General features: G+C 38.7%; 93 protein-coding genes, 1 tRNA gene and 1 pseudogene (1 of these 95 cut by a window edge). 47 read left to right on the forward strand and 48 right to left on the reverse strand.

Annotated elements, in window-relative coordinates; genetic code table 11:
• The 4 genes in view from DMZ48_RS16360 to DMZ48_RS16375 are tightly spaced (at most 44 nt apart) and all read right to left on the reverse strand, a layout consistent with a single transcriptional unit that may run on beyond the window.
• On the reverse strand, positions 1-1,592 hold the 5' portion of the coding sequence (locus tag DMZ48_RS16360) for a TonB-dependent receptor (RefSeq protein WP_143956250.1). Its footprint begins 1,021 nt before the window's first position; the window shows 1,592 of its 2,613 coding nt (coding positions 1-1,592); it begins with the start codon at positions 1,590-1,592; the stop codon falls past the left edge of the window.
• Between the two features lie 36 nt (positions 1,593-1,628).
• A complete protein-coding gene (locus DMZ48_RS16365; RefSeq protein WP_162558748.1) occupies positions 1,629-2,486 on the reverse strand; it encodes a FecR family protein in 858 nt (285 codons plus the stop codon).
• On the reverse strand, positions 2,486-2,707 hold the full coding sequence (locus tag DMZ48_RS16370) for a hypothetical protein (RefSeq protein ID WP_143956252.1): 222 nt from the start codon (positions 2,705-2,707) through the stop codon (positions 2,486-2,488). The genes DMZ48_RS16365 and DMZ48_RS16370 overlap by 1 nt, the downstream gene beginning before the upstream one ends.
• Positions 2,708-2,751: 44 nt before the next feature.
• Positions 2,752-3,276 (reverse strand): RNA polymerase sigma factor, encoded by a 525-nt coding sequence (locus tag DMZ48_RS16375; RefSeq protein WP_143956253.1) that lies wholly within the window; start codon positions 3,274-3,276, stop codon positions 2,752-2,754.
• Between the two features lie 517 nt (positions 3,277-3,793).
• On the opposite strand from DMZ48_RS16375, the gene DMZ48_RS16380 reads away from it, so the two are divergent.
• Positions 3,794-4,231 (forward strand): DsrE family protein, encoded by a 438-nt coding sequence (locus tag DMZ48_RS16380; RefSeq protein WP_143956254.1) that lies wholly within the window; start codon positions 3,794-3,796, stop codon positions 4,229-4,231.
• Between the two features lie 73 nt (positions 4,232-4,304).
• Here the strand turns inward: DMZ48_RS16380 and DMZ48_RS18930 are convergent, their stop codons facing one another.
• The 6 genes from DMZ48_RS18930 to DMZ48_RS16410 all read right to left on the reverse strand — a co-directional run bounded on the left by DMZ48_RS18930 (position 4,305) and on the right by DMZ48_RS16410 (position 12,398).
• A complete protein-coding gene (locus DMZ48_RS18930; protein WP_143956255.1) occupies positions 4,305-4,418 on the reverse strand; it encodes a LytTR family transcriptional regulator DNA-binding domain-containing protein in 114 nt (37 codons plus the stop codon).
• A 246-nt stretch (positions 4,419-4,664) separates the two neighbouring features.
• Entirely contained in the window at positions 4,665-5,327 is a 663-nt protein-coding gene (locus DMZ48_RS16390) for an SDR family NAD(P)-dependent oxidoreductase (RefSeq protein WP_143956256.1), read from the reverse strand.
• Between the two features lie 106 nt (positions 5,328-5,433).
• Positions 5,434-6,321 carry a helix-turn-helix domain-containing protein gene (locus DMZ48_RS16395; RefSeq protein ID WP_143956257.1) on the reverse strand — a complete coding sequence of 296 codons (888 nt, stop codon included), beginning with the start codon at positions 6,319-6,321 and terminating at the stop codon, positions 5,434-5,436.
• 72 nt (positions 6,322-6,393) lie between these two features.
• Positions 6,394-7,866, reverse strand: a complete 1,473-nt coding sequence (locus tag DMZ48_RS16400) for an efflux transporter outer membrane subunit (RefSeq protein ID WP_143956258.1) — start codon at positions 7,864-7,866, stop codon at positions 6,394-6,396.
• A gap of 16 nt (positions 7,867-7,882) precedes the next feature.
• Positions 7,883-11,056 (reverse strand): efflux RND transporter permease subunit, encoded by a 3,174-nt coding sequence (locus DMZ48_RS16405; protein ID WP_143956259.1) that lies wholly within the window; start codon positions 11,054-11,056, stop codon positions 7,883-7,885.
• A 124-nt stretch (positions 11,057-11,180) separates the two neighbouring features.
• Positions 11,181-12,398: an efflux RND transporter periplasmic adaptor subunit gene (locus DMZ48_RS16410; protein ID WP_143956260.1), complete on the reverse strand. Its 1,218-nt coding sequence runs from the start codon at positions 12,396-12,398 to the stop codon at positions 11,181-11,183.
• 489 nt (positions 12,399-12,887) lie between these two features.
• Here DMZ48_RS16410 and DMZ48_RS16415 point away from each other — a divergent pair, with 489 nt between their 5' ends.
• The 11 genes from DMZ48_RS16415 to DMZ48_RS16465 all read left to right on the forward strand — a co-directional run bounded on the left by DMZ48_RS16415 (position 12,888) and on the right by DMZ48_RS16465 (position 23,746).
• On the forward strand, positions 12,888-13,772 hold the full coding sequence (locus tag DMZ48_RS16415) for a ChaN family lipoprotein (protein ID WP_143956261.1): 885 nt from the start codon (positions 12,888-12,890) through the stop codon (positions 13,770-13,772).
• 20 nt (positions 13,773-13,792) lie between these two features.
• Positions 13,793-14,143, forward strand: coding sequence for a hypothetical protein (locus DMZ48_RS16420; protein ID WP_143956262.1), 351 nt, complete (start codon positions 13,793-13,795; stop codon positions 14,141-14,143).
• A gap of 332 nt (positions 14,144-14,475) precedes the next feature.
• Positions 14,476-14,937, forward strand: coding sequence for a type II secretion system protein GspG (locus DMZ48_RS16425; protein ID WP_143956263.1), 462 nt, complete (start codon positions 14,476-14,478; stop codon positions 14,935-14,937).
• 48 nt (positions 14,938-14,985) lie between these two features.
• A complete protein-coding gene (locus DMZ48_RS16430) occupies positions 14,986-15,747 on the forward strand; it encodes a hypothetical protein (protein ID WP_143956264.1) in 762 nt (253 codons plus the stop codon).
• The gene (locus DMZ48_RS16435; protein WP_143956265.1) at positions 15,744-16,463 is read left to right on the forward strand and encodes a YqjF family protein; all 720 of its coding nucleotides are present in this window, start codon (positions 15,744-15,746) and stop codon (positions 16,461-16,463) included. Before DMZ48_RS16430 ends, DMZ48_RS16435 begins: the two co-directional genes overlap by 4 nt.
• Before the next feature lie 604 nt (positions 16,464-17,067).
• The gene (locus tag DMZ48_RS16440) at positions 17,068-17,655 is read left to right on the forward strand and encodes a hypothetical protein (protein ID WP_143956266.1); all 588 of its coding nucleotides are present in this window, start codon (positions 17,068-17,070) and stop codon (positions 17,653-17,655) included.
• Between the two features lie 56 nt (positions 17,656-17,711).
• A complete protein-coding gene (locus tag DMZ48_RS16445; protein ID WP_143956267.1) occupies positions 17,712-18,545 on the forward strand; it encodes an alpha/beta hydrolase in 834 nt (277 codons plus the stop codon).
• A gap of 97 nt (positions 18,546-18,642) precedes the next feature.
• Complete coding sequence (locus tag DMZ48_RS16450; protein WP_143956268.1) at positions 18,643-19,398, forward strand: helix-turn-helix domain-containing protein; 756 nt, start codon at positions 18,643-18,645, stop codon at positions 19,396-19,398.
• A gap of 25 nt (positions 19,399-19,423) precedes the next feature.
• On the forward strand, positions 19,424-20,599 hold the full coding sequence (locus DMZ48_RS16455; RefSeq protein ID WP_143956269.1) for an FAD-dependent oxidoreductase: 1,176 nt from the start codon (positions 19,424-19,426) through the stop codon (positions 20,597-20,599).
• A gap of 112 nt (positions 20,600-20,711) precedes the next feature.
• Complete coding sequence (locus DMZ48_RS16460; RefSeq protein ID WP_143956270.1) at positions 20,712-22,853, forward strand: penicillin acylase family protein; 2,142 nt, start codon at positions 20,712-20,714, stop codon at positions 22,851-22,853.
• A gap of 164 nt (positions 22,854-23,017) precedes the next feature.
• Positions 23,018-23,746, forward strand: coding sequence for a DUF6090 family protein (locus DMZ48_RS16465; RefSeq protein WP_143956271.1), 729 nt, complete (start codon positions 23,018-23,020; stop codon positions 23,744-23,746).
• Positions 23,747-23,763: 17 nt separating this feature from the next.
• Here the strand turns inward: DMZ48_RS16465 and DMZ48_RS16470 are convergent, their stop codons facing one another.
• The 3 genes from DMZ48_RS16470 to DMZ48_RS16480 are packed head-to-tail and all read right to left on the reverse strand — an operon-like array spanning position 23,764 to position 26,202.
• The gene (locus tag DMZ48_RS16470) at positions 23,764-24,753 is read right to left on the reverse strand and encodes a DUF6695 family protein (RefSeq protein WP_143956272.1); all 990 of its coding nucleotides are present in this window, start codon (positions 24,751-24,753) and stop codon (positions 23,764-23,766) included.
• Positions 24,737-25,339: a sterol desaturase family protein gene (locus tag DMZ48_RS16475; protein ID WP_162558750.1), complete on the reverse strand. Its 603-nt coding sequence runs from the start codon at positions 25,337-25,339 to the stop codon at positions 24,737-24,739. The genes DMZ48_RS16470 and DMZ48_RS16475 overlap by 17 nt, the downstream gene beginning before the upstream one ends.
• Positions 25,336-26,202: a cupin-like domain-containing protein gene (locus DMZ48_RS16480; protein WP_143956274.1), complete on the reverse strand. Its 867-nt coding sequence runs from the start codon at positions 26,200-26,202 to the stop codon at positions 25,336-25,338. Before DMZ48_RS16480 ends, DMZ48_RS16475 begins: the two co-directional genes overlap by 4 nt.
• A gap of 399 nt (positions 26,203-26,601) precedes the next feature.
• Between DMZ48_RS16480 and DMZ48_RS16485 the strand changes: the two genes are divergently transcribed.
• The 5 genes from DMZ48_RS16485 to DMZ48_RS16505 all read left to right on the forward strand — a co-directional run bounded on the left by DMZ48_RS16485 (position 26,602) and on the right by DMZ48_RS16505 (position 33,282).
• The gene (locus DMZ48_RS16485; RefSeq protein ID WP_143956275.1) at positions 26,602-27,195 is read left to right on the forward strand and encodes a dihydrofolate reductase family protein; all 594 of its coding nucleotides are present in this window, start codon (positions 26,602-26,604) and stop codon (positions 27,193-27,195) included.
• Between the two features lie 210 nt (positions 27,196-27,405).
• Positions 27,406-28,848, forward strand: coding sequence for an amidohydrolase family protein (locus DMZ48_RS16490; protein ID WP_143956276.1), 1,443 nt, complete (start codon positions 27,406-27,408; stop codon positions 28,846-28,848).
• 175 nt (positions 28,849-29,023) lie between these two features.
• Positions 29,024-30,034 carry a tetratricopeptide repeat protein gene (locus tag DMZ48_RS16495; protein WP_143956277.1) on the forward strand — a complete coding sequence of 337 codons (1,011 nt, stop codon included), beginning with the start codon at positions 29,024-29,026 and terminating at the stop codon, positions 30,032-30,034.
• Positions 30,035-30,149: 115 nt separating this feature from the next.
• Positions 30,150-30,929 carry a metallophosphoesterase family protein gene (locus DMZ48_RS16500; protein ID WP_143956278.1) on the forward strand — a complete coding sequence of 260 codons (780 nt, stop codon included), beginning with the start codon at positions 30,150-30,152 and terminating at the stop codon, positions 30,927-30,929.
• 106 nt (positions 30,930-31,035) lie between these two features.
• A complete protein-coding gene (locus DMZ48_RS16505; protein WP_242009240.1) occupies positions 31,036-33,282 on the forward strand; it encodes an alpha-L-fucosidase in 2,247 nt (748 codons plus the stop codon).
• A 57-nt stretch (positions 33,283-33,339) separates the two neighbouring features.
• On the opposite strand, the gene DMZ48_RS16510 is transcribed toward DMZ48_RS16505, so the two are convergent.
• The gene (locus DMZ48_RS16510; RefSeq protein WP_143956279.1) at positions 33,340-34,494 is read right to left on the reverse strand and encodes a TlpA family protein disulfide reductase; all 1,155 of its coding nucleotides are present in this window, start codon (positions 34,492-34,494) and stop codon (positions 33,340-33,342) included.
• Between the two features lie 213 nt (positions 34,495-34,707).
• Between DMZ48_RS16510 and DMZ48_RS16515 the strand changes: the two genes are divergently transcribed.
• The 5 genes from DMZ48_RS16515 to DMZ48_RS16535 all read left to right on the forward strand — a co-directional run bounded on the left by DMZ48_RS16515 (position 34,708) and on the right by DMZ48_RS16535 (position 39,122).
• Positions 34,708-35,085 (forward strand): BlaI/MecI/CopY family transcriptional regulator, encoded by a 378-nt coding sequence (locus DMZ48_RS16515; protein ID WP_143956280.1) that lies wholly within the window; start codon positions 34,708-34,710, stop codon positions 35,083-35,085.
• Positions 35,078-36,514, forward strand: coding sequence for an N-acetylmuramoyl-L-alanine amidase (locus DMZ48_RS16520; RefSeq protein WP_143956281.1), 1,437 nt, complete (start codon positions 35,078-35,080; stop codon positions 36,512-36,514). The genes DMZ48_RS16515 and DMZ48_RS16520 overlap by 8 nt, the downstream gene beginning before the upstream one ends.
• A gap of 26 nt (positions 36,515-36,540) precedes the next feature.
• Complete coding sequence (locus tag DMZ48_RS16525; RefSeq protein WP_143956282.1) at positions 36,541-36,864, forward strand: hypothetical protein; 324 nt, start codon at positions 36,541-36,543, stop codon at positions 36,862-36,864.
• Between the two features lie 71 nt (positions 36,865-36,935).
• On the forward strand, positions 36,936-38,375 hold the full coding sequence (locus DMZ48_RS16530) for a S41 family peptidase (protein ID WP_143956283.1): 1,440 nt from the start codon (positions 36,936-36,938) through the stop codon (positions 38,373-38,375).
• Positions 38,376-38,630: 255 nt separating this feature from the next.
• Positions 38,631-39,122 carry a hypothetical protein gene (locus DMZ48_RS16535; protein WP_143956284.1) on the forward strand — a complete coding sequence of 164 codons (492 nt, stop codon included), beginning with the start codon at positions 38,631-38,633 and terminating at the stop codon, positions 39,120-39,122.
• 245 nt (positions 39,123-39,367) lie between these two features.
• On the opposite strand, the gene DMZ48_RS16540 is transcribed toward DMZ48_RS16535, so the two are convergent.
• Positions 39,368-40,429 (reverse strand): metallophosphoesterase family protein, encoded by a 1,062-nt coding sequence (locus DMZ48_RS16540; RefSeq protein ID WP_143956285.1) that lies wholly within the window; start codon positions 40,427-40,429, stop codon positions 39,368-39,370.
• Between the two features lie 543 nt (positions 40,430-40,972).
• Positions 40,973-42,241, reverse strand: coding sequence for a MutS-related protein (locus tag DMZ48_RS16545; protein ID WP_143956286.1), 1,269 nt, complete (start codon positions 42,239-42,241; stop codon positions 40,973-40,975).
• Between the two features lie 112 nt (positions 42,242-42,353).
• Here DMZ48_RS16545 and DMZ48_RS16550 point away from each other — a divergent pair, with 112 nt between their 5' ends.
• A complete protein-coding gene (locus tag DMZ48_RS16550) occupies positions 42,354-42,890 on the forward strand; it encodes a hypothetical protein (RefSeq protein ID WP_143956287.1) in 537 nt (178 codons plus the stop codon).
• Between the two features lie 476 nt (positions 42,891-43,366).
• Complete coding sequence (locus DMZ48_RS16555) at positions 43,367-44,605, forward strand: alpha/beta hydrolase (RefSeq protein WP_143956288.1); 1,239 nt, start codon at positions 43,367-43,369, stop codon at positions 44,603-44,605.
• Between the two features lie 117 nt (positions 44,606-44,722).
• Here DMZ48_RS16555 and DMZ48_RS16560 read toward each other — a convergent pair whose 3' ends face one another.
• The 8 genes from DMZ48_RS16560 to DMZ48_RS16595 form a co-directional block, all read right to left on the reverse strand.
• On the reverse strand, positions 44,723-45,256 hold the full coding sequence (locus tag DMZ48_RS16560) for a DUF4348 domain-containing protein (protein WP_143956289.1): 534 nt from the start codon (positions 45,254-45,256) through the stop codon (positions 44,723-44,725).
• Positions 45,257-45,296: 40 nt separating this feature from the next.
• A complete protein-coding gene (locus DMZ48_RS16565; protein ID WP_143956290.1) occupies positions 45,297-45,734 on the reverse strand; it encodes a hypothetical protein in 438 nt (145 codons plus the stop codon).
• Positions 45,727-46,167 (reverse strand): hypothetical protein, encoded by a 441-nt coding sequence (locus tag DMZ48_RS16570; protein WP_143956291.1) that lies wholly within the window; start codon positions 46,165-46,167, stop codon positions 45,727-45,729. The genes DMZ48_RS16565 and DMZ48_RS16570 overlap by 8 nt, the downstream gene beginning before the upstream one ends.
• Before the next feature lie 1,492 nt (positions 46,168-47,659).
• A complete protein-coding gene (locus DMZ48_RS16575; protein WP_143956292.1) occupies positions 47,660-48,226 on the reverse strand; it encodes a hypothetical protein in 567 nt (188 codons plus the stop codon).
• 69 nt (positions 48,227-48,295) lie between these two features.
• Entirely contained in the window at positions 48,296-48,880 is a 585-nt protein-coding gene (locus DMZ48_RS16580; protein WP_143956293.1) for a hypothetical protein, read from the reverse strand.
• Between the two features lie 255 nt (positions 48,881-49,135).
• Positions 49,136-50,035 carry a toxin-antitoxin system YwqK family antitoxin gene (locus tag DMZ48_RS16585; protein ID WP_143956294.1) on the reverse strand — a complete coding sequence of 300 codons (900 nt, stop codon included), beginning with the start codon at positions 50,033-50,035 and terminating at the stop codon, positions 49,136-49,138.
• Positions 50,035-50,226 (reverse strand): hypothetical protein, encoded by a 192-nt coding sequence (locus tag DMZ48_RS16590; protein WP_143956295.1) that lies wholly within the window; start codon positions 50,224-50,226, stop codon positions 50,035-50,037. The genes DMZ48_RS16585 and DMZ48_RS16590 overlap by 1 nt, the downstream gene beginning before the upstream one ends.
• A 125-nt stretch (positions 50,227-50,351) precedes the next feature.
• On the reverse strand, positions 50,352-50,651 hold the full coding sequence (locus tag DMZ48_RS16595; RefSeq protein WP_143956296.1) for a hypothetical protein: 300 nt from the start codon (positions 50,649-50,651) through the stop codon (positions 50,352-50,354).
• Between the two features lie 188 nt (positions 50,652-50,839).
• Between DMZ48_RS16595 and DMZ48_RS16600 the strand changes: the two genes are divergently transcribed.
• Both DMZ48_RS16600 and DMZ48_RS18935 read left to right on the forward strand, forming a co-directional pair.
• The gene (locus tag DMZ48_RS16600; protein WP_143956297.1) at positions 50,840-51,442 is read left to right on the forward strand and encodes a hypothetical protein; all 603 of its coding nucleotides are present in this window, start codon (positions 50,840-50,842) and stop codon (positions 51,440-51,442) included.
• A gap of 1,209 nt (positions 51,443-52,651) precedes the next feature.
• Positions 52,652-53,074, forward strand: a complete 423-nt coding sequence (locus tag DMZ48_RS18935) for a CPBP family intramembrane glutamic endopeptidase (protein WP_422395443.1) — start codon at positions 52,652-52,654, stop codon at positions 53,072-53,074.
• Here the strand turns inward: DMZ48_RS18935 and DMZ48_RS16610 are convergent.
• The 5 genes and pseudogenes from DMZ48_RS16610 to DMZ48_RS16630 form a co-directional block, all read right to left on the reverse strand.
• Positions 53,067-53,849, reverse strand: coding sequence for a hypothetical protein (locus DMZ48_RS16610; protein WP_143956299.1), 783 nt, complete (start codon positions 53,847-53,849; stop codon positions 53,067-53,069). The genes DMZ48_RS18935 and DMZ48_RS16610 overlap by 8 nt on opposite strands.
• Before the next feature lie 369 nt (positions 53,850-54,218).
• Positions 54,219-54,749, reverse strand: a complete 531-nt coding sequence (locus DMZ48_RS16615; RefSeq protein WP_143956300.1) for an STM3941 family protein — start codon at positions 54,747-54,749, stop codon at positions 54,219-54,221.
• Between the two features lie 13 nt (positions 54,750-54,762).
• Positions 54,763-55,200: a hypothetical protein gene (locus DMZ48_RS16620; protein ID WP_143956301.1), complete on the reverse strand. Its 438-nt coding sequence runs from the start codon at positions 55,198-55,200 to the stop codon at positions 54,763-54,765.
• Between the two features lie 9 nt (positions 55,201-55,209).
• Positions 55,210-55,380, reverse strand: a pseudogene (locus tag DMZ48_RS18940) (RHS repeat domain-containing protein); the annotation flags it as partial.
• Between the two features lie 78 nt (positions 55,381-55,458).
• Positions 55,459-55,737 (reverse strand): hypothetical protein, encoded by a 279-nt coding sequence (locus DMZ48_RS16630; protein WP_143956303.1) that lies wholly within the window; start codon positions 55,735-55,737, stop codon positions 55,459-55,461.
• 1 nt (position 55,738) lies between these two features.
• Between DMZ48_RS16630 and DMZ48_RS18870 the strand changes: the two genes are divergently transcribed.
• Positions 55,739-55,795 (forward strand): hypothetical protein, encoded by a 57-nt coding sequence (locus DMZ48_RS18870; RefSeq protein ID WP_338420316.1) that lies wholly within the window; start codon positions 55,739-55,741, stop codon positions 55,793-55,795.
• 169 nt (positions 55,796-55,964) lie between these two features.
• Here DMZ48_RS18870 and DMZ48_RS16640 read toward each other — a convergent pair whose 3' ends face one another.
• Complete coding sequence (locus DMZ48_RS16640; protein ID WP_143956304.1) at positions 55,965-56,273, reverse strand: hypothetical protein; 309 nt, start codon at positions 56,271-56,273, stop codon at positions 55,965-55,967.
• A gap of 282 nt (positions 56,274-56,555) precedes the next feature.
• Between DMZ48_RS16640 and DMZ48_RS16645 the strand changes: the two genes are divergently transcribed.
• Entirely contained in the window at positions 56,556-57,743 is a 1,188-nt protein-coding gene (locus DMZ48_RS16645) for a hypothetical protein (protein ID WP_242009241.1), read from the forward strand.
• 40 nt (positions 57,744-57,783) lie between these two features.
• Here DMZ48_RS16645 and DMZ48_RS16650 read toward each other — a convergent pair whose 3' ends face one another.
• On the reverse strand, positions 57,784-58,200 hold the full coding sequence (locus DMZ48_RS16650; protein ID WP_143956305.1) for a PIN-like domain-containing protein: 417 nt from the start codon (positions 58,198-58,200) through the stop codon (positions 57,784-57,786).
• Positions 58,197-58,868: a DUF433 domain-containing protein gene (locus tag DMZ48_RS16655; protein ID WP_143956306.1), complete on the reverse strand. Its 672-nt coding sequence runs from the start codon at positions 58,866-58,868 to the stop codon at positions 58,197-58,199. The genes DMZ48_RS16650 and DMZ48_RS16655 overlap by 4 nt, the downstream gene beginning before the upstream one ends.
• A gap of 112 nt (positions 58,869-58,980) precedes the next feature.
• On the opposite strand from DMZ48_RS16655, the gene DMZ48_RS16660 reads away from it, so the two are divergent.
• From DMZ48_RS16660 to DMZ48_RS16700, 9 genes are all read left to right on the forward strand, one after another.
• Positions 58,981-59,592: a GIY-YIG nuclease family protein gene (locus DMZ48_RS16660; protein ID WP_143956307.1), complete on the forward strand. Its 612-nt coding sequence runs from the start codon at positions 58,981-58,983 to the stop codon at positions 59,590-59,592.
• Positions 59,593-59,665: 73 nt separating this feature from the next.
• On the forward strand, positions 59,666-60,235 hold the full coding sequence (locus DMZ48_RS16665) for a restriction endonuclease subunit S (protein ID WP_143956308.1): 570 nt from the start codon (positions 59,666-59,668) through the stop codon (positions 60,233-60,235).
• A gap of 11 nt (positions 60,236-60,246) precedes the next feature.
• The gene (locus DMZ48_RS16670) at positions 60,247-60,906 is read left to right on the forward strand and encodes an HNH endonuclease signature motif containing protein (RefSeq protein ID WP_143956309.1); all 660 of its coding nucleotides are present in this window, start codon (positions 60,247-60,249) and stop codon (positions 60,904-60,906) included.
• A gap of 4 nt (positions 60,907-60,910) precedes the next feature.
• The gene (locus tag DMZ48_RS16675; RefSeq protein ID WP_143956310.1) at positions 60,911-61,345 is read left to right on the forward strand and encodes a hypothetical protein; all 435 of its coding nucleotides are present in this window, start codon (positions 60,911-60,913) and stop codon (positions 61,343-61,345) included.
• Between the two features lie 6 nt (positions 61,346-61,351).
• Entirely contained in the window at positions 61,352-62,884 is a 1,533-nt protein-coding gene (locus tag DMZ48_RS16680; protein ID WP_143956311.1) for a type I restriction-modification system subunit M, read from the forward strand.
• Positions 62,881-64,140 (forward strand): restriction endonuclease subunit S, encoded by a 1,260-nt coding sequence (locus DMZ48_RS16685; protein WP_143956312.1) that lies wholly within the window; start codon positions 62,881-62,883, stop codon positions 64,138-64,140. Before DMZ48_RS16680 ends, DMZ48_RS16685 begins: the two co-directional genes overlap by 4 nt.
• An 11-nt stretch (positions 64,141-64,151) precedes the next feature.
• Positions 64,152-67,277 (forward strand): type I restriction endonuclease subunit R, encoded by a 3,126-nt coding sequence (locus DMZ48_RS16690; protein ID WP_143956313.1) that lies wholly within the window; start codon positions 64,152-64,154, stop codon positions 67,275-67,277.
• Positions 67,277-67,978, forward strand: coding sequence for a M48 family metallopeptidase (locus DMZ48_RS16695; protein ID WP_143956314.1), 702 nt, complete (start codon positions 67,277-67,279; stop codon positions 67,976-67,978). Before DMZ48_RS16690 ends, DMZ48_RS16695 begins: the two co-directional genes overlap by 1 nt.
• An 86-nt stretch (positions 67,979-68,064) precedes the next feature.
• Positions 68,065-68,613, forward strand: a complete 549-nt coding sequence (locus DMZ48_RS16700; RefSeq protein WP_143956315.1) for a hypothetical protein — start codon at positions 68,065-68,067, stop codon at positions 68,611-68,613.
• Between the two features lie 201 nt (positions 68,614-68,814).
• Here the strand turns inward: DMZ48_RS16700 and DMZ48_RS16705 are convergent, their stop codons facing one another.
• Genes DMZ48_RS16705 through DMZ48_RS16715 form a run of 3 tightly spaced genes read right to left on the reverse strand, consistent with a single transcriptional unit; the run spans position 68,815 to position 70,224 of the window.
• A complete protein-coding gene (locus DMZ48_RS16705; RefSeq protein ID WP_143956316.1) occupies positions 68,815-69,639 on the reverse strand; it encodes a reverse transcriptase family protein in 825 nt (274 codons plus the stop codon).
• On the reverse strand, positions 69,636-69,926 hold the full coding sequence (locus tag DMZ48_RS16710) for a helix-turn-helix domain-containing protein (RefSeq protein ID WP_143956317.1): 291 nt from the start codon (positions 69,924-69,926) through the stop codon (positions 69,636-69,638). Before DMZ48_RS16710 ends, DMZ48_RS16705 begins: the two co-directional genes overlap by 4 nt.
• 37 nt (positions 69,927-69,963) lie before the next feature.
• Positions 69,964-70,224: a hypothetical protein gene (locus DMZ48_RS16715; RefSeq protein WP_143956318.1), complete on the reverse strand. Its 261-nt coding sequence runs from the start codon at positions 70,222-70,224 to the stop codon at positions 69,964-69,966.
• 437 nt (positions 70,225-70,661) lie between these two features.
• Between DMZ48_RS16715 and DMZ48_RS16720 the strand changes: the two genes are divergently transcribed.
• Entirely contained in the window at positions 70,662-71,729 is a 1,068-nt protein-coding gene (locus DMZ48_RS16720; RefSeq protein WP_143956319.1) for a hypothetical protein, read from the forward strand.
• Between the two features lie 349 nt (positions 71,730-72,078).
• Here the strand turns inward: DMZ48_RS16720 and DMZ48_RS16725 are convergent, their stop codons facing one another.
• The 5 genes from DMZ48_RS16725 to DMZ48_RS16745 form a co-directional block, all read right to left on the reverse strand.
• The gene (locus DMZ48_RS16725; RefSeq protein ID WP_143956320.1) at positions 72,079-72,849 is read right to left on the reverse strand and encodes a hypothetical protein; all 771 of its coding nucleotides are present in this window, start codon (positions 72,847-72,849) and stop codon (positions 72,079-72,081) included.
• Positions 72,850-72,853: 4 nt separating this feature from the next.
• Positions 72,854-73,276 carry a tyrosine-type recombinase/integrase gene (locus tag DMZ48_RS16730; RefSeq protein WP_162558751.1) on the reverse strand — a complete coding sequence of 141 codons (423 nt, stop codon included), beginning with the start codon at positions 73,274-73,276 and terminating at the stop codon, positions 72,854-72,856.
• A gap of 63 nt (positions 73,277-73,339) precedes the next feature.
• Positions 73,340-74,056, reverse strand: coding sequence for a phage integrase SAM-like domain-containing protein (locus tag DMZ48_RS16735; protein ID WP_143956322.1), 717 nt, complete (start codon positions 74,054-74,056; stop codon positions 73,340-73,342).
• A gap of 167 nt (positions 74,057-74,223) precedes the next feature.
• Positions 74,224-74,300, reverse strand: a tRNA-Arg gene (locus tag DMZ48_RS16740).
• Positions 74,301-74,634: 334 nt separating this feature from the next.
• Entirely contained in the window at positions 74,635-76,107 is a 1,473-nt protein-coding gene (locus tag DMZ48_RS16745) for a carboxypeptidase-like regulatory domain-containing protein (RefSeq protein WP_143956323.1), read from the reverse strand.
• A gap of 200 nt (positions 76,108-76,307) precedes the next feature.
• On the opposite strand from DMZ48_RS16745, the gene DMZ48_RS16750 reads away from it, so the two are divergent.
• The 5 genes from DMZ48_RS16750 (at position 76,308) to DMZ48_RS16770 (ending at position 79,853) form a co-directional block, all read left to right on the forward strand.
• Positions 76,308-76,868 carry a YeeE/YedE family protein gene (locus tag DMZ48_RS16750; RefSeq protein ID WP_143956324.1) on the forward strand — a complete coding sequence of 187 codons (561 nt, stop codon included), beginning with the start codon at positions 76,308-76,310 and terminating at the stop codon, positions 76,866-76,868.
• A 2-nt stretch (positions 76,869-76,870) separates the two neighbouring features.
• Complete coding sequence (locus DMZ48_RS16755; RefSeq protein ID WP_143956325.1) at positions 76,871-77,284, forward strand: DUF6691 family protein; 414 nt, start codon at positions 76,871-76,873, stop codon at positions 77,282-77,284.
• A 1-nt stretch (position 77,285) separates the two neighbouring features.
• Positions 77,286-78,089 carry a sulfite exporter TauE/SafE family protein gene (locus tag DMZ48_RS16760; protein WP_143956326.1) on the forward strand — a complete coding sequence of 268 codons (804 nt, stop codon included), beginning with the start codon at positions 77,286-77,288 and terminating at the stop codon, positions 78,087-78,089.
• A gap of 140 nt (positions 78,090-78,229) precedes the next feature.
• Positions 78,230-79,639 (forward strand): MBL fold metallo-hydrolase, encoded by a 1,410-nt coding sequence (locus DMZ48_RS16765; protein WP_143956327.1) that lies wholly within the window; start codon positions 78,230-78,232, stop codon positions 79,637-79,639.
• Positions 79,640-79,643: 4 nt separating this feature from the next.
• Positions 79,644-79,853 (forward strand): YgaP family membrane protein, encoded by a 210-nt coding sequence (locus tag DMZ48_RS16770; protein ID WP_143956328.1) that lies wholly within the window; start codon positions 79,644-79,646, stop codon positions 79,851-79,853.
• A gap of 108 nt (positions 79,854-79,961) precedes the next feature.
• Here DMZ48_RS16770 and DMZ48_RS16775 read toward each other — a convergent pair whose 3' ends face one another.
• From DMZ48_RS16775 to DMZ48_RS16795, 5 genes are all read right to left on the reverse strand, one after another.
• Positions 79,962-80,237, reverse strand: coding sequence for an ATP-dependent Clp protease adaptor ClpS (locus DMZ48_RS16775; protein ID WP_143956329.1), 276 nt, complete (start codon positions 80,235-80,237; stop codon positions 79,962-79,964).
• Positions 80,238-80,252: 15 nt separating this feature from the next.
• The gene (gene prmA / locus DMZ48_RS16780; protein WP_143956330.1) at positions 80,253-81,086 is read right to left on the reverse strand and encodes a 50S ribosomal protein L11 methyltransferase; all 834 of its coding nucleotides are present in this window, start codon (positions 81,084-81,086) and stop codon (positions 80,253-80,255) included.
• Positions 81,087-81,103: 17 nt separating this feature from the next.
• Complete coding sequence (tpiA, locus tag DMZ48_RS16785) at positions 81,104-81,853, reverse strand: triose-phosphate isomerase (RefSeq protein ID WP_143956331.1); 750 nt, start codon at positions 81,851-81,853, stop codon at positions 81,104-81,106.
• Between the two features lie 203 nt (positions 81,854-82,056).
• A complete protein-coding gene (locus DMZ48_RS16790; RefSeq protein WP_143956332.1) occupies positions 82,057-83,154 on the reverse strand; it encodes a BT_3928 family protein in 1,098 nt (365 codons plus the stop codon).
• Between the two features lie 20 nt (positions 83,155-83,174).
• On the reverse strand, positions 83,175-83,717 hold the full coding sequence (locus DMZ48_RS16795; RefSeq protein WP_143956333.1) for a DUF1599 domain-containing protein: 543 nt from the start codon (positions 83,715-83,717) through the stop codon (positions 83,175-83,177).
• A 113-nt stretch (positions 83,718-83,830) separates the two neighbouring features.
• Here DMZ48_RS16795 and folP point away from each other — a divergent pair, with 113 nt between their 5' ends.
• On the forward strand, positions 83,831-84,664 hold the full coding sequence (gene folP, locus DMZ48_RS16800; RefSeq protein WP_143956334.1) for a dihydropteroate synthase: 834 nt from the start codon (positions 83,831-83,833) through the stop codon (positions 84,662-84,664).
• 55 nt (positions 84,665-84,719) lie between these two features.
• Positions 84,720-85,505, forward strand: a complete 786-nt coding sequence (gene cdaA / locus DMZ48_RS16805; RefSeq protein ID WP_143956335.1) for a diadenylate cyclase CdaA — start codon at positions 84,720-84,722, stop codon at positions 85,503-85,505.
• Positions 85,506-85,507: 2 nt separating this feature from the next.
• On the opposite strand, the gene DMZ48_RS16810 is transcribed toward cdaA, so the two are convergent.
• Positions 85,508-87,280 carry an ABC transporter ATP-binding protein gene (locus tag DMZ48_RS16810; protein WP_143956336.1) on the reverse strand — a complete coding sequence of 591 codons (1,773 nt, stop codon included), beginning with the start codon at positions 87,278-87,280 and terminating at the stop codon, positions 85,508-85,510.
• Positions 87,273-88,025: a tRNA pseudouridine(38-40) synthase TruA gene (gene truA, locus DMZ48_RS16815; RefSeq protein WP_143956337.1), complete on the reverse strand. Its 753-nt coding sequence runs from the start codon at positions 88,023-88,025 to the stop codon at positions 87,273-87,275. The genes DMZ48_RS16810 and truA overlap by 8 nt, the downstream gene beginning before the upstream one ends.
• A gap of 195 nt (positions 88,026-88,220) precedes the next feature.
• Here truA and DMZ48_RS16820 point away from each other — a divergent pair, with 195 nt between their 5' ends.
• A complete protein-coding gene (locus DMZ48_RS16820) occupies positions 88,221-88,715 on the forward strand; it encodes a metallophosphoesterase family protein (protein ID WP_143956338.1) in 495 nt (164 codons plus the stop codon).
• A 90-nt stretch (positions 88,716-88,805) separates the two neighbouring features.
• Here DMZ48_RS16820 and DMZ48_RS16825 read toward each other — a convergent pair whose 3' ends face one another.
• A complete protein-coding gene (locus DMZ48_RS16825; protein WP_143956339.1) occupies positions 88,806-89,120 on the reverse strand; it encodes a DUF3467 domain-containing protein in 315 nt (104 codons plus the stop codon).
• A gap of 144 nt (positions 89,121-89,264) precedes the next feature.
• Between DMZ48_RS16825 and DMZ48_RS18715 the strand changes: the two genes are divergently transcribed.
• Positions 89,265-89,490, forward strand: a 226-nt coding sequence (locus tag DMZ48_RS18715; protein ID WP_206751709.1) for a hypothetical protein, incomplete at its 3' end; no start/stop codon positions are given.

The following is an 89,490-nucleotide window of genomic DNA, read 5'->3' on the forward strand; positions in this document are numbered from 1 at the left end:
CTGTATCGGAGTCCGTAGTTAAGATGTAACTTTTCCGAGATCTGATGCTGCAGATCCAGATACATCGCCGATTCTAAAGCATATTTCTTATCGAGTTGCATAAAGTTAACCGAAGATTCTTCATTGGTCGGTACGAGTGTGCCCGGATTGAAATCATAGTATATCGATTCGATTCCATAATTCAACCGGAATCTTTCAGAAATACCATGTTGCCAGTCATATTTAAGACCATAACTTTTGATTGCACTATCCCAGCCAAAATTCTGGGAGTTCAATGTGAGTCCGAATTGATAATCACTATAGAAAACGGTAAGATCGGTATTAAGTTCAGTACCGAAACGATGTTTCCAATTCAGTTTTCCCATGGTATTTCCATAAGTACTTAGAAAATTATCGCTAAGATCAAAGATGTCATTACCTTTATATCCGGAAAAATGAAGGCTGTTATTTTCGTTGATCTGATAGTTCAGTTTGGCATTGATATCATAGAAATAAGCCGAATTATCATTATCGGTCAATTTTAAAAAGAGATGGGCATAAGAAGTTCTACCTGCGACCATAAACGATCCTTTATCTCTTTGAAAAGGCCCGTCGAGCTGAAGTCGGCTGGATATAAGTCCGATACCTCCATTAACACCAAATTCTCTAAGACTCCCATTCTGCTGTTGAACATCTAAAACGGAAGAGACTCTGCCGCCATATCTGGAAGGAATTCCCCCCTTATACAAGTCAAGTGAATTTACAGCATCGGCATTGAATACAGAGAAGAAACCAAAGAGGTGGGAATCGTTATAGACCGGAACATTATCAAGAAGCACGAGGTTTTGATCGGCAGCCCCTCCTCTTACGTTAAATCCCGATGAGCCTTCCCCGGCATTGGTAACTCCCGGAAGAGTCAATAATGATTTTAAGGGATCCGGTTCTCCCATGGCCACAGGGATCTGCTTGATCTCTTCCATGGAAAGTCGGTTTACACTCATCTGAGCCTTTTGAATATTCGTCGCCTTATTGTTTTGCGTTACAATCACCTCTTCCAACACTTCACCTCCTTCACTCAATTTGACATCGAGCTGCGTATCTTTATTCAGAACGATCTTCTTCTCTACCGTATCAAAACCTATATAACTGATCGTAACAGTATACGTACCCTGTTGTAACTTTAAAGAAAACCTGCCCTCTATATCGGAGGTTGCTCCTTGTTGCAATTCCGGAATATAAATCGTTGCTCCCGGCAGCGGCAACCCTTCGGTATCCCGTATGATTCCGGAAAATCGAAAACTTTGTTGTTCCTCAGATGCCACAGGAATATTCTTTACCAATATATTATTACCCACCAGAGAAAACCGATAAGGCAATTCTTTATTGAGCAGACCGACCAACTCAGAAGTCCCTATATTCTGAAAACTCAAGGCTTTATTCAGGTGTTTATTTACGTCTATATTATCATTGAAAGCCATTTTATACTCCGACTGGCTTTCGATCTGTCGGAAAAGTACATTAAGGCTTTGATCTTCTTTAAGCTGTATGGTTACATGCTGCGCATGAGCTTTGAGACCAAGAGCCATAAAACATGAAATAATGAAATACTTCATTCAGTTGAAATTTAGGTTATGTTCTTAGATAGATGATTAGTTGGTCTGATGCATCGATGTGAATCGAATGGTCCCCGAGGTGCTGTCAAGAGAATAGTCAAGATTATAGAGCGCTCCCAATGTTTTACAGATGGTATTCGGATCTTCCTTTCTTCCGATACGAAGGGTCACGGTCTTTTTCAAATATTCAGGGGAGATTATCACTTTAAATCCATATTCTCTTAGTAGATGATCAAAGACACTGGATAGTTGCTGATCATCAAAATCGACGTATCGTTCAAAAGACTGTACCGAAACTCCTGTACCGGCATATACGATCTCTTCTCCGGGAGCCAATAACCAATTTTTTGGCTCATTCCTGAGTTTCATTCTAATACTACCTTCATACAATTGAATATTCACCTGACCTGTTGTAGATTCCCGAATATTAAATGCTGTACCCAGAACCGTAGTTACAGTTTCATCACAAACCACAGAAAATGGATGTTCCCTGTCTTTAGCGACTTCAAAATATGCTTCCCCATACAGCTGGAGGTTCCGGTTATTCCTGAAATTTTCGGCGAATTCAATTCTGGATCCCGGTTGTAATATTATTCTGCTACTATCGGACAGCACTACTGATTTCGAAGTGATGCCCGGATTGGTGATCACCATAAGTTTTTTGGTATTCTCCTGAACCGGGTCTGTTTCCTGCTGCAGCAGCATTCCTGTAGCACTGCCTGTTAACAGTAGGATCGCGGCAGCATATCTCCACAACTTTCGGAAGGTCCTTTTCCTTTCAGTAAAGGCAGTACCACAAAACTTCTCCCAGGACTCACATTTGCGTGATTCCGGGTTCTGTGGCGCTTCTTCCTGCCAGGATTTTTTAAATTTATCTTCGAATTTCTGATCCATCAGGAAAATGCATATAGCGGTGAACATTCGAATCCTTCCGAACGCATGGTACTGATAAGCATCTCTGAGATCGGGCGGTTACTGGTAGCTACAAGTAGACTGTCTTGTGGTCGAAGATCGAAATCGAGCTCACAATCGGCTAGTTTAAACAAGAGGATTTTTAACAGATAGAGAATATCGGTCTGAGATTTCACATTGGTGGTATAAATTTCCACATTCATAGCGATCATTATTTTTTAGATAACAATCGGGATGGAAAAAGTTCCTAAGCTTTTTTCAATTTTTTTTTGAGAAATGTATTGGCCAGATAAATATGGTTAGCGATCGTCTTATGCGAAAGGTTGGTCATCGTTGCGATTTCATCGTAACTATAACTCTCCAGCTTGTGAAGTCGAAAAATAAGCTGTCGTTGTGGTGGAAGTTGATCGATAAGCTGCAGTAACCATTCCTGATCTGACTCCTCTTCCGTATCAGCAGTCTCTTCAAAGGAATCAGACAGATGCAGGGGCTGCAGGGGAATTACCTTATTCTCCCGGTTCAAATGATTAAGAATAATATTCCGACAAATGACAAAAAGCTGCTTATCCAAAAGTACATCTTCCTTAAGCTGATGCCTGTTCTTATGAACCTGTAAAAATGTTTCCTGTATAAAATCTTCGGGAGTCAGAAATTTGAAATCAAATCGCTTCGCCATATGGATGAGCTTATCATAATAGGAAAAGTACAGCGTTTTAAAAGCAGACTTATCTGCTTTTTTTAACTTCCTGATCAATATTGAATTGTCGCTCATGCAGTTAGGGAAAACCTTTACAAAAAATCCCCAAAGCAACTACAAAGTAAGGACATTCGCAAAATTTTAGAATTTAATTAAGATAATTGATGGGCAACGCTATTTATAGAGGTTCAGTATTTAGTGATACCAGGGCTATCAGTGACACTGGTAACACTAGTATTTTTCATAGCAACGTATATTCATTTTCAATTCTCATTCAACGTAAGTTACTTTGTGAAGCAGTGAAGCAGTGAAGCAGTAGGCTGTAGGCTGTAGGCAACTGTTAACTGTTTTCCGTTTTCTGTAACCTGTAACGCTGTAACGGTGTCACCTTGTAAAACAGGAATGCAATAACACAGGAATGCAGTAGGCTGTGGGCTGTAGGCAACGGTTAACTGTTTTCTGTCTTCTGACTTCGGTTTTCAATTCTCAATTCTCAATTCTCAATTCTTAATTCCTGGAAATGCATGCCTATCCGATAAACCAATTATTTTCAGTAACTTAATTCAGTAGAACCAACTCAACCATTACCATCATGAAAAATACTATTCAGGGATTCATTATTGTGACTTTACTTTTTTTTACTGCAGCCGGTTCAATGGCGCAGGCACTGGATGCGGAAACCGTAACTGATCTTCAAAAGACTCCAAAATTTGCCTTCGGGGTCAGCGATGAATTTCATTTTAAATCTGTTCTTGGAATGTATGACAGGTTCGTGGAAAGCGGCATCGAAATCGCTGCCTTTGAGATCATTGTTAAAGGGCCTTTGGTGTCCGATCTCGTAAAGGGTTCAGAACTGGAAACTTTCTTTGAAAAATATCGCTCGAAAGTGCGTGTCAGTGTTTGCAGCTTTGCTATGGAAAAACGGAAGGTGACCAAAGAACAGTTATTTCCCGGACTGGATGTGGTGGCAACCGCTTCTATACGTATGCTGCAACTGCAAGCCCTGGGATATAATACATTGACTTATTGAACATTTTATATTCCTATATAATCCTGTAATTTATTTTTAAAAGAATTCCCGATCGGGATGTAATGAACAATGGTTAAAATACGGTTGCCTCGATCACTTCGATGTGCTTCCGGGCAATTATGAAAGACTTATGCACCTGTATAAAATTCTGAGAAAGTAATAACTCCAAAAAGCAGGAGAATTTCACCTGTTATATCGATTCATAAACAGTGATTCCCACGGGAATGAGAATACTGAAGAGAATAAGTGTTTTGAGAATAAACCAGTTGTTTCTCCTGAAAATGCGATCATTTCTCAAAAATAAGGCATCTTCCGCTATCCAAAAAAATGTGATGAACAGACTGGTTGGAAATATGAAACAATGCTTTCTAATGCTGAAAAGCAAATGGGATTCTGTGAATGAAACCCGATTTACTTACATATTTGTAAAGTGCTATTGCTGTTTTGAGATCAGGTCGACAAAATCCTCTTTAACCCCTTCACAGATATTCACCGAATTATAGGTGCAGTTCTTCATATTCACCGGATCAAAACTATAAATCCTGATCTTTGAGGGTTTGTATTCCCTGCATTGTAAATGCGTAAACATATTCAAGGCTGCCTTCGCGGTAGAATACGCTGTAAGACTGTAACCGGAATAGCAGAACGTATCGTCTTTCATCTTACTGATATCCCCTAAAGAACTGGTGATATTAATGATACGCGGGTCTTCGCTCAATTTAAGTAACGGATTAAAAAGCTGAATCATCCGAATGACAGCAAAGAAGTTTACTTCATAGACCTCCCTGACCTCCTTTAAATTCAACTGGTCGATCTTATGGCCAAACCCGTTGACGATCTCTGCGTTATTGACCAGCAGATCCAACTTGCCATAGGATTCATAAATGTTTTTTTTGAGTGTTACCAGGCTTTCCTCAGATGTGAAATCCACTTCGGTAAGCTTGTAGTAATCATGGCTTAATGCAGAAAGCTTATCATAGCTCTCTTTAGTTGCAGCCAGTACTACTTCATAATGGTTATCTGCCAGGATTCTTGCAAAATCTTTGCCTATTCCATTACCGGCTTCGGTAACAACGGCAACACTTTTCTCATTCATTACAATCCATTTTTAAACATTTTACAAATTTAGTGTACAGTGCTTCATAGTTAAAAAAATTAGTTTCATATTTATTGGGTTGGTTTCAATACGGATCACTGACCCTTTACGTTCTTCTGTATTGGTTAGGTGTTGTTCCACTCATATTTTTAAAGAACCTGGTAAAATGCGTAGGTTCCTGAAAATTGAGTCGATAGGCTATTTCAGCGATATCCAATCCGGAATATTTCAATAAACTCTTGCTTTCCATCAATAGTCTTTCCTGAATAATATCCTTTGCACTTTTGCCCGTTAACTTTTTAATCGTGGTCGTCAGATAATTCGGAGTGATGTTCAATTCCTGGGCATAATCACTGACATTCTTCGTATCCACATACATCTTATCTACCAAGGCTTCAAATCTGTTCGCTATGATTTGAGATCTGCTCAAATGATTTTCTGTCGTCTTATGTCTTTCATAGATAGCCTTACAGAAATACAACAACGAACTCAACATTCCTTCCAGCATTTTTTCCTGATAGGGATGCGGACTCTTAAATACCGAAAGCATTCTTTCGATATCAAAGTTAAGCGATTCATGTTCTTCGCGAGTCAGCATCATCACGCTCTTTTCCGTCATTTTCAGAAAAGGAAAATCCTTATTGATATCGGGAAAGGAATTGATCAGAAACTCTTTTCTGAACATCACATACAATCCGGCCATTCGCTCATCTCTTACCCAGGAGAATACCTGTCCGGGTACTACGAACCACAGCGGATATTCCTTAAGTTCCAGATCATCGGTATCAAGATTCAATCGACTGTCGCCGGTGTAGTTCAACAACCCAATCTGGTAAAAACTCTGCCTGTAGGGTGGCATACATCTTCTCGCGGTGACCCCCATATCTTCAACGGCAAAAACATCAAAGTTGGGTATATGGCTTCTATGAGAAAACCCTGTTGCCTCATGCAGATCGTTCGTATTTTCAAAAACCGGTATCTCAGCTTTGCTCATATATATTTTAGTGGGTCGGTGGTATAGCCAAATTTTAGTCTGCCTACACCAACCCACCTTACACAATTTGTTTTAATTGTTAGTATTGGCCTTTGCCAAATGCATCGATTCAAATTTAGTATTCAATTCCTCTTCCGAAATTATATCCCATCCACCACCAAGGGCTTTATAGATCGCGATCAGCGAGGTCGCCGAAGAGATCTCACTCAAAGCAAGTGCATTTTCAGCTTGTAACAAGGCTTTATCAGCATTGAGATAATCGATAAAACTGTCCAGTCCGGAATTATAGCGTTGTCTTGCGAAGTCAGCTGCCTGCGCACTGGCTTCTGAGGAAATTTGCAGGATCTCACGCCGTTGCAATTCCTTGGTATAATTATTTAAAGACGTCTTAATTTCTTCTAATCCCTGTAACACCACTTTTTCATATTGATTGAGTGCTGCCAGCGTTTGGGCATCATTGTTTTTGATCTGTTGTTTCACACGACCTAGATTGAAGGCTGCCCAGCTGATACTTGGAAATATACTCCAGGTAAAAGATTCTTTATTTCCGAAATTGGCAAAATCAACAGCTGAGAAACCTATTGTACCTCCGAATTCAATCTTCGGATAGAGTTCGGCCACCGAAATATTATATGCGGCGATCCTTATCTGCAGTGCAGCTTCAGCCCTTCTTACATCCGGTCTGCGTCTTAACATCTCCTCAATGCTTCCTACAGCAACCGACGGGGGCAAACTGGGAAGGGGTTGTTTACTGATGATGGCCGCATCCAGATCACCGGGTACCTCACCTATCAATACGCTCAGGCTATTTTTGATCGCTTCGATCCTTGCTTCCAGTGGAGGAATGCTTGCCCGGGTACTCTCGAGTTGTGCCAGGGCTCTCGATACATCCAGACTGTTACTGGTACCTGCTTCTGACAATTTAACGGTCAGTTCATACGTTTCTTTCTGACTCTGTAAATTTCGTTTGGAGATATCCAGCAAGTATTGTGTACCCCGAAGCTCCATGTAATTATTGGCTACTTCGGCAAAAATACTGACATACATACCATGCATATCTGCCAGCGCCAGATTGCTGTTTGCCCAGGCTCCTTTTATCCGGTTACTAACCCTTCCAAAAAGGTCTACTTCCCAGAACGCATCAAAACTTGCATTATAGGTACTGTAGGTAGGATTGCTTCCCGGAACGAACACATTTTCTCCCAGGCGGGTTCTGGTATAGTCACCATTGGCAGTCACTGTTGGTAATCTGTCCAGTCTGGTTTCTTTCAGAAAAGCACGGGATGCCTTATAGTTCGCCACTGCTGAATTGATATCCAGATTATGCTTTCTCGCTCTTTCTATCAACGTATCGAGAATGGGATCCTGAAATTCTGACCACCATGTTTTGGCGATCGCTGCTTCCGTAAAGGCCTTATCTTTGATCTCACGTTGAAGAAAGTCTTCTCCCGCATTCACCCCACTTTGTACTTCATAGTCCCTTTTCGTAATCCCACAGGATACTAAGGTGAACGCGATTACTATATATATTATTGATCTTTTCATTGCATCTTGATTATTTCTAATTAGGCTGTGGTGATAACACTGCGGGCTGATGAGCCTTCGCTCTTTTGGCCGACCATTTTCTTCCCAGGTAATAAAATACCGGAGTCAGGAAAATTCCGAAGATGGTTACCCCCAACATTCCACTAAATACTGCTATCCCCAGTGAAACCCGTAATTCTGATCCGGCTCCGGTTGCCAGTGCAAGAGGCACTACCCCCAGGATGAATGCCATCGCAGTCATCAGGATGGGTCGCAACCTCAGACGGGAAGCTTCGATCACCGCAGTTTTCAAATCTTCTCCCTGATCCTCCAGCTGCTTGGCAAATTCCACGATCAGAATAGCATTCTTACTCGCAAGACCCACCAGTACCACGAGTCCGATCTGTACCATGATATTATTATCCAGTCCGGCGAGGTCAACCCCAACCATCGCAGAAAGCAATACCATAGGAACGATGAAAATTACAGCTAATGGAAGCACCAGACTTTCGAACTGAGCTGCCAGTAACAGAAATACGAATACCACTGCGAGCAAAAATGCGACACCTGCCGTATTTCCGGCCGCTCGTTCCTGATAAGCGATCTCCGTCCATTCGAAGGAGATGCCCTGTGGAAGTATTTCCGCAGTGAGTTCCTCCATTCTGTCCAAACCTTCTCCAGAACTATATCCTGGAGCAAAATCTCCATTAAGGGAAGCCGAAGGATAAAGATTGAACCTTGGAATCCTTGAAGGTCCGGCGATATCCTTTTGTTGTGAAACCGTCCCTAAAGGAACCATCTCCCCTTTCTTGTTACGCACTTTGATCCTGGAAATATCATCCGGAGTTAAGCGGTTGGGTGCATCGGCCTGTGCAGTAACCTGAAAGGTTCTTCCTAAATAATTGAATTCGTTTACAAAGGCTGATCCCATATAGATCTCCAGCGACTGAAATAACTCCCCGACATCGATTCCCAGTTTCTCTGCTTTAACCCGGTCTACATCGAGAAAAAGCTGCGGGGTCTGATTATTGAAGAAACTGAATACGTTATTAAGCTTAGGGTCCTGATTAGCTGCCATGGCGAGTTCATTGGTCGCCTTCAACAGTGCATCAGTACCGAGGTTAGCACGGTCCTGAACCATCATTCTAAATCCTCCTGCATTACCGATCCCTCTCACCGATGGTGGTGGAATAACCAAAACGATGGCATCATCGATCTGAGCGAATTTAGCCCGTATCGTTCCTAAGAGTTCCTCATAACCAATTCCTTTTTCATTCCGGAGTTCAAAATCTTCCAGCGTTAAGAATACGGCTGCCGCATTGGAGGCATTTGTAAAAGATGCTGCATCAAAACCGGTGAAGGAAACTGCATTCTCGACCCCATCGATATCGAGCCCAAGATCGAGTACTTCCCGAATGACCTTATCGGTTCTGGTCAGGGATGATCCGGGAGGCAATTGTACAATCGTTATAAAATACTGCTGGTCCATAGCCGGAATAAACCCTTGCGGCACCCTGTTGAACTCAAACCCTGTGATTGCTATCAGTCCAAAATAGACCACCATCACCATCATCCCGGTTCTCACCAGTTTTTGAACGGCCTTCCCATAGCGATCAGAAAGTGCCTCCATAAATCCGTTGAACTTATCTCCGATGAACTTTAAAGGTCTAAGATATATCGGTGTGTTTTTAGCAGTGGTTTTTTCTTCGTGACGCATCAATAGTGCTGCCATGGCCGGACTCAGGGTCAGGGAAACGAATACGGAAATAGCCGTAGCCACCGCGATGGTCATTCCGAACTGTTTGTAGAATTGCCCTGAAATTCCATCCAGAAAAGCGGTTGGAATAAAAACAGCGATCAATACCAGTCCGATTGCAACAAGCGCTCCTCCTACTTCATCCATGGTTTTAAAGGCTGCCTCTTTAGGTGAAAATCCTTTTGCGAGATAGCGCTCCATATTTTCCACAACCACGATAGCATCATCCACCACAATACCGATGGCAAGCACCAATCCGAAAAGTGTCAGGTTATTCAGGGAAAATCCGATGGCCTGCATCACGGCAAAGGTTCCGATCAAAGAAACCGGAATAGCCAGTATCGGGATAATGGCCGCTCTCCAGGATTGCAGGAATAGCAGAATCACCAGTACTACCAGTATGACAGCTTCAAAAATGGTATGATAAACCTCATCCACAGATTTCTGGATGAACTCCGTTGGGTTATAGGCGATCTTATATTCCAGGTCTTTTGGAAAGTTCTTCGAAAGTTCTTTCATCTTCTCCTGGATCTGTTCAGCGGTTTCCAGGGCGTTACCACCGGGTTGCTGAAATATCGGCATCGCGATTGCCGGATCCTTTCCCAGATAACCCTTGGTCGCATAATTCTGTGCTCCCAATTCTACCCGTCCAACATCTTTCAGTCGGACGATCCTTCCATCCTCGCCGGATTTGATAATGACATTCTCAAACTGCTCTGTAGAAACCAGTTTTCCCTGTGTTTGTATATTGACCTCGAAAGCCGACTGATTCCCTGAGGGCAAGGTGTTCAGGGTTCCACTGGCGATCTGCACATTTTGTGCTCTCAATGCAGCTACTACTTCCCCTGCGGTTATATCAAGTGTGGCGATCTTATCGGGATTTAACCAAATGCGCATGGCATATTCGGCTGCACCAAAGATCTGTATATCACCCACTCCTTTTATACGGGCCAATTCATCCTTAAGCTGGAGCACTGCATAATTCCCCATATAGATCTGGTCATAGGTCTTATTCGGTGAATACATATTTACCACCATCAACATATCCGGTGATATTTTCTTCGTGGTTATTCCCAGTCTTTTTACCGACTCCGGCAATCGTGGTTCGGCAATGGCCACCCGATTCTGTACCTGTACCTGTGCTTTATCAAGGTCGGTACCCAGCTTAAAAGCTACCTGAAGTACAACACGACCGTCGGCAGAGGATTGGGAAGTCATGTAAATCATATCTTCCACCCCGTTTATCTCCTTTTCCAGGGGCGCAGCCACACTTTCAGAAAGCGTTTGAGCATTGGCGCCCGGGTAAACCGCTACCACTTCAATGGTAGGAGGAGCAACATCGGGAAATTGAGAAATCGGCAGGGAAACATAAGCCAGACCCCCAACGATCAATATAAGTACACTGAGTACTGCGGCAAAGATGGGCCTCTTTATAAATATATGGCTAAACTTCATTCTTTTGTTTCTTTTTTGAAAATAGGACTCCCATTGTCTCCCAGTTAACGACCGTAAGACCGATAACTGAAAGCCTTAAGAGTATTCTTTTGATTCTAAAAGTTAATTTAGGTACCCACAGGCATCAATGAGCCTGGGTTACCGCATTCGTCAGGATATTGGATTCCTCCTGAATCGCTACGGTCGACGGACTCACCTCCATTCCCGGTCTGATCTTTTGAATATTGTTGACGATCACCTTATCTTCTGACGAGATTCCTCCTCTGATAATTCTAAGACCGTTCGAATGCAACGGTCCGAGTGTAACAGTCTTGCTTACGACCTTGTTTTCATCGGTCAAGACATACACAAACCTTAGCGACTGATTCGTTCCGATAATTTCATCCGGAATCATCAATGCTTTGTGCTCAGCACTTCCGAGAAGTCTCGCCTTTCCGAACATTCCCGGTTCCAGCAGATGGTCTTTGTTTTCAAGGATCGCCCTGCTTTCAATGGTTCCTGAATTGTTATCGATCTCATTATCCACAAAATCCATTTTGGCTTCGTGTACAAAATCATCCTCATCGATCAGCTTGATGAAAACCGGCATGCCTTCGGCACGGGCTTCATCCCGTTCTCCATTTCTGGCAAGTCTGACGTATTTCAAGTAATCAGATTCACTTCCTGTGAAATAAAAATGAATCGGACTCGTAGCAACGATGGTGGTCAACAAGGTTGAATTCGCACTCCCCCCATCAACGATATTCCCTTCGTTTACCTTATCACGACTTACCAATCCGGAAATAGGAGCTTTCACTTCTGTAAATTCCAGATTGAGTCTGGCGTTATCCACTTTGGCCTGAGCCAATTGCTTACTTGCTTCAGCATGTACCAGTGCCTGCTCTCTGCGGTCGTACTCTTCTATAGAGAGTGCTCCGGTCTCTCTGAGAGATTCCACTCTTTCGAAATTATCCTGAGCAGTCTTAAGCGTGGCCAGTGCCTGAGCATAGTTGGCTTCAGCTTCCGCCAATGCGATCTTAAAAGGTCTTTGGTCTATGACAAAAAGAACCTGCCCCTTCGTTACTTGTTCACCATCTGAAAAGTTCACTTTTTCCAGAAATCCACTTACCCGGGCACGTACTTCGACTCTGCTACTCGCTTCGAATCGACCGGTATATTCATCCCACTCGGTAATTTTCTCAAAAACCGGAGTCGCCACTTCTACCGGTAACGCAGCCATTGCTGGTTGTGATTTTTCATCCTCGTTTTCAACAGTTGTAAAAGCGAGAAAAATGATGGCTATCAGTAAACCTATAAACCCTAGGGACAGGTATCTGTTCGTGTTAAAATTTAGTTTCATCATGATCTTCTATTTAATGTTGACTTTAGACGACAAAATTATATCCATCATGGCCGTTACGGGTAACCATAATAGTTTCATAAATGACCAAAATCTTAACTACCGCTAAAAAAGACCAAAATCTTTGATCATCGCTACAAACTTCTTAACCGATCAAATGTCATAGCAATCTGGTCGCTTATCACAAAAATTTATGGGCCGGCCCTGTGGTTCTACACTCGTTCTATCAAAAAACGAATATTCATAACTTTTGTAAAAGGAAATTAAATATCCTCACTAACTTCAATCCTGTTACACCGAATTGGCTTTAAAACATGATTTGATGTCCCTCATTAATTAGTCTATTTATTTTATCATTATTATGCTGCCTAGTGTCTATTCTACTTCTAAAAAATTCAATACATACTGCTTCCCAATTTCAAGATTATACAACTTAAAAGGAAATTGCCTATTTTGGACATGGCTAACCATTTTATGAAACCATTCCAACTGATGAGAAACTTTTTATTTACCTGTACGCTTATTCTTTGCTTTATTACCGATTCCTCAGCACAGCAACCACCGGCTTACCAATTATTGAACAATAAAGGTGAAGTTGCCGACTATGAGGTTATGATCAAAGATCTGGCTGCAGGAGATATGGTCTTTTTCGGTGAATATCATACCAATCCGATCTCACACTGGATGCAATTGGAAATGTGTAAAAGTTTCTATGCGATCAAAGGAAAAGAACTGTACCTGGGAGCGGAAATGTTTGAAAACGGAAACCAATTGGTGATCGATGAATACCTTCAGGGGTATTATGAAGAAGATAAAATGATACCGGAGATCACACAGCTTTGGAACAACTATAAGACCGATTATAAACCCCTGCTGGACTTTGCAAAGGAAAATGAGCTCAGATTCATAGCGACGAACATCCCGAGAAGGTATGCTTCCATGATCTATAAGGGAGGCATCGGGATTCTTGACCAGCTGAGTGATGAAGCCAAAGCGATGATCAGTCCGGACCTGAAGAAATATTTTGATCCTACGGTAAAGGCTTATGCTGAAATGGCTGAAAAAATGGGAGGCCATGTGCCTCCAAACATGCTGAACATTCAAACTTCACAGGCTTCCAAAGATGCCACCATGGCCCATTTTTCCCTGAAAAACTTCCAAAAAGGAAACCTGCTCTTTCACTTTGAAGGTTCCTACCATTCCAACTATGATCAGGGTATTATCTGGTGGATCAACAAGGTGCAACCCGGACTAACCATAAAATCGATCACCACGGTAAACAGTTCTGAATGGGAAACCATGACCGAAGAAGAAAAGTCAACCATAGCTGATTATATTATCGTTGTGGCAGATTCCATGACACAGACGAACCGCTAACCTTCAATGCCGATCATAGTATGGAATTTAAAAAACATATCCTTAAAGTTTTAATCTGGCTTCCTTCCCTAGTGATCTCTGTGTTCTATTTTAAGAATGCCGGTGAAAAGATATTGAATGCCGGAGTTCAGGATAAAGTGGTAAGTAACGAACTACTGATCATTATAACGGGAGTGATTCTTATGGTCGCTACCCTATTGTTCCTGATCAACAGGACCCTACTTTGGGGTACAGTCATTTTGTCTTTATACATGACGCTGATCGTAATCATCCATATTTATAAAGGTAAACCCTTTGAGGTCACCATACTGATCGTTATGGCAACTATTTTTGCTGCCTGGTTACGAAAACCAAAATTATTTATTCCATAGGTGATCAACATGGTATTCTTTAAAGTCTGAAAAATATAGGAAGGTTACATAAATTCTTATAAAGTTTTATTAAAAATCTACTCAAAGCCTAATTTATCACACTTATATTCAGGAAAATTCCTATTTTTCCTACCAATTAATACACATTTCTACCACCTGATCTCAGGCATCCCATTTAGGTCTGATTTTAACGGTTGTCTCTCCCCCCGGTGTATTGGAACATTAAAAATTTAAAGGATAAGATCCTTCAGGATCTGGGAAAGGGAACATCTTATAGTACCTCTCCAACCCAACATTAATAATTGATACCAACGAATATAACAGGTAGATTAATGGACCTTATACTAAGCATACTAGTTGACATTGGAATCATTCGTGAAGAATATCTCCACGACAAAAGAATTCGAAAAAAAGAACAGCAAGATGGTGTACCAAGAACCCTTGAAAGATATTTGTTCAGGCCTTCTTTATTGATATTTTTAGGTACGTTGCTTTTCATTTCCATCTTAACCTCTGTATTTATGATCATTCAACACACTTATATTAATCCGGGAAAGACAGAACAGGAAATCCTTAAGATCGGTGGAGCTCTTGAAAAATGGAAGAATCATACCGGTCAATATCCCGAAAGTTTAAAGGAACTTATCGGTAACGGACCTATCAGACAAGGTTGGGAGGTAGATGCCTGGAACCACCCTTATCAATATACGCTATCGGATGACAGGGCGAATTTCAAACTGGTCTCCTCCGGCTCCGATGGTTTTTTTGGAACTAAGGATGATCTCAGTAATTGATCCAATATTTAAACCTCACTACCGTTTAAAAAAACAGATACCGCCAAAATGACAAGCCGATTAGCCGAAAGTATTCAATCACTATACAAGATCTTTGAAAAATATCATCCTAATTCCAACATGAGCGGAAGTTCCAATTATGATGCGCTCAAGCTTTGGAATGAAGAGTTATTCTCAAAACCCCTGGCTAAATTAAATGATGATGACCTCTCACGTTATGCAGGAAAGGCTATTACTACTTGGGGAGAACCGAACGACTATAAGCATTTCCTTCCACGTATCTTTGAATTAACAGCAATCTACAGAACACCCTATGAAATCTGGATATCCTTCGATAAACTCGAACGAGCAGGATGGCTAAGCTGGCCGCAGGAAGAACAAGGTGTTATTTGTGAATTCATGCTCAGTCTCTGGGAAAATCTGATCAACGACGAAAGCGAAGCAGCCGCCTGGGTTTTTCAGGATTACTTTTCCGCTCTTGCAAATTTTTACCCGGAGTTCGATGATCTTCTTGAAATATGGTCCCGATCAGTATCAAAATCGGCGATAAGCTACCTTGCAAATCTTGTGATCAATGAGCAAACCAAATTATTTGACAGACAGAAAATAAGCGGTTTCCATGATAAAACTGAAAATGCTGAACACCTCATCTCCTGGTTAATTTCGGACACTATTCTCATGAAAGTACAAGAGAGTTTCTTTATTTTCGACGATGCAGCACTGGCCCAAAAAATATCATGGGCAGATCAGATCATTTCCTACCAACAAAAAAATTATAATTTAGCACCGGTACAAGGTGATCAATTATGACCATAAAAAACCTACTCAAAAAAACCGACCACAGACCCTGGAAACTACCTGATCATGATTGGAAATTCTATCAGGAATGGAACAACGCCATCTTTCTCCATTGGCAGGTAGAGATTTCTGCATTAAAGAAGTTTGTCCCCAACGATCTGGAAATCGACCTTTTCGAAGGTAAACCATGGGTTTCCATAGTTGCCTTTTCCATGGAAAACATACGTCCAAAAAATTTACCTGCCTTCTCACCGATTTCCAATTTCGACGAGATCAATATCCGAACCTATGTGAAAGCAAACGGAAAAACCGGAGTATATTTTTTAAGCATCGAAGGAGGTAAAAAGCTTTCCTGTAAAGTAGCAAAAGGGATCTCAGAACTGCCCTATCGTTATTCCAGAATGCAAAGAACACCTTATACCTATCTTTCTTCAAACCCTGAATATAAAGACCAACTTAAAATTAACCATGACACAGGCATGGCTACTTCCAACAAATCCGACCTGGACAAATGGCTAACAGAACGATACGCCTTATTTCAGGATACTGAAAAGTACATTAACGAATTTGAGATACACCATATAGAATGGCCACTTCAACAAATTCAAATTTCCAAATTAGAGCTCCATTATCCCAGATTCAATGACCTTCTCTCCCAAAAGCCTGATAAAACTCATTTTTCAAAAGGAGTTCGAGTCCTCGCCTGGAATAAGACCCCATTACGGTAAAAATCCAAATCATGAAAATATACCGATCTGTACATGTAACCAGAAATAATGGAGAATGAAGAATTGAGAATTGAATTTTAATTTACAATTTAGTATCTCCTCGTTTGACCCCTGCCTTAAAGGAAGACGAGGGGGCTATTGAGTGACCATTTCAGTTCCAATTCCCACCCTTTAGGGATGGGGCAAGGAATTGGAGGGGAAATAGAATTGAGAATTGAAAAATTGAAAAATTGAGAATTGAGAATTATAATTTACCACTTACAATTTCGTGTCCCCTCGTTTGACCCCTGCCCTAAAGGGAGACGAGGGGGCTATTGAGTGACCATTTCAGTTCCAATTCCCACCCTTTAGGGATGGGGCAAGGAATTGGAGGGAAATAGAATTGAGAATTGAAGAATTGAGAATTGAGAATTGAGAATTAAAATTTACACTTAATACTCGGTACTCGCTCTTCACTCTCAAACTCATTCCACTAAATCAGTTGCATAACAAATCCTTTTTAGTTTTCGCTTTGTAAATGGAATTAGCTATTTTCACTATATATCAGGGAATATTCCTACGATTTAGTGACCTGTTCCAATATTGATCTAACATCAATAACGAAATGCTGAAGAAAATCGCCACGCTTATACTCATACTCCTGATCGGACCAGTTTTAGGTTCGGTATTCGGTATTGCTCATGACCAGATTACTTATACCATATCTGAAGAATACTATACCAAATTCAAATTCTTTCAATTCGGACTTATGAATTGGGGTTGGGGAGTGAATGTGGGGAGCGGGAAGGCGCCGGAGATCATACTGGAAAACCCGAGATCAGGAGTTATGGTAGTAGGAATTCTGGCTACCTGGTGGGTGGGATTTATCATAAGCATATTACTGGGCGTGATCGGTTTGATCCATAAAACTGCAAAAGATATGTTTCGGGTCACCTTAAAAGCCATGATCTGGAATATAGTATTTGCTCTGCTTACCGGGCTATTCGGACTAGTGTACGGTAAATTTTTCCTTTCTTATACTCCTTCACTTTGGTTTCTCCCCGATAATATAAAAGATAGGACCGCATTTGAGATGGTTGGATCCATGCATACCTTTAGCTATTTGGGAGGATTTTTAGGATTATTGTTCGGAATCGGATACAGTCTTAGAGAGCGATGGAAGGCTAACAATATTGAAACACAAAAAGTCTGAATTTATATAGCAGCTTTGATCGTATATTCGTAGGGTATAACCTGTACCCTTTTGATATGAAAAAGCATTTTCTCACATTCCTGATATTCATCATTTCAGTTTCCCTGAAGGCTTCCACCGTTGATACCCTCACCGTATATAGCGCGTCCATGCAGAAAGAGATCAAATGTGTGGTCATTAAACCTGATTCCTATGCCAAAGGGGACCAACAGTATCCCGTGGTATATCTGTTACATGGTTATAGTGACAACTATGCTTTTTGGGTTAAGGAAGTACCCGAGATCAAAAAGTATGCAGACGACTTTCAGATGATCCTGGTATGCCCGGATGGCGGTTACAACAGCTGGTACTATGACAGTCCGGTAAAGAAGAGTAGTCGTTTTGAAACACATATAACCCGTGAAATATTACCTTATGTGGATACACATTATCGGACTCAGCCTGACCGTAAACACCGTGGAATCACCGGACTCAGCATGGGAGGTCATGGTGCCTTATATCTGGCTTTGCGCCATACCGATCTTTTCGGGGCTGCGGGAAGTACCAGTGGCGGAGTAGATATCAAACCCTTCAAAAAACATTGGGAACTGACAGAACAAGTGGGTGACAGTATACAACAAAAGGATAATTGGGAAAAAATGTCCGTTATCAATATGATCGACGAATATCCAACACGACAATTATCACTTATAATAGATTGTGGTACCGACGATTTCTTCTATACCGTCAACAAAAATTTACATGAAAAGCTACTGCAACAGGAAGTACCTCATGACTATACAGAACGCCCGGGCGGACATACCCTGGAGTATTGGCAGAATTCTATAGGATATCAATTGTTGTTCTTCTTCAAATTTTTTGAAGCCCCAAATACGTTTGACAAAGGTTAAGCATTCTCCGATTATCACAGATAATACTTAATTAAGTAACTTTATTCGCTCCAAACATCCAACGGAAAATAAATTTTTGAAAGTTAGCAGGTATGATATGAGTAAGGAATACGAATACAGGAACAAAAAACCGGATTCAAGACTTGCTGACTTGGTTGAAAGTTTCTGGATGTTACGATTACCTACCGATCATGATAAAGAGATCGTGGTATTACCCGACGGACGTATCGATTTATTCTTTACGATATCCGCAACACAAACATTTCATATCACCCTATCAGGGCTGGAAACACATGCCGATCAGGTAACACTGGAAGCCGGAACACTAATGTTTGCCATTAGTTTTAAATTACTCGCCACTGAATATATACTTGAAAATACCGTTTCCAACATTCTTGATTATGCAAAATATCTACCGGATGACTATTGGGGATTTGAAGAGGCAGACCTTGACGATTTCGATCTTTTTTGTAGCAAGGCTGAAGCCAGATTACTAACACTGCTTCCCTCTGAGATCGACCCCAGGAAACAAAAACTTTTTGAAAACATCTATTCCTCCGATGGTGCACTAACAGTTCAGGAATTATCCGAAAAGGCATTTTGGAGTAGCCGACAGATCAATCGCTATTTCAATAAACAATTCGGCATTTCTCTGAAATCTTATTGTAATATCCTTCGTTTCCGGGCGTCATTTCATCATATCAGGGAAGGCAAATTATTTCCTTCCGAGAATTTTACCGATCAGTCCCACTTTATCAGAGAAGTAAAAAAACTTTCAGGCGTATCCCCGAAGGAACTCAGTAAAAATAAAAACGACCGATTTATACAATTTTCTTTCTCCGATCCGGAATAGTTTTGTCTCGATAAAAAATATCGAAATGAAATTAAAAGATAAAAAGATCGCCATTGTTGGTGGAGGACCCGGCGGACTTACCCTGGCGAGAATTTTACAACTGCGGGGGGTTGACGTAAAAGTTTATGAAAGAGATGTTGATCAAACTGTTCGGGTACAGGGCTCCCCACTGGATCTGCATGAGGAGTCCGGATTAAAAGCCCTATTAAAGGCAGGCCTCCTTGCCGAATTCCGTAAAAGCTTTTTACCCGGAGCCGACAGAAAAAAAATCGTTGACCCACAGGGAATCGTATACTTCAGTGACCATGAGAGTAAGCAAGAGGAAAATTTTGGAAATGCCGGTTTTCGACCGGAGATCGACCGCGGCACATTGAGACAACTACTATTAACTTCATTGAGACCCGGTACCTTACAATGGGATCGTCATTTTGTGACAATGGAGAAACACCACTCGGGATGGATGCTGCATTTTAAAAACAGTGTTATTGAATACGCTGACATTGTAGTCGCTGCCGACGGTGCAAATTCAAAGATTCGTCCGTATATTACAGAAATCAAACCTTTCTACACAGGAATAACCATGCTGGAAGGTACTGTAGCCAACGCTAGTCGGAAGGTGCCCCAGGTACATACATTAGTCAATGGCGGTAAGATCATGGCTTTTGGTAATGAAAAGAATCTTTTGATGGGACAAAAAGGGAAGGAAGAACTCGGATTCTATGCCAGTTTTAAGGCCGAAGAAAGTTGGGCAGTACAAAGTCAGCTCGACTTTGGTGACAATCATAAGGTGCTGGAATGGTTCAGAAATACGTTTTATGAATGGTCAGAATTCTGGAATGAATTGTTTGAGAACGCCAGTGTTGCCTTCGTACCTCGGCCGATATATTGCATGCCGTTAGGCCAAAATTGGGAATCACAAGCCAACCTGACAATAATCGGAGATGCCGCTCATGTGATGCCACCATTTGCAGGTGAAGGGGTGAACATGGCAATGCTCGATGCTTTAGAATTAGCGGAGAACCTGCTTTCCGATAATTACCAAACGATCTCAGATGCCATCAAATCCTTTGAGATCAACATGAGAAAAAGAGCGACCAAAGCCGCTAAGGAATCACTGGAAAACGGAGAAACCATGCATGCAGAAAATGCCCTTGAGAACATACTAAACTTCTTTGAAGGACATATAAAAATAAATCAATAATAAAACTTACCATTACTAATTACACTATTAATACTAAACATTGCTTTAATTTTCTCTCACAATTTATTAACTTATTAGTCTGATTTATAGAGTACCGAAACGAACAAGGTATATGGTTCTAAAAACATTAAAATACATTTTTCTTGTTTTTACATTTGTATGTATCACCGAATCATGTAATCAAAATGATTCACTTGCGTCCACCGAACCTGAAATACTAGCGGAACAAGTAACCATCTATCGTGACTCTTATGGAATTCCGCATATTTTTGGAGATACCGATGAAGCGATGATGTTTGGTTATGCTTATGCTAGGGCTGAAGATGATTATGAACGTATCGAAGATGTTTTCATCAATATGACTGGGCATAGAAGTAAGTACAATTCAGATAGTAGTCTTGCCGATGATATCCTGATCCGTGCCTTCGAGATACCTCGGATCGCCAAAGAACAGTATAATGCAATGGATCCGGATTTACAAAGCTTGTGTAATGCCTATGTTGCAGGTTTGAAATATTATTTACAAAAACACCCGAGTCAGAAACGAAAGGGATTTGAAAATATAGAACCCTGGATGGTCCTGACCACCCAAAAAGGCTGGTGGACATGGATGCTAACACAGCAGTCTGACTGGAATGAGATCATTAGGCAGCAATACACCACGTACACTAAAAATAGTGAGGTACACGGCTCCAATGCTTGGGCCATCAGTGGAAAGAGGACTAATAAAGGAAATCCCATGTTGCTGATAAATCCGCACATGGGGGCGAATGAGTTTGAATATGAAGTACACCTCAACAGCAAGGAAGGTATGAACTTTTATGGCGGTGCGGCCTGGGGAAGTGACTTTTTTCCTGTTGACGGATTCAATGAGTTTCTTGGCTGGGCCCAGACCACGAATTGGCCTGATATTGTGGACACCTATAAACTCGACTTTGATCATCCTTCCGACACTTTGAAATACAGGTTCGGAAAAGAATATCTGAAAGCCGAAACCTGGTCTGAAATATTACAGGTAAAAACTAAAGGAGCACTCAAAGAACAAAAAGTTACTTTCTTAAAATCTGTTCATGGTCCGATATTAAGAGATAGTTCAGGAACATATTTCAGTTATCGCATACCCGCCATAGAACATGGAAATCTTATCGAACAATTTTATGCCATGTGTACGGCTACCAGTTTTACGGAATGGAAAAACGCAGTTGGATCACTGGCTCTCCCATATGAAAACCTGATCTATACAGACAGAACCGATACGATATTTTATCTCTACAACGCCAGAATCCCAAAACGCAATGAAAATACTGATTGGGAACAAACTTTGAACGGTTCTGACCCGAAACTTTTGTGGAACACATATCATAAACTGGAAGAATTACCTCAGGTTCTGAATCCTGCTGATGGCTTTGTTCAGAACTGTAATTCCTCACCCTTTACCACGGGTTTCACAGATAACCCGGACTCCTTGAACTATCCTTCATACATGATCCTTCCTTCCTTCTTAATGAATGTTCGCGCTGAACGTTCAAAAGAAATTCTGAATACCACAGCTAACCTAACTTTAGATGATCTTGAAAATTTAGCCTTCGACACCTATATGCATACTGCTGAAACTTATTTACCGGCAATTTTCCGTCAAATGGACAGCCTGACCAAGGCAAACCCTTCCATGTATTATAAATTAAAAGAACCTATCGATAGCCTAAAAGCCTGGAATCGTTATAGCCACCGCGAATCGGTGGCCACCACATTATATACGCAAATGATGGATATTCCCATAGAACAGGGAATTAAACAGATCGATGGAAAAATTTTAATAAATGCATTGAACACCGTGATCGACAAATTAAATACGCAATTTGAAACATGGAAAATTCCATGGAAAGAAATAGCCAGACATCAGCGATCAAAAGAAAACAGCTATTGGGTTGATAAAACCCAGATCAGTTATTCTACCGATGGAAACAGAGGTATGTATGGCACCATCTTCAGAATGGATCTCCCCTATTATATTAATGACTTTAAAAGAAGAGTAACGCTGGGAAATTCACTGGTCATGGTTGTTGAGTTCACCTCTGACGGACCTAATGCCAGATCTGTACTAAACTATGGAGAAAGCAGCCACCCGGATTCTCCACATTATAATGACCAGTCTGAAATGTTTGCAAACGGACGCCTTAAGCCTGTACTGTTCAAGTTTGAAGATATTGAAAAGAATGCTGAAGCCATCTATCATCCGGGAGAAGAAGAATAATAGCCTTACATTTTCATCTGCCCATATATAAAACCATGAATACATAATTTTTTTCTATTGGTTTTTAAATATTCCTGAGTATCATTATATTGAAGATTACTTTTGAAGATATGTATAATCTTTTATCGCCTGTTTAACTTCTCAATGAACCAATCCAAACCTCTATGAATACATTCTTTAATAAGATCCGTCACAAAATGCTCCAAGAGGGTAAGACGGGTAAGTACCTGAAATATGCCGCAGGAGAAATAATTTTAGTCGTTATCGGAATTCTTATCGCCTTACAGGTGAACAACTGGAATGAGAACCGGAAGCAACAGAAGGTCAAACGCAGCTATACCTCCTCAATCATCAATGACTTTAAGAAAGACAGTGCAGCATTACAATCTTTGATAACCCAGCTCGAACGGGATAGTCTTGTCTTTAACTCCTTCACCCAACGTCTTTTGAGCAGTAAGTCGAATACCGATACAATCGTTAAGATGTTCCGCTATGAATTCCCCCGGTACATACGGCCAGATTACAGTTTTAATAATACCACACTGGTAAATCTTATCGGAAACAATACCGTTAGTTATCCGGACGATATACGGGAATCATTTGCGGCCCTCATTAAGATCCAAAAGGATTTTGAAAGAACAAACAATATTTTTATAGATAAATACATGGACCTGCTGAACGCAAACGCATATCCTTTCGAAGACTATTTCCTTGACAGTGGAAAGTCGGTACGGGACTCCATCTGGGATCATAAAGACAAGCTTCAACTTTTAGCCGATTTTGAGCGACTTAGTGACTGGAAATTAGCCTATACGCAGGTAACTTTAAACTATGCCAAAGGTATTCAGCGATTTACACTGCGACTCCGAAAGAATTTGGAAGAATTACCGTAATCGTGCTGCCGCTATTTTCAGGTAATGCGTTTGAATTCAAATATCTTATCATCCTGGATCACCAGCGAACTACTGCAATGTGACAAAAATCCGAAGGAAAAAGGCTTCTCTATTTCAAATAAAGATTCCGAACAATGTTCAAAGAAACCACTACACTTTTTACTGCCGTTCTCGGAATAACGGGTGATCTCATAGCGGTCATCCAAAATCGATAAATGAAACCAGGAACCGGACATTTCTCCGCCCACCCATTGTGAATCAGCCGGCACATTGAGTGGTCTCCGAGGTTGCCGAATGACCTTATTAACATTGTTATGGTTATAGTATTTACGTGTATCAAAGTTACTCCGGTACATAGGTGCCAATTCTCGATACTCCGGAAGAGTTTCCCGTTCGGGCACATGGATTTGTTCTGAAAGCAGGTTGATCAACGTTAAAGGCTTGGGAAGTAAGGGAAATAACAACTTCAATTTCCATCGATAACCGAATTCAGGACTTCCCATGGCAATCGCATTTTTCACAAAGCGACAACAATTGGTTCCGGGACGAATAAAAGGTCCGAAGGGAATGATCCCTTTAGCCTGTATACGCTTTACCGCACTATAAGCAGATTCAAAATTCACCTTACAATACGCTGCTTTGAGTACGCCAAAACCTTTACAAGTGTCATTCAATTGTATTTCTGTCAGCAATTCCCTGATATTTTCAATCCGCTTCCTGCTCACCTTCGCTATTGTTTCTATATGGAGTCCGCAATCGGTCGTCACATCCCTGATCCTGCCTTTCTGAAAAGGGGCTTCATACCTTCCGCAATCAAAATAAAAGCACCTTCCATTTTGATCCACCAACACCAAAGCTGCATGACCAACCTTGTAGTGAAAATTCCGATTTAAGCCCAAAAATCGCATCAAAGGATCGTACCAGGAACCGGCTTGCTTCCCCATAAAATCAGGCCAGGCAACAGCAACAGCAAATCCGTTACGCCCTATTTCATTTACGACTCTCATAGGTGGTATTAAAGAGAAGGTCCCATAAAGGAGAGGTGACTCCAAATGCTTTCGTATCATCCTTATAATGATGAATGTAATGATTGGTCCATAAAACCCGGAAAGCATTTCGTGGGGGCCGACACGTGTGTATCCGGTAGTGAATCAGTATATAGAGTGCATAGCCTATGATAAAACCCGGGAAAAAATAGGGCGCATACACCCCAAGAATCAATCTGAAAACACCATAAACAATTGAGGCTATCAATAATCCGACCGGAAGTGGTAGTGCCAGACGCTTTTTATCCCGCGGATGTTCATGATGAACATGATGCAGTCGGAAGGATAGATTCGGTTTATCATTTTTTGGTCGGGCATGAAAGGAATAGCGATGCACGATGTATTCCATAAAAGAGAAAAATATCAGACCGCTTAAAAATATTGCAATACCCAAAAATATTTGAAGATCCCTCTCATAAAACTGATAGATCAAAATGATCAGGGCCATAAGGATATAGGTGGCGCTTACCACATAGGCATTGGTCTTTGATAACCATTCAACAAAGTTATTCTTAAAGATTCGATTATTTGGCTTTTGTTCTTTCATGCGACATTGCTCTTTAACTTCCATTTATTCGCTTTCTCAAAAGCCCTTTTAGATTTCCATGCCAGCCATCGTTCGCCGAAAAACTGATTCATTCCTTTATCGATTATGAAATGACGTCCTATATTCCAAAGTCCAAGCAGGGTATACCGAATAGAATCATTGGATCGAACCGAAAGCGAGAAACCAGGTTCACAATAATGAACACAATGCCAATATCTTCGGGGGATGAAAAGGGTTTCACCATGTTCCAGGATGGCATGGTATCCGTTCGCATTCTTCAAAGCAGGATATTTCCGGTAATCCGGGTTCATAATATCAACCTCAGCCTGAACCGTATAGGGTAGATGATAAAGAAAACTTCGCTGCTCATAGGGAAATAAAAAGATCTCCTTACGCGTCTGAAAATGCGTAAGGAACACATGCGAACAATCCAGATCATAATGTAACCTCAGAGTTGCTCCCTTCCCTCCAAAGAACATGGCAGGAAACTTTTTAAGAAAATCAGACATGATCTCAGGTGTTTCAAAATCCTTTGTTAATTCAGGAGCCTCCTTCATGATCTGAAAAATATGGAGTCTGAGATTCGTAGGAGTGCTTTGGATCAGTTTCAGATAATCACCGAATAATAACCTGAAATACGATTTCATATAGTGCTTACCGGAACGAAAGTAATTGTCGGGATCGAATATTGGAACTGTGATATCACCGTATTCTTTCTCAAAAAAATCAAAGGTCCATTTTTCTCTGGCAACCCAATCTTTGGAAAGATCCTTAAAAATCACCGGTTTAAGCGGATCTAGATACTGATCCTTAAAAGCTTCTTTGCTGAGATTTTCCTTTTTTTCAACGGCTGTGAATTGCATATCAGGTGAATATCCGTTTTTGAACTTCACTTATAAAACAAAGTGGCTAGATTTTGAAGATATACGATACAGATCTGGTAAGTACCAGCTTAGAGGGTCAGATTTTCTTCTGCACAGCACTTTAAAATACTAAAAATTTTCGAATTTTAACAGGATTAATCCTGACAGTATTTGCATTCTACATAAAGGATCATATCCTATTTAAATCTTGTAGTTCTTGATAACGTCTCCAAGTTGTCTATTAGAACCATAAATATTTAGATTGTAAAAAAACAGATTCATGTGTTTTTGAACTCCATATAAATTATAACCCATTCAATTCGATAATTCCGTAAATTACGGAATACGTTGCCTGTACATTATTTTTCGTAGTCCAGATAAAAACAGAAATATTTCAAAATGAGAAAATTGATTTTAGGAATGTCCGTATCGGCTGATGGCTATGCCTGCGGACCCAATTATGAAGTGAATTGGTTGATGCGCACACGGGATGATTCTGTAAAAGAATGGATCGAAAGTTCATTATGGGAAGCGGGCGTTCATATCATGGGACGCAAGACCTTTGCAGTGATGGCACCGTACTGGCGGACTTCCTCCGATCAACTGGCAGCACCTATGAACAAGATCCCTAAAGTAGTTTTTTCCCGGGGCGGATTTAAAAATGATTCCGGATATGAGGAAACGCCAGACACACTTGTCCCCTTTGCTGAATCCTGGGAAAATGCGAAAGTAGCCACTGATCTGGTTTCCGATATCAGCAAGCTGAAAGACCAGGAAGGCAAGCCCATAGTGGCCCATGGTGGTGTAGGCTTTGCCCAGGAACTGGTAAAACACGGACTCGTGGATGAGTTCCGGTTTGCGATACACCCTGTTGTGATCGGGAAAGGGATCTCCATCTTCCAGACAGCACCCGACCTGATTGACCTCGAACTAATTTCTTCCAAAGCTTATCCTTCCGGAGCCATGGTAAATATTTATGGGGTTAGGAAATGATGATGAATTGAGAATTGAGAATTGAGAATTGAGGATTGAGGATTGAGGATTGAGGATTGAGGATTGAGGATTGAGGATTGAGGATTGATTAAAATCTAATATTTACAATTTATCACTCCCAATGTGGTTCCCCCATTTTACCTATCTTTAAAACACGCCCCATTCAATATTCCTGACCTGCCCTGCTATGCGATCCTAAATTAATATTTCATGAAAAAAAAATATTTGAAACTGCTCCCTTTCCTTGTATCCCTCATCTTTCTGTATGCCTGTAAACAACCTGTTTTAAAAGGTGATCTCATCATTACCCATGTCAATGTAGTTTCTATCCAAGACGGCGAGATCATCCCGAATCAAAATATCGTGATCACCGGAGACAAAATCTCACAGATCAGTTCCAGTGATAATTTTCATTTAGAGGCTGATTCCGTAACCGATGGTAGCGGACTCTATATCATTCCCGGATTATGGGATATGCATGTACATGTGCGCCAATATGAGAACTCCTTCTTTCCACGCTTCATAGCTTATGGGGTTACTGGTATTCGTGATATGTTCAATCCCGTTATCGATAGTATAGGAAAATGGAAAGATAGTGTGAACCAGGCCAATGGACTCGCTCCAAGAATCGGACTTGTTGCGGGACGAGTGGTTGACGGCCCTCAGGAAAGGAACTGGCCGGGTTCCATAGTGATTCAGGAAGGCGACGACATTCGGGAAAAGGTGATCGAGGTTGCAAATAATAAGGGGTATGATTTCATAAAGGTCTATAGTGGCTTATCCGAACAACAATTGGAAGAAATCGCTGCTGAGGCTAAAAAGGCAGGAATACCTATTGCAGGCCATCTCCCCCCTCCGGTCCCTATTGAAAAAGCAATAGCACTCGGGCAGCAAAGTATTGAACATCTGGAAGGATTCAATATATCCATGACCCCGGATACCGATGAGCTCTATGCCGATATCCATCACATTCGGGATAGTCTTGGAGTAAGAGCCTCGTTTAATACATTCTGGGACATGGATGCAGCGGCGATCGATAATCGTGATCCCGCTAAGGTCAAAATCCTCATGAATTTGCTCAAGGAAAAAAAAGTGTTCCCATGTACCGCCAGTTTTGTAATGTCTGATCAGCAACTGAATAGTCCATACAACAAAGTTGATCTGGGCGAACTTGGACTACAACACTATCCGGATTCACTGATCAATCTTTACACTGCCAGACTTCAGCGAACTTATCCTGAAGAACTGATGGAAAGCTTCAAAAAAGCGAATCGTGGAAGACAACAGTTGATATTGGATTTTGAAAAATACGAGGTCCCGTTTCTGGCCGGAACCGACGCTTCTCCCACAAGGCCCGTTGTACCGGGTCTGAGCCTGCATAAAGAACTGCAACTGATGCAAGCGGGCGGAGCCAAACCGATCACCATTCTGAGATCTGCTACATGGTATCCGGCTCTGTTCATGAATGCCATCGATACATATGGTAGTGTAGAAGAAGGTAAGATGGCGGATCTGCTGTTGTTAAACGGGAATCCTTTGGAAGACATCCATAATGCTGAAAATATCCACACCGTAATCCTTAAAGGCAAAGGATATCCTAAAAAGGAGCTGACACGTTTCGCAGCTACTAATATGGGTTCTGAACCGGAATAATTTGATTTTATTCGATCTCCATGAAATCAGTCTCTTTAAAGGACCAATCATCAAGATCAAATCATCTCAATTTGTAGGAAATTTATCGAATATTCAACTATTTCAGGTGTCACTAAAATAATGTTTCATAGTTTAGTTAAAAGCATTCACAACCTAACTAACCATACGAAAACCTATGAAAAATTTATTTTTATCGACCGCATTTGTCCTGTTTTCTATTTCCGGATTTTGTCAGGAATTAACTCTTGATGAGATTATTGATAAAGGAATTGCCCTACATGATGAAGGTGATTATGAAAGCGCTATCCAAATGTATGAAAAGGCTTTGGAGATCGACTCAACATCCAGTCTTGCCCATTATGAGATGGCTTTCTCCTACTTCAACACTAAGAACTACGTCAAGGCAGAAGAACATTGCAGAAAATCTATGGCACTGGATGATAAAAATATGATGGTAAGTTATATTATATTGGGGAATTCTTTGGACATGCAAGGTAAACCCGAAGAAGCCATTGAAATCTTTAAAGAAGGAATAGAGCAATTCGATCATTATTTGTTGAACTATAATTATGCGATCACTTGCTTTAATACCGGGGATCTTGATGCCGCATACGATGCTATAACAGCAGGAATCCAAATGTATGATGCCCATGCAGGAAGTCACCTCATCCTCAGTCAGATTATGGAAAAAAAAGGTGATCGAATAAAATCTATGTTACCTATCTACTATTTTCTGCTTCTCGAGCCAAATACAGAAAGGTCTGAAACCGCCTATAGCCGATTGTTAGGGTTTTTGGATCAAGGTGTTGAGAAATCCTCTGAAAAGAACATAAACATATCTGTTCCGATGAATGGAGATAATGATTTTAGCGCTGCCGAAATGATGATCAGTATGAGCAGGGCTACGAATACCTTAACGGAAAATAAAGATAAATCAGCCCTCGAACATTTTGCAGATAACAATCAGTCAATCTTTACCATTCTCGGTGAATTAAAAAAAGACAAAGAAGGATTCTGGTGGGAAGTATATGTTCCCTTCTTTTATGATTTAACAAAGTCTGATATTGTGGAACCGTTCAGTTATTATATCTCCTTTACCCAGGGAGAAGAGGTTATCGACTGGTTTGATGCGAATGAGGAAAAGCTTGAAAAATTCAATCAATTTTTTAATGAGGAAGAAAATTGATCCCTCTTCGATTGGTCTTTGTCAGATTTAACTGCTATTTTTAAGAACAGAATGCGTCGGTCGTTTAAACTGTAATCTTACCGCATCCTCATGTCTCTCTTAAAAAAATAGATCGATGAAGATTGCTGCCCTTTATGATATTCATGGAAATCCATTTGCTTTAAACGCAGTTCTTAAAGAAGTTGAGAAAATTGAAGTAAACCAAATCATCATCGGTGGAGATGTGATTGCGGGTCCAATGCCCAATGAAACCTTACGTCTACTGGAGGAGACCTCTACCCCCATGCAATTTCTTTGTGGAAATGCAGAATCAGAAGTCATAAGGCATCTTGACGGGAAAGAGATAAACGGACTATCAGAAAGAGCGGATCAAGAAGCTATATGGGTCTCAGAACAATTATCAGAAGATCACAAAGCGTGGATTCGGGAATGGAAAAGTACCATTTGTCTTGAAACCGACACCTTAGGTGAAATCCTGTTTTGCCATGCCACTCCACAAAGCGATGTGGAAGTCTTTACAAAAATGACCCGAAAGGATAAAATAGCCACTATTTTTGAAGATGTTAGCATTCCCACAGTGATTTGCGGGCACACACATATGCAATTCGAAATACAAACAGGACAAACCCGAATTCTAAATGCCGGAAGTGTGGGAATGCCCTTTGGTAGTCCGGGAGCTGCGTGGTTGCTTCTAACTGAGACTACCGATTTCCAAAATACTGCATATGATCTGGATGCTGCTGCAACACGGGTCAGGGATTCAGACTATCCTCATGCAGAAGGGTTTGCTACAAACAATATTCTCAACCCTCCAACAGAACAAATTGCGCTAAAAATGCTTTCCAACCTGGAAATAGAACAAGAAAGATCAACTTTTAACAAGCGGTATAATTAAAAAAAGGAATCTGCATTTATTTTTTGTAATTCTGTGAACAAAGCAACTCAAATTAAATTCAATTCAGGATCTTAGTGACCGTCTGAAATCTTAGCTGCGACATAACATGAAGTATATCTCAAATTCTATAAATCTCATCTGTATCTGTTTACTCCTGATGACCTCCTGTGAACAACCCAAGGAAGGATTGCTAATGCCTACCGTAAACACCTATGAGGTCCTGGATACCGATACCCACGAAACTATTATCGCTAAGGCAGCTCACGTAGTACCTACCGAAAATCAATACGCTGCGATTCAGAATGAGTTTATCGCATTTGTTCATTTTGGTCCGAATACCTTTACCCGCATGGAATGGGGAAACGGAATGGAAGACCCCGCAATATTTGACCTGCAGGATTTAGATACCGATCAGTGGTGTATGGCGATGAAGGAAGCCGGTATGAAAATGGTGATCTTAACCGCAAAACATCATGATGGATTCGTACTCTGGCAAAGCCGCTATACAAAACATGGCATCATGTCTTCCCCCTATAAAGAAGGTAAAGGTGATATCCTGAAAGAATTATCTGCCTCCTGCCAAAAGTACGGTTTGAAACTAGGCATCTATCTGTCACCTGCAGATCTCTATCAGATCGAAGCTCCTGACGGACTTTATGGTAATTTAAGTGAATATACACCGCGTGTTATACCTAGACCGGTAGCGGATCGGCCATTCGCAAATAAATCCACCTTTACATTTAAGGTAGATGATTACAATGAATATTTCCTGAATCAATTATTTGAATTACTTACGGAATATGGCCCCATACACGAAGTCTGGTTTGACGGGGCGCATCCGAAGCAAAAGGGCGGACAAAAATACAATTATCTGGCTTGGAAAGAACTGATCTCCACCCTGGCCCCGGAGGCGGTGGTCTTCGGGAAACAGGATGTTCGCTGGTGTGGAAATGAATCGGGAAGAACCCGGGACACAGAATGGAACATCGTTCCCTACGCAACCGACCCCGATCAGATGAACAGTTTCCCGGATATCACCGCCGAGGATGTAGGAAGTGAAGAAAAACTCTACAAGGCCAAATACCTGCATTTTCAGCAGGCAGAAACCAATACTTCCATACGCGAAGGTTGGTTCTACCGGGATGAAGACAAACAGAAAGTGAGGACCGCTGATGATGTGTTCGATATATATGAACGTTCCGTGGGCGGAAATTCTACATTCCTATTGAATATTCCCCCTAACCGGGATGGTAAATTTTCTGCGGAGGATGTCGGCGTATTAAAGGAAGTAGGTGAGCGGATTAAGACCACCTATTATGAAAATTTGTTTTCAGGTGCTGATGGCCCGAAAGCTGTACTGGATAACGATCCGGAATCCTTTAAGCTACTGAACAAGGATGATAATGCTATAGAAATAACCACTGAAAATCCAATCACCATAAACCGGTTTGTGATACAGGAAGCCATCAGAACCCATGGAGAGCGTGTTTCGCAACATCGTTTGGAGGCCTGGATCCATGAAGAATGGCAAGTTCTTACAGAAGCCACTAACATCGGGTACAAGCGTATCCTGCGTTTCCCTGAAGTAACTTCAAATAAATTCAGATTTACCGTGTTAGCATCGCGCTTCCATCCGGCGATCTCCCATATCGCAGCCCATTATTATAAAACGCGTCCGCCGCAATTAAGTATTACGAGGGATCTGACAGGAATGGTTACCATTCAGCCGGAACCCGATGATTTTGGATGGAAGCCACATGGCGAAAACAGTAGTGCGAATATCAATTCCGGAATCGTGATCCATTATACGACCGATGGTAGTGATCCTACCGCTGATTCACCGGTTTTCAATACCCCATTTTTCATGGAATCGGGCCAAGTGAAAGCAGTGGCCAAGACCCGTGAACAAACGGGAGAGATAACAGATGAATCGATCGGAATCTTAAAATCGAAATGGAAAGTTACCGCAGAAGGACCTAAGAATGCTGAACATTCAGGAGTTAATGCCATCGATGCAGATCCGAACACCTACTGGTTACCTGACGAGACGGGAAGTTCGCAATTTTTAGAGATCGATCTGGGAGAAGAAAAGGGTATTACAGCATTTACCTACACCCCTCCTACCGGCTTTTCGGAAGGCATGATAGAAGAAGGTATTTTGAAAATAAGTCATGATGGTAAAACCTGGAAGACCTTTGAATCCTTTAAATTTGGAAACCTCATCAATGACCCGACCCCCAGAACGCATTATTTCAAAGTTCAAATGACGACACGCTTTATCCGGATTGAATCCACAAAAATTGCCGGTACAGGCAAGCTGGCAGCGATCGCTGAAGTGGATTTTTTGGAGTGAGGGTTTGGAATTTAGATAGAAATTGAACTCTAGATTGCAATCAAAGAATAGTGATATTTAGATTTTACCCGCTACAAGATTTTCCAAATCTTTATAAAAACGATCATTCCTTGCGGCTTTATAAATACCTCTAATCATTCCGTTTTGGTCGATGATTATTTTTGTTGGATATCCTTCTACCGCAAATTTCTTAGATAGATCATCAGCCTCCTTGTCATTTAAAATGTGTGTCCAGTCAAGATCAAGTGATTCAATTGTCTTTGACCAGGTATCATAATTATCATGGCAAGCAATGCCTACAATCTCTACTGTATCTTTATATTTTAGATATACCTCTTTTAAATTATCCATTTCACCCATACAAGGGGCACACCATGTTCCCCAAAAATCCAAAACGATTATTCTTTCGGTATTTTGATTAAGGTCAAAAGTTGTACCTGATAACGTTTTATACGAAATATCAGGTGCTTTACTCCCCACAGTAACCGATCGCCAGGTATTTAATTTTTCCTCGATCACTATTCCATAGGCAGTTCGTCTTCCTTGCTCATTCAAAGTATTAAAATACTTCGATATTGAATCATTACCTCGGATATTATAAGTAAGATAGGCAGCAAATTTCGACCCAGGATTTTGAAGTATGTAATCCTTTTCACTCTCTAAAATACGTTTGGCAGCAAGGTCATAGTCTTCGTAATGTTTGTCGATAAGCGAGTCACTTCCATTTTTTGAAAACAGATCCTCTATATAAAACATTGCCATACTCGTCTTCACATAATCCTCCAGGATTTGTTTACGAAATGCTGACATTTCTCTGTTTATCTCATTTCCGAACACGGTATAATCAACCATATCTTCATTCAGGGTAGCCTTCACCTGAATACGATCATTCGGGAAGAGAAAAAATTTCACTTGCTTGGAGCGAATCATAAAGTCTGTTCCATCCGACAACTTAAAATTTATCGTCTTAGGTAAGAGTATTACTTCTTTAGGTTCATTCAGAACCGTATCTACCATAAATATTCCATCTGTAATACTGCAATATTTAAAATCAATCCTCCCTTTGTCATCTAACGAACTAAGGCCATATTGTATAGAATCATATGGATAATTTTCGAATTCAATTTTAAATCTAGTGGATTGGTGATTCTCCTCACAAGAAAATAACAATGTAAGAATTAAACAATTCAAAAGTAAAGTCAATCTTTTCATACTATGATTTTACGTAACAATAGATTAGAGAGATAAGACACTCTGTTTAAAAATAAAGTTTTATAATAAATTTGGCAACAGAATCCATCTAATTCCTACAAACCTGCCGATTTATTCTTAGATATTTCAGACTTAAAATATAAATTCTATAGAAAATAGTTGTTACTTCATTTTTATTACTACATTTGTAGTTGCACAACTACATTTGTAAAAATGAAACAGCTAAACAGAACTGAACTGGAAATAATGAAATATCTATGGAAGCTGGACAAATGTTATCTGAAGGATATCGTTGAAGAGTTTCCTGAACCCAAACCGGCTTACACCACTATTTCCACACTCATCAATAGAATGGTAAAAAAGGGATACATCGGATTTGAAAAAAAAGGTCGTGATAAAGAATATTTTCCCGTTTTAAAGAGAAACGACTATTTCAAAAATCATTTTAAAGACATTGTTTCTAATTTCTTCAATGATTCCAGTTCGCAATTCGCTTCCTTTTTTACCAGGAACACTGACATGACTTTGGAAGAACTTGAAGAGCTTGAATCAATTCTCAAGGAAAAAATATCAAGAAAGAAAAATGACTGAGTTTCTTATCTATAATTGTATTACGCTGGGCATGTTTTTGGTAATCTACCGAAAACTACTGAGACGTGATAAGAACTTAAAATTTAATCGGTACTATTTACTGGGAACACTGATTATTTGCGTTGTAGCTCCTTTGATGGAAATTGATTACGGACTTAAATTTCCAGCAACAGAACTAATGAATGATTCCTCCGGAATTGTAGAGACTCACACTCAAATTTCTCCTTTCAATGTTCAGGAATCTGTCATAACTGATAGTCATCGATCTGAAATAATAGAAAATAAAGACTCATTTCTATCAATAGTACCAATCATTTATCTTTCTGTATCCATATTACTACTCCTCAGATTCTTCTATAATCTTTTTAAGATTGTACTTCAAGTCATAAGCAGTCGAAAAGTCCGATACGAATCATGGAAGCTTTACCTCGTAAATAACGAATCAGGCCCTTTCAGTTTTTTCCGTATGATTTTCCTTGGTGCTGAGGATATGAAAAGTAATGACCGTTTAAGCTCAATTCTATTACATGAAAGTGCACATGCCATTCAACTCCATTCCATCGACATCATTTTAATCGAACTACTCAAATGCCTCTTATGGATTAATCCATTTTTATGGATCTACAAACGTGAAATTACGGCAGTACACGAATACTTAGCAGACGATTATGTTCTTCAGCAAGGGGTGGATATGGAAAGCTACATGATGCAACTGATAAGAGAATCGAAACTCAGAGTATCCGGAATGTATAGCGGCTTTAACTTTATTAACACCAAAAAACGTTTAGATATGTTACACCAAAGTAAACCAACAACCAGCATTTTTTTAGCAAAAACCGGTCTGGCTTTCCTGTTATGCTTCGCAATCTTTGTATTTAGTTCTTCTGCCAATCCGGAAGATACCAGCTCTTTCCTGATCGTAATTGATCCTGGACATGGGGGCAAAGACCATGGAAATTTACAAGAGAAGAATATAAATTTCGAAATTGCACAGGAGCTGTTAAGTCTCACCAAAAATCAGCCTATAAAGATCGTTTTGACAAGAGATTTTGACAGGTTTCTTTCGTTGAACGACCGGGTTGATATGGCAAACAAGCTAAAGCCGGATTTGTTTTTAAGCCTGCACTGTAATGCTTCTGATGACCCCAATAAAAAAGGCTTAGAGATCTACTATTCAGAAAAGAATACTTCATCCGAGAAATCCAAAAGTTATGCGAAAAGCCTTCTAAAAAGCTATGATAAATCCGAATTAAAGTCAGCTGAGTTTATTGTTCTCAAGAATTCAGAAGCTCCTGCAATTCTGGTAGAACTGGGATTTTTAACTAATGAAGATGATTACAGTAGGTTAAGCAATAAGGATTCCCAGCGAGAGATCGCTAAAAAACTTTATCAAAGCCTGGAAATAATTCGTAATTCAGATAAAAACTAAATCATGATTTTACTTACTTCTGTAAAATGAACTATAAAACCAATTATTCTTACTCCATCATTTCAATAGCAGCCAGTGGCGCCAGCATACTAATGATTTTAAAAATAAACGTTGAGATTGCTCAGCGATATATGTTGTCTGACGGGAAAACTCAAGCATTATTCGGCCTCATCGAATTGTCTGAATTCATTGGTAAATATTACTTTTTAGGCTTAAGTATTTTAGCATTGATATTAGCCATTATCGGTTTCAGGAGAAAGGAAGGCAAATGTATCAATGGTTTTGCACTTGTGGCAGGAATTGTATCCATCATATTAGTTTTTTCCAGAATTTGGACCTTTATGGTTTGATATTGTATTTATCATAACCCTCACATTATGTAACAATTACCAAAAGAACCTATCTTTATAAGAAAGGTCACATGAAATTCCAAAGCGGATTAATCATCGTACTTTCAATTATCGTTAGCTCCTGCCAGGATAGGGCCAAGAATGGGGTTCCTGACGTGAACGGAGTCTGGGAGTCTGTGGGTTCCGGATGGATCTTACAAATCAAAGATAGTACGAACTACTCATTTTACGATATCACTTCCATTTCCTGCCTACCCTCCCACTCCGGAAGATTTGAAGAGATCAGCGAATCATTAACACTTCTGAACGATACACTTTCCCTGCAAAAAGGAGTGATCACGTACAAATTCGTCACACGCTCCAAGATGCCGGAACTGTGTCAGAATCTCCCTGATGACGCATTGCGCAATGACCCGGTCTACAACTTTGAAGTCTTCTCAGAAACCGTGAAAGAACACTATGCCTTCTTTAAAAAGAACCACCTCGACTGGAACACGGTTTATGCTAAACAGAGAGAGAAAATAACAGCCCACACTACACCAATTGAACTCTATGGGGTTATTGAGGAAACGCTGGAAATTCTGAAAGACAATCATGCCTTTCTTGAGGCGGATGAGGCGCTGGATGAAATGATGGCGAATCTACCAGCCGTTGAGGAGGAAACCATAGGGAACGTAACCTTACCGGAATATGGAGATTTTGTGGTGGCAGATCTGGTGACCGAGCATCATTTACTGGAAGAAATGACTCAAGATTCCTGGTTGATCCGCTGGGGAAAGCTAACCGATCAACTCGGTTATATTCAAGTGAAGGCGATGTGGTTGTATGCTGATCTGAATGTACCAAAAGCACTGGTCGATACACTCGGTTTTGTAGATGCCTATATAGAAACCTTCTACCAACTCTATGAGGGAAATTATATCGATAAAGAAGTCTTAGGTGTTCGGAAAATAATGGACCATGTAATGAATGACCTTTCCGGAATGGAAGCGATGATCATCGATCTCAGATTTAACGGAGGAGGTCAGGATGCCGTGAGTTTTGAGATCCTTAGTCGTTTCATCCCGTATGATAAATTTCAGGTAGCCACCCAAAAACTTCGGACCGGAGATTCATATTCGTCCGTATTACCCCTGTACATCGAGGGTTCAAAAAATGCCTATACCAAACCGACCTACCTTTTGACATCACAGCAAACCGGTAGTGCCGCCGAAGCATTCGCCATCGCTACCTTGTCATTGAAACCCATACAAAGAATTGGTGCACCCACCTCAGGTGCCATGTCAACGGCACTGGAAAAAACCTTACCTAATGGTTGGGCTTTTGCTATATCCAATGAGGTCTATATGGACAATAACGGCATCAATTATGAGAATGCCGGTATCCCGGTGGATTACTCATTAAATTACCCAAAAGACCGGCAGGAATTCTTCAGAAGTGTGGTAAATGATCTGGAAGGGGATAAAGAAAGTATCCTGCATGCTATAATAGAACTGAGGTCAAAGGAATAGAACTACGTACATAGAGTAATAACTTTTCACAGGAACACCCCTGATTTTATCTATTTTTTACATCTTGTAAAAAAGAAGCTCGTTTCTATCCGCATTTATTACAAATAATAACCGTTTACGGCTAACTCCCAATTCGGATAAAAACAGCTTTTGAAGATCTCCCCTAAAACCAACCAAACACAACATTAATCAGTACTCATAAGAGGAAGTATTAGTTTTTTTAATCGTTTCAATTTGTGCAATAACTCCGTAATCATGAATATAACTAAGTATACTATGAAGTTCGCTCTTTTTGTATTTCTACAATTAATTTTAAGTTGCAGTGCTGATAACGAACAGGAAAATTTTGTTGTGAATACGATGGTGGAATTTAAACTCTCAGATGATCAGGGCAATGATCTTCTCAACCCGAAAAATCCAAATGCTTATGAAGAATCACAAATTCGGTTATTCTATTCATCAAACGATGCTTTGGTTGAAGTATATGATCCACTCATGGATCATCCTCGAAATTTTCTGATCTACCCCCATGAAAATGAATACCGAATCAGAATCTTCCTTAACAATGACAGTAATGAGGAAAGACCTGTTACGGTTATACAATGGTCTGCCACAAATCAGGACGTTCTAAAGGCCGAAATTAGACGAACTTCAAACGCTGAACTGATTCAAACGATCTGGCTGAATGAAACTTTAATCTGGGATACTTCCCATCATACAGAACCCTATTTTGAGTTGGTGAAGTAGCGCCTATAATCAAAAGTACTGAGGTCTTGTTCAACATGTTTGCGGCAACATTTTAAATCCAGAATTAGTTTTAACTATCCGAAAATAGGCTGTTTAGTACTCAACGTAGTGGACTCAATTGTTGTATTCATTTTAATGGAAATCGCCGAACCATTTATCAGTAGAACCAAATCTAATTTAAATTCAACGAATCCAGTCTGTTTATCAGGAGAAGTTAAGTTAACAATTATAAAAAGAATGTTCAATTATTGCTTTCTGTCATAGGCACCAAATAATTCCGGATCTAGTCCTTTGCGGTCAAACAGGCCTTTTAAGGCAATGTTTCCGATTTGTGGTCCTTCATCGGTCATTGTTACCCACATGATATGATCTACATTTCCTGGTCCTTCATGATGAAATGAAGCTCCGGTTGGCCCCATTGTAATATATTCTTTACCGTTTATTTTATCATAGTCATAATAGTGTAAATGCCCCCCAAACATGGTAAAATTTCTATTGCCCAACATTTTTTCAATAGACTTAAAACTATCTGATGGATTTTCCCAGCAGGGTTCATGCATGAATAAAAATGTCCAGCGGACCTCCTGATTGTTTAAAAGTGTTTTCTCGACCCATCTCAACTGTTTTTCAGGAAAACTAACAGGTTTTCCTAAGGCTGCTATAACCGCTTCATCTGTCATAAATTCTTCCAACATTTTACTGGCTTGCGTTGGGTCTTCAACCTGGAGTTTGTTGTATAGTTCAATTTTCTCCTTCATATTAGCAGGAGGTTGTGGTCTTGTACTATCCTCAGTATTAAGCACCATGAACAAAACATCATCGTATATAAAATAATAATAATCGGCGCCATATCTTTCCAACCATACTTCTTTTGTAACAGGTATTCCAACATCATGATTTCCTATGGTCCTAAAGAAGGGCATTTGTAGCTTTCCAATGATACTATCAGCTTCGTCCCACATAGCATTTATTTCCGTTCTATCATCAGAGTAACCTTCAATTAGATCCCCGACATTGATAACAAATTCTGGTTGCAGTAGATTAATCTGATCCATTGCCAATGAAAAAGTACCAAGTGCATTGGCTCCTCCGGTCCTGTCACCTATGATCACAAATTGAAAATTATCCGACTTGTTCTTAAAATTATCTGAGGACCATGGCTTTTGATTTGGAAATTTTGCTTCATCAAAGGCAAATGTGGAAAAACTTGAAATCTCTTGGGTAGGTTTTGAAGTTTCGCAACTAAAAATGATAGTTATTACAGTAATTATCAGTATACTTCTAATTACTAGTCTTGCAGCTTTCATAATTAAAAATATTAATATTATAATGACAAAATATACTAGTAAATTTAAAACATATTTCGCTTTTTTTCACTATAAAAACCTATATATATCACCCTTAAAAACAAATATAAACCTCTAATAAAGAGTTGTTTAAATAGTTTTTAACCAATGTAAACAGAAGGTCCTCTAACGCGGTAAATGCTGCTCATGAAAAGTCAGATATTACGTAAGAATCAATTTTTTTCTGTACTCCAAATCCAGCTATGAGTTATACGATGTATGAGCTATTCTAATTTAAGGTCATTAAACCATTCATATTCCTGAAATTTTCAGCCTTGATTTATTATATTTTTCTTTTAACTAGAAGAATATTTCCAACCTTTATCATTACATGTTTAAGTACATACTTTTAAATGCTCTCATCAATGTGATTCAGTATGTATAATGGTCTTTTTCGTCTAGATTAAAAAAATTAAATAAGCCCTTAAGCGATAGGTTTCATGAAATATTGGAAAACAATATTGTAAGTTCTAGCACTAGGAAATCTATAGCGGGATCTTTTCACTAAAGGTCAAGCAACTGTTCCAAACCTTCATTCTTAAAAATGTACTGTCCTAATCGCAGATCAGACCAGCCCTCTTTTAGAGAATAGGTAAACGTAGGCACCTGATTTTCAAATGTACAGTCCATATAATAGGCCGACACCTTTGGATTCATAAAATTCCGCAACTGCTGAATATGGGTCGAGATGATAAAAAAAGACGACTCAAACCGACTTAAACCTGTGATTGTTGCTTTACAAATTTCGAGAGCATCCTCAACGTTAGTTCCATTGAACATTTCATCGAATACGGCATAACCGGGTGTGGATTTATTTCTGGAATACATCACCACTTCTTTAAGATTCTGGATCTCATTTAAAAAATGACTGTAGCCTTTTTTCGGGTTATCTCGCTTGTTAATACTGATGGACAGGTTGCTGAAGACCGGAAATGCCCCGTAGGAGGCTGGTATTCCAAACCCTAAATGACCTAAATAGATACATAGGCTGACCGAACGTAATAAGGTCGATTTACCCGACATATTGGGTCCGTTGATCAGTAATACATTTGTTTGGGTCGTTAAACTGTTCTTGACCGGATTTTCAATAGAAGGATAATAAAACTCCTGCAGTTTTATTCCTTTTGCAACGATCTCAGGGAAGACCAGATTAGAAGCCTTGATTCCTAAACTTATGGAAAGATAGGTTTCGAACAAGAATAAATCATCCCAAAACCGGTCTAATGAACCATCGGCTTTTCTGGTTTGCAGTATATGAATTAACCTGGAAGCTGCTTTCGTTCTGATCTCCCCTGCTTTGGTAAACTTTCTATATTTATGAAATTCAAATTGTAATAAGAATTCATTGAGACTCGAGATAAAAGATTGATACCCGGAAGGAAAAACATCCAGCTCGATTTTACTTAAATAGTGCGTCTGGAGCTTATCAAACAATAATATAAACTGTAAAATCTTACTTGAAAAAGAAGCCTCCAATTTCCTTCTTATCTCAAAAAAAGATACCCTGGATAACAAGGAACTCTCATCCATTACCGGCTCTTTTAAGAATAAATAAACCTCATTAAGATTAATTTCAGCGTAGGTATAGTCCTTTAAAACTTCATGATTATGCAGGTAACCGGCAAAGATCTGTTGTCGATTTTCAATCGCATCCTTTGATATTAGAGGGTGCTCAAGCAGCTCCAGTATCTTCTTTCTGGTGAACGAATTCAACGCATAATCAAATAGTGGGAACACCTCCTCCTTAAGGTTAAGATCATTTATTTTATTCATCAATGCAGATTGTTTAAAATTAACCTAATATAACGTACCGTTTAAAAGTAAACATTTTTATACTTTTAAAAAGTTCATACAACCGGAAGCTTTAATTCATCAGGAATATACTATGAAATTTAACCATACTATCTTCATTACACTTTTATTGACAATCAGTTCTTTCTTAGGTAAATCCTATGGTCAGCATATCACCAGTGATCAGTGTAGGATACTGGAGTTATCCATACTTAAGCAAATAAAATTTCAGCACCAACCCATGGTGGTGAAATTCGATTTTAAATTGACGGAATCAATGATATCAATGTTAAAAAAACTGGAAATCGTTCCTTCTCAGGTTTTAACTAAGGTGAATACTTACAAATCTGAAATTTATGAACCATTTAACGCTGAATTATCATGTAGTGGAATAGGCGAATTATTTTTTACAGAGCGCATATTAAGAAAAGAAGAGGACTTTAGGGAATATGGCCTAATAAGTCTGGCACTTCCTGTTATTGTAGAGGAGTGTAAAGCCTATCTTTTTTTTGATCATCTTATCATGCAAAAAGGAAGAGGGGTTGCCGGCGGATGTGAAGGACTCCATATATTTAGCAAACAGGATGGCGAATGGATTCTTGAATCAGGCAAAATGTTAGAGATGTACTAATGGTACCTGACAATTATCAAAATCATAAACAATGCAGTCGAAATCCAGATTTGATCTAAGAAAACATGTACCTGTAAGGCAATCAATATGCTCTTCAGAAAAATCACACTTAGGATAACAACGAACTATCATCCACTATCGGCTCTTTTAAAAATAAATGAAGTCCCTTAAGATTACTTTCGGGGAAGTATCTTGTCTTGGTATTTCATGCTTATACATATTCCCGGCAAGAATCGAACTTTTTTCACGGAGTTCCTGTAAATCGTCAAATTTGGGGATTATCCAGTTTGAGAATGAATTTTTAAAATTTTTGCTAACTTGTGTAACAGGCATACAGGATATAAGTAATAGCCGTATAAGTGATAAAACAAAAGAATGAATATAAAAAAAGGTCAGTGCAAAACCGAAAGGTTTATGAATGAAAATCCGCTACTAATCACACGCGAAATCCCTCAGCATTAATTGCGGCAAACCATATGGAAAAAATCTTTTATACGATAATTATACTATTTACATTCAACCATATTGTGGGTCAGAGTTTGGATGATTCGATACTTCTAAAGTCAGATGCTCTGCAAGAACAGCGAGAAATCAAAATCTTTTTACCAAGCAGTTATGAAAATGGCTCAAAAACCTATCCAGTACTTTATGTTATAGATGCACAACGTTATTTTTTAAATGGAGTTGTGTATCAGCAAAATCTTGCTTGGCAGGAAATTACACCAGAATTTATTGTGGTTGGTATTAATACAGACCCTATCAAAAGACGCAATTTATTCTATAAAGATTCCGCCAAATTCGTTCGGTTTTTAGAAAAAGAGCTTATTCCTGCGATTGATGCCAAATACAGGACAACAAATGACAGAATTTATTTTGGATGGGAAATGGCAGGAGGGCTTGGTGTTCAGATAATCGCAAACAAATCCGACCTGTTTAAAGGCTTTCTTTTGTCAAGTCCAACACATATTTTAAAAGACCGTTTGAAATCGGTTAGTGAAATGTTAAAAAATGGTACTAAACAGCAATTAACAGTGTATTCAGTATTAGGATCTATTGAAAATTGGGCGACAGAATCAATGTTCTCGCTGGATTCTATTTTTCAAAAGTATTCAACTGAAAACATAAATTGGAAGTATAACCTTTCTGATAATGAGAATCATTATACCACTCCATTGACAACCATAAACGAAGGTTTAAAACTATTTTTTAGTGACTATGGACCTGTTCGATTTTATTCAATACAAGAGTTCAAAGATTTTGGTGGTATTGAAAAATTGAAGCAACATTACCTGAATAGAGCAAAGAGATATCAAATATCTAATGATATTCACGATGACACTAAACATTATCTCTTATTGCAAGCTCATAAAGAAGATAACTTTAAACTTTTCGATGCTCTTATAGAGGAGTTTGATGGAAAGACTTTTATTAAAAACTACTACCGACAACCGAGGTGGTTCAAGAGGTTTTCCAATTTTTATTTTGATAATAACAGATTAGAAGATGCTCTCGTTATTCTAAATTTAGGACTTGATAAGTTTCCTGATGCCTCAATGTTATATTTTGCAAAAGCAATTTATTTTAAAGCTATTGGAAATGTTCAAGATTCTGAACTGTGGTATGAAAAAACTATTCAAATTGCAAAAACCAACAATGACCCAGAATTAGAAGCGTATAAGACAGAATGGATGAAAACAACGAATGCCAATAACTAGCATAACTAGCGTTCGTGTGGTCTGTTGGCCTACTAAGGGGATTAGTCTGTTTACAAAGTGTTTGGAGTGTGGTTTTATTTGAATATTGGAAGTTGCAATTAAGCTAATGGGATTTTATTATGTTGAATAATTCTCCATAGCAACCAAATACCAACAACTGTCAATAAATTGGAATTTATAGGTCATATTAATTCCATTATCGATTCCTTTTAACCGATATAAATATATATTTTCTAAATTTTCCAATTCAATATTGAATGCATTAATTTCCTTTTTCCATCCATCCTCATGTCTTGAAAAATTAATAAACTTATATTCCTGTTGTGATATTGAATCTATAATATTATAATCTGATTCTAAATCATCTGATGGATAAATAGATTGCAAAGGAAATTTAATTTTATTGACTTGGAATAAACTGTCATTTTTAAATTTCCCAAAAAATCTAAAGAAATCTCTATCACATATAGTAAACTCTTGCGTATGATTCGTTGTCTGAATCTCATTTAACTGGGAATCAATCGAATTTGAAACTTTTTCATTATGTAATAATTCTTGTGAACTATTTTTTTGAGAATTTAAATTATTTCCGTTTTTACAATTGATAAAAATTATCAAACTTAAAAAAAGTGAAATTTTATTATTAATCATATCTTTTTATAATTTCCTATTAGCCTTTTGGGCGATCACATCACCTAATTGGACTGTAAATAATTGCTGGAAAAAATTTATTGATATTCTCTCTTTTCTCTATGTTTATTTCGTCATAAGATGTATTATAAACTTTAACAGATATTTCATTTTTATCAATATTATCTTTGTAAAAGGATAATATTATGGATTTAATTTTTTTTAAATAATGTGGGTCAATGTCTTTCTTATATTTAATAAGATATTGATGATTTAACTTTGGTTTCAGACTATAGTAAAAGTCTTTACTTTTGTTGAGTTCATTCCTTAATCTCAAAATATTAAAAGTCGAGCTATAGTTTGCTTCTTTTATCTCTATAAAGAAATTTTCTTTTTCAATTTTCAAGATTGCAAAACAATTTTCATCAATTTCTTTATTTTTTTTATTACACCCGCTTATTGAGATCAATATAAAAAATATTATCAAGTATTTATTCATATGTATTTAATTCAGTTTTTACGACTCCCCCTATACTTTTTCTATAATTTGTCTTTGATATGTTAACACCTTCCTTAGCCATTTCCTTCGCTAAAGGCATAAAGATTGAGGCAACAAATGAACCAATGCCTACAAATGTGTTTGTTAAACCAACAAATCCAAGAGTATTATTTGTGCCATCTTTTATATCTTGTGCAGCATCAAGAGCAAAAGATGTTCCTTCGCTTCTAATATAATCAGAAGCACCAGTTATTGTTCCTAATTTATCAGAGCTTAATGTTATTTTGTGACCCCCTTTAAAAATTATATCTCCGGTTTCTTGGTCTAATACTCCTCCTGAATAGTTAATATTCTTTTTTTGTTCAACATTACCCCTTTCATCTGTAGTGGTTTCTGTTTCACTATAAGATATCCCATTTAATACATTACCCATTCCATCAAGTTGAATATAAAAAGAATGATGTATTGAAGGGCCTATTTTCTCTTATTAAAAAGAATGGTTTTGGCTAATTCTTTATAATTAAATTCACCAAAAGTAACGAAGAACTATCATTACTCCGAAATACCCACCATAAATTTTGACAGCTAAACTAATGTCTTGTACCATACCGAAAAAGATGGGGTTAGCCGGACGGATACTATAATGTCATACAGAATTTTATGATCAAACAAGCTTTTTCATAAATAAACCAACTTGTTAAAGGTGGGTTCTATTTTTATATCATATACGGCATTACAAACTTTGCCTAACCGGGTTATTTGTTCTAATACTTCGCAAAAGTAAAAGCATAAGAACCAATAACCCAAAGATTAGCATCCAATATCGATAATCAAAATATTCTATTGCATAAAAAAACCACAACTTTCGCTGTGTTTTTTTCTCTTTTTATTTAGTTTTCACAATCCTAATACTACTTAATAAACCGAATGTTAATAAACTGTATGTCAACAAATAAATTTTTGCACTAGGCACTCCTGTATTCAAGATGAATAAATAGAGTAATGCCAAAATTCCCAAAATTAATTTGTCTAAATTATAAAACTCTAGTCCATAAATTTTGATGCCATTCTTTAGGCTCGCTCTTCTTAAAGCAAATAAATTTAATAGAACTAAAAAGACACCTAGAAGGATTGATATGTAAATAAATATCGAACTTGAAAATAAGTAAGATAAATAATAGCATGTTAAGATCGATAATGCTAAAACACCAAATGCTATATTATATTTTTTATTATTCATTGTATTTTTATTTTCTCCAAAATACCTTTTGGGAACTTCCTAAATTCTTACTGTACGTCTTCAAACTATTTCGGACACTTTAGTTTCAATTCTAAGCTAGTACTGAGATTATAAAATTAAAATTTTTACATGTTGATAAAACCGTCTTCTCTCTGCAAAGGTTTGTCGTTTAATAATTGCTCTTTGTTCTAAAATTTTATCAGCTCTCCCGTAATATACATCGGCTGGAGTCAGGTGTCCCAAAAACTCATGATAGCGATTGTTATTTTAGTAATCTACAAATTTTCCAACGCCTCCATTAACTCATCTGGATGGTAAAAATTATCCTGTTTCACCACATTTTTCTTTGTCCTGTGATAGCGTTCTATTTTCCCCTGGGTTTGAGGATGAATTGGGTCGCCACACATATGGGACATTCACTTAAGATCAATGAATTCGGCCAATACTCAATTGATATAACCAGAACCATTATTACTGAGCAACCATGGTGGGTGCTTACATAATATTTGAACTTTACTCAAGGTATTTTCCACAATTTAATTTACATCTTCTGTGAACGCTTACAGGATTCCCAACTGCTTATTGAAAAAAATAAACCCCACTTTTTTCTGACGATTTACAAACGCTGATTATTAAGTTGATCAGGACTTAACTCTAATGCCCAATTCCAACTCTCCGCATATACTTATTTTTCCTTTTCCATTAAAATTTTTAAGATCACCAATTGTATAATTAGACTTCTATATTCAATTCGTTTGAAGGATTTATCTTCAATACAATTTGCAAATTCCTTTAAATTCCTAATTTCTATATCACCTTTACTTAATGCCTTATCAATCAATTTATTATAAAATAACAATATTTCATCATCTTTAAATTTAATATTAACTAATTGAGGACAATTATTACACGCATATAAAAAAGAAGGAGAATCAAAATAAAATGAGAATTCTGAACTTACATTTATCAAGTCATTTTTCAATTTACTTTCAAAATCTTTATTTTCAAGTTTAGAAATTAAATCTAAATATTTCAATTTTATGTTCGATATTGCCCCAGATTCGAAAATTTTGTTTTCAATGTTAATTAACAATTCATAATAATCAATTGAATCATATTTATTTTCAGTTATTTCTTTATAATCTACTTCATCTATAATACATTTCCTCAAATTGTCTGCAACAGATCCCTTAAATATTTTACAAGATGTTAATAAACAAATTATTAAAATTCCACTTATCTTCAATTTCATAATATAGCTTAATTTTTAATTAGAGGTCTCCACTTTTTGCTGACGATATACACTCATCTAACCTGAAATTTATTTCTCTCTAATTAATTCATTATCTATTATTCTATATCTAAAATAAGGAGAATCGTAACTATCTGAACTCACTTCTTCATTTATCCTTATAAACTTTCTATAATTCTCAAAATATTTCGGTAAATTGGAATTATTTAAAACTAAATTTAGTTTTTCCTCATCCAAATTCCCTTCCTCAAATCCAACTAAAATAGGTGAATTTTCATAATAAAACATTCCTTGAATTTCTTCGCTTTTATATGCCTGAGTTGTTGTAATTGCAAAATAGTTAACATCATTGTACTCATAGAATGTTAAAAGCAATGTCGATTCTTTATATAATTTATTATTCCCAAATTTGCTTATATATTCATTTAAATCTCTTTCAATAATTGGCTTTAAACTTTCATTGGGATTAGTACATCCAATTAAAATACTTAAGCATAAAAAGCGAATCAAAAATCCATTGAATAATTTCATAACATTACATTTTAATACAAAAACTTTCCTGAAATTTAATGACTTTAGAGAACCTTTTTTCTTGATATAGTCATTTCTTTCTTTTCCGTATTCTGCAACAGATTTCTTTTTTAGTGTTCCCATTTATGAATTTAAATTATTAATAAAAACACTAGCTTATTTTATAATAAAAAAATTCATTCTATATCCCTGTATCGTCTATCCTTAAAATAGGATTTGGCATAAAAAAAAGATTATAAATAGTATTCAAGAAAGCTATTAATGTAACTGTCATTCCAAATAGAGAAAAGAGAAGTATAGAATTCTTTGTTGAAAATAAGAAAAAAGTATGTTCAGATGGATTTTTAAAAAAAATCACTAAAAAATAAAGGAACCATATTATAAACTGTAATAATATCGTTCAAAGAACATGATTTTAGAGTATACCGAACTACTATCATTATTTTTATTGTTACCATCGGGGTATATTCCTTGTTCTAAAATAAATCCTTTTAAATACATATTTCCCTTAATTTGTTTATCCAATTTCAAAACTGCAGGTTTATTTAATTTTTGAATAGTTGAATCGATATGAGCAACCTTACCCTTTGTGTCCTCTTGCCAATAAAAAACTTCATAATAATCTGTAGTTTTAGCCACCTGTGGGGTTAATTCAATAAAAGCCCAGGCTTTAGAGTCATCGGTTAATGTATCCTCCATGTAGAGATTAAAAAAATTACTTTTTTCATTTATAATTGTTCCATCTTGCCTATAAAATATAGACTCATTTATATGAGGAAATTTCGCGATATATTTCTCGATATCCCAGTTAATCTCATCTTTTATCTCTAAATAACCTTTAGGGTCTACATAATTAATTTTAGAATCTAAATACCCACTTTCTGAATAAAAGTTCCACCAACCAATTAAGGTGGTATCATTCATTATATATCCTTCTTGACCAATTTGACCATTTGGATAATATTTTTTAAAGAATGGCAACTTATTTGGAGAATAAATGAATTCTGAATTTTTAATTCCATTTTCATTATAATATGCTGATGTATCTATTAAAGATCCATTTTCATAATTTTCAACGACCTTAATTGATCCGGTTTTATAGTACTCTTTATAAATCCCATTTTTTAAGCCATTCTGGTCATATATACTTATAGATTTTAATTCACCTGTTTCATAGAAGGTTTTTCTTTGCTTAACATCAACACAACCATAAAAAAATGAGGAGATTACTACAACTAACACAATCTTTTTAAAAATATAAATAAGTGTATTTTTCATTATTCCTTTGTCAATTTCAATTTTTCCAATTCTTTGTTCATAGCATGGTTCATTTCTAAACTGTCTTGCTTTTTTATGCTTAATCCTTTTTGTTTAATTTCGTCTTCTTGGCTCCGTCTGCCAATCACAGTTGTATCTTTAACTGTCCCTATAGCCCAAACTTTGCCATCTTCATTGATCCCTGAGGTCACTTCACCAGATTTAGTGTAAGTTTGAATCTAAATCAAATTATCAGACTTTTCATTTACTACCTCTAGTACAGCCTGACCAGCATCAATAAATTTCAATCCACCATCCATTTCATTAGCACCGGCCTCTATTGCTCTGATAATTTATTAAAAGCAGCTTTTTTAGAAGAAATTTTCCCTGGAACACTAGGTATATCCTTAGTATCTATTGATCCTTTACTTTTATCGTCATCACGAGTTGAGTCACCACCTGAACCATTTCCATATATACTGAAACCTTCCGTATTATTCTTTAAATCACTTATAGTGGATTTTATTTTTTCCTTAATACTCGCTTTAATTTCAGCAGTTTTTTTAGTGATATATTCTCTTAATGATCTTATCAGGTTAGGGAAAGGAAACATCCCATCAGGATTGTACGTCTTCAAACTAATTCAGACACTTTAGTTTCAAATATAAGCTAGTACTGAGATTATAAAAATAACATTTTTTCTTGTTGATACAACTGTCTTCTTTTTGCTGACGATTTACACTTACCGAAATAAAAATGAATATCGGATAGAACCCTAAACAACTGTAATTTAATTTATTAACTTTAATAACTAAATAAATTGATATGGCAACAGAAGGAACAGGTACCACAGCTCCTTTAGGGGAGTCTTTTGGATCCATAGAAGATATCGAACAAGCTATCGCGTTCGGATATGAAATCGAATCTTTTTTATCTTCATTATTTGATATAAATAAAGAATACATCTATAATATCGAAACCCATTTATTTAACAATAACAGTGATTTTTTTGAATTGTATGAGGAATCTAAAAATATATATCTCGAATCTTTAGATTACTACCGAATGTTATTGGAAAAGCCGAATAATTCAATACATGCGAAACAATTAATTGACTTTTTATACCGCCTGTATCAATCGGGTCTCTCCGGAAATTCTGGTACAATTAAAAGAAATCGTATCAAAGATTGGTGGAACTATATTCGGAATTTGGGTAATATACCTTTAAAAACACTATTATTATTACTACAAATGATCAATGATTATCTCGCGAGTTTTGCCAAGGCTTTACAATGTGCCGATGCATTAGATGAAGTGAAAAAATTTGCTGAGCATTTACTAACAGCAAATGAAATTGATAAGGAACTAAATAAAAGAGAGGATGAACAAAGGCCCAGAGGTCCCGGAAATGGCTATTTTGAACTTTAATTAACATCATAAATTCTATAGAACATCATTTACATTTATAGAATTATTAATTCCGTTTGTTTTCGTGATTTTATAGGTCGTCAGCAAAATGATTGACAGAAAGACTTCAATATAAGTTTAAGATTTGTAATAGCAAAAATAATCATCAAGCTCCATTGGCCGGTTTACTCCCGTGATCCTGATAAGCTCACTGCTGCAAATAGAAAACCTGGCCTTTGTCCCAAAGCCCGTAGGTTTTTTTGCACCAGGTTTTCTGCTTGATGTGACCTCGCCAGGATTCAAACTTGTATAACTTATTATACTGATTATTAGTTAATTAAAAAATAAATATTAAGTAACGTTGACGATCTGCAAAAATTATTTATTAAAAATAACTATAAATGTTAAATTTAATAAAAAGATATGTCAAAAGACATAAAAGTATTTTAAAAATCAATTTAACTTGCTTCCAAACGAAACCCTTGATCAACCTTCTCCTTTTCCACTTTAAAACAACTGGATCCTCTGATTTAGTTATAAGTCCTAAATGTTCTTTTTGAAAAACAATAATATTTCTTGTCATAAATATAGAATAAACAACAAAGAGTATTATTGCAAAAATTGAATCAATCATTTTGTTTTGTATTATTTACAGCTTCTCTATCATAATCCTCTATACTATCAATTAAATTGGAGATAGAGCTCACTGAATTATTAGACTGACTATTTTATACATCACAAATAAATCATCTTTCTAAACATGTGAAATCTCTATGGAGTTCAAAATCCCTTAATGCGAAATTTCATTCAAACTATAAAAACAGACCAGTTTTAAAATAGCTTTAGTTTATATTAAAACTTAAGGAGCGTTATCTAAAATTTTTACAGGGCACACCTATCAAAAAAGATATATTCCAGTACCTTTTTATAATTACTATATTCAATTTCTATATTTAAAAAATAATACAATTTACAAATCCCTAAATGAGACACTTAAAAATTAATTCAAGTTTTTTAGCCTTTATTTTCACAGTATCTTATATACTATTTGATAAAATATTTCTATTTGTTTTTAAACAACTTTATTTTGATTTAGTTTCTCCATATTCTTCCGATTATTTTAACTATACAATTTTGGCAGAAAACTTTTTATTTTCATTTCTAATAATTGTCTTTATTCTAAATCAAAAATTGGTATATCTTCAAAAAGTTGATTTCACTTTATCATTAATGGAAGTTTGTAAAACTTTGTTGTACTTGCTTATATTTATATTAGTACAGTTTACGATTCATTTTCTTATATCTAAATTATTTTTTGGGCAATTTAAAATACAACTTGTTCACTTATATTTTGATTTCAAAATTTACCCTTATTTAATTTCATCGATACTTATCGCTCCAGTAATCGAGGAACTTTTTTTTAGAAAATTTATAATTAATCTCTTGCAATTAAAAAATAGTGATAGATTTTCAATTCTTTTTTCTGCACTCCTTTTTAGTCTAATTCATTTTCCAATTCTTCAGTCGATAATTTCATCCCTTTTAGCTGGGTTATTCCTAGGATTTATTTATATCAGGTTTAAAAAAATTATTTACTGTATATTTTTTCATTTTATTTGGAATGCTGTATTAATTTCGTTTCAATTCACCTAATTATTGGATTGTAAACTTTAAATGAGTTTTCAATTGCATCTACAATTAAGAAATTGTCTTTCTTAAATTCTTCATCACAAAAAAATGAAAAAACGTAAATCTCCTTTTTATCTTTCAAATCATAAAACGCATTAATATTATAAAGCCTTCTTCCGTTATTATTGACCCATGCATAAACTAATTTTATATTTATCACATTAGGAATGGCCTCAATAAATTTGATTTTAAGATCACTATATCCTTTTCCCAAATATTCTTCAGGATCTCCATTTATAATATCCTCAACCGATAAACCGTCGTAATTCAATTTACTTATCTTAAATCCTGCTTTATGATAATCAGATGAATCTTTAGCAGCAAACAACAAATAATCTGGATGTTCTGTAGCATAGCCCCAGGTTCTTGGATAGGAAATTATAAATTCATTAATACTGTCATTATAATTTATAAATTCAATAGTATCCTTTGAAATAAAATCATAAATTTCCAAGGGATCACCATCATTAAAATAACCAACACTTTGCAATTTTTTTTCTCTATAATATTCCCATTTACCCTTTTTCCATGATCGTTCACCTTTTCCCTTAAATATTAATTCCCCCTTCTTGTTGAAATATTCCTTTACAATTTCATCTTGATCATTTTTACAAGAATCATATTTCACTAAATACTCCTCAATGGTATAATCATCCACAATTGATCTGAGACATTTTTTTTGTTTGTTACATGAAATAATAAATAATCCCACCATTAATACTAAAATAAGTTTATTCATATTAATAATTATAATTAAATAATGCGCTCATTGATGCTTTTATTTGCGTACCTCCATCCGGCATTTTTACTGCTTTTTGGACTTCATAACCCAAACTTGCTTTATCTGACGTTCCAGAGCGAGTTGTGGTTCTGGTATTTTTTATAGTTATCCCTTTATAATCAGCTGAGCCTGTTACGTCCTGAGAAATGGTATTACCCTCTTTATCATAAGTATCAACTATTTCTCCACTTCCTTACAGATTACTCCCGTGACCCTGATAAGCTCACTGCTGCAAATAGAAAACCTGGCCTTTGTTCCAAAGCCCGTAGGTTTTTTTGCACTATAAAATGAGCCAAAACAGATAAGGATTATAATGTAGTTTTTAAATCATCTATTCTGCTTATAAGCATCAAAAATTTCCTTTTTCAACTGATTAAATGAACAATCTAAACTTCTATAATTAATTAAATAGGGTGTCCCAATTAATTTATGGTTTAAAGAAAATATTATTCTTCTAATCCCCCTTTCGTTATTAACTAATTCTTTTAAAAATATTGCTATGTAATGCTCATGCTGATTATATTTAATAGCTTGAATTGTTTTTATTTCGCTCCATATAATATGTTTTTTATTGTAATAAAAAAATTCATTATAAATCCCTGTGTCGTCTATCCTTAAAATAGGATTTGGCATAAAAAAAATATTATAAATAAAATTCAAGAAAGCTATTAATGTAACTGTCATTCCAAATAAAGAAAAGAGTAGTATAGAGTTCTTTGTTGGAAATAAGAAAAAAGTATGTTCAGATGGATTTTTAAAAAAAATCACTAAAAAATAAAATAAAACAATTAATAGAACTATTAATATTATTGACAAAATAAGACGATTTTTGTTCTTTTTATGTATTATAACCTCCATTTCTATATTAATTTTAATAAATTTTCTCTACTAACTCGCCTGCATAATAACCTGCAACTGCTCCACCGACAAAACCTAAAACTGTACCAACAACAGGCACAACACTTCCCCTAGCAGCACCTACGAGTGCTCCTGTTAACCAACCAGCTCCAGTTACAAAACCAAAATTACTTGTAAGATTACTCTCTTTACTCTCTGCGGTAATTTCTACCGCGTCTAAATCAATAGCAAATCCTGCATCCTGCAATGCAATCTCTATGTTGCCTCCATCATTCGTCTCCATATGGTCCAAGATAAATGCTATTTCTGTCGGGTCTGTTGAAGTTAATGATGTAATGGTGTTTTGACTACCATTTTCATTCTCTACTACTCTACTATTTATCTCATATAAACCTAGTGGGTCGCGCCAGTAACCGGGATTATTAAATCCAAAACGATAAGGTGTATGCATAGGTGCTGACTAAGCAAATCTATCTATCAAATGAAACCTTCCAATCGCCGGGTCATATTTCCTAAAGTCCATTTCGGTAATATTCAATCCCAAACTTTCGTCATTCTCCTTTCCATTGTACATAAACTTCCCTCCTACCGTGCTAGATTGTATATCATTATACCCGCTATGACGCAATCCAAAAGGATAATAATTGTTTTCTTAAACAATTTCAGAGTTTAGACTTGGGACTAATCGCACGATGCGCATATCATCGAATCATGCCGCAGCAGCGCCTCCTCCCCCATGTAGAGTCACTCTTAAATTGATCTTATCGATATTAGGTGGTACTGTTGCCTTACCTTCTAAATACACCCATTTATCCTTGGAATAGGTGATGTTTGAATAGGCTATTTCCGTATAATAATCCGTCTCGGTATCCTCATTCATAAAAAAGTGAAGCCTACAACCCGGTACTTCACCCGAAGCATCTTCTACATATACCCAGCCGGAAGCCACATGAACTAGATCACGTAAATCAGCTTTAAAAATAAGCAAAATGATGAAAGAGTTCAGAAAAGTTTCGGTGGAGGAATCGAAGAAAAATAAAAAATAGCCAGCTTAAAAAAGTAATTATTAAACGGGTCTTTTTTAGATAACTTCTTACTTTTCAAATTTTATTTTACATCAAATACCTTATATTATAAGTAAGACCTCGGAAGTTGCTTCGACTTGAATACATTTTGCTAATGGTTGACACCTAATATAAAAATAATGTATACTCTTTAAACTTTATCTTTAACGCTATTTCTTTTAAACAAAATAACATTCTTTGATATCCATAAACCAATAGATAGCATTAATGCATGGGCTAAGAATATTAACAACCAATATAATGGTAATGAAATTATTAAGAATAGAAAACCTTTATATCCAAAAACCTTATTACCGTCAACCGTCAAGGGCGACATTCCAATAAAAAGCCCAAAAGTACCTGAAACTGCAAAAAAAATAGTCAAACCTAATGCACTATATATTGAAATTAAAATAATCTTCTTAAACGAAATCGATTTAATAAATTCTCCGTTATTCATATTAACTAAATTTTAAAATAATAATCTAAAGCCCGTAGGTTTATTTGCACTATAAAATGAGCTCAAGCGCGCTTGCCAGGATTACTCCCGTGATCCTGATAAACTCACTGCTGCAAATAGAAAACCTGGAACCTTCTGAGCCGTAATTAAATTAACTTCTAAGTAATAATAAGGGCTACAAACCCTACTACAATTTCATCGTAAATATTTCGTAAAACATACGTTTAATTTTGTGATAAATACATATACATCTGCAAGAAAATTACACTAAAAATAGTTTAATTGCAGGCCAAGCTCATTTTAACACTAACTCATCCAATGCAGAACAATTTTTTTAGCAAATTATTAAACCATACCGCTTCAAAAACAGTATTTACAATATTAGGTCTTATCGCAACAGTGATAACTATCTACGCATTCATTAATGATAAATCTGTTGACCTTCGCTATGAAATAATTGCAAATACAAATGTATTAGATTTCAATGCAGACCTTGGAAAATTACGGGTCGCCTATGATAGTACAAATCTTAAAGAGACTAAGGAAAATTTAAGAATTTACACAATAAAGGTAACCAATAATGGGGAAAAAAACATTCTCAAAGAGCACTATGATATGAATGACCCCCTAGGACTATCAATAAATTCAGGAAGAATCATAGAGAAACCGGAAGTTATTCAAACTAGTAGTGAATACCTTACTCGCAACGCGCAAATTGACAACTACCAACCTAACAAAATATCATTTTCACAAGTAATTTTGGAACCAGGTGAATATTACATTATTAAGCTACTAGTCATCCATAAAACAAATAAGACACCTGTTATATTCGGGTTTGGCAAGATTGCAGGCCAAAAAGGCATCAAAGTAGTAAACTCAATTGATGTTAAAGAGGAAACATCATTTTGGGAAAAGACATTTTATGGCAGTATCTGGTCTCAGTTATTAAGACTTTTTACCTATTCTACTGCCATGACATTAGTCCTTGTTTTGATTGTTAATATAGCAGGCAAAATAGATGAGATAGGAGAAAGAAAAAGAAGAATTAAGATGATAGCAGAATTCAAGAAACAAACATCCTATGAATACACTAGAATGGACGATGCTATATTTGAGAGATATCAAAAAGATGGAGCAGAATCTTTCAAACCCATGCTAAGGTTAATCTCGAATGAAGAAGAGCTGAATCACATATACATGAAATTGGTAAATAAATTAAAAAGCAATGAGTACAGCAATTACAAAAGACTTAATCGAGATACTAGAATTCTTATAGATAAGGACGACTGGACATTGATTAATGAAATGACAAATGACGGAGTCCTTTTCAAGGAAAACTCCAAACTAACAATAAACCAAGCTATGTCTGAAACTTTGAAGAAATTTGTAGAGTTTTTAGAAGAAAAAAAAGAATTTCAGCTTCATAAAAGCATCCACTTTCACCATACCATAAATAGAACTGAATTTTAAAACTAACACATCTTCATACCCTAACCAAAAAGGTATTATATCACATTATCCTCTTCATCTTCCCATTCAATCCAAAGGTATACCCAAATGGACCCTTTTCCGTTTTAGCAATACGGCAAATTTCTTCCCAATTTTGGGATAAGGCCTGGTTCATTTCCCAAATACTTAGCCCTCTTTTTTTTGAAGGCCCTCGAAGAAAAAAGATCCCCACCTTATGTTTTTGATACAAAGCTAATTCATCCTTTCGCCTGGAAATCTTTAAATCTTGGGTAATAACGCAATTACCCTCATCCCCAATACGAGGTATCCAAACAATATCCTGTACACCATGTTCAAAACAATCTGGCAAGAATTTAACCTTAACTTCTCGGTTATACCTCAAATTCTCGGGTTCCTGAATAATCCCGAATCCTTCGGCCAAGTGAGGGGGCATATTTTCGTCAAAATAGATGATCATGCAGCATTACAATATTCAACAGCATGATTCACTTCCTCCTCAGTTAATTGATAGACATGTGCAATATAAGGAACGGGATCCCCGGCTTTGAAATGATTAAAAATTATATCAGGAGTGATATTTTTCCCATCAATTACCGGATGACCGAATTTGCGACTAGGATCTATTAAAATGGATTTGTCTTTTCCCAAGGGCCAAAAACGTGAAGCCAGTTCATTTTGATCAAATTCCAATTTCACGAAAAAAAGATCGATGATCTTTAAGTTAAACTGCCTGGTGCCATCCAAAGAAATAATTCCCTCTATTGTATTCAAATAAATATGATTACCATCGCTACGGATCCCCTCCAGGACACTTTTAATTGCAAACGGAAAAGGAGTATCGTATAAATCGGAAAGAGCTTTGTGAGCCTGTAGAACCTTTTTTGGTTTAACTCCCGCTTCAGAAAATTGCATCATCACATAAAACTCTACAAAAGTGTGAAAGCTAACCGCCTTAGACCCCTCTGACTTCCAGGAATACCTTGCACCATATTCATCTCCTAACTTTCCATCCCAATACTTGTTCATCCAGGTATAAATCCTGCTATACGGCAACCTCAGAATTTGAGAAATCTCGCTCGCCGTATAAATCCCTTGACCTAATGTGGGTTGATTTTCGAAGTCCATTTTATTTAATAGGTTCCCTCAAATGTAAAATATCTAACCCAATTTCCATATATTCTTGACAAGAATTCGCAAAACACACAACTCAAATAAATAAGAAAATCAATTCAACCCGATGAATAAGGAAACAGAACAATTCATTACAGAACACAATATTCCGAAAGAACTATTATTTAATGCTGAAGGAAAACCGGTATCCCATGTAAAAGATAAGATGAAGCAGGAGAACCAATATTTCGCATACAACACCACAGAATGCTACCAAGGGCACAATTTTCGCAGCCGAAGCGGACATTGTGTTATATGCGATCCGGCAAAGATCACCTTTACCCTCAGGAATGTGGGGATAGGAAGAATCTACATAGCCTGTAGCTTTAGGACTCAGCAGACCAAGGTTGGTTTTACGAAGGAAGAAATCCCAACCAGGATGGCGAAGCTAAACTCAAGAAAAGTTGGACAAACAGATGACTGGGAAGTTGTAAAGTATTATGAACTATTGAACGGAAACAAGGCCGAGCTAAAAATTCACAAAGAACTAGAGCCCTACCGAGTCACTGGGTCTACCTATGGTGATACAGAAAGCCGGGAACTTTTTCAATGCAGCTACCAAAAGGCCCTCGAAGCAACAGAGAAAATAATGAAAGGCATGGGTATCGAACCCATAAAAACGAAACTACTATCACACAGTTTGGATAAATACAATTTTCGAAATCTTCGAAAGAAATAATTCAGTAAAATCATACTGACTATTTTTTAATTCAGGAAATTTTCATAGCTTAGCATTCAGTAAAACAAAACTGATGCTTAAAACTGTAAAAGAAATAGCCAAAGTTCGTTCCGGACAAACCTTCCGGAAACGGGTCAGCAACTCGCCTGACGGGGAGGTGTACGCAATACAGATAAAAGACCTGAATGAGCAGTTTACGGATTTCTGCACAACACCCCATAAAGTATCCAAGGACGAAATCACTTCTTCACAACTACTCAATACAGGAGACATCCTATTTCTCGGAAAGGGCAACACCAACAAAGCATTTGTCTATAAAAAACCGGAAGCTGCTGTCGCTGTTTCCCTGTTCTTTATAATCCAGGTAAAAGGCAATTCTGTCTTACCCGGTTACCTGGCATGGTATTTAAATAGCTATCAAGGGCAGGCTGCACTGGAGCGAATTAAATCAGGTGGACTCGTGGGGAATATTAGAAAATCAGACTTGGAAGATCTAGTTATCCCAGTGCCTGGCATTGAAATACAGAATCAGATCATCAACATCAATAACCTATTCCTTAAAGAAAAGGAACTCTTAGCAAAATTGGAGCTAAAAAAGACTCAATATATAGAGAGTGTATTAAATCGACTTATTAATCCGTAATACCAATAATTATGAAGACCAAAACCATCATCACCGCCTTCAGCCTCATCTTTGCCTTCAATTTTATAATTGCTCAGGACACCTATAAGGTAGGAAACACGGAATACTACAAGAACAAGTATTACAGCACTACCGGAAAGCCAATGGTTAAAAGAAGTGAAGCAAATAAGCAACAATTCTTAAGGTCGCGAGGTCTTTCCGAAACTCCTGAAGGTCATGAAATTGACCACATCATTCCTTTATCAGAAGGCGGCACCGATGACCCAAGAAATATGCAATTATTGACTGTTGAACAACACAACAGAAAAACGGCCAGAGAAAGGGCTAAAAGAAGTAGTTATACCTACCCTACCAAAACAAGGACATATACCTCTAATTCCTCTTACTACAATTCTAATTACAATTCAAATTCAACGTATTCCGGAACCGACAATAATGGTCGTAAAATTTATACCGGAAGCCGCGGCGGAAAATATTACATAAATTCCAACGGCAATAAAACTTACATAAAATCGACACAAACTTCGAGCAGGAACAACTCTTACTACCGTTCGTCAAAAAGTTACACTCCCTCCCGGACATCCAGCTCAAGAACAATTCATACCGGGCCGCGCGGAGGGAAATACTATATTAACTCTAACGGTAATAAAACCTACGTTAAAAAGAATTAAGCCAATGAAAACCAAAATCTGCGTCCGACACATCGACCAGGACTATATCGGTAGTTCATATACGAAAAAGGAAATAGGTAATATTGGATACGATCCCAGATATCGCTTGTCTCGCTCCTTTGAAATTTTGAATCCCATTTCAGTTGAAGAACTTAAAATTTCAGAGCTTCCATTGGATTGCACTTTCAACGACGAAAAGGAAATTACCGTAGTTTTTAAAGATATGCACGTTCTTAAATGCTGCTTCGATGATGGCGATATCGTGTATTACGGGGCACCTAAACATAGTGTGCAGAAGATTTATAAAAACGTTAGTCACATCCGTAATACAACCCGATATTACATCACACTAAAGGATGGTGCCGATCTACACAATATGGCAACCGGACTTTATGTAAGCGGACCTGAACTTGATGAACAATTAAAATCTATTATATAAAGAAATATGAAAAAACAAAGACCAACACAGGATCAAATCAACCAGACCCTCTGGGAAGCCTGCGATACCTTTAGAGGTGCTCTGGACTCTTCCGAATACAAAAATTACATCCTGGTATTCATGTTTGTGAAATACCTTAGCGATGTCTGGAAAGATCATTACGAAGAATACAAGAAACAATACGGTGATGACGAAGCCCTGATACAGCGAAAGCTCAAAAGGGAACGTTTCTACCTGCCTGAAAAATCGACCTTCGATTACCTCTATAGCAAACGAAACGACGACAAGATCGGAGAGATCATTGACAAGGCTCTTGGTGCCATCGAAGATCAAAACATGGAAAAACTCTCTGGTGTGTTCCGTAATATCAGCTATAATTCTGACAAGCTGGGAGAAACCAAAGACCGTAACCGAAGACTAAAGTCCTTGCTTAACGACTTCAACAAACCGGAAATGGACTTTCGACCTTCTGTTCTGGGAAGTACGGAGGACATTCTTGGAAACAGCTATATGTTCCTCTTGGAGCGCTTTGCGTCAGGAGCAGGAAAGAAAGGGGGAGAATTTTATACGCCACATGAAGTATCTGTACTATTGGCAAAATTGGTGAACCCTCAACCTGGAAACCGGATATGCGACCTTGCTTGCGGATCAGGATCATTATTAACCACTGTGGCGGAAGAAGTAACCAATCAAGATGGCAGTCCTTCAAAAGACTTTTCGCTCTTCGGCCAGGAAAGTAATGGCGACACCTGGGCATTGGGAAAACTCAATATGTTCCTGCATGGGATGGATTCTGCACAATTGGAATGGGGAGACACCATCAATAACCCTAAACTAAAGGATGGAGAAAGCCTGATGAAGTTTGACATTGTAGTTGCCAATCCGCCCTTCAGCCTTGACAAATGGGGAGCGGAAAAAGCGGAAGCCGACCGATACAAACGCTTCCTTCGCGGGGTACCTCCAAAAACAAAAGGTGATTATGCTTTCATACTGCACATGATCGAAACCTTACTCCCAACGGGTCGCGCCGGGGTTATCGTACCTCATGGAGTTCTATTTCGAGGGAGTTCTGAAGGAAAGATCAGAGAGCAGCTCATTGAAGAGAACCTTCTTGAAGCAGTGATCGGACTACCCTCAAACCTATTCTTTGGGACCAGTATTCCAGCTGCCATTTTAATCTTCAATAAAGCTAAATCCACAGAAGACACCCTCTTTATTGATGCCAGTGGTGATTATGAGGAAGGCAAGAAACAAAACAAACTACGCGAGCAGGATATTGAGAAGGTCATACACCACTATATGCTGTGGAAAACCGATAAGGAATATAAAGGTCTGGAAAAATACAGCTATGTAGCTAAGAAGAAGGAGATTTCTGAAGACAACGATTACAACCTAAATATCCCCAGGTATGTAGACACCTTTGAAGAGGAAGAATTGGTAGACATTCATGCTACTAAAAAGGAAATAAAGACTTTAGAAAATGAAATAGCGATCATACGATCTAAAATGAATGATTACCTAAATGAACTTGACCTATGAATCAGCAAAATGCTAATAAATCCTTTTCAAATACTGATCATTCTGAATCTACGTGGTCAAGACCCAGGTTAAACGACATTACCTTAAAGATTACTGATGGAGCACATAGCTCTCCTCCATCCGTGGTTGTTAGTGAAGGTTATCCCATGTATTCTGTAAAAAATATGACAGAAACTGGATTCGAAAGAGAACAACCTCGATATATTGGCAAGGATGATTATAACCAATTGATCCAACAAGGATGTAAGCCAAAAATAAATGATGTGCTCATTGCTAAGGATGGATCGGTTCTCAAATATTCCTTCGTAATTAAAAATGAATTTAATGGAGTTTTATTATCCTCAATAGCTATAATTCGTCCTGATATTAACACTCTGCATCCTGAGTATTTAGCGCAATATTTCAAAAAAGAAAGGGTTCGAAAGTACATTGCCCGCGCTTTAACTACGGGTTCTGGCGTACCGAGAATAGTTTTAAAGGACTTTAGGTCACTCCGAATACCACTCCCTCCCCTCCCCGAACAAAAAAAGATCGCGGAGATCTTAAGCACCTGGGATGAAGCCATACAGAAGCAGGAGCAAATCATTGCCGCCAAGGAAAAGCTAAAAAAAGGACTGATGCAGCAACTGCTCACCGGTAAAAAACGCTTTCCGGGCTTTGAAGGGGACTGGAAGGAAGTTAAATTAAAAGAGATATTCCATATAGCAAGAGGTGGATCTCCTAGACCAATAAAAAGTTACATAACTGAAGACGCCAACGGTGTTAACTGGATCAAGATTGGTGACACAAAATCTACTAGCAAATACATATATAGCACTCAAGAAAAAATCAAACCATCGGGAGTAAAAAAGTCTCTTCTAGTAAAACCAGGAGATTTTATCTTATCTAACTCAATGAGCTTCGGAAGACCTTACATTATGAAAACAGAAGGATGCATACATGATGGATGGTTATTGTTAAGGTTGAAAGGCGAATTATCAACGGACTTCATGTATTACCTCTTGGGCTCGGATAACATGGCAAATAAATTCAAAAGTAAAGCGGCCGGTTCTACGGTTAAAAATTTAAATATAAAGCTCGTAGAGACAGTAAAGGTAAAAGTTCCTTCTTTTGAAGAACAAAATAGGATCTCCAACATATTATCGAACCTCGATCAAGAGTTGGAATACATGATTAAATCTCGGGACAAGCTAATAGATCAGAAAAAAGGCCTAATGCAACAACTCCTAACCGGGAAGATCCGGGTAAACACCTAATACCAACCACCATGCAAGTAAAGTACGGCGAATATCATGACTCACAGGCCCCGGCCCTAACCCTACTCCAAAAGATGGGGTGGACTTACATTAGTCCGGAAGAAACCATTAACCAGCGGGATGGTTTGCTTTCTAATGTGATCCTCGAAGACATCTTGGCCGAGCGCCTTCATGCCATTAATACCTTTGAATACAAGGGAGATCCTTATAAGTTTTCCCAGTCTAACATTCAATCGGCTATTACAGCTCTAAAGAATGTGCCCGAGGGCGGACTCATCGCAACCAATGAAAAGGTTTACGACCTTATCACCTTGGGGAAGAGTTACTCAGAAACCATTAATGGAGATAAAAAGTCCTTTTCCCTACGATACATCGACTGGCTTCACCCGGAGAACAATTCATATCATGTAACGGAGGAATTTGTGGTTGAAGGCATCAAAGAAAAAAGGCGTCCTGATCTGGTGCTATTTGTAAATGGCATCCCATTCGTTGTTATTGAAAACAAGCGAAGAGACAAAAACGACTCTATAGAAGAAGCGGTTTCTCAAAACATCAGAAACCAAAAGACAGAGACGGGAACCCCTCGCTTATTTCATTATGCACAATTGCTACTTGCAGTGCACCCCAATGAGGTGAAATATGCCACCACAGGCACCCCGGCTAAGTTCTGGTCCGTATGGAAAGAGGATAATGAGAAAGCAGTGCAGTCTGTTATTTCCTCTGAAATTAATGACCTCCCCGGAGAAGATCGATTAGCTACAGCCCAGGACTGCGGATTGATGAGTTTATGCTCTCCACAAAGGGTTATGGACCTGTCCTACAAATACATCGTTTTTGACGGACCTATAAAAAAAGTTTGTCGGTACCAACAGTACTTCGCCGTACAGGACACTTTAAAACAAGTCACCCAATTTGACACTCAAGAAAAAAGAAAGGGCGGTGTGATCTGGCATACCACCGGAAGTGGTAAATCGCTTACCATGGTTATGCTATCAAAAGCCCTGGCTTTAGAAAAGAGTATCGACTCTCCCAGGGTTATTGTAGTTACTGATCGTAAGTCCCTGGACAAGCAAATTTTTAAAACCTTTGTGAACTGTGGGAAAAACGTTAAGAAGGCTAAGAGTGGTAATGACCTTGCCGACCTCCTAAAAGACAAAGGAAATGAAGTGATCACCACCATTATCGACAAGTTTCGAGGAGCTTCAAAGTCCGCTTACGTTGATCATTCTTCTAACGTCTTCGTATTGGTCGATGAAAGCCACCGCAGCCAGTATGGATCAGCTAACCTGATCATGAGAAAGCTACTCCCGAATGCTTGCTTTATAGGGTTCACCGGTACACCTCTCCTCAAAAGCGAAAAGAATACTGCTCGCAAGTTTGGCGGATTTATTCATAAATACACCATTGACCAGGCGGTAAAAGATGGAGCAGTCCTCCCACTACTCTATGAAGGCCGTTCAGCAAAGCTGACAATAAACAAAAAACAGATCGATAAGGGTTTTGAACGGCTTGCAGCTCCACTCAGCGAGGAGGCGCAAAAGGATCTAAAACGAAAATTCGCCTCCATTTCAAAAATCTACGAATCCGATCATGTAGTAGAAGAGATCGCCTATGACATCTCTAAACACTTCTGTGAAAACTGGCAAGGCACAGGATTTAAAGCTCAACTTGCTACCCCAAAGATCGACACAGCGATCAAATACCAGCGCTACTTCGAAAATCAGACTAATCCCAACTTAAAGATCAATACTGCTGTCGTATTTACCCCACCAGACAGCCGCCAGGACAACGAAGATGTATGGAGTGAATCCAGTAACGAATCTAAGATTTACTGGGACTCCCTTATGGAACGATACCAGGGACAAGAAGTATATGAGAACTGGGTAATCGATCACTTTAAGGAAAAGGGCAATGAAGTAGAACTTGTGATCGTGGTCACCAAACTCCTTACAGGGTTTGATGCACCAAGAAACACGGTTCTTTATCTCGCCAAGCCACTACATTCACACAATCTTTTACAAGCTATTGCAAGGGTAAACAGGCTTTTCGAAGGTAAAGAACATGGGCACATCATAGACTATGTGGGTATACTAGGAAAGTTAGACGAAGCCCTTACTGATTACTCAGCCTTTGAAGACTACGATGCGGAAGACATTACCAATGCGGTGATAGATGTTAGAGAAGAGGTTCGTAAAGTTCCCCTGCGACATTCCGATGTCATTGATATCTTCAAGGAGGTACAAAACAAAGAGGATATCGAAGCCCTGGAACGTCACTTATCCCCAAAAGACATCAGAGATAGTTTTTACGAAAGAGTATCGGCCTTTGCCAGGGTATTGCAAACCGCATTAAGCTCTGATGAATTTTACCAGGAATACACCGAAGCACAGATCGCCTTCTATAAAGGGGAATTAAAACGCTTCCAAAGCCTGAGGCGATCGGTACAAGTACGTTATGCCGAAGTGATCTCATACAAAGAGTACGAACCAAGGGTCAAGAAATTACTCGACACCTACGTGGATGCCGAAAGGGTCGATCAGATCACTTCAGGGGTAAACATCTTTGACAAGAATCAGGTAAATGAAGCCCTGGCCTCTTACGGCAAGACAACCGCTTCTAAGGCAGATTACATTGCCAATAACATGAAGAAGGTCATTAATGAAAATATGGACAGGGATGAAGCCTTCTACAAAAAGTTCTCGGAAATGATCGAAGATACGATCCGAGCCTTTCAGGAAGGACGACTCTCAGAAAAGGAATACCTGGAAACCATCATGAAAACCCGTGATGATATGGAGAAAGGCCACCAGGAAGGTATTCCGAATATCCTGCAGGACAAACCCAAAGCCAGAGCCTTCTTTGGTGCTTTGAATGATGTGATTAAAGATGTTCATGGTAATGGTTCAGTTCCCGGCATTGCAGAACAGTTGGCTAAGGCAGGTATTGATATTAGTGAAATAGTAGAAAATCTAACCATAAGAGACTGGAAGCGCAACCTGGATGTGCAGCGACAGATGGAGAATGAGATCGAGGATTACCTTATCGACCATCGAAGCACTTTGGGCATCGAACTCACCTTTGATGAGATCGACATCATTCTGGCCAAATGTCTGAAAATTGCAAAACACAACTTTTAATGGAAGATGTAGCATACGGCACACAGACTATTTACTTCCATTTAAGGCGAGTGGAACGGAAAACCCTGGCTATTGAAGTTCATCCTGACCTTTCGATATGGGCTATCGCCCCCTTAAAAGCAAGCCTGTCAGACGTTAAGAAGCGTATTGTGCGAAGAGGTACCTGGATAAACAAGCAACTTAACTATTTCGAGCAGTTTTTACCCAGAACTCCCGAAAGAGAGTATGTGTCAGGGGAAACCCATTTGTATTTGGGCCGCAGATACCTCCTGCGTGTCCGCCATGGAGAAGAAAACAGTGTGAAGCTAAAAGGAGGTGAATTGTTTGTGTATTGCAAAACCAAACCAAAACAGGAGCTTGTCAGGCGTTTACTTGCTGAATGGTATTACAACCATGCGAAGAAAAGATTTGACAAGGTGATCTCTGAGCAAATACAACGCTACAAAAGGTTTGATATAGAGGCACCCGAAGTAGAAATTCGCCGGATGAAAAACCGCTGGGGTAGCTGCACCCCGAAAGGCAAGATCATCTTAAATCCGGAACTCATAAAAGCACCCGGCAAATGCATAGAATATGTATTAATCCACGAACTCTGTCACCTAGTACACCCCAACCATGGCAAGCAGTTTTATGCCTTGCTGGGGGAGTTGTTACCTGGGTGGGTGAAATGGAAAGAAAAACTGGAACAGACAATATTTTAACAAAATATGTTCATAACCCTTTATTATTATCCTATTCGAACAGCACGATTTAAATTATTTTCGCCACAAATACCATGAATCCCCTTATGAAAACAAAAAGACCCAGAATTAAGCGCCATAAAGAAGTTGCTGTAAAAGATCCTTTGGAGTTCGTGCCAAATTGCGCTTCAGAAAATGCGCGAAAAATCCACGTCTATAAGGAATTTGAAATTGAGCTTTGGATTGACAAGCATTATCATGACAGAAAAGTCCATGGAGATGAGAACGGAAAGCGCGAAGGAATTGAAGAAAACGATGTATCCTCACTAATAATTGATTCATTTAAGTACCTATTAGAAATTTATTTGAGGGGTAGTAAATTTAAATTTATCAACTTTTTCGACCCATCCAAGCCAGGGCAGGCAAAAGAACGCATTGTCTTAAAACGTTTTTTGGATGATGGGGTTCTGAATGTTGTAGTTGAAGTCAACTATATTGATACTAGCAAATATGAAATAACAGTTATTACCGCCATGCAAACAATTGAGGATAATTTCAGAATCTCGGACGGACAATATTCTCTTTGTTTATCTACCGATTCAATCAATTTGAATCGAATGGTTAATAAATCAAATAACTCTATATATAAATTATAGCTATAGTTTATATGTTACCTATAAGTTTTAAGTATTAATTTGATATGGTATTTAATTAATTGCTACATACATTTGTTATAGAAAATATTAAGGAACAGGGCGAGTTAAGTCTGAACAGTCTAATGACAGGGCCTACAAAGTCTGAACAGTTCCAAAATCAAGAAACCTTGCTTATGCAAGGTTTTTTTATACTTCCTGAGATTAGACTTTATGTTTCCCAAAGGAAACAACCCTTTCATAGTATAAGAACAACCCTTTTTTTTGATTTACAGTTAATCCTTCCGAATTTTCGAGCTTAGATCTAAACTCCTCTTTTACGTTTAAGGTATTTTGCCCAACCTTAACACCTGTAATATCGGCCTTACCCTTAGTAAAAAATGTTTTGGAATGGTTTACAAAAAAACCATCTTCTATAATTATATCCCTCAGCTGAATTGACAAATTTTTGAAATCCTTTTCCGATGAAAAAGTTAAATCATCAACATAAATTGTAAACACAATCTCATTTTCAGAGCACAATTGGATTAATTTATGAGCAGTATCCCACAGAGTAAGATAGGCAATATGAGTACTATTAGTGCCACCCTGAATTAGCCGGCCATTGAAGGTTGTTAACTTCGTGAGAATACTAGACACATCGTGCGAGAACCCTCTATTAAGAAAGGTCTTATAAACCATCCTATTATTGATATGGGGGTAGAAATTTTTTAAATCGGTACAGAAAATATAGGGCTTCCCTTGATGGAGGTATGCATTCAAAATGTTATCCTTTCCTTTTAACCCACCTATAAATGGTGGAGAAGGATATTCGATTTTTGATAAGATATTTTTAAAAATTGCTTTATGAATAATTTTTAGCCTCCCCTTAACCTCTGTTATATCTCGAGTTTTCACGCGACCACCTGGCTTGACCTGCTTCTTTTGGAATGAATTATAGTAATTCTCCACATTTAAAAGCAGATCATCCAATTCCTGTTCGGAAATATTTAAGTAATTAAACCTTAAATCCTTTACACTTTTGATCATTTTGAATAAATTTGCTTAATAAGGTCTTTGATGGTGGGTTCCAGGATCTCAAACATTTCTCTCTTACTCTCTGGAACATCTTCTTTACCCAGACTCATAAAGAACAGGATGGGCAACGACACATTTAATTCATTTGCAATGGCTTTCAAGGTTGCTAAATTCGGTTCCTTTCTGTTTCCTTCAATCAAACTAAGATATGTTTGTGATAATCCACACCTAGATGCTAATTCCTTTTGGTTAAGCCCCTGTTTTTTTCTTAACAACTTAATTACCTTGCCGAGATCCATATATACTATTTGAAATAAAATGATAGAGATGTTTGGTTTAGAAAAGATCAATGTCAATATCAAAAAAGCGCAATAATTTCATTAGCACATTGCCTATCAACAAAATATCATCTGCCTTTAATTTGCAAGCCTGAACTTCATAAAGTCTATTCAACTCCTTTAGCTCATCGATACAATTTTCCAGCAAATTCACCTCTTCTTCCAAGAGCGAACCACGGTTCTTTTTTAAAACTGTCCTCAGATTTTCGATAACAGCTTCCACACGAGTGGTGTGATTTAAGCATTCAATTTTTCGCATGATAAAAATTTTTAATTAAACAAAAATTGATGCAATGCGTTAATTCAACATTGCCTGCTTCCTTCAATGATAAAGGCAAACGCATACTCGTAGGTCGCTGTCATCTCCACCATTATTCCTGCTTCAATAAAAGATTGTGTAAAGAATAAATCCAGGTAGAAGTCAAACACCAGTGAACAAACCCAATAGCGTCTTCCATCTTCTTTTCATCAGCGGAGATCACATGTAGCGGAAAATGTCACCGGTAAATGGCCCATAAAATTTGGGCTGCGAAATTAAATTCGCTTCATTTCATACGTATTACCAATATCCTCGTGTGTTTCAAAGAACTTATAAAACAAATATACCTCATAATTTAACTATGAGTTAAAGAATAGGATGTTTTTATTAACTTATTTATTAACACATCAATAATTTCATTTAAAAAATCGAGCAAAATGACTTACCGCCAATTCACCAGAAAAGAGTTTTATAAGTTAGTCTGGACCAAACCCCTTAGAGATATTTCCAAGGAACACAACACCAATAACACCCTCATAAAAAAAGTTTGTCTAGAAAATGATATTCCCTTACCCACTCAAAGCTATTGGTCCAGGCTAAGGATGAGCCAGGATCCGGCATGGACTCCACTACCTGATGGAGATGATGAAATGAAAATTCAGCTTCCAACCGTTATCAAAAGTGCTCCAACTAGCTGGGAAAAGGAATGCCAACTTGAACAAAAAGAAAGAATTGACCTTAAAGTCCGAAAAATCCATACATTGGTAAAACAGGCTAAGAAAAATCTTGTCAATCAAAAGGTTAATGCATGGAAAGAATACGAAGGCTACAAGTCTACCTCTAAAGGCGTTTTCGATATAAATGTCCATAAGTCCAATATTGACCGCGCCCTGGCGGTAGCCAATCGATTCGTTCAAACTATGGAGCAGCACGGTCATAAAATTGACATCATTAGCAACACTTCCCGCATCTACGAAAATGGGACTTGGGTAGAGGTCAACGGGGTACGATTCCAGGTTGACCTCCGGGAGAAACGAACCCGGACCATGATTAAAGGCAGGCATTCATGGGATGAAGCAGTTTTCAAAGCGAGCGGAGAGCTACAACTACATTTCAGAAAATCTTACCAGACCCGCCTTTGGGGTGATTCGAAGATTACCAAATTAGAAGATAAAGTAGATAATGTTATAAGGGGACTCGAAGCCTGGGCCCTGCGAGAAATTGAGTTCGAAAAGCAAATGGAGGAGAATCGGAAACGAAATAAAATTCGACGTGCAGAAGAGCAAGCTATCCTCAAACAAAAGGAAGAGGAAGCAGCGAGGGTGAAAATTTTGATAGGTGACTCCCAAAATTGGAAAAAGGCCACAGAAATTCGAGAGTATATCAAGGCCGTTCACTTCTTCGCTAAAGAAAACAACGATTTAACCGATGAGAAAAAGGCCTGGATGGAATGGGCTACAGGCATCGCCGACAAATTGGACCCCATACTAAAGCAAAGTCATTAAAAAATTTTCGGCGCCGCGCGGTGATTGGAAGCTTGCTTCCATTTTTTCCTTCAGCCTAATTTTTCACCCCCCCCTTTAAAATTTTACCCGGAGTGAAATGTTGTCTAGGTGGCGCTGTACATAAAAAAGGTCTTTTCATGATTTAACCCCCTATCCCTTTTAATTTTTTAAGAATTTAAAAAGAAAGGGCGCGCGTATGCTATCTTGCATACGAGCTTCTTTTTTAATTTTCTTATTATCCTTTTCTATTTATTATTCTTTGTATCCGCTGATATCGCCAAAGTAGTTTTCAGATTTCTGAAAAGCACTATTCAGAATAAAACACCTCTTTGCATAAATCAACACTAGACTATTCATCCCACCCGTAATTCAGATTAAAGATGTTTAAATAGTTTTCAAAAACAGGGAAGGAATCCCTCTCACGCTTGTAACTAACAAAATTATTAAGCATATGTGATGAACTGTCCATCCGATCAAGGTGGTAATCCGCAAATGCTGTGAAGGCATTTTCAATATGCTGCTTTTCATAACGCTCCAGCAATCGTTTCATACCTTCCATAGACTTGTTATTTTTGGGAAGCACCGTATACCCAAATATTCTATTACCCTTCTGCTCAGAATAGATTGTTCTACGTTGATTATAAATCGTGTTTAGTGAAGAGTACAAATCTTCTACGTAGGATTTCTCCTTATTGGAAAGTTTTAAATCTCCTTGGCCAAATTTTAGGCTTACCAGTCTATCTTTCAAATTTCTTCTATGCTCAGGATGTACATTGGAATCCACAAAACTTCTTATGAATACCGGGCTTATCTCATAATGGGTAGTGTTGTGTAGGCCTTGATTCCCAACAATTAACCCATATTCATCAATAAACTTAGCCTTTAAAGTATTTAACCTGGTTCTTTTTAGCCCGGTTTCCGAAAGCACCCTCTGATTCTGATACCAAATAATTTTACGCCCCATACTGGCTCGTTTAACAACTAACCATTCAAAAAACACCACCTCATCAAGACTGACCTTATCAAAATCATACCGTAAGAGATTTTTAAAATTCATTGCTAATGGGTAAGAAATATTGCGCCCCCTTTCGCTTTCTTCTTTAAGTGTAGGTTTCCTCATGATATTATTTAATGTTTGGTAGGTTACAAATTTCTTTCAAGGCAGAGTCACGTACACCCTCCGGATATCGGTCTTTATACGCTGTATCAATATCTCCCCGCTCATGCCCCATTAGTTCTCGAATGATATCGGGCTCTACATGTTTAAATTTCGCGATAGTAGCAAAACTGTGCCGTATTACCTTCGTTGTTAACACGCCCCCGGTCGGAAGTATTTCAAGACCGCTGTTTTTCTGTATTCGTTTCAGTTTGGCATTATGACTGGATCGAAAGGTTTGGTACCTGGTTCGGTTCTTAGACCAGGGAAACACATATTCCGATTCCGGATCCTTGTCCTGATACTTATTTAGAATCCTGGCCGCTTCTGGCAACAACAACACATCAAACACATAGGCTTTTGCTCCAAGTTTGGACCTTTTAAGATACACCCTATCTTTTGAGATCTGATTACGCCGTAGATAATAAACATCCATGAGATCGGCACCCCCTAATTAGAATTGCAAGAGCGATAGATCAACCGACACTTGCTGTTGTGCTGAAAGTCCTGATAGATTCTTGAGCTTTTGCATACCCCTACTATCCAGGTATTCATTTCGTTGTCTGCGTATCCGGGTCGGAACATCATTAAAAATCCCTTTAAAAGGCTGTTTATCCTCTACGACAGCCATCTTTACAGCTCGATTGTATATGGCACGTAGTTCCAGAAGATATGTACGCACAGAGGTGTTCTTAAGCCCCTGCTCCCTTTTGTATTGTTTGAAGTCTTCCAGGATGGGCCCGGAAAGATCATCTAATAGCAACTTTGGTCTAAATTGGTCCAGCTGATCAGCCGCGCAACGGTAGGCCGATGCGTTACCGTACCTGTTCAGTCGTTCCATCCGATCCACCTCCGCCATTGCAAATTCGTAAAAAGAAAATCGTTTCTTCTCTTTCTTATCTTCAAAGAAGGTCATCGCCAGTTCCAAATCCTCAACCTCCTTAAATACCTGGCTCATGGCAATATTGCGAAACGCCATTATTTTGGCATAAAGATTTTCGAAATCCGGATATCTAGGTGTTGGCAGTTGGTAGTAATCATCCCATTCCTTTTCGGAGGCATGCGCAATAGTCCTCCTCTTGATTTTCATTTGATGGGTAACGATAAGTTTTATGGGATAACGCCCGTTGGTGGCTCCGTCTGAAGTATAACGTTTTACTGTGGCTTTCATATCCCATAGGTTTGAAACGGATATTTACGGGACGGCGTAAATATTTCGTACATATTACATCCACAAGATAGTTAAAAATTCCCAAATACGGATTTTTTTCTACATACAAAAATTCTTTGTATAAACGAAAAATCCCCGAAAACACTGGGTTTCCGGGGATTTTCTTCTGGTGACCTCGCCAGGATTCAAACCTGGAACCTTCTGAGCCGTAATCAGATGCGCTATTCAGTTGCGCCACGAGGCCGATATAACTTCCCTTTCGGGTTGTTGATGTTTAACCGATCGCTTTTGCTATCTGCAAATGCGGGTGCAAATATAATGTTTTTAGTTTCACTTTTCCAAATACAAATCGAAAAAAATCTTTGGTAATTGCTAAGACTTTAGAGAATTCAGAACCTTCTTTCCGCCACTAAAATACAAGTCCCGGAATAACAACAAAATAACCCCGAGAAAAAGTCACAAAGCTCTAAAGGAAGTGTGAACACCCATAAATAACGTTGTCCGGTTTTAGACTTAATTTACAATTTTAAATTGTAGATGGTAGATTATAATTAATTCTTAAGGCGCAATATTCCAAACTAATAACTTTTAATAGCCTCAATAGGCGCTATAATATTATATCCCTCCCAAATCTGCGGATCGTATTTACTGATCTCGATCGGTTCATACCTTTTCTGGTTTTCCATAGCCGCATAATCAACCTCCTTCATAGCGCTGTTATCCGGACAATAGATCTCGATGGTGCTTAAATTGTCCATCTCCACCATAAAATCGAATTTCATCACCTTACGGTCATCCGACCGATCTTCCTTGTTCTTGATAAACTTAAGTGGTCTGCTTATGTAGGCATAAAAACCATTTGTTCGCCTACCGAACTTAAGTGCATATTTGCCTTCCTCATTCTTCCGGAATACTGAGGTCACCTTCATCTTGTTTTCGGTAAACTTAACGCCTAATAGGAATTTCAGATTCACATTGCTCAAATGCTCATCTTCCAGCATTTCATAATCCATACGCATCAAAGCGAAATCAAAGACATTGATATACAACTTTCCAAAAAATTTCGAGCTTCCCCGATCGGGCTTGAAGCTGATAATGTAAACAAGTTCTTCATCAATATTGGTATACCCTTCCAATGTATAACGATACCTTCGGGTCTTATCCAGAAAATCCAGATCCTTGTCTTTATAGAAATTGTTATAGAATCGGTTCTGTCCGGAAACCATATACTTGAGATACTTGGTTTTACCCTTAGTAGAATCGATGTCCTCATCGAATATCTCATCAGTCTTCAGGGAATCTTCAACCTTGAACAATCCGGTTTTCACTTTGTACGTGGCATCTGGTTCCAGATGGGTTCTGATCACATTGATCAGGTTTTTGGTAATGGCATCGGTTGAGATCTCACGTTCCTTATCCTTCAATACCACCGCCTTTTCAATATGGATCTTGGAGGAGTCTTCTTTCCGGGCATACCTTCCATAGTATTCAGAAAAAAAGTTGAAGCTTTTCCCTTTCAATCGACCCGCCATATCTTCGATCTTAGCATTGAGATCCTTCAGTTGTGATCGGGACAGCTCCGTTGCCTTATCGATTTCAAAACTAAAATCCAGCAATTTCTGCTCATCCTGATTCCTGATAAAAAAAGTCTGCTGAATCTCCTTTCCAAGATAATTATCCGGTGCGGCTTCCATCATCTTCTCAATAATCTCTTCCGGACTCAGGTTCCGGTTTGTCACCAACACCTCATCCAACTCCTCCGCACTTATTTTCAAAGTGTACGTGCCATCTGTGAATTGGTCTACCGGAATCTCAAGGGTCTCATACCCCATAAACGAGATCTTGACAATGACGGCTTCAGGTTGATCGGTTACGTATATTGTAAACTCCCCCTCCATATTCGAAACCACACCATAGTTTTCACCCAACTGAATGGTCGCATAGGGTATCGGATTCGAGTCTTCATCCACCACTTTACCCGTCACTTTCTGCCCGAAAAGAACAGCACTCTGAAAACATAGTACAAATAATAGTAAGTAGTGATATTTCATATTTTGAAGTTTTTGGATTTAATACGTAATGATTCTAAATCTTATTCTTGCTCCTCAAAAACCTTTACCTCCTTCGAGTCCTTCGCTTAAAACTAGGAAATGGAGGTTTCTATCTACCACAATATGAGCATTAACCTAAATTATTATTCAAAAAAACCGATTTTACGCTTACGCTGATTACTTTTGCAAAAACTTTAACAATGGATTTTATTCTGCAACCATGGCCCTGGTATGTCACAGGTCCGCTAATCGCCCTGGTGATGTTCCTCCTGCTTTATTTCGGAAAGAATTTCGGTATGTCGTCTAACCTCAGAACTTTATGTACGATCTCCGGTGCTGGAAAATTCTCTGATTTCTTCCGTTTCGACTGGAAAACGCAGCAGTGGAACCTGCTCGTGGTTCTTGGTACGATCATAGGAGGCTTTATAGCGCATTTCTATCTTTCGGTTCCTACCGATATGGAGCTGAACCCGGATACGGTAGCCAGCCTCCGGGACCTCGGATTTCAAAATGCCGGCAAGAGTATCGTGCCCGCTGAATTGTTTTCCTGGGATGCCGTACTGTCCGGAAAGGCTCTGCTCATACTAGTTATCGGTGGTTTTCTGGTAGGATTCGGTACACGTTATGCCGGTGGTTGTACTTCCGGTCATGCAATTTCCGGACTCAGCAACCTGCAACTCCCCTCTTTGATCGCAGTGATCGGTTTCTTTATCGGCGGACTCATCATGATCCATTTCCTATTTCCAATTATATTCAACTAACTATGAAACAGCTGAAATTCCTTTTAACCGGTATCTTCTTTGGTATCGTCCTCTATAAGTCAGAAGCGATCTCCTGGTATCGCATCTATGAAATGTTCCGCTTTGAATCCTTCCATATGTATGGTATCATTGGATCTGCAGTGGTTACCGGTGTTTTACTGGTATTACTGATCAAACGTACCCATATGCACTCTACTGAAGGTCGAGAGATCGCCTTCACCGATAAAGATAAGTCCTATGCAAGGTATATCCTTGGAGGTACCTTTTTCGGACTCGGATGGGCACTGATCGGCGCATGTCCGGGACCATTGTTTATCCTACTGGGTACCGGGGTGACCACCATCATTATTGCTATTCTTGCTGCGATGCTGGGTACTTTTGTGTACGGATTATTAAAGAATAAACTACCTCACTGATATGGATACAATACACCTGATCGGATATATCGGTGCATTGGTAATCGGACTCGTTCTCGGACTTCTGGGTGGCGGCGGATCGATCTTAACCGTTCCGCTTATGGTTTATTTACTAGGCTTTAGCCCGGTGGTTGCAACTGCGTATTCATTGTTCGTAGTGGGCTCTTCCTCCCTGATAGGCACAGTACAGAAATACCGAAAAGGAGTGGTGGATATCAAAACCGGACTCGCATTTTGTTTCCCCTCTTTTATGGCAGTGTATCTTTCACGCAGGTACCTTTTACCCCATATGCCAGACGAGTTGCTACATTTGAATGATTTTGTGCTCACCAAGGATATGGCCATCATGGTATTCTTTGCCCTGATCATGATCCTCGCATCCGTATCGATGATCCGGAACACCAAAAAGGAAGTACAAGAGCTGAGCAAGGAGAAACAACCCTATTACATGACCTTTATTCAAGGACTCATCATCGGAGTGGTGACCGGTATCATCGGTGCCGGCGGCGGATTCCTCTATGTCCCTGCACTGGTACTTTGGGCGAAACTCCCTATGAAAAAAGCAGTAGGAACTTCATTAGTCATCGTCACTATCAATTCTCTGATCGGATTTACTGGTGATATGCAGACGCTGGAGATCGACTGGAAATTTCTTTTAACCTTCTCTGCGATCACCGTGATCGGAATCATTTTTGGAGATATTGTTTCGCACAAGATCTCCAATAAAAGTTTGAAGAGAGGATTCGGATGGATGATCCTGGTGATGAGCATCTACATTCTTTCCAAGGAAATATTCCAGTACTAACCTGCCCTTAACAAAACACACTTACAGAAATTAGTATCTTTGAAAACATCAGACCGAAATCCTTTAACCGAACATATGCTTTTAAAGGTGAAAGTGTCTTTGGAATTTGAGTGATACTATTCAAATGAAATAATGCGAACATGAAGATTGAACAATTATATACAGGATGTCTTGCCCAGGGGGCTTATTATATAGAATCGGAAGGTGAAGTAGCGATCATCGATCCGCTTCGTGAAACCCAACCCTATCTCGATCGCGCCAATAAAGAAAATGCAACCATCAAATATGTTTTTGAGACGCATTTTCATGCAGATTTCGTATCCGGACATATAGATCTGGCCAAAAAATCAGGTGCTACTATCATCTATGGGCCTAATGCCAAAACAGCTTATGAGATATACGCAGCTAAAGATGGCGAAGAATTCAAACTGGGAAAAGTAACCATTAAGGTGCTTCACACCCCGGGACACACCCTGGAATCGACCACCTATCTCTTAATAGATGAGAATGGAAAGGATCATGCAATCTTTACAGGAGACACGCTTTTCCTGGGAGATGTAGGCCGACCTGATCTGGCAATAAAACAGGATATCACCAAGGAAGATCTCGCAGGACTTCTTTATGAATCGCTACGCACCAAGATCATGCCACTGGCGGATGATGTGATCGTCTATCCGGCGCACGGTGCCGGTTCTGCCTGTGGAAAGAATCTCAGTAAAGACACTGTGGATACCCTGGGAAATCAGAAAAAAACCAATTATGCCCTTAGAGCAGATATGAGCAAAGAGGAATTTATAACGGAAGTTCTTGATGGAATTCTTCCCCCTCCTCAGTATTTCTCAAAGAACGCGATGATGAATAAAGAGGGCTATACCGAATTCGACAATGTACTGGCTAAAGGAGACACACCTTTAGACCCTGAGGAATTCGAAGCTCTTGCCAACCATGAGAGTGCTCTCGTACTGGACGTAAGAACTCAGGAAGACTTTATTAAAGGACATGTTCCTAATTCCATATTTATCGGCCTCAATGGTTCCTTTGCGCCGTGGGTAGGTGCATTGATTACCGATCTGCATCAACCGCTGTTGTTGATCGTTCCCGAAGGAAAATCTGAGGAAGCGGTGACACGACTTTCAAGAGTAGGATACGATAACACCCTTGGCTATCTGGACGGTGGAATGGATGCCTGGAAAAAAGCAGGAAAAGAGATCTCCACCCTTCGCTCTATTTCGGCTACCGCATTTGAAAAAGAGTATTCTGAAAAAGACAATGTCCTCGACGTTAGAAAACCCGGAGAATACGAAGGAGAACATCTGGAGGCGGCCACCAGTTTCCCATTGGATTTCATCAATGAACACATGAATGAGATCGATAAGGATCATCACTATTATATCCATTGTGCCGGAGGTTACCGATCGGTGATCGCCGCATCCATCTTGCAATCCAGAGGTTATGAAAACCTCACGGATATTGCAGGCGGATATGGTGCTCTAAAGGAAACCGGATTACCAAAGACCGATTTCGTATGCCCAAGCACTCTCAAAAAATAAAAGTATGAAGAAGAATATGGGGCAATCCGACAAACTGATCAGAGTGGTGATCGCCTTTATCATTGGCGTCCTCTACCTGTATAATATTATCAGCGGAATTTTCGGAATCGTTTTGATGGTTCTCGCCATCATTCTGCTACTGACCAGTTTTTTCGAATTTTGTCCGATCTATAAAATTCTAGGCAAAAACACGAGAAAGAACCCCGAACAGTGACAATAGGGATATTAGTGACAATAGGGGCATTGGTGTCACCAGTGTCATCAGTGTTACTTGTACAGAAATAGTATAAAAAAAAGCGGATCCAAAAGAATCCGCTTTTTTTTATACTATTTCTGCACTCAGCCCTGCATCCAGCAGCTTCGTACACCTGGGTTTCAGATCTTCATAAGACCCCGTTTTCACAGTACATTTTCCTTTAAAATGGACAATGATCGAACATTGCTCTGCCTGTTCCGGTGTATGGTCGCAAGCATAGATCAATGTTTCTATCACGTGGTCAAAGGTATTCACATCATCATTAAAAAGAATTATCTCATTCTCTTTAAGAACATCCTCCGCCAACAGCACCTCCTCTGATGTCTTTTCCCTGATACTCATAGTCAATGTTTTACGCTAATTTAAAAATTTTAGGGCAACCCAAAGATTCTTTTCCAGGTTTTCCACAAATTTTAACGTGTCGTCCTCGCATTTTTCACGGATCACCGGGATGTCATCCCTGTAGAATCCACTGAGCAACAAAACCCCGTCTTTATTGAGACAAGCGGCATAAGCAGGGATATCTTCGAGTAATATATTCCGGTTGATATTCGCTATGATGACATCGAACTTCTTCTCCTTCAATAAGGATACATCACCTTCGAAAACCTTGATTTTTTCACAATCGTTGCGCTCTGCATTCTCCACTGAATTCAGATAACACCAGTTGTCGATATCGATAGCTTCCACATAGGAAGCACCTTTTTTACAGGCAAGAATGGCAAGTACGCCGGTTCCACAACCCATATCGAGCACATCCTTTCCTTCAAGATCCATATCCAGCAAAAGCTTCAGCATCATAAAGGTCGTCTCATGATGACCGGTACCAAAACTCATCTTAGGTTCGATAACGATATCAAAAGTGGTTTCAGGAACTGCATGAAAGGGTGCCCTCACGGTACAACGGTCATCCACGGTAATCGGATGAAAGTTCTTTTCCCACTCCTCGTTCCAGTTAACCTGCTCGATCTTCGTATGCTTATAACTGATATCGAATTCTCCACTGCTGAGCACATAGAGGTCTTTCAGGGCAGCAGCATCCCATAGGTCTTCCTGAACATAGGCAAGCAATCCATCTTCCTGCTCCACAAAACTCTCAAACCCGATTTCTCCCAATTCTGCGATCAGGATATCCACTGCAGGTTGTTTAGGCGCTACTGTGAATGCATATTCAATATAAACCTGTGACATTTTATGTTAGGGTAAAATTAAAACGCAGTAATGATAGCAGTGAAATCCGCAGCATTCAAAGCCGCACCTCCGATCAGTCCGCCATCAACATCAGGCTTACCAAAGATCTCTGCAGCATTACCCGGTTTTACACTTCCTCCATATAGGATGGAAACATTATCAGCCAGTGCCTGATCATATTGATCAGCGATCTCATTCCTAACGAATGCATGGATCTCCTGAGCCTGCTCTGGTGAAGCAGTCTCTCCGGTTCCGATCGCCCATACCGGCTCATATGCAAGCACAATGCTTTCCCACGCAGTTTCACTTAAATGAAACAATGCATCTTTAAGCTGTGTCTTAACCACTTCAAAATGCTTATCTGATTTACGCTCTTCCAATAACTCTCCAAAACAGAAGATCACTTTCATACCATTGGCAATAGCAGCATCAACTTTCTTTGCAAGTAATTCATCGGTTTCTCCGAAATACTCACGACGTTCGGAATGCCCGAGAATCACTGTCTTCACACCGATACTCTTTAACATTGCAGCCGAAACTTCTCCGGTATAGGCACCTTTGCTTTCCTGGTGCATGTTCTGAGCGATAACTTCAATATTGCTGTCCTTTAAACTCTGAAATGCACTGTACAGATTGGTAAATGCCGGAGCGATCATCACTGCAACATCCGTTTCGGGTACTGAACTTTTCAGATCACTGATCAGTGCCTGGGTCTCTGCCAGGTCATTGTTCATTTTCCAGTTTCCCGCTACAATTTTTTTTCTCATAATTTCTGTTATATACGATGATTAGACGTGTTTTTAAACATAGAAGAACGTTACGAGCCTATGCTGTATACGTTTCCACACAAAAATATTAATAATAGCAGAAATAGACGAACGAATTCCCCCCGAAAAACAGGTAAACAAACGATATCACTATGATATTAGTGTTACTTGTATCACTGATGTCACCTATATCACTAATTTCCCTATTCCAGGTTCAGATCATCGAGATCATTGAAGTGTTCTTTATCAGTGATTATACCTCGCTCCATAAGAAATACCCCCGGATTCGACCTTACAATAGTCTTTAAAGTGGTAAGGTCACAGAAATAAAAATCGAAATCAAGTCCGTAATTCGTTTTATAGTCCCCCATTTCCTGAACAGAGGATGCAGTCATACCGATTACTTTATAACCAGCTTCCTTAGCCTTTTTAACCGTTTCCGGAAGTTCCTGTAAAGCTTCTTCATCCGCTTCGTTCAGAACTCTTGAAACGACCACCATGACCTTCGGCAAACCGAGAATTTCTTCTTTGTGATCTACTCCATCTTTCTCCATGGTAAAATCATGGATCGGCGGCTCGTATCCTTCAGTGATCTGTTCGGTCTCAACGCCGATTAATTCCCCATCGACATCGGGATATTCACCATTGGTAACGATGACCTTCTCTTCGCCTCCAACATTGAATTTCCAGCTATATTCGAAGGTCGCTTCCGGAGCTCCATCAGGAATGGTCATACCTTCCGATATATTGGCACCTACTTTGTAAGGTCTGAAATCTATTACCGGTAAATGATGGTATACATAGTGAGAAAAAGCTAAGAACAGGATAAAGAAGATGACGGTAACCGTTCTTCCGCTACTCCATTGCAATAACGGCTTGATATACCTTTGACCGAAAAGCAATACCACGATAAGCAACAATAAAATCACATCTTTCGTGAACGATTCCCAGGGAGTCAGTTTTACCGCATCCCCGAAACATCCGCAATCGGTTACTTTATTGAAATATGCTGAATAAAAGGTGAGGAAGGTAAAGAAGAGTATCATGGCAAATAGACTCCATACCGTGAACTTCACCTTATATCCCAGCAATAACATGACGCCGAGCAAACACTCCAGAATTACCAGAATTACTGCAATGGCCAATGCGAACGGAATAAGAAATTCAATATTGAGTACATCGGCTCCGAAATATTCTTCCAGCTTAAAGGAGAATCCCACCGGATCATTCATTTTGATGAGTCCGCTGATGATGAACAATATTCCGACAATAGTCCTGGAAAGGTTAACGAGTAGGCGCATAGTAGTTTGGTTTTTTAATTTTATTCACCAGCCCCTAAATGGATCATGGCGAATACGGCATAATTTATCATATCCTGGTAATTGGCATCGATTCCTTCGCTTACCAGGGTCTTACCCTTATTATCTTCTATTTGTTTTACACGAAGCAATTTCTGTAATATCAGATCCGTTAGCGAGCTCACTCGCATATCGCGCCATGCCTCACCGTAATCATGGTTCTTATTCTCCATCAGTGATTTGGTGAGCGCCACTTTTTCATCATAGAGCCTCGTTGCTTCCTCGACACCCATATCCGGTTGAACCGCAATGCCTCTTTCGATCTGTATCAATGCCATAACGGAATAATTGATGATCCCGATGAACTCTGAACGCTCATCCTCATCCACTTTTCGTACCTCGTTTTCCTGAAGAGATCGAATTCGCTGGGCTTTTATAAATATCTGATCTGTAAGTGATGGAAGACGAAGAATCCTCCAGGCACTGCCGTAATCCTTCATTTTTTTAATAAACAAATCACGACATACTGTAATGACAGCGTCGTATTGTTTCGAGGTATCTTGCATGCGGTTATCTGTATTTTGCGTAAATTTCGCCTAAAATTTTCAATTCTCAAAGGTAGAAGATTTAACTTAAGTACACACCCCGGGAAAAGGAATTCACAAAAAACATCCTCCAAATGACAATTAACTGCAAAGGAAAACTGATCGACCTTACCACACCAAGGGTCATGGGTATCCTTAATGTGACTACCGATTCTTTTTATGATGGCGGAACCCTACGTTCCGATGCCGACCTGCTTAAAAGGGCTGAAAACATGCTTGAAGAAGGCGCTACATTCCTGGATATCGGCGCTTACAGCTCACGTCCCGGCGCTAAAGATATTCCTGAACCAGAGGAGATCAGAAAAAGTGTTGAAGCCACTGAAATTATTCTTAAGAACTTTCCGGAGGCACTGATCTCTGTTGATACGTTCAGAGCAAGTGTGGCTAAAGAGAACATTCTTGCCGGAGCAGCGATCGTGAATGATATCGCTGCCGGATTTCTGGATGAAGCGATGATCCCTACCGTAGGATCGCTTGGTGTACCCTATATTATGATGCACATGCGAGGAACACCACAAAACATGCAACAGCAAACCGGCTACTCCAATATCATGCAGGAAATGATCTATTATTTTTCCGAACGTCTCGAACAAGCACGTATCCATAAGATCAATGATTGTATCATCGATCCGGGATTCGGGTTTGCAAAAACCAAAGAAGAAAATTTTGAAGTCCTAAGGCGACTCGATCTGCTGAAGATGCTTGAAAAACCGATATTATCAGGGATCAGTCGAAAATCTATGATCTACAAATCCCTTGGGGGCTCTCCGGAAACTGCGCTGAATGGAACCACCATACTCAATACCCTATCTTTGGAGCGAGGAGCAAATATCCTTAGAGTACATGATGTAAAGGAGGCTATGGAATGTGTAAAACTGGTAGGATTGACAAATCCTTACACTTCCTGAAAACCGATCGTACTCTCTAAGCTAATTTTTATATTTTTACAAAAAGCTTCAGACATTGGAATTATTCGATTTTATCGATTTTAAGATTATCGATATCGTAGATATCGTACTCGTGGCCTTCCTGCTCTACTATGTGTACAAACTCGTAAAGGGTACCGTAGCGATCAACATTTTCCTTGGCATCGTGATCATCTACATCATTTACCTGATCACCGAGGCCCTGAACATGAGGGTGCTCAGCAACATCTTCGGAAAGTTTATCGGAGTTGGTTTCTTTGCACTGATCGTCGTATTTCAGCAGGAAATTCGAAAGTTTCTACTTATGGTGGGTTCTACGAACTTTGCCGGGAAACGCGGATTTGCCAAACACTTCAAATTGTTCCGATCACAACAATTACAGAGCGAGACCGATGTGGAAGCTATCGTTGCAGCTTGTGACAAGATGAGTCTGACCAATACCGGAGCACTGATTGTCATCGAAAGGAATAATTCCCTGGATTTCGTCAAACACACCGGAGACAAGATGAACATTGAAGTAACTCAACCGATAATCGAAAGTATCTTTTATAAGAATAGCCCGCTACATGATGGTGCTGCCATCATCGAAGACAACTACATCACAGCAACAAGAGTGATTTTGCCGGTATCTAATGAAAAGAGCATTCCACTTCGTTTCGGACTCCGACACCGAGCGGCAGTAGGGATCACGGAAAAAACCGATTCACTGGCCCTTGTGGTCAGTGAGGAAAGCGGACAGGTTTCTTATATCAAGAACGGAGAATTCATCCTGTTTGAGAACTCTGCTGATCTGATCGCTGAAATAAAGAAGGACCTGGGATAAAACTAAACCGCTTCTTCCTCTGCCATGAATTGCACTTCATACAGGTTTCGGTAATAACCGTCCTCCTTGTTCAACAATTCTTCATGCGTACCGCTTTCAACGATATTTCCTGAATCCATCACCAAAATCTTATCCGCTTTTTTAACGGTAGCCAAACGGTGTGCGATCACGATCGAAGTTCTTCCTTCAGTAACCTTATCGGTTGCGCGTTGTATCAGCTGTTCAGAATAAGTATCCACCGAAGAAGTCGCCTCATCCAGTACCAGAATAGAAGGATTGCTTACATAAGCTCTCAGGAATGCGATCAGCTGTCGTTGTCCACTGGACAACATACTACCTCGTTCCTTCACATTATAATCAAATCCTCCGGGCAGCGATGCGATAAAATCATAGATACCAATAGCTTTGGCTGCCTCTACAACCTCCTCATCAGTGATATCGGGATTATTAAGGGTAATATTGTTATGAATAGTATCGGCGAATAAGAACACATCCTGTAACACAATCGCGATCTGAGATCGAAGTGATGATACGGTATAATCCATGATGTTCACCCCATCGATACGGATCGTACCGGACTGAATATCATAGAATCGATTCAGTAAATTGATGATGGTGGACTTCCCTGCTCCGGTTGCTCCTACGATGGCAATGGTCTCTCCCGGCTTTGCTTCGAAGGAAATTCCATGCAATACCTCTTCGTCTTCAAGATATCCGAAATGTACCTTATCAAAAACAAGATCCCCTTTCAAATGACCGGCTTCAATGGTCCCGTTATTTTCGATTTTGATATCGGTATCGAGAATATCGAACACGCGGTTGGCCGCTACCATACCCATCTGTAATGTATTGAACTTATCGGCGATCTGTCGTAACGGACGGAAGATCATTTGTGACAACATGATGAACATAAAAATATTCCCAAGGTCATTTGCTCCATCCATCACCGCACGGAGTCCGCCATACCACACGATAAGACCTGTGGTAACCGCAGACATCAATTCCACTACCGCGATAAAGATTGAGTTATACCATACTGTATTGATCCAGGCCTTTCGATGGAGATCGTTGATCTCTTTAAAACGTTCATATTCCTCTTTCTCACGAACGAACAACTGAACGATCTTCATGCCTGAAAGGCGTTCCTGTGCAAAGGAATTCAGGTTCGAAACCTGCTTACGAACTTCTACAAAAGCCTTCTTCATCGCCTTCTGGAACAAGCGTGTCGCATACAACATCAATGGAAGGATTGCAAAAATGATCAATGACATCTGCCAGTCGAATGCGATCATCACCCCGGCTACCACCAGCATTTTCAATAGATCACTAACGATCATAAAGAGCCCGTCACTGAATATCGCGGCGATTCTTTCGATGTCGCTTACGGTACGCGTGACAAGTACCCCTACCGATGAACTGTCGAAATATTTCATCCGGAAGTTCAGCATATGGCGGAATAATTTCTCCCGAAGATCCTTGATTACCGACTGGCCGAGCCAGCTGGCATAATAGATGAACAACAACTGACTTACCACTTCAAGGAGTAACGTCAGACTCATCAGTAAAACAAAGAACAGCAGTCCTTCTGAATCCTTTTTAAGGATATAATCATCAACGGTATATTTAAGAAGGATCGGTCGTACGGAAGAAAACAATGAAAGCAGTATAGCCGTGATTCCCACCCCTAAAAAGGTCATGCGATACGGACGCGTATAACGCATCAATCGGTTAAACAACTTCAGATCAAAAGATTTTCCGGTAGTGTCCTTACTCATATTTCTTAAAAATTGAACGGGGATATTCCACACGGGTAAGGTATAACCCATGTGCCGGCGCCGAGGCCCCTGCCTTCCTTCGGTCCTGACTATTAATAATTGTTTCGAATTCAGCGATCGATATTCTTCCGGAACCAACCTCCAGCAACGTTCCCACTACGGCCCTCACCATATTCCGCAAAAATCGATCCGCACTGATATGGAAGATCATAGCGTCACCATTTTTAACCCATTCTGCCTTTGTAACATTGCAAATATAGGTCTTAACATCGGTGTTGGATCTTGAAAAACATTTAAAATTATCGTAATTAAGCAACATATTCGCTGCCTGGTTCATCAGCTCCATATCAGGATTCGATTTCAAGCGGTATGCAAAATCGGTCAAAAATGGATCTTTCACTCTTGTTATATGGTACTCATAACTCCGGGAAAGCGCATCAAACCGCGCATGGGCCTCCGGTAACATTACATGAATACCTTTTACGGCGATATCTTCCGGTAATAAACTGTTAAGTCGGTATACCAGATCATCCCTTTCATCGATCATTTCAAAATCGAAATGGGCAAACATTTCCCGTGCATGTACACCGGTATCGGTACGACCTGCGCCGGTCACTTCAAGCTCCGTCCGCAAAAGCGTACACAAAGCCTTTTCCAAAACTTCCTGAACTGTTATGACATTCGGTTGGCGTTGCCAACCATGATAAGCTTTTCCGTTATATGAAAACTCTAAAAAATACCTCAAGACAAAACCTTACTTTTGTTCAAAACTACAAAGATATTGAATTGTAGTGGTAAATACAGTTTCATTGCTATCCGGAAAAGGATTTTTAATCTGTATAGGGTGCTGACTGCGGATTCCAATTTAACAGGAATTTCATCCATCCCCGCTATAGTTCTATTAACTAATAACGCATAATATATAACTCACAACTTACAAATGACTCACATACTCCTACTTTCCGACACCCACGGACATCTGGATGATGCCATTCTTAAATATGTAAAGGAGGCCGACGAGGTATGGCATGCAGGAGACGTTGGCAGCACGGAGGTTACCGATACTTTGAAATCGATGAAGCCGTTAAGAGCGGTTTACGGAAATATCGATGATCATGAACTCAGAAGCGAGTTTCCGTTAGACAACCGTTTTTTGTGCGAAGGTATGGACGTCTGGATCACGCATATCGGAGGATATCCCGATCGTTATGATCGCAGAATAAAGGCTTCTATAAAAAAAAATACCCCCGATATATTTATCAGTGGGCATTCTCATATCTTAAAGGTCATTTACGACAAAAAACTCAACCTCTTACACATGAATCCGGGTGCTGCCGGTAAACATGGTTTTCACCAGGTACGTACGATGCTTCGGTTTAAGATCGACGGAAAACAGGTCAAAGACCTGGAGATCATCGAACTCGGGAAACGATGAAGCACACTCTTTTAAATGTAAATAACATTAATTAGTGTCACTGATGATATTGGTGACGATGGTGTTATTAGTGTCACTTGTTTAACTCCTCTACGCTTCTCCTGTAGGACCGAAATTCAGTGGAATTGGAGGTTGTTCATAATCTTTGATCTCGCCGTGTGCATTTTCAAAGCGTTGCACATTATCTCCCAAAGCTTTCAGGAATCGTTTCGCATGCTGAGGGGTCAGAATGATACGGCTTTTCACTTTCGCCTTCGGCTGCCCTGGCATTATGTTGATGAAGTCTACCACAAATTCCGAAACGGAATGATTGATGATAGCAAGGTTGGAATAGGTTCCTTCCGCTACACTTTCGTCTAATTCAATATTGATCTGTCCTTTTTTTGTTTCTTTCTGATCACTCATATTACTTGGTATTTGAAATTCGGTTATTGGCTCTTTCGGCATTAGGCACCTACCTGTAACCGAAACTAAGGTATAAAAAAACACAAGAACCCAACATCAAAAACCTCGATAAGTGAAGATAAATCGGCAACCTAAAGCTAAGGAATGCATCAATACAACCAGGGAACAATCTATAATCCCTATAAACTCAGGACAAAAGAAACAGAGCCCGCGAAGAACAACGCCCTCTATCCAAAATTTGAGCCCGCGAAAAAAGAAACCGGCCCACAAAGAACAACGCCCTCTATCCAAAATTTGAGCCGCGAAAAAAGAAATTGGCCCACGAAGAACAACGCCGTCTATCCAAAATTTGAGCCCGCGAAAAAAGAAA

Source organism: Robertkochia solimangrovi, assembly GCF_007279655.1.
Lineage (GTDB): Bacteria > Bacteroidota > Bacteroidia > Flavobacteriales > Flavobacteriaceae > Robertkochia > Robertkochia solimangrovi.

Excerpts from the sequence above, each read along its gene's own strand:
- DMZ48_RS16390 (WP_143956256.1), bottom strand. The coding sequence starts at position 5,327 with ATGAATGAGAAAAGTGTTGCCGTTGTTACCGAAGCCGGTAATGGAATA.
- DMZ48_RS16825 (WP_143956339.1), bottom strand. The coding sequence starts at position 89,120 with ATGAGTGATCAGAAAGAAACAAAAAAAGGACAGATCAATATTGAATTA.
- DMZ48_RS16700 (WP_143956315.1), top strand. The coding sequence starts at position 68,065 with ATGAAAACAAAAAGACCCAGAATTAAGCGCCATAAAGAAGTTGCTGTA.
- DMZ48_RS16445 (WP_143956267.1), top strand. The coding sequence starts at position 17,712 with ATGAAAAAGCATTTTCTCACATTCCTGATATTCATCATTTCAGTTTCC.
- DMZ48_RS16380 (WP_143956254.1), top strand. The coding sequence starts at position 3,794 with ATGAAAAATACTATTCAGGGATTCATTATTGTGACTTTACTTTTTTTT.
- DMZ48_RS16405 (WP_143956259.1), bottom strand. The coding sequence starts at position 11,056 with ATGAAGTTTAGCCATATATTTATAAAGAGGCCCATCTTTGCCGCAGTA.
- DMZ48_RS16495 (WP_143956277.1), top strand. The coding sequence starts at position 29,024 with ATGAAAAATTTATTTTTATCGACCGCATTTGTCCTGTTTTCTATTTCC.
- DMZ48_RS16735 (WP_143956322.1), bottom strand. The coding sequence starts at position 74,056 with ATGAAAGCCACAGTAAAACGTTATACTTCAGACGGAGCCACCAACGGG.
- DMZ48_RS16665 (WP_143956308.1), top strand. The coding sequence starts at position 59,666 with ATGCTTAAAACTGTAAAAGAAATAGCCAAAGTTCGTTCCGGACAAACC.
- tpiA (WP_143956331.1), bottom strand. The coding sequence starts at position 81,853 with ATGAGAAAAAAAATTGTAGCGGGAAACTGGAAAATGAACAATGACCTG.
- DMZ48_RS16550 (WP_143956287.1), top strand. The coding sequence starts at position 42,354 with ATGAAATTTAACCATACTATCTTCATTACACTTTTATTGACAATCAGT.
- DMZ48_RS16395 (WP_143956257.1), bottom strand. The coding sequence starts at position 6,321 with ATGAGCAAAGCTGAGATACCGGTTTTTGAAAATACGAACGATCTGCAT.
- DMZ48_RS16400 (WP_143956258.1), bottom strand. The coding sequence starts at position 7,866 with ATGAAAAGATCAATAATATATATAGTAATCGCGTTCACCTTAGTATCC.
- DMZ48_RS16425 (WP_143956263.1), top strand. The coding sequence starts at position 14,476 with ATGGACCTTATACTAAGCATACTAGTTGACATTGGAATCATTCGTGAA.
- DMZ48_RS16525 (WP_143956282.1), top strand. The coding sequence starts at position 36,541 with ATGAACTATAAAACCAATTATTCTTACTCCATCATTTCAATAGCAGCC.
- DMZ48_RS16510 (WP_143956279.1), bottom strand. The coding sequence starts at position 34,494 with ATGAAAAGATTGACTTTACTTTTGAATTGTTTAATTCTTACATTGTTA.
- DMZ48_RS16810 (WP_143956336.1), bottom strand. The coding sequence starts at position 87,280 with ATGAGTAAGGACACTACCGGAAAATCTTTTGATCTGAAGTTGTTTAAC.
- DMZ48_RS16715 (WP_143956318.1), bottom strand. The coding sequence starts at position 70,224 with ATGCGAAAAATTGAATGCTTAAATCACACCACTCGTGTGGAAGCTGTT.
- DMZ48_RS16465 (WP_143956271.1), top strand. The coding sequence starts at position 23,018 with ATGAATACATTCTTTAATAAGATCCGTCACAAAATGCTCCAAGAGGGT.
- DMZ48_RS16660 (WP_143956307.1), top strand. The coding sequence starts at position 58,981 with ATGAATAAGGAAACAGAACAATTCATTACAGAACACAATATTCCGAAA.
- DMZ48_RS16415 (WP_143956261.1), top strand. The coding sequence starts at position 12,888 with ATGAGAAACTTTTTATTTACCTGTACGCTTATTCTTTGCTTTATTACC.
- DMZ48_RS16650 (WP_143956305.1), bottom strand. The coding sequence starts at position 58,200 with ATGATCATCTATTTTGACGAAAATATGCCCCCTCACTTGGCCGAAGGA.
- DMZ48_RS16695 (WP_143956314.1), top strand. The coding sequence starts at position 67,277 with ATGGAAGATGTAGCATACGGCACACAGACTATTTACTTCCATTTAAGG.
- DMZ48_RS16765 (WP_143956327.1), top strand. The coding sequence starts at position 78,230 with ATGAAGATTGAACAATTATATACAGGATGTCTTGCCCAGGGGGCTTAT.
- DMZ48_RS16480 (WP_143956274.1), bottom strand. The coding sequence starts at position 26,202 with ATGCAATTCACAGCCGTTGAAAAAAAGGAAAATCTCAGCAAAGAAGCT.
- DMZ48_RS16435 (WP_143956265.1), top strand. The coding sequence starts at position 15,744 with ATGACCATAAAAAACCTACTCAAAAAAACCGACCACAGACCCTGGAAA.
- DMZ48_RS16470 (WP_143956272.1), bottom strand. The coding sequence starts at position 24,753 with ATGAGAGTCGTAAATGAAATAGGGCGTAACGGATTTGCTGTTGCTGTT.
- prmA (WP_143956330.1), bottom strand. The coding sequence starts at position 81,086 with ATGTCACAGGTTTATATTGAATATGCATTCACAGTAGCGCCTAAACAA.
- DMZ48_RS16795 (WP_143956333.1), bottom strand. The coding sequence starts at position 83,717 with ATGCAAGATACCTCGAAACAATACGACGCTGTCATTACAGTATGTCGT.
- DMZ48_RS16580 (WP_143956293.1), bottom strand. The coding sequence starts at position 48,880 with ATGGGAACACTAAAAAAGAAATCTGTTGCAGAATACGGAAAAGAAAGA.
- DMZ48_RS16770 (WP_143956328.1), top strand. The coding sequence starts at position 79,644 with ATGAAGAAGAATATGGGGCAATCCGACAAACTGATCAGAGTGGTGATC.
- DMZ48_RS16705 (WP_143956316.1), bottom strand. The coding sequence starts at position 69,639 with ATGATCAAAAGTGTAAAGGATTTAAGGTTTAATTACTTAAATATTTCC.
- DMZ48_RS16540 (WP_143956285.1), bottom strand. The coding sequence starts at position 40,429 with ATGAAAGCTGCAAGACTAGTAATTAGAAGTATACTGATAATTACTGTA.
- DMZ48_RS16680 (WP_143956311.1), top strand. The coding sequence starts at position 61,352 with ATGAAAAAACAAAGACCAACACAGGATCAAATCAACCAGACCCTCTGG.
- DMZ48_RS16790 (WP_143956332.1), bottom strand. The coding sequence starts at position 83,154 with ATGCGCCTACTCGTTAACCTTTCCAGGACTATTGTCGGAATATTGTTC.
- DMZ48_RS16515 (WP_143956280.1), top strand. The coding sequence starts at position 34,708 with ATGAAACAGCTAAACAGAACTGAACTGGAAATAATGAAATATCTATGG.
- DMZ48_RS16555 (WP_143956288.1), top strand. The coding sequence starts at position 43,367 with ATGGAAAAAATCTTTTATACGATAATTATACTATTTACATTCAACCAT.
- DMZ48_RS16690 (WP_143956313.1), top strand. The coding sequence starts at position 64,152 with ATGCAAGTAAAGTACGGCGAATATCATGACTCACAGGCCCCGGCCCTA.
- DMZ48_RS16655 (WP_143956306.1), bottom strand. The coding sequence starts at position 58,868 with ATGGACTTCGAAAATCAACCCACATTAGGTCAAGGGATTTATACGGCG.
- DMZ48_RS16745 (WP_143956323.1), bottom strand. The coding sequence starts at position 76,107 with ATGAAATATCACTACTTACTATTATTTGTACTATGTTTTCAGAGTGCT.
- DMZ48_RS16685 (WP_143956312.1), top strand. The coding sequence starts at position 62,881 with ATGAATCAGCAAAATGCTAATAAATCCTTTTCAAATACTGATCATTCT.
- DMZ48_RS16560 (WP_143956289.1), bottom strand. The coding sequence starts at position 45,256 with ATGATTAATAATAAAATTTCACTTTTTTTAAGTTTGATAATTTTTATC.
- DMZ48_RS16570 (WP_143956291.1), bottom strand. The coding sequence starts at position 46,167 with ATGGGTAATGTATTAAATGGGATATCTTATAGTGAAACAGAAACCACT.
- DMZ48_RS16450 (WP_143956268.1), top strand. The coding sequence starts at position 18,643 with ATGAGTAAGGAATACGAATACAGGAACAAAAAACCGGATTCAAGACTT.
- DMZ48_RS16520 (WP_143956281.1), top strand. The coding sequence starts at position 35,078 with ATGACTGAGTTTCTTATCTATAATTGTATTACGCTGGGCATGTTTTTG.
- DMZ48_RS16505 (WP_242009240.1), top strand. The coding sequence starts at position 31,036 with ATGAAGTATATCTCAAATTCTATAAATCTCATCTGTATCTGTTTACTC.
- DMZ48_RS16720 (WP_143956319.1), top strand. The coding sequence starts at position 70,662 with ATGACTTACCGCCAATTCACCAGAAAAGAGTTTTATAAGTTAGTCTGG.
- DMZ48_RS16535 (WP_143956284.1), top strand. The coding sequence starts at position 38,631 with ATGAATATAACTAAGTATACTATGAAGTTCGCTCTTTTTGTATTTCTA.
- DMZ48_RS16775 (WP_143956329.1), bottom strand. The coding sequence starts at position 80,237 with ATGAGTATCAGGGAAAAGACATCAGAGGAGGTGCTGTTGGCGGAGGAT.
- DMZ48_RS16755 (WP_143956325.1), top strand. The coding sequence starts at position 76,871 with ATGAAACAGCTGAAATTCCTTTTAACCGGTATCTTCTTTGGTATCGTC.
- DMZ48_RS16600 (WP_143956297.1), top strand. The coding sequence starts at position 50,840 with ATGGCAACAGAAGGAACAGGTACCACAGCTCCTTTAGGGGAGTCTTTT.
- folP (WP_143956334.1), top strand. The coding sequence starts at position 83,831 with ATGACAATTAACTGCAAAGGAAAACTGATCGACCTTACCACACCAAGG.
- DMZ48_RS16475 (WP_162558750.1), bottom strand. The coding sequence starts at position 25,339 with ATGAAAGAACAAAAGCCAAATAATCGAATCTTTAAGAATAACTTTGTT.
- DMZ48_RS16820 (WP_143956338.1), top strand. The coding sequence starts at position 88,221 with ATGACTCACATACTCCTACTTTCCGACACCCACGGACATCTGGATGAT.
- DMZ48_RS16410 (WP_143956260.1), bottom strand. The coding sequence starts at position 12,398 with ATGATGAAACTAAATTTTAACACGAACAGATACCTGTCCCTAGGGTTT.
- DMZ48_RS16545 (WP_143956286.1), bottom strand. The coding sequence starts at position 42,241 with ATGAATAAAATAAATGATCTTAACCTTAAGGAGGAGGTGTTCCCACTA.
- DMZ48_RS16615 (WP_143956300.1), bottom strand. The coding sequence starts at position 54,749 with ATGGAGGTTATAATACATAAAAAGAACAAAAATCGTCTTATTTTGTCA.
- DMZ48_RS16500 (WP_143956278.1), top strand. The coding sequence starts at position 30,150 with ATGAAGATTGCTGCCCTTTATGATATTCATGGAAATCCATTTGCTTTA.
- DMZ48_RS16455 (WP_143956269.1), top strand. The coding sequence starts at position 19,424 with ATGAAATTAAAAGATAAAAAGATCGCCATTGTTGGTGGAGGACCCGGC.
- DMZ48_RS16725 (WP_143956320.1), bottom strand. The coding sequence starts at position 72,849 with ATGAGGAAACCTACACTTAAAGAAGAAAGCGAAAGGGGGCGCAATATT.
- DMZ48_RS16710 (WP_143956317.1), bottom strand. The coding sequence starts at position 69,926 with ATGGATCTCGGCAAGGTAATTAAGTTGTTAAGAAAAAAACAGGGGCTT.
- DMZ48_RS16490 (WP_143956276.1), top strand. The coding sequence starts at position 27,406 with ATGAAAAAAAAATATTTGAAACTGCTCCCTTTCCTTGTATCCCTCATC.
- DMZ48_RS16670 (WP_143956309.1), top strand. The coding sequence starts at position 60,247 with ATGAAGACCAAAACCATCATCACCGCCTTCAGCCTCATCTTTGCCTTC.
- DMZ48_RS16530 (WP_143956283.1), top strand. The coding sequence starts at position 36,936 with ATGAAATTCCAAAGCGGATTAATCATCGTACTTTCAATTATCGTTAGC.
- DMZ48_RS16760 (WP_143956326.1), top strand. The coding sequence starts at position 77,286 with ATGGATACAATACACCTGATCGGATATATCGGTGCATTGGTAATCGGA.
- DMZ48_RS16565 (WP_143956290.1), bottom strand. The coding sequence starts at position 45,734 with ATGAATAAATACTTGATAATATTTTTTATATTGATCTCAATAAGCGGG.
- DMZ48_RS16750 (WP_143956324.1), top strand. The coding sequence starts at position 76,308 with ATGGATTTTATTCTGCAACCATGGCCCTGGTATGTCACAGGTCCGCTA.
- DMZ48_RS16440 (WP_143956266.1), top strand. The coding sequence starts at position 17,068 with ATGCTGAAGAAAATCGCCACGCTTATACTCATACTCCTGATCGGACCA.
- DMZ48_RS16575 (WP_143956292.1), bottom strand. The coding sequence starts at position 48,226 with ATGAAATTGAAGATAAGTGGAATTTTAATAATTTGTTTATTAACATCT.
- DMZ48_RS16375 (WP_143956253.1), bottom strand. The coding sequence starts at position 3,276 with ATGAGCGACAATTCAATATTGATCAGGAAGTTAAAAAAAGCAGATAAG.
- DMZ48_RS16420 (WP_143956262.1), top strand. The coding sequence starts at position 13,793 with ATGGAATTTAAAAAACATATCCTTAAAGTTTTAATCTGGCTTCCTTCC.
- DMZ48_RS16640 (WP_143956304.1), bottom strand. The coding sequence starts at position 56,273 with ATGAATAACGGAGAATTTATTAAATCGATTTCGTTTAAGAAGATTATT.
- DMZ48_RS16610 (WP_143956299.1), bottom strand. The coding sequence starts at position 53,849 with ATGAATAAACTTATTTTAGTATTAATGGTGGGATTATTTATTATTTCA.
- DMZ48_RS16460 (WP_143956270.1), top strand. The coding sequence starts at position 20,712 with ATGGTTCTAAAAACATTAAAATACATTTTTCTTGTTTTTACATTTGTA.
- DMZ48_RS16370 (WP_143956252.1), bottom strand. The coding sequence starts at position 2,707 with ATGAATGTGGAAATTTATACCACCAATGTGAAATCTCAGACCGATATT.
- DMZ48_RS18935 (WP_422395443.1), top strand. The coding sequence starts at position 52,652 with ATGGAAGTTTGTAAAACTTTGTTGTACTTGCTTATATTTATATTAGTA.
- DMZ48_RS16675 (WP_143956310.1), top strand. The coding sequence starts at position 60,911 with ATGAAAACCAAAATCTGCGTCCGACACATCGACCAGGACTATATCGGT.
- DMZ48_RS16430 (WP_143956264.1), top strand. The coding sequence starts at position 14,986 with ATGACAAGCCGATTAGCCGAAAGTATTCAATCACTATACAAGATCTTT.
- DMZ48_RS16365 (WP_162558748.1), bottom strand. The coding sequence starts at position 2,486 with ATGGATCAGAAATTCGAAGATAAATTTAAAAAATCCTGGCAGGAAGAA.
- DMZ48_RS16620 (WP_143956301.1), bottom strand. The coding sequence starts at position 55,200 with ATGCATACACCTTATCGTTTTGGATTTAATAATCCCGGTTACTGGCGC.
- DMZ48_RS16585 (WP_143956294.1), bottom strand. The coding sequence starts at position 50,035 with ATGAAAAATACACTTATTTATATTTTTAAAAAGATTGTGTTAGTTGTA.
- DMZ48_RS16485 (WP_143956275.1), top strand. The coding sequence starts at position 26,602 with ATGAGAAAATTGATTTTAGGAATGTCCGTATCGGCTGATGGCTATGCC.